Origin of the sequence: Cypionkella sp., from assembly GCF_030652235.1 — a bacterium.
In the GTDB taxonomy this organism is placed as follows: Bacteria; Pseudomonadota; Alphaproteobacteria; order Rhodobacterales; family Rhodobacteraceae; genus Cypionkella.
This window is the reverse complement of record NZ_JAUSBA010000034.1, coordinates 1-113200: the sequence shown is the minus strand read 5'-3', so window position 1 is coordinate 113200 and position 113200 is coordinate 1. Positions and strand designations below refer to the sequence as shown.

At 60.2% G+C, this 113200-nt stretch carries 107 protein-coding genes, 1 tRNA gene, 1 other RNA gene and 1 pseudogene (1 of these 110 cut by a window edge); 46 read left to right on the top strand and 64 right to left on the bottom strand.

What is annotated here, in order from left to right; translation table 11 throughout:
• Positions 1–1196 carry the 3' portion of a DEAD/DEAH box helicase gene (locus Q7V03_RS11115; RefSeq protein WP_304925664.1) on the top strand. 166 nt of this gene lie to the left of the window's left edge, so the window shows 1196 of its 1362 coding nt (coding positions 167–1362); its start codon lies off the left edge, out of view; the stop codon is at positions 1194–1196.
• Between the two features lie 69 nt (positions 1197–1265).
• Here the strand turns inward: Q7V03_RS11115 and Q7V03_RS11110 are convergent, their stop codons facing one another.
• Entirely contained in the window at positions 1266–1718 is a 453-nt protein-coding gene (locus tag Q7V03_RS11110) for a hypothetical protein (protein ID WP_054006898.1), read from the bottom strand.
• Positions 1719–2162: 444 nt separating this feature from the next.
• Between Q7V03_RS11110 and Q7V03_RS11105 the strand changes: the two genes are divergently transcribed.
• Positions 2163–2741: a thymidine kinase gene (locus Q7V03_RS11105; RefSeq protein WP_304925885.1), complete on the top strand. Its 579-nt coding sequence runs from the start codon at positions 2163–2165 to the stop codon at positions 2739–2741.
• Between the two features lie 68 nt (positions 2742–2809).
• Here Q7V03_RS11105 and Q7V03_RS11100 read toward each other — a convergent pair whose 3' ends face one another.
• A complete protein-coding gene (locus Q7V03_RS11100; protein WP_304925663.1) occupies positions 2810–3730 on the bottom strand; it encodes a DMT family transporter in 921 nt (306 codons plus the stop codon).
• A gap of 100 nt (positions 3731–3830) precedes the next feature.
• Between Q7V03_RS11100 and Q7V03_RS11095 the strand changes: the two genes are divergently transcribed.
• Complete coding sequence (locus tag Q7V03_RS11095) at positions 3831–5453, top strand: AMP-binding protein (RefSeq protein WP_304925662.1); 1623 nt, start codon at positions 3831–3833, stop codon at positions 5451–5453.
• A 64-nt stretch (positions 5454–5517) separates the two neighbouring features.
• The gene (locus Q7V03_RS11090) at positions 5518–6534 is read left to right on the top strand and encodes a hypothetical protein (protein ID WP_304925661.1); all 1017 of its coding nucleotides are present in this window, start codon (positions 5518–5520) and stop codon (positions 6532–6534) included.
• A 184-nt stretch (positions 6535–6718) separates the two neighbouring features.
• Here Q7V03_RS11090 and Q7V03_RS11085 read toward each other — a convergent pair whose 3' ends face one another.
• The 7 genes from Q7V03_RS11085 to Q7V03_RS11055 all read right to left on the bottom strand — a co-directional run bounded on the left by Q7V03_RS11085 (position 6719) and on the right by Q7V03_RS11055 (position 13640).
• On the bottom strand, positions 6719–7924 hold the full coding sequence (locus Q7V03_RS11085) for an SPOR domain-containing protein (RefSeq protein ID WP_304925660.1): 1206 nt from the start codon (positions 7922–7924) through the stop codon (positions 6719–6721).
• Between the two features lie 67 nt (positions 7925–7991).
• Entirely contained in the window at positions 7992–8624 is a 633-nt protein-coding gene (upp, locus tag Q7V03_RS11080) for a uracil phosphoribosyltransferase (RefSeq protein ID WP_304925659.1), read from the bottom strand.
• Positions 8617–9609 (bottom strand): adenosine deaminase, encoded by a 993-nt coding sequence (locus Q7V03_RS11075; RefSeq protein ID WP_304925658.1) that lies wholly within the window; start codon positions 9607–9609, stop codon positions 8617–8619. Before Q7V03_RS11075 ends, upp begins: the two co-directional genes overlap by 8 nt.
• A complete protein-coding gene (locus Q7V03_RS11070) occupies positions 9606–10802 on the bottom strand; it encodes a phosphopentomutase (protein ID WP_304925657.1) in 1197 nt (398 codons plus the stop codon). Before Q7V03_RS11070 ends, Q7V03_RS11075 begins: the two co-directional genes overlap by 4 nt.
• Complete coding sequence (locus tag Q7V03_RS11065; protein ID WP_304925656.1) at positions 10803–12110, bottom strand: thymidine phosphorylase; 1308 nt, start codon at positions 12108–12110, stop codon at positions 10803–10805. It lies immediately after the preceding gene.
• Positions 12110–12502, bottom strand: coding sequence for a cytidine deaminase (locus Q7V03_RS11060; RefSeq protein WP_304925655.1), 393 nt, complete (start codon positions 12500–12502; stop codon positions 12110–12112). Before Q7V03_RS11060 ends, Q7V03_RS11065 begins: the two co-directional genes overlap by 1 nt.
• 67 nt (positions 12503–12569) lie before the next feature.
• The gene (locus Q7V03_RS11055) at positions 12570–13640 is read right to left on the bottom strand and encodes a cupin domain-containing protein (protein ID WP_304925654.1); all 1071 of its coding nucleotides are present in this window, start codon (positions 13638–13640) and stop codon (positions 12570–12572) included.
• 290 nt (positions 13641–13930) lie between these two features.
• Between Q7V03_RS11055 and Q7V03_RS11050 the strand changes: the two genes are divergently transcribed.
• From Q7V03_RS11050 to Q7V03_RS11035, 4 genes are all read left to right on the top strand, one after another.
• Positions 13931–16210, top strand: a complete 2280-nt coding sequence (locus tag Q7V03_RS11050; protein WP_304925653.1) for an NADP-dependent malic enzyme — start codon at positions 13931–13933, stop codon at positions 16208–16210.
• Between the two features lie 211 nt (positions 16211–16421).
• Positions 16422–18314, top strand: coding sequence for a propionyl-CoA synthetase (locus Q7V03_RS11045; RefSeq protein WP_304925652.1), 1893 nt, complete (start codon positions 16422–16424; stop codon positions 18312–18314).
• Positions 18315–18361: 47 nt separating this feature from the next.
• A complete protein-coding gene (locus Q7V03_RS11040; protein WP_304925651.1) occupies positions 18362–19894 on the top strand; it encodes a response regulator in 1533 nt (510 codons plus the stop codon).
• Positions 19895–19896: 2 nt separating this feature from the next.
• Positions 19897–21324, top strand: coding sequence for a sigma-54-dependent transcriptional regulator (locus Q7V03_RS11035; RefSeq protein WP_370651114.1), 1428 nt, complete (start codon positions 19897–19899; stop codon positions 21322–21324).
• 123 nt (positions 21325–21447) lie between these two features.
• Here the strand turns inward: Q7V03_RS11035 and Q7V03_RS11030 are convergent, their stop codons facing one another.
• Positions 21448–22209 (bottom strand): NAD kinase, encoded by a 762-nt coding sequence (locus Q7V03_RS11030; RefSeq protein ID WP_370651106.1) that lies wholly within the window; start codon positions 22207–22209, stop codon positions 21448–21450.
• Between the two features lie 206 nt (positions 22210–22415).
• Between Q7V03_RS11030 and glyA the strand changes: the two genes are divergently transcribed.
• A complete protein-coding gene (glyA, locus tag Q7V03_RS11025) occupies positions 22416–23708 on the top strand; it encodes a serine hydroxymethyltransferase (RefSeq protein ID WP_304925649.1) in 1293 nt (430 codons plus the stop codon).
• A gap of 338 nt (positions 23709–24046) precedes the next feature.
• Here glyA and Q7V03_RS11020 read toward each other — a convergent pair whose 3' ends face one another.
• The gene (locus tag Q7V03_RS11020; protein WP_304925648.1) at positions 24047–24418 is read right to left on the bottom strand and encodes a hypothetical protein; all 372 of its coding nucleotides are present in this window, start codon (positions 24416–24418) and stop codon (positions 24047–24049) included.
• Positions 24419–24514: 96 nt separating this feature from the next.
• Between Q7V03_RS11020 and Q7V03_RS11015 the strand changes: the two genes are divergently transcribed.
• A complete protein-coding gene (locus Q7V03_RS11015; protein WP_304925883.1) occupies positions 24515–25297 on the top strand; it encodes an alpha/beta fold hydrolase in 783 nt (260 codons plus the stop codon).
• A gap of 137 nt (positions 25298–25434) precedes the next feature.
• Here the strand turns inward: Q7V03_RS11015 and Q7V03_RS11010 are convergent, their stop codons facing one another.
• The 6 genes from Q7V03_RS11010 to Q7V03_RS10985 form a co-directional block, all read right to left on the bottom strand.
• The gene (locus Q7V03_RS11010; RefSeq protein WP_304925647.1) at positions 25435–26493 is read right to left on the bottom strand and encodes a Gfo/Idh/MocA family protein; all 1059 of its coding nucleotides are present in this window, start codon (positions 26491–26493) and stop codon (positions 25435–25437) included.
• Entirely contained in the window at positions 26493–27278 is a 786-nt protein-coding gene (locus tag Q7V03_RS11005) for a ThuA domain-containing protein (RefSeq protein WP_304925646.1), read from the bottom strand. The genes Q7V03_RS11010 and Q7V03_RS11005 overlap by 1 nt, the downstream gene beginning before the upstream one ends.
• Before the next feature lie 57 nt (positions 27279–27335).
• On the bottom strand, positions 27336–28337 hold the full coding sequence (locus Q7V03_RS11000; RefSeq protein ID WP_304925645.1) for an ABC transporter ATP-binding protein: 1002 nt from the start codon (positions 28335–28337) through the stop codon (positions 27336–27338).
• Positions 28338–28340: 3 nt separating this feature from the next.
• Positions 28341–29174 (bottom strand): carbohydrate ABC transporter permease, encoded by an 834-nt coding sequence (locus tag Q7V03_RS10995; RefSeq protein ID WP_304925644.1) that lies wholly within the window; start codon positions 29172–29174, stop codon positions 28341–28343.
• The gene (locus tag Q7V03_RS10990; protein ID WP_304925643.1) at positions 29171–30157 is read right to left on the bottom strand and encodes a carbohydrate ABC transporter permease; all 987 of its coding nucleotides are present in this window, start codon (positions 30155–30157) and stop codon (positions 29171–29173) included. Before Q7V03_RS10990 ends, Q7V03_RS10995 begins: the two co-directional genes overlap by 4 nt.
• Positions 30158–30269: 112 nt before the next feature.
• Positions 30270–31550: an ABC transporter substrate-binding protein gene (locus tag Q7V03_RS10985; RefSeq protein ID WP_304925642.1), complete on the bottom strand. Its 1281-nt coding sequence runs from the start codon at positions 31548–31550 to the stop codon at positions 30270–30272.
• A gap of 560 nt (positions 31551–32110) precedes the next feature.
• On the opposite strand from Q7V03_RS10985, the gene Q7V03_RS10980 reads away from it, so the two are divergent.
• Positions 32111–32239: a hypothetical protein gene (locus tag Q7V03_RS10980; protein WP_304925641.1), complete on the top strand. Its 129-nt coding sequence runs from the start codon at positions 32111–32113 to the stop codon at positions 32237–32239.
• Positions 32240–32429: 190 nt separating this feature from the next.
• Here the strand turns inward: Q7V03_RS10980 and Q7V03_RS10975 are convergent, their stop codons facing one another.
• From Q7V03_RS10975 to Q7V03_RS10965, 3 genes are read right to left on the bottom strand one after another with little or no spacing between them, the layout of a single operon-like run.
• Positions 32430–32906, bottom strand: a complete 477-nt coding sequence (locus Q7V03_RS10975; RefSeq protein WP_304925640.1) for a DUF2948 family protein — start codon at positions 32904–32906, stop codon at positions 32430–32432.
• On the bottom strand, positions 32903–34171 hold the full coding sequence (gene murA / locus Q7V03_RS10970; protein WP_304925639.1) for a UDP-N-acetylglucosamine 1-carboxyvinyltransferase: 1269 nt from the start codon (positions 34169–34171) through the stop codon (positions 32903–32905). Before murA ends, Q7V03_RS10975 begins: the two co-directional genes overlap by 4 nt.
• A gap of 11 nt (positions 34172–34182) precedes the next feature.
• Positions 34183–34362: a hypothetical protein gene (locus Q7V03_RS10965; protein WP_304925638.1), complete on the bottom strand. Its 180-nt coding sequence runs from the start codon at positions 34360–34362 to the stop codon at positions 34183–34185.
• Positions 34363–34628: 266 nt separating this feature from the next.
• Between Q7V03_RS10965 and Q7V03_RS10960 the strand changes: the two genes are divergently transcribed.
• Positions 34629–34703, top strand: a tRNA-Thr gene (locus Q7V03_RS10960).
• Positions 34704–34954: 251 nt separating this feature from the next.
• Here Q7V03_RS10960 and Q7V03_RS10955 read toward each other — a convergent pair.
• Genes Q7V03_RS10955 through Q7V03_RS10940 form a run of 4 tightly spaced genes read right to left on the bottom strand, consistent with a single transcriptional unit; the run spans position 34955 to position 40213 of the window.
• Positions 34955–35761, bottom strand: coding sequence for a crotonase/enoyl-CoA hydratase family protein (locus Q7V03_RS10955; protein WP_304925637.1), 807 nt, complete (start codon positions 35759–35761; stop codon positions 34955–34957).
• Positions 35762–35792: 31 nt separating this feature from the next.
• Positions 35793–37484, bottom strand: coding sequence for an acyl-CoA dehydrogenase (locus Q7V03_RS10950; RefSeq protein ID WP_304925636.1), 1692 nt, complete (start codon positions 37482–37484; stop codon positions 35793–35795).
• Entirely contained in the window at positions 37481–39100 is a 1620-nt protein-coding gene (locus tag Q7V03_RS10945; protein ID WP_304925635.1) for an AMP-binding protein, read from the bottom strand. The genes Q7V03_RS10950 and Q7V03_RS10945 overlap by 4 nt, the downstream gene beginning before the upstream one ends.
• A gap of 9 nt (positions 39101–39109) precedes the next feature.
• Positions 39110–40213, bottom strand: coding sequence for a glycine cleavage T C-terminal barrel domain-containing protein (locus Q7V03_RS10940; RefSeq protein WP_304925634.1), 1104 nt, complete (start codon positions 40211–40213; stop codon positions 39110–39112).
• Positions 40214–40322: 109 nt separating this feature from the next.
• On the opposite strand from Q7V03_RS10940, the gene Q7V03_RS10935 reads away from it, so the two are divergent.
• Complete coding sequence (locus Q7V03_RS10935) at positions 40323–41243, top strand: LysR substrate-binding domain-containing protein (protein ID WP_304925633.1); 921 nt, start codon at positions 40323–40325, stop codon at positions 41241–41243.
• 679 nt (positions 41244–41922) lie between these two features.
• On the opposite strand, the gene Q7V03_RS10930 is transcribed toward Q7V03_RS10935, so the two are convergent.
• The 3 genes from Q7V03_RS10930 to Q7V03_RS10920 form a co-directional block, all read right to left on the bottom strand.
• Positions 41923–43854: a proline/glycine betaine ABC transporter permease gene (locus Q7V03_RS10930; RefSeq protein WP_304925632.1), complete on the bottom strand. Its 1932-nt coding sequence runs from the start codon at positions 43852–43854 to the stop codon at positions 41923–41925.
• Entirely contained in the window at positions 43854–44867 is a 1014-nt protein-coding gene (locus Q7V03_RS10925; protein WP_304925631.1) for a glycine betaine/L-proline ABC transporter ATP-binding protein, read from the bottom strand. The genes Q7V03_RS10930 and Q7V03_RS10925 overlap by 1 nt, the downstream gene beginning before the upstream one ends.
• A 78-nt stretch (positions 44868–44945) precedes the next feature.
• Positions 44946–45890, bottom strand: coding sequence for an ABC transporter substrate-binding protein (locus Q7V03_RS10920; protein WP_304925630.1), 945 nt, complete (start codon positions 45888–45890; stop codon positions 44946–44948).
• A gap of 178 nt (positions 45891–46068) precedes the next feature.
• On the opposite strand from Q7V03_RS10920, the gene Q7V03_RS10915 reads away from it, so the two are divergent.
• Positions 46069–46773, top strand: coding sequence for a response regulator (locus tag Q7V03_RS10915; protein WP_304925629.1), 705 nt, complete (start codon positions 46069–46071; stop codon positions 46771–46773).
• On the opposite strand, the gene Q7V03_RS10910 is transcribed toward Q7V03_RS10915, so the two are convergent.
• A complete protein-coding gene (locus Q7V03_RS10910; protein ID WP_304925628.1) occupies positions 46754–49636 on the bottom strand; it encodes an ATP-binding protein in 2883 nt (960 codons plus the stop codon). The two genes, Q7V03_RS10915 and Q7V03_RS10910, sit on opposite strands and share 20 nt — an antisense overlap.
• A 56-nt stretch (positions 49637–49692) precedes the next feature.
• On the opposite strand from Q7V03_RS10910, the gene torT reads away from it, so the two are divergent.
• Positions 49693–50751, top strand: a complete 1059-nt coding sequence (gene torT, locus Q7V03_RS10905) for a TMAO reductase system periplasmic protein TorT (protein ID WP_304925627.1) — start codon at positions 49693–49695, stop codon at positions 50749–50751.
• A gap of 358 nt (positions 50752–51109) precedes the next feature.
• On the opposite strand, the gene tal is transcribed toward torT, so the two are convergent.
• The 4 genes from tal to Q7V03_RS10885 all read right to left on the bottom strand — a co-directional run bounded on the left by tal (position 51110) and on the right by Q7V03_RS10885 (position 54000).
• Positions 51110–52054: a transaldolase gene (gene tal / locus Q7V03_RS10900; protein ID WP_304925626.1), complete on the bottom strand. Its 945-nt coding sequence runs from the start codon at positions 52052–52054 to the stop codon at positions 51110–51112.
• A gap of 32 nt (positions 52055–52086) precedes the next feature.
• Complete coding sequence (locus Q7V03_RS10895) at positions 52087–52737, bottom strand: nucleoside/nucleotide kinase family protein (protein WP_304925625.1); 651 nt, start codon at positions 52735–52737, stop codon at positions 52087–52089.
• 222 nt (positions 52738–52959) lie between these two features.
• An RNA gene (gene ffs, locus Q7V03_RS10890) (signal recognition particle sRNA small type) lies at positions 52960–53057 on the bottom strand.
• A gap of 85 nt (positions 53058–53142) precedes the next feature.
• Positions 53143–54000 (bottom strand): zinc-ribbon domain-containing protein, encoded by an 858-nt coding sequence (locus Q7V03_RS10885; protein ID WP_304925624.1) that lies wholly within the window; start codon positions 53998–54000, stop codon positions 53143–53145.
• Between the two features lie 162 nt (positions 54001–54162).
• Here Q7V03_RS10885 and Q7V03_RS10880 point away from each other — a divergent pair, with 162 nt between their 5' ends.
• From Q7V03_RS10880 to Q7V03_RS10860, 5 genes are all read left to right on the top strand, one after another.
• On the top strand, positions 54163–54834 hold the full coding sequence (locus Q7V03_RS10880) for a cell division ATP-binding protein FtsE (RefSeq protein WP_304925623.1): 672 nt from the start codon (positions 54163–54165) through the stop codon (positions 54832–54834).
• Entirely contained in the window at positions 54831–55733 is a 903-nt protein-coding gene (locus tag Q7V03_RS10875; protein ID WP_304925622.1) for an ABC transporter permease, read from the top strand. The genes Q7V03_RS10880 and Q7V03_RS10875 overlap by 4 nt, the downstream gene beginning before the upstream one ends.
• Positions 55733–56473, top strand: a complete 741-nt coding sequence (locus Q7V03_RS10870; RefSeq protein WP_304925621.1) for a 1-acyl-sn-glycerol-3-phosphate acyltransferase — start codon at positions 55733–55735, stop codon at positions 56471–56473. Before Q7V03_RS10875 ends, Q7V03_RS10870 begins: the two co-directional genes overlap by 1 nt.
• Positions 56470–56811: a TfoX/Sxy family protein gene (locus Q7V03_RS10865; RefSeq protein ID WP_304925620.1), complete on the top strand. Its 342-nt coding sequence runs from the start codon at positions 56470–56472 to the stop codon at positions 56809–56811. Before Q7V03_RS10870 ends, Q7V03_RS10865 begins: the two co-directional genes overlap by 4 nt.
• A gap of 69 nt (positions 56812–56880) precedes the next feature.
• Positions 56881–57492 (top strand): MSMEG_1061 family FMN-dependent PPOX-type flavoprotein, encoded by a 612-nt coding sequence (locus tag Q7V03_RS10860; RefSeq protein ID WP_304925619.1) that lies wholly within the window; start codon positions 56881–56883, stop codon positions 57490–57492.
• Here Q7V03_RS10860 and Q7V03_RS10855 read toward each other — a convergent pair whose 3' ends face one another.
• From Q7V03_RS10855 to Q7V03_RS10845, 3 genes are all read right to left on the bottom strand, one after another.
• The gene (locus Q7V03_RS10855; RefSeq protein ID WP_304925618.1) at positions 57493–57978 is read right to left on the bottom strand and encodes a sterol desaturase family protein; all 486 of its coding nucleotides are present in this window, start codon (positions 57976–57978) and stop codon (positions 57493–57495) included. It abuts the gene before it with no gap.
• Between the two features lie 7 nt (positions 57979–57985).
• Positions 57986–58393: a hypothetical protein gene (locus Q7V03_RS10850; RefSeq protein ID WP_304925617.1), complete on the bottom strand. Its 408-nt coding sequence runs from the start codon at positions 58391–58393 to the stop codon at positions 57986–57988.
• 377 nt (positions 58394–58770) lie between these two features.
• Positions 58771–59730: an acetyl-CoA carboxylase carboxyltransferase subunit alpha gene (locus Q7V03_RS10845; RefSeq protein WP_304925616.1), complete on the bottom strand. Its 960-nt coding sequence runs from the start codon at positions 59728–59730 to the stop codon at positions 58771–58773.
• Positions 59731–59917: 187 nt separating this feature from the next.
• Here Q7V03_RS10845 and Q7V03_RS10840 point away from each other — a divergent pair, with 187 nt between their 5' ends.
• Entirely contained in the window at positions 59918–60775 is an 858-nt protein-coding gene (locus Q7V03_RS10840) for a polysaccharide pyruvyl transferase family protein (RefSeq protein WP_304925615.1), read from the top strand.
• A gap of 293 nt (positions 60776–61068) precedes the next feature.
• Complete coding sequence (locus tag Q7V03_RS10835) at positions 61069–61458, top strand: GyrI-like domain-containing protein (RefSeq protein WP_304925614.1); 390 nt, start codon at positions 61069–61071, stop codon at positions 61456–61458.
• Between the two features lie 114 nt (positions 61459–61572).
• Here the strand turns inward: Q7V03_RS10835 and Q7V03_RS10830 are convergent, their stop codons facing one another.
• The gene (locus Q7V03_RS10830; protein ID WP_304925613.1) at positions 61573–62532 is read right to left on the bottom strand and encodes an L-malyl-CoA/beta-methylmalyl-CoA lyase; all 960 of its coding nucleotides are present in this window, start codon (positions 62530–62532) and stop codon (positions 61573–61575) included.
• Between the two features lie 346 nt (positions 62533–62878).
• On the opposite strand from Q7V03_RS10830, the gene Q7V03_RS10825 reads away from it, so the two are divergent.
• Entirely contained in the window at positions 62879–63739 is an 861-nt protein-coding gene (locus Q7V03_RS10825; protein WP_304925612.1) for a D-amino-acid transaminase, read from the top strand.
• Between the two features lie 45 nt (positions 63740–63784).
• Here the strand turns inward: Q7V03_RS10825 and Q7V03_RS10820 are convergent, their stop codons facing one another.
• Together Q7V03_RS10820 and Q7V03_RS10815 are read right to left on the bottom strand one after the other, a co-directional pair.
• Positions 63785–64732, bottom strand: a complete 948-nt coding sequence (locus Q7V03_RS10820) for a calcium-binding protein (RefSeq protein ID WP_304925611.1) — start codon at positions 64730–64732, stop codon at positions 63785–63787.
• 132 nt (positions 64733–64864) lie between these two features.
• Positions 64865–65596, bottom strand: a complete 732-nt coding sequence (locus tag Q7V03_RS10815) for an N-formylglutamate amidohydrolase (protein WP_304925610.1) — start codon at positions 65594–65596, stop codon at positions 64865–64867.
• Positions 65597–65733: 137 nt separating this feature from the next.
• Between Q7V03_RS10815 and pyk the strand changes: the two genes are divergently transcribed.
• The 5 genes from pyk (at position 65734) to pheS (ending at position 69413) form a co-directional block, all read left to right on the top strand.
• Positions 65734–67182, top strand: a complete 1449-nt coding sequence (gene pyk, locus Q7V03_RS10810; RefSeq protein WP_304925609.1) for a pyruvate kinase — start codon at positions 65734–65736, stop codon at positions 67180–67182.
• Between the two features lie 46 nt (positions 67183–67228).
• The gene (locus tag Q7V03_RS10805; protein ID WP_304925608.1) at positions 67229–67453 is read left to right on the top strand and encodes a hypothetical protein; all 225 of its coding nucleotides are present in this window, start codon (positions 67229–67231) and stop codon (positions 67451–67453) included.
• A gap of 117 nt (positions 67454–67570) precedes the next feature.
• The gene (rpmI, locus tag Q7V03_RS10800; protein ID WP_054009035.1) at positions 67571–67771 is read left to right on the top strand and encodes a 50S ribosomal protein L35; all 201 of its coding nucleotides are present in this window, start codon (positions 67571–67573) and stop codon (positions 67769–67771) included.
• Between the two features lie 12 nt (positions 67772–67783).
• Positions 67784–68146 (top strand): 50S ribosomal protein L20, encoded by a 363-nt coding sequence (gene rplT / locus Q7V03_RS10795; RefSeq protein WP_304925607.1) that lies wholly within the window; start codon positions 67784–67786, stop codon positions 68144–68146.
• A 184-nt stretch (positions 68147–68330) separates the two neighbouring features.
• A complete protein-coding gene (gene pheS, locus Q7V03_RS10790; RefSeq protein WP_304925606.1) occupies positions 68331–69413 on the top strand; it encodes a phenylalanine--tRNA ligase subunit alpha in 1083 nt (360 codons plus the stop codon).
• Here the strand turns inward: pheS and Q7V03_RS10785 are convergent, their stop codons facing one another.
• Positions 69414–69554 (bottom strand): hypothetical protein, encoded by a 141-nt coding sequence (locus tag Q7V03_RS10785; RefSeq protein ID WP_304925605.1) that lies wholly within the window; start codon positions 69552–69554, stop codon positions 69414–69416.
• 168 nt (positions 69555–69722) lie between these two features.
• Between Q7V03_RS10785 and pheT the strand changes: the two genes are divergently transcribed.
• Positions 69723–72131, top strand: a complete 2409-nt coding sequence (gene pheT / locus Q7V03_RS10780; RefSeq protein WP_304925604.1) for a phenylalanine--tRNA ligase subunit beta — start codon at positions 69723–69725, stop codon at positions 72129–72131.
• 121 nt (positions 72132–72252) lie between these two features.
• On the opposite strand, the gene Q7V03_RS10775 is transcribed toward pheT, so the two are convergent.
• The 9 genes from Q7V03_RS10775 to panB form a co-directional block, all read right to left on the bottom strand.
• Positions 72253–72927: a DUF1523 family protein gene (locus Q7V03_RS10775; protein ID WP_304925603.1), complete on the bottom strand. Its 675-nt coding sequence runs from the start codon at positions 72925–72927 to the stop codon at positions 72253–72255.
• Between the two features lie 12 nt (positions 72928–72939).
• The gene (locus Q7V03_RS10770; RefSeq protein WP_304925602.1) at positions 72940–73206 is read right to left on the bottom strand and encodes a hypothetical protein; all 267 of its coding nucleotides are present in this window, start codon (positions 73204–73206) and stop codon (positions 72940–72942) included.
• Positions 73203–74579 carry a DUF6638 family protein gene (locus Q7V03_RS10765; RefSeq protein ID WP_304925601.1) on the bottom strand — a complete coding sequence of 459 codons (1377 nt, stop codon included), beginning with the start codon at positions 74577–74579 and terminating at the stop codon, positions 73203–73205. Before Q7V03_RS10765 ends, Q7V03_RS10770 begins: the two co-directional genes overlap by 4 nt.
• Positions 74580–76508, bottom strand: coding sequence for an ATP-binding protein (locus Q7V03_RS10760; protein WP_304925600.1), 1929 nt, complete (start codon positions 76506–76508; stop codon positions 74580–74582).
• A gap of 42 nt (positions 76509–76550) precedes the next feature.
• Positions 76551–77684 carry a hypothetical protein gene (locus Q7V03_RS10755; protein ID WP_304925599.1) on the bottom strand — a complete coding sequence of 378 codons (1134 nt, stop codon included), beginning with the start codon at positions 77682–77684 and terminating at the stop codon, positions 76551–76553.
• 3 nt (positions 77685–77687) lie between these two features.
• Positions 77688–78758 carry a hypothetical protein gene (locus Q7V03_RS10750; RefSeq protein ID WP_304925598.1) on the bottom strand — a complete coding sequence of 357 codons (1071 nt, stop codon included), beginning with the start codon at positions 78756–78758 and terminating at the stop codon, positions 77688–77690.
• Between the two features lie 355 nt (positions 78759–79113).
• Positions 79114–79317, bottom strand: a complete 204-nt coding sequence (locus Q7V03_RS10745; protein ID WP_304925597.1) for a hypothetical protein — start codon at positions 79315–79317, stop codon at positions 79114–79116.
• Between the two features lie 153 nt (positions 79318–79470).
• Positions 79471–80310: a pantoate--beta-alanine ligase gene (panC, locus tag Q7V03_RS10740; protein WP_304925596.1), complete on the bottom strand. Its 840-nt coding sequence runs from the start codon at positions 80308–80310 to the stop codon at positions 79471–79473.
• Entirely contained in the window at positions 80307–81140 is an 834-nt protein-coding gene (gene panB / locus Q7V03_RS10735) for a 3-methyl-2-oxobutanoate hydroxymethyltransferase (protein ID WP_304925595.1), read from the bottom strand. Before panB ends, panC begins: the two co-directional genes overlap by 4 nt.
• A 150-nt stretch (positions 81141–81290) precedes the next feature.
• On the opposite strand from panB, the gene Q7V03_RS10730 reads away from it, so the two are divergent.
• A complete protein-coding gene (locus Q7V03_RS10730; protein ID WP_304925594.1) occupies positions 81291–81632 on the top strand; it encodes a cupin domain-containing protein in 342 nt (113 codons plus the stop codon).
• Positions 81633–81685: 53 nt separating this feature from the next.
• On the opposite strand, the gene Q7V03_RS10725 is transcribed toward Q7V03_RS10730, so the two are convergent.
• On the bottom strand, positions 81686–82606 hold the full coding sequence (locus Q7V03_RS10725) for a L,D-transpeptidase (protein ID WP_370651105.1): 921 nt from the start codon (positions 82604–82606) through the stop codon (positions 81686–81688).
• A 269-nt stretch (positions 82607–82875) separates the two neighbouring features.
• On the opposite strand from Q7V03_RS10725, the gene Q7V03_RS10720 reads away from it, so the two are divergent.
• On the top strand, positions 82876–83130 hold the full coding sequence (locus tag Q7V03_RS10720) for a GlsB/YeaQ/YmgE family stress response membrane protein (RefSeq protein WP_304925593.1): 255 nt from the start codon (positions 82876–82878) through the stop codon (positions 83128–83130).
• Between the two features lie 51 nt (positions 83131–83181).
• Here the strand turns inward: Q7V03_RS10720 and Q7V03_RS10715 are convergent, their stop codons facing one another.
• Both Q7V03_RS10715 and yghU read right to left on the bottom strand, forming a co-directional pair.
• Positions 83182–84387 carry a M24 family metallopeptidase gene (locus tag Q7V03_RS10715; RefSeq protein ID WP_304925882.1) on the bottom strand — a complete coding sequence of 402 codons (1206 nt, stop codon included), beginning with the start codon at positions 84385–84387 and terminating at the stop codon, positions 83182–83184.
• 187 nt (positions 84388–84574) lie between these two features.
• A complete protein-coding gene (yghU, locus tag Q7V03_RS10710; RefSeq protein ID WP_304925592.1) occupies positions 84575–85426 on the bottom strand; it encodes a glutathione-dependent disulfide-bond oxidoreductase in 852 nt (283 codons plus the stop codon).
• Positions 85427–85558: 132 nt separating this feature from the next.
• On the opposite strand from yghU, the gene Q7V03_RS10705 reads away from it, so the two are divergent.
• Positions 85559–85885 (top strand): zf-TFIIB domain-containing protein, encoded by a 327-nt coding sequence (locus Q7V03_RS10705; protein WP_304925591.1) that lies wholly within the window; start codon positions 85559–85561, stop codon positions 85883–85885.
• An 83-nt stretch (positions 85886–85968) separates the two neighbouring features.
• Here the strand turns inward: Q7V03_RS10705 and Q7V03_RS10700 are convergent, their stop codons facing one another.
• Positions 85969–86442, bottom strand: coding sequence for a transposase (locus tag Q7V03_RS10700; RefSeq protein ID WP_304925590.1), 474 nt, complete (start codon positions 86440–86442; stop codon positions 85969–85971).
• Between the two features lie 65 nt (positions 86443–86507).
• Entirely contained in the window at positions 86508–87209 is a 702-nt protein-coding gene (locus Q7V03_RS10695; RefSeq protein WP_304925589.1) for an SDR family oxidoreductase, read from the bottom strand.
• 67 nt (positions 87210–87276) lie between these two features.
• Between Q7V03_RS10695 and Q7V03_RS10690 the strand changes: the two genes are divergently transcribed.
• The gene (locus Q7V03_RS10690; RefSeq protein WP_304925588.1) at positions 87277–88269 is read left to right on the top strand and encodes a P1 family peptidase; all 993 of its coding nucleotides are present in this window, start codon (positions 87277–87279) and stop codon (positions 88267–88269) included.
• Between the two features lies 1 nt (position 88270).
• Here the strand turns inward: Q7V03_RS10690 and Q7V03_RS10685 are convergent, their stop codons facing one another.
• The 4 genes from Q7V03_RS10685 to epmA all read right to left on the bottom strand — a co-directional run bounded on the left by Q7V03_RS10685 (position 88271) and on the right by epmA (position 90773).
• Entirely contained in the window at positions 88271–88711 is a 441-nt protein-coding gene (locus Q7V03_RS10685) for a molybdenum cofactor biosynthesis protein MoaE (protein ID WP_304925587.1), read from the bottom strand.
• Position 88712: 1 nt separating this feature from the next.
• On the bottom strand, positions 88713–88961 hold the full coding sequence (gene moaD / locus Q7V03_RS10680; protein WP_304925586.1) for a molybdopterin converting factor subunit 1: 249 nt from the start codon (positions 88959–88961) through the stop codon (positions 88713–88715).
• Positions 88958–89623 (bottom strand): CDP-diacylglycerol--glycerol-3-phosphate 3-phosphatidyltransferase, encoded by a 666-nt coding sequence (gene pgsA / locus Q7V03_RS10675; protein ID WP_304925585.1) that lies wholly within the window; start codon positions 89621–89623, stop codon positions 88958–88960. Before pgsA ends, moaD begins: the two co-directional genes overlap by 4 nt.
• A gap of 100 nt (positions 89624–89723) precedes the next feature.
• Entirely contained in the window at positions 89724–90773 is a 1050-nt protein-coding gene (gene epmA / locus Q7V03_RS10670) for an EF-P lysine aminoacylase EpmA (protein WP_304925584.1), read from the bottom strand.
• An 87-nt stretch (positions 90774–90860) separates the two neighbouring features.
• On the opposite strand from epmA, the gene efp reads away from it, so the two are divergent.
• Complete coding sequence (efp, locus tag Q7V03_RS10665) at positions 90861–91427, top strand: elongation factor P (RefSeq protein WP_304925583.1); 567 nt, start codon at positions 90861–90863, stop codon at positions 91425–91427.
• Between the two features lie 326 nt (positions 91428–91753).
• On the opposite strand, the gene denD is transcribed toward efp, so the two are convergent.
• From denD to Q7V03_RS10650, 3 genes are all read right to left on the bottom strand, one after another.
• Positions 91754–92710 (bottom strand): D-erythronate dehydrogenase, encoded by a 957-nt coding sequence (gene denD, locus Q7V03_RS10660; protein WP_304925582.1) that lies wholly within the window; start codon positions 92708–92710, stop codon positions 91754–91756.
• Between the two features lie 829 nt (positions 92711–93539).
• On the bottom strand, positions 93540–93923 hold the full coding sequence (locus tag Q7V03_RS10655; protein WP_304925581.1) for a winged helix-turn-helix domain-containing protein: 384 nt from the start codon (positions 93921–93923) through the stop codon (positions 93540–93542).
• Between the two features lie 191 nt (positions 93924–94114).
• Positions 94115–94378, bottom strand: coding sequence for a S1C family serine protease (locus Q7V03_RS10650; RefSeq protein WP_304925580.1), 264 nt, complete (start codon positions 94376–94378; stop codon positions 94115–94117).
• Between Q7V03_RS10650 and Q7V03_RS10645 the strand changes: the two genes are divergently transcribed.
• The 4 genes from Q7V03_RS10645 to Q7V03_RS10630 all read left to right on the top strand — a co-directional run bounded on the left by Q7V03_RS10645 (position 94367) and on the right by Q7V03_RS10630 (position 97608).
• A complete protein-coding gene (locus Q7V03_RS10645; RefSeq protein ID WP_304925579.1) occupies positions 94367–94582 on the top strand; it encodes a hypothetical protein in 216 nt (71 codons plus the stop codon). The two genes, Q7V03_RS10650 and Q7V03_RS10645, sit on opposite strands and share 12 nt — an antisense overlap.
• A 656-nt stretch (positions 94583–95238) precedes the next feature.
• Positions 95239–96675: a multicopper oxidase family protein gene (locus tag Q7V03_RS10640; protein ID WP_304925578.1), complete on the top strand. Its 1437-nt coding sequence runs from the start codon at positions 95239–95241 to the stop codon at positions 96673–96675.
• Positions 96676–96799: 124 nt separating this feature from the next.
• Entirely contained in the window at positions 96800–97378 is a 579-nt protein-coding gene (locus tag Q7V03_RS10635) for a hypothetical protein (protein WP_304925577.1), read from the top strand.
• Between the two features lie 8 nt (positions 97379–97386).
• Positions 97387–97608, top strand: a complete 222-nt coding sequence (locus Q7V03_RS10630) for a hypothetical protein (protein WP_304925576.1) — start codon at positions 97387–97389, stop codon at positions 97606–97608.
• A gap of 146 nt (positions 97609–97754) precedes the next feature.
• Here the strand turns inward: Q7V03_RS10630 and iolG are convergent, their stop codons facing one another.
• The 3 genes from iolG to Q7V03_RS10615 all read right to left on the bottom strand — a co-directional run bounded on the left by iolG (position 97755) and on the right by Q7V03_RS10615 (position 102122).
• On the bottom strand, positions 97755–98756 hold the full coding sequence (iolG, locus tag Q7V03_RS10625; RefSeq protein ID WP_304925575.1) for an inositol 2-dehydrogenase: 1002 nt from the start codon (positions 98754–98756) through the stop codon (positions 97755–97757).
• A 169-nt stretch (positions 98757–98925) separates the two neighbouring features.
• Positions 98926–101445: an ABC transporter permease gene (locus Q7V03_RS10620; RefSeq protein ID WP_304925574.1), complete on the bottom strand. Its 2520-nt coding sequence runs from the start codon at positions 101443–101445 to the stop codon at positions 98926–98928.
• A complete protein-coding gene (locus tag Q7V03_RS10615) occupies positions 101442–102122 on the bottom strand; it encodes an ABC transporter ATP-binding protein (protein ID WP_304925573.1) in 681 nt (226 codons plus the stop codon). Before Q7V03_RS10615 ends, Q7V03_RS10620 begins: the two co-directional genes overlap by 4 nt.
• On the opposite strand from Q7V03_RS10615, the gene Q7V03_RS10610 reads away from it, so the two are divergent.
• The 3 genes from Q7V03_RS10610 (at position 102121) to Q7V03_RS10600 (ending at position 105844) form a co-directional block, all read left to right on the top strand.
• Entirely contained in the window at positions 102121–102795 is a 675-nt protein-coding gene (locus tag Q7V03_RS10610; RefSeq protein ID WP_304925572.1) for an arylesterase, read from the top strand. The two genes, Q7V03_RS10615 and Q7V03_RS10610, sit on opposite strands and share 2 nt — an antisense overlap.
• A 134-nt stretch (positions 102796–102929) precedes the next feature.
• On the top strand, positions 102930–104342 hold the full coding sequence (locus tag Q7V03_RS10605; protein ID WP_304925571.1) for an FAD-binding oxidoreductase: 1413 nt from the start codon (positions 102930–102932) through the stop codon (positions 104340–104342).
• Positions 104343–104635: 293 nt separating this feature from the next.
• Positions 104636–105844, top strand: a complete 1209-nt coding sequence (locus Q7V03_RS10600) for an MFS transporter (protein ID WP_304925570.1) — start codon at positions 104636–104638, stop codon at positions 105842–105844.
• Between the two features lie 20 nt (positions 105845–105864).
• Here the strand turns inward: Q7V03_RS10600 and Q7V03_RS10595 are convergent, their stop codons facing one another.
• Entirely contained in the window at positions 105865–107262 is a 1398-nt protein-coding gene (locus Q7V03_RS10595; protein ID WP_304925569.1) for a short-chain fatty acyl-CoA regulator family protein, read from the bottom strand.
• A 145-nt stretch (positions 107263–107407) separates the two neighbouring features.
• Between Q7V03_RS10595 and Q7V03_RS10590 the strand changes: the two genes are divergently transcribed.
• The 5 genes and pseudogenes from Q7V03_RS10590 to Q7V03_RS10570 all read left to right on the top strand — a co-directional run bounded on the left by Q7V03_RS10590 (position 107408) and on the right by Q7V03_RS10570 (position 113005).
• Positions 107408–108601 carry an aminotransferase class V-fold PLP-dependent enzyme gene (locus Q7V03_RS10590; RefSeq protein ID WP_304925568.1) on the top strand — a complete coding sequence of 398 codons (1194 nt, stop codon included), beginning with the start codon at positions 107408–107410 and terminating at the stop codon, positions 108599–108601.
• Between the two features lie 14 nt (positions 108602–108615).
• Complete coding sequence (locus Q7V03_RS10585) at positions 108616–109554, top strand: CoA ester lyase (RefSeq protein WP_304925567.1); 939 nt, start codon at positions 108616–108618, stop codon at positions 109552–109554.
• A gap of 84 nt (positions 109555–109638) precedes the next feature.
• A complete protein-coding gene (locus Q7V03_RS10580; RefSeq protein WP_304925566.1) occupies positions 109639–110820 on the top strand; it encodes a malate--CoA ligase subunit beta in 1182 nt (393 codons plus the stop codon).
• Between the two features lie 9 nt (positions 110821–110829).
• Positions 110830–111735, top strand: coding sequence for a succinate--CoA ligase subunit alpha (gene sucD / locus Q7V03_RS10575; RefSeq protein ID WP_304925565.1), 906 nt, complete (start codon positions 110830–110832; stop codon positions 111733–111735).
• A gap of 230 nt (positions 111736–111965) precedes the next feature.
• Positions 111966–113005: pseudogene (locus Q7V03_RS10570) on the top strand (IS5 family transposase).
• Positions 113006–113200 lie beyond the last annotated feature (195 nt).

Here is a 113200-nt window from a genome sequence, read left to right as displayed (position 1 = left end):
CGTTTGGCCTGCCTTTGCTGCACCGTATCCTTGATCTGGGCCACCCGCCGGCGCCGAAAACCGTGCGGGCTTTGATCTTGGCCCCGACCCGCGAGCTTGTCGCCCAAATCGCGGATAACCTTGAGGTTTTCACCAAAGGCACTTCCGTTAAAGTCGCCATGGTTGTTGGTGGTGCCTCGCTGTTCAAGCAAGCCGAACGGCTGAAGCGCGGCGCCGATATCCTTGTCGCCACCCCCGGCCGCCTGATCGACCTTCTAGAGCGTGGCGATGTCAGCCTTAGCGCCACCGGCTATCTGGTGCTGGATGAGGCCGACCACATGCTTGATATGGGTTTCATCCATTCTTTGCGCAAAATCGCCAAGCATATCCCGCTGAAACGCCAGACCCTGCTGTTCTCGGCGACCATGCCGAAGGATATCGAAGAACTGGCGTCGACCTATCTGCAAAACCCGATCAAGGTGCAAGTCGCCCCTCCGGGCAAGCCGGTAGAGCGGATCGACCAAGGCGTGCATTACCTGCCGAACGGCGATAAAGCACTGATGCTGAAAGAATATCTGCTGAAGCATCCGGGCGAGCAGGCCTTGGTGTTTGGCCGCACCAAGCATGGTTCGGAAAAGCTGATGAAGCTTTTGGTGGCTTGGGGCTTTAAGGCAGGCTCGATCCACGGCAACAAAAGCCAGAACCAGCGCGACCGCACTTTGACCGAATTCCGCAAGGCTGAACTCGATGTGCTGGTGGCAACTGACGTTGCTTCGCGTGGCATCGACATTCCGGGCGTGCGCTTTGTCTATAACTTTGACATGCCGAACGTGCCAGAAAACTACGTTCACCGCATTGGCCGGACAGCACGCGCGGGCAAAGAGGGCACCTCGATTTCCTTCTGCGCGCCTGCGGAAATGGGCGAATTGCAAGCCATTGAAAAGCTGCTGAAAAAACCGATCCCGATCTTGGGTGGCGCGCCTTGGGCTGCTGACGCCGTTGCTGCCGCACCGAAACCCGGCCAGAATCGTGGCCAGCGCCCCGGCATGAGCCGTGGGGGGCAAAAGCCCGGCAGCCAACCGATCCAACGTGCGGCCCCCGGCAAGCCCGGTGCGAAACCGATGGGCAAGCCGAAGCCCGCAGGCGGCAGCTTTGCACCGCGCCGCGCTGATGGTGCGGCCAAGCCGCGCTCGGCTGTGGCCCGTACACCGCGCTAACAGCACCTGCTAAAACAAAAAGCGCCCGGAGATCATCCGGGCGCTTTTTTCTACGGCTGAAAGCCAGCCTTAGCTGACCTCATCCTCAAGGTTCAGCTTCATATCCAGCAGAACCTGTTGGATCGCCAAGGTTTCCCGCAGCATCCGCTTGGCTTCGTTGACCGAAATCACACCATCGCCAATCGCCGTGTTATACTCGGCCATCAGCATGGCAAAGCGCTGCGCCAGCGCCACCACATCGGCATTCACACCCTTGCTGTCGGCGTTGCGCTTTTCGGGATCGTAGCTGAGCGTGATGCCGCGCAGATCGGCCAAAGCCGAGGTGACATGCGGAAACCGCGCTGCCGATTCAAGCTGCGCCACCACGTCAATCGGCATGAAGCGGTCGTCATGCTCACCCGAATCCGAATAATACCGCCCCAGCGTCGCCTTTGACTTGCCGGTCAACGCACAAGCGGCCTCGATGCCGACATCTTTCACCAGCGCTTCGGTGTGTTTTTTCAAATAGCTTTCGGTGCTCATAATCTGCTCCACCCTCCCCTTGCGGCTAATCCGGGGAATTCATTCTATCTTTTCCCATTAATCCCGCCCTAAGGATTTGTCATGCATAAAGGCGTTCCGGGCAACCGGAATGCGTAGTGAGTGGCCAACGCCCCCCGCGTTGGTGTGGGTGGGGTTCCGTCGTGCAAAGGCCCAGCAGGGTGATCTGTGGCAAGTGTCACGGTCGCACGGCGGGCCTACCGATTGAGTTTGCGTTTGGGCTTGCCCGAACGCGCGTCACCATTTGCGGCGGGTCTGCTTTGGCCCCACCCTGTATGTGCCTTGTCGTTTCTGTGCCTGTAGCGTCGTGCGTCTGTTGCCTCGTGTACCCGTGTGTTTTGGTGTCCCGTTGTTTCGCGGCGGCAAGCCCCGGTGATCGCTTCGCACGGGCTTGCCAGCAGCCTTGGCCATGCGCTAGATCGGCGCATGGCCAAGCTGTATTTCCATTACTCGACGATGAACGCAGGCAAATCGACCCTGCTGCTGCAAGCCGCGCACAACTACCGCGAGGGCGGGATGCAGACCTATCTGATCACCGCACAATTCGACAACCGCGCAGGCGAGGGCCGGATCGCCAGCCGCATCGGCATTGGCGAGGCGGCGGATACGTTCGCCCCCGAGGATGATCTGTTTGCCAAACTAGTCGCCCGCTTTGCCCAAGGCCCAGTGGCTTGCGTCTTCATCGACGAGTCGCAGTTTTTGACCAAAGCGCAGGTTTGGCAGCTTGCGCGCGCGGTGGATGATCTGGGCGTGCCGGTGATGTGCTATGGGCTTCGCGTTGATTTCCAAGGCAATCTTTTCCCCGGCTCGGCGGCATTGCTCGCTTGGGCTGATGAAATGCGCGAGGTGCGCACAATCTGCCACTGCGGCAAGAAGGCCACCATGGTGATGCGGCGTGGCCCGGATGGCCGGGCACTGAAAGACGGCGAACAGGTGCAGATCGGCGGCAATGAAACCTATGTTTCGCTTTGCCGCCGCCATTGGCGCGAAGCGGTGGGCGCCTAGCCGCAGCTTGGCCTTTGCGGGCCACCTCGCTTACCCGATGCGCGCGGCGCGGCAAGCAAAGGGCGGCGTTAGCCCTCTTGCGCCTTCGCCCGCAGCGCGATCATCGACCCTGCGGCCACAATCAGCCCCATCCCGAACACCGCCAAAGCTGTCAGCGTCTCGCCCCAGATCAGATAAGACCAGAACGCCGAGGCGGGCAGGATGATATATTCCAGCACGCTCGCCCGGCTGGCGTCCGTGATCTGATAGGCGCGGATCATCATGCCCACCCCCAGCAGCGATCCCGCCGCCTGCACAAAAGTCCAGAAATAGAACTCCTCCGAAGCCCAAACCGCCCCGCGTTGCAAAAATCCATCCGTCCCCAACGGCACTGCAATCGGCCAGACCGCCAGCACGGCCATACCCACGGCCCCAATCACCCCCAAGGCCAAAAAGAACCCGGCCAGCAAAGTCTCGGCGCTTTCCTCGGGGCACCATTCGCGCGTCGCAATATTGCCCATCGCATACATCGCACCCGCGATCACCGGCAACAAAGCCGCCACAGATGCCCCCGACATCGCTTCCGGCCCCAGCACCAGAATGACGCCGATAAACCCCACCGCGACCGCGATAATCCGTACCGGGCCAATGGCATGGCCATAAGCAAAGCGCGAAATCAGCAGCACGAAAATCGGCGCGGTGAACAGACCGGCGGCGACCAAAGCCACGGGCAGAAACGCCAAAGCCCCGAAATAGATCACCATGGCCGCGCCATGAATGCTGGACCGCGCCAGCACGGCCCGCAGGTTCACCGGGCGCAAGCGCAGCCCGAACACCACCGCAAGCACCCCTAGCAGGATCATCGCGATGAAGGTGCGGGTGAAGTGGAACTGCCACAGCCCAGCTTCAGACGCGATCACCTTCACATAATTATCGGTGAAGCCGATGATCATCGCATAGGTAAAGATCAATCCGGCGGCGGCTAAAGTATGGTCTTTCGTCGCGGACATGGCATGATCCTTCGGTATTCAACTTCCCAACTGCCCGGAACGCTTCCACTCTGCACGTCAGAATGCGACATATCGCACAGGGTTTCGGGGAGACGACACAATGGGCTGGTTGGCAGATGAAACCGGGCTTGGCAAAACGCGGGCCAACTATGCGCCGCTGACACCTTTGTCACACCTGCGCCGCGCGTCCGATGTGTTTGCGCATCGCACCGCATTGGTGTGGAAATCCACCCGTCTGAGCTATGCCGACTATGCCACCCGCGTCAGCCAGCTTGCCTCTGCCCTCGCCCAACGCGGCATCCAGCCCGGCGATGTGGTGGCGACCCTGCTGCCGAATATCCCCGCACAGGCCGAGGCGCATTTCGGCGTGCCCGCTTGTGGGGCGGTGCTAAACACCATCAACACAAGGCTGGAGGCCGATACCGTCGCCTATATCTTCGGTCATGCGGGTGCGAAACTGCTGCTCTGCGACACAGCCTTTCTGCCCTTGGCCGAAGCCGCCATTGCCCAGATGACCACCCAAGCGCCGCAGATCATTGAGGTGGTCGATCACGGCTTTACCGCCTCGGGCCGCTACGCGGTCTATGAGGACATGCTGGCCACGGGTGATCCCGATTTCCAATGGCTGATGCCGGAAGATGAATGGGAAAGCTTGACGATCAACTACACTTCCGGCACCACCGGGCGCCCAAAGGGCGTTGTCACCCACCATCGCGGCGCCTATCTGGCGGCCACCGCCAACGCGCTGGCGTGGCGGATGCAGCTGTTCCCGACCTATCTGACCATCGTGCCGCTGTTTCACTGCAACGGCTGGTGCCATGCGTGGATGATCCCGATGCTCGGCGGCACCGTGGTCTGCTGCCGCGATGTCACCGCCAAAGCGATCTATGACGCCATCGCCGATGAAGGTGTGACCCATTTCGGCGGCGCGCCGATTGTGTTGAACACCATGATCAACTGCAAACCCGAAGACCGCCGCGGCTTTGCCCACATCGTCGAGGTCTTCACCGCAGGCGCCCCGCCCCCCGCCGCCACCCTCGCGGCGTTTGAACCGCTCGGCTTCAATGTCACCCAAGTTTACGGCCTCACCGAAACCTATGGCCCTGCCACCGAATGTCTGTGGCAAACCGAATGGAACGCCGTCCCCGAAGATCGCGCAGGCCTGAAAGCCCGCACCGGGGTGGCGATGGCAATGCTGGAGGGGGCTGAAGTCCACGACACAGAAGGCAACCCCGTCCCCCGCGATGGCGCGCATCTGGGCGAGATCGCCATGCGCGGCAATATGGTGATGAAGGGCTATTACAAAAACCCCGAGGCCACCGCCGAGGCGTTCAAGGACGGTTGGTTCCGCACGGGTGACATCGCGGTCCAAACCGCTGACGGCTATCTGAAAATCACCGACCGCGCCAAAGACATCATCATCTCGGGCGGCGAGAACGTGTCCTCGGTCGAGGTCGAAGGCGCGTTGATGCACCACCCCGCGGTGCTGCTTTGCGCCGTGGTCGCCAAGCCTGATGCGAAATGGGGCGAGGTGCCTTGCGCCTTTGTCGAACTGAAACCGGGGTCGAGTGCCACCGAGGCCGAGTTGATCGCGCATTGCCGCACCCGCCTTGCGGGTTTCAAAACCCCCAAATTCGTAGTGTTTGCCGAGCTTCCCAAGACCTCGACCGGAAAAATCCAGAAGTTTGAACTGCGTGCCGTGGCGAAACTGATGGACGCCTGATTGTGGCCTGTGCCGCAACTGGCTATCGTCACCGTATGAGAACAGGCAAAGACATCTCCGCGCCATGACGGCGCTTCGCAAATACCTGCGGCTGGAAAGTCCGGGGCTGTGGCGCGAAACCCCTGCGGCGCAACTGCGCGAGGTTGTCGTTGGCCTGCGCGAAGCCACCATCGTGCTGTCAGACCCAAAGACCGAAATGGCGCTGGCGCAGTGGTCGCTGCCCGCGCTGACCCGGCTGAACCCCGGCAAACTGCCCGCGCTCTACAGCCCCGGTCAGGATGATCCCGAAACGCTCGAGGTCGACGACCCCGAGATGATGGCGGCGCTGGACACCGTACGCAGCGCCTTGGAACGCCGCCGCCCGAAACCGGGCCGTTTGCGCGGCGTGCTCTTGGGCAGCTTTGGTGCTGCGATCAGCGCGCTGGCGGTGTTCTGGTTGCCGGGAAAACTGATCGACTACACCGCCGCCATGCTGCCCCCCGCCACCCGCAGCGAGTTGGGCAAACTGGCGCTGCAAGACCTGACCAAAGTCACCGGATCACCCTGCACCGGCAAGGCTGGCACGGCGGCCTCAGTGGCTTTGGGCCTGCGGCTGAACCCGATCCATCCGCCACATGTGCTGGTGGTGCGCGATGCGCTGCAAGCCCCGCTGGCACTACCCGGCGATCTGCTGATCCTGCCCGAAAAGCTGGTACAGACCAGCACGCCCGACGTGCTCGCAGGCTATATGATTGCCGCCACGCGCCAAGCCGCGCTGCAAGACCCAATGCAGCCGCTGCTGGAAAAGGCTGGCCTGATGACCACCATACGCCTGCTCGCCAGTGGCGCGATTGCGACAGATGCGCTGACGGGCTACGGCCAAAGCCTGCTGACGCCGCCTGCGATCACACTGTCGGATGAAGCCCTGCTCGCCGCCTTCACTGCGGCGAAAGTCACCGCGCAACCCTATGCCTATGCCTTGGATAAATCCGGCGAAACCACCCTGCCGCTGATCGAGGCCGACCCGGTCCCGAACGGAAGCGAGCCCGAGGTTCTCAGCGACAAGCACTGGAAAGCGCTGCAAACCATCTGCACGGGATGACCCTGCACACATCGCAAAAAACAAGAAGTTAACGCTGCATCAATCTGATGAAGCACAATATATAGTGGTTTTCGCGCCATATTTTCGATGATTGCCACAAGTGATTCCCCGCGGGGAAAACCTTGCTGCGAAAAAAAGCCCCCCGGCGCAAACCGAGTGGCCTCCTAAATCACAGTCTAAACCCTTAGCGGATATAAGCGTCGCCAAACCCGGCCCCGCGCGCGATCCGCAAGGCCGCTTGCGCATCAGCGCCTGAACCAAACGGCCCCGCCATCACGATCTGCAAATCCTTGCCACCCCGGTTCAGCTTCGACTTTGCGACAGGCAGGCCCAAAGCCTGCAACTGTGCCGCAGCCCCCGCCGCATTGGCGGGCACGCCAAAGGTGCCAATCTGCACCCAAGCGCCGCCACGCACGGCTTTCGGCGCAGCCTCGGCCTGCCCTTTTGAGGACACCGTCACCAAAGCCACGGGCTTGAGCTTGCGGGTTTTGGCCTTTTGCACATCGGTGATCAGCTGCGCCGGAACATCTCGCGTCCACAACTGATCCTGCGCCGCCTGTCCCTCTGCCGTGCCAACGCCGCGCAGCGGGTTCAGGCGGTCATCCGTCCAAGCCACTTTATAGCCCTTCGGCACCACCACATCCGGCAGCGCAGCAGAGGCGTAGACCGGCGCCGCAGCCACCCGCCCGACGCCTGAATTATTCGCCCGCGCCACCTGCACAGGCTCGCTCAGCGCCGCTCCAACACCCGCGCCACGCGGATAGATCGGCGGCCGCCAGCCGGTCAATGTACCATCGCCGCGCGTGCAAACCACCGCCGTGCCGCCGTTGCGCAACCGCACCACTTCCGCCACCGGAGCCGAGGTATAACAGCCGATCTTGCCCGCAGCAGGTCCCGACGTCGCCGCCCGCTCATAAGACTGCGCCGGGGTCGGCAAGCTCGCCACCAGACTTGCGGTCGGATGCTGCACCCGCACCTGCGGCACAGGCTTGACCACCACCGCTTCGGGCATCATCGCACTTGCCACCGTCGCCATCGGCGCATTGGCTTTCGCGGGCTTCACCATCACAGGGGCCGCAGCCACCACCACAGGCGCAACCTTGACCGGAGCCACATCTTCAGCAACTTCAATCGCGGCATGCGGCCCAAAAGTTGGCGGATAGCCGCACAGAACCTTGTGCCTGCGGTCGACCCGCGCCACCCATTGCGCAGCACCCGCGTAGCTTGCGTTCATGAAAACGCAGCCCCGGCTGTCAACGTATTGCGCGCCCTTAAAGCTAGCCGGCGGGCGTTCAGCAGGTTGGCCAATCTGCGCCACTGTCTGCGCAGAGGCCACAATCGGACCCATCACAGCCGCAAACACGGCGACCGATACAATCTTAAATAGCATGACTACCCCCAAGTAGCTTTGGGAACAGGATGCGTCAGGATTGTTTCCGAGTAAAGGGGGCTAAGCCTTATTTAGTGCCAAACATGCGATCACCCGCATCCCCTAGCCCAGGTACAATATATCCGTGGTCATTCAGCTGCCTGTCCACTGCTGCTGTGACAATCTGCACATCGGGATGCGCTTCTTTCATCCGGGCGATGCCTTCAGGGGCGGCAAGCAGGCACAAAAACCGGATATTCCGCGCACCTGATTGTTTCAAAAGCGTAATCGCCGCCACCGATGAATTCCCCGTCGCCAGCATCGGATCAACCACGATCGACACTCGCTCCTCCAGATGATCGGGCAGTTTGCAGTAGTATTGCACCGGCTGCAGTGTTTCTGGGTCACGGTACAATCCGACAAAGCCCACCCGCGCCGCCGGGATCAGCTCCAGAATGCCATCGAGCAGCCCATTGCCCGCCCGCAGGATCGAAATCAGCGCCAGTTTCTTGCCGTCAATCGTCGGCGCATCCATGGCTTCAATCGGCGTCTCGATGTGCTTGGTGGTCATCGGCAATTCGCGCGTCACCTCATAGGCCAAAAGCAGGCTGATCTCGCGCAACAGCTTGCGAAAAGATGCCGTGGAAGTGTCTTTCTCGCGCATAAGCGTCAGCTTATGCTGCACCAACGGGTGAGAAACGACGGTCAGATGTTCAGCCATTGGCCTGCTCCAGAATTTTCAGAATGCGGGTTTTCGTATCGGCGTCACAAAACGCCGCGTCAAGCGCGGTGCGGGCGATCTTGGCAAAAACCCCCTCGTCCCAGTCAAACGCCTGATTGAGCATTTCATATTCGCGCGCCATTGTGGTGTGGAAGAACGGCGGATCGTCGGTGTTGATGGTAACTTTGACGCCGCGATCAAACATCTCGCCAATCGGATGCTTGCGGAAACTGGGATAAATCCCCAGCGCGACATTCGAGCCGGGGCAAAGCTCCAGCACCACGCCGCGCTCGGCAATTTCCTCAACCAGCGCCATATCTTCAATCGCGCGCACACCATGGCCGATCCGCTCCGCCCCCAGCTCATTCATCGCCGCGCGCACCTCATCCGGCCCCTTCCACTCGCCGGCATGGGCAGTGATCCGCAACCCCGCTTCGCGCGCCATATCAAACGACCACAGGAAATCTTTCAACTCGCCGGATTGCTCATCGCCACCAATGCCGAAGCCCGTGATGAAATGGCCGGCCGTCTCTGCCGCACAGCGCGCCGTCTGTCGTGCCTTCTCTGGCCCAAAATGCCGGATCGGCGTGACGATGCCACGCAGGGTGATGCCAAAATCCTTCTCGGCCTTGGCAGCAGCTTCGGTGATCGCGTGCAGATATTCCCGCCAAGCGCCCAAATCGCGGCCACCGCAGAAATCAGGAGAAAGGAAAGTTTCGCTGTAAACAACGCCACTTGCAGCACTTTCTTCAAGCACGGCGAGGGTAAGACGATAGAAATCCTGCGGCCCTTTCAACGGCTCGCAAGCCGCCTCGTATACCTTTAGAAAGTTCCAGAAGTCAGTGAAGCGATAGCTGCCGTCCTCGTTGAAAATCCCACCAATGTCGATGTTCTTCTCTTTCGCGAGGCCCTTGATGAACGTAGGCGGTGCGCCGCCCTCAAGATGCAGATGCAACTCTACCTTCGGCAAACTGTTGGTCTTCAAAGAAAACTCCTCCCCGGCCCTTGCGCCGTCACCCCCAAATGCGCGGCCACGCTCGCCCCCACATCCGCAAACGCCCGCAGCCCCAAACCACCTGACCCAATCCCCGCGCAGACCACTGGCACCCGCTCCCGCGTATGTTCCGTCCCCACCCAAGTCGGATCATTGCCATGATCTGCGGTAAAAATTGCCAGATCGCCGGGCCGCAGCCGCGTCAACATAGCCCCGACGCGGGCATCAAACCATTCCAGCGCACGCGCATATCCGGCCACATCGCGGGGGTGGCCATACAGCGTGTCAAACTCGACAAAGTTTGCAAAGGTCAAGGAACCATCCTCGGCACCCACGACTAAGCCATCCAAGTATTCGAAAAGGTCAAGGTCGCTTTTGCCCTTCCACAGCTTGCCGATGCCCTTCATCGAGAAAATATCACCAATCTTGCCAATCGCATGGGTCTCGCGCCCCGCGCTTTGCACCCATTCCAGCAAGGTCGGTGCGGGCGGGTCCATCGCGTAATCATGCCGGTTCGCCGTGCGCTTGAATGCGCCCGCAACCCCGGTAAAGGGGCGCGCAATCACCCGGCCCACCTTCATCGCGTGCAAATGCGGCGCAAGATCCTGACACAGCTTCAACAGCCGTTCCAACCCAAACGCCTCTTCATGCGCCGCGATCTGGAACACCGAATCCGCCGAAGTATAGCAAATCGGCCAACCGGTGCTCAGATGCTCAGCGCAATGTTGCTCGATGATCGGCACGCCCGAGGCATGGCAGTTGCCCAAAATCCCCGCAGTTCCGGCCAACTTACAAACCAACGCCACCAGATCATCCGAAAACGCCGGCACGGTATCTGGGAAATACGTCCAATCCCACGGCACCGGCACCCCGGCCAGTTCCCAATGCCCCGAGGGCGTGTCCTTACCGCGCGACACCTCCGTCGCGGCCCCCCAACGCCCGACAGGCACGGCGTCAAACCCCGCAGCCTTCAGCCCAGAAGCCAGTGAAATCGCCGCCCCCAACCCCAACCGATCCAGATGCGGCATCCGCAAAGGCCCCGACCGCCCGATATCTGCCCGCCCCGCCGCACAAGCTTCGGCAATATGGCCCAAAGTATTCGCCCCGGCATCGCCGAAATCCGCCGAATCCGGCGCGCCACCACAGCCCACCGAATCCATCACGATCAGAAACGCGCGCGGCATCTAAGCGATCCTTTTGATGATCAAATCCGGGTCTGGCGGCGCCACCGCCCCCATCGCATAGGCCGCCTGCACCCGCAGAATGGCTTCTTCGGCGGCGCTTTCCGTCGCCGCATGCACCATGCACAAGGGATCGCCCGCGCCAATATCTTCGCCAATCCCGGCCAGATCCGACAGCCCGACCGACAGGTTCAACTTGTCACCCTCGCGCTGCCGCCCACCACCAAGGCCGACCACCGCAAGGCCTAGGCCCTGCCCGTCAATCGCCGTGACAAAGCCTTGCCGCAGGCTCGGCACTTCACGGATCACCGTCGCCGCAGGCAACCGGTCTGGCCAGCGTTCGACAAAATCGAGCGGCCCGCCTTGGGCTGCCACCATCCGGCCAAACCATTCCGCCGCAGCCCCCGATTCCAGCGCTTGCTCAATCCGCCCTGCCCCATCCAAAGGGTCCGCAGCAAGGCCGCCCAAAGCCAAAGCCTCCCCGCCCAGCGCCATGGTGATATCCCACAAAGCCGCATTAACGCTGGTGCCCGTCAGCGTCTCCATCACCTCGCTTACCTCCAGCGCATTGCCCGCAGCGGTGGCCAAAGGCTGGCTCATATCGGTGATCAAGGCGCTGGTCATACACCCCGCGCCCTGCGCGGTCGAAACCAGTGCCCGCGCCAAAGCCTCGGCTTCCTCCAGCGTTTTCATAAACGCGCCAGAGCCGCATTTCACATCCAAAACAAGCGCTTCCAGCCCCGCCGCCAGCTTTTTCGACAAGATTGAAGCGGTGATCAGATCCACCGATTCCACCGTGCCTGTCACATCGCGCACCGCATACAAACGCCGATCCGCGGGCGCGATTTCGGCGCTTGCCGAGACAATCGCACAGCGAATATCCTTCAACTGCCGCCGCAACTGGTCTTCGGTCAGCCCGGTCTTGAACCCCGGAATAGACTCCAACTTGTCCAGCGTGCCGCCGGTATGGCCCAAGCCGCGGCCCGAGATCATCGGCACATAGGCGCCGCAGGCCGCCAGCGCAGGCGCCAGCAGCAGCGACACGCAATCGCCAATCCCCCCGGTAGAATGCTTGTCCAACACCGGCCCCGGCATGTCCCATTCCAGCACATGGCCCGAGTCTCGCATCGCGCGGGTCAGCGCCACACGGCCCTGCTCCCCCAGCCCTTTCAGCAGCACCGCCATCGCAAACGCCCCCGCCTGCGCATCCGAAACCGCCCCCGAGGCCAAGCCTTGGGCGAACCATTGCAATTCTTCGGTCGAGGGCACCGCGCCATCGCGCAGGCTGACGATAATGGCGCGGGCGTCCATCAGCTCTTATCCATATGGGCTAAGGTGAACACCCCCGGCAGCAGTTCCGCCACAGTCAGCGTTTTCGATTTTCCATCGGTGGTGTAAAGGGTTACCTGCACATCCTGACCTGCAAATTCGGCGATCTTCTGACGGCAGCCGCCGCAGCACGGCACGGGTTCGGGGCTATCGGCGATCACCGCAATCTCGGCAATCCTGGTGTCACCGCCCGCAATCATCGCCGCAATCGCCCCGGCTTCGGCGCAAGTGCCTTCCGGGTAAGCCACGTTTTCAACGTTACAGCCGACATGCAGATTGCCCTCAACCGATCGGATCGCCGCCCCCACCTTGAACCGCGAATAGGGCGCATAAGCGCGCAGCCGCACCTCAGTTGCAGCACTCAACAACGACATCAGCGGCTCCACTTCCTGACCATATGGTCCAGAAGTGTGAGCCGCTTCAGGCCAAAGTGCAAGGGCGCTACAGAACCTGCGTCGGCGGATTTCCGGGCAGCGAGACCTCAAGCAGCTGCAAATCCTGCGAGCATTCGGAATACCGTGTCGCCATCCCCGGCGGGATCACGAAGGCATCGCCGGGGGCCAGCCGGAACGGGTCTTTGCCCTCGCCTTCCAAGGTCATCTCGCCGCTCATCACGAAGCTGAACAGAATATCGCCTTGGTGTTTGGTCCACGGCGCCACGCCTGTAGGCCGCGCCACCATCACACTCGCCACGCCCTTGGTATTGGCATTGATCGTGGTATCGCGTGCCTCAAAACCGGGAATACGGAACGGCGCAAACGCCCCAGTGCTGCCAATGTTATGCACAAAGCGCTGGCCGTCCCATTCGCGATCACGGTTAATGCTGCCATTCGGCAGGGTCATTGCGTGGTCAATCTCGGTAACATGCTCGGCGGGCACGCCGATTTCCACCACCTGTACGCCTTCGGAATGAAGCACTTTATGGCGGATAGTTGGCGGCTGGATAAAGCAATCCCCCGCCTCAATCCGCAGGATATCGCCTTGATCTTCATAAAGAACATCAACCCAGCCCGCGACGCAAAAGATCAGTTGAAACCCGACCTTGTGGAAATGCACCATATCCGGCACCGGGCCGTCCGGCACCCGAATATGGCTGGCGATCATCGCACCGCCCAACCGCGTCGGGATCAGATCGCGGTATTCCATCCCGGCCCGCCCGATCACCCAAGGCGCCTGATCGGCCAGTCTGCGCACCACGAACGCATGTTCGGTTTTGGGCAACACCAGTGGCGGGTTCAGCTCGTCAATCTCCACCCGCGTGCCGCCCGGCGAGGTCAAAGCGCGCGCGCCATCCGCAATCGGATCATCGGTCAAAATCCGCAGCAAGCCGGGGGCGGCGTTGCTTTCGGCATCCAACCGCAGCCGCAGCCCATGCCCCGAGATCACCGCAACGGCTGGGTTATCTGCCGGATAGATCATATCCATCCGCATCCCCAAGGTCTTGGTGAAGAACGGCAAATCCTTGCGCAAGTCACTGGTCGGCAGCACGATTTCGGCGCGAATATCAGACATCAGCTTTTCCCTTTGGGCCCATACTTGTTCGGCCCGTATTGGCCCTGTATTTAGCGCTATATTTCAAACTTAAAGTTTCGATTTCAAGCGATTTCTTGTGATGCGAGCTATCACCAAACCGCTTTAACTTTGCGATGGCCCTGCTTTGGTTTAAGCCTGCCAGCACGATACCCCGACCAAAATGCCGCGCGCTGTTCACAATCATCGCTTACAAGTGCTTCTACAAAGCCGCAGTTGGCGCGCGAGACAAACTGGTTTAAGGGTAAACTATAAATCTGCGGGAGGCTCGGATGGAAGAAGCACGGCAAGATAACGCACGGCAGGCGGCGCTGGATTACCACGAGTTTCCCAAGCCGGGAAAGCTGGAAGTCCGCGCGACCAAGCCGCTGGCCAATGGTCGCGATCTTTCGCTCGCCTATTCCCCCGGCGTGGCTGAGGCTTGTATGGAGATCAAAGCCGATCCCGCCACCGCCAGCCGCTACACCGCGCGCGGCAATCTGGTGGCGGTTGTCACCAACGGCACCGCTGTCTTGGGTCTTGGAAACATTGGCGCTTTGGCCTCCAAGCCGGTGATGGAAGGCAAGGCGGTTCTGTTCAAGAAATTCGCCAACATCGACTGTTTTGATATCGAGCTGAATGAACCCGACCCCTACAAGCTCGCCGATATCGTCTGCGCGTTAGAGCCGACCTTCGGTGCGATCAATCTGGAAGACATCAAGGCCCCGGATTGTTTCATCGTTGAACAACTTTGCCGCGCGCGGATGAAAATTCCGGTATTCCACGACGATCAACACGGCACCGCCATCGTGGTCGGGGCTGCGGCCACAAATGCGTTGCATGTCGCGGGCAAATCTTTCGCTGACATTAAGGTGGTTTCCACCGGCGGCGGCGCTGCGGGGATCGCTTGCCTGAACATGCTGCTGAAACTGGGCGTCAAACGTGAAAACGTCTGGCTCTGTGACCTTGCCGGTCTTGTCTACAAAGACCGCAACGAGCAGATGACCGAGCAGAAGGCAGCCTATGCCCAAGGCAGCACCGCCGCCACTTTGGCCGATGTGATCCAAGACGCCGATCTGTTCCTCGGCCTGTCCGGCCCCGGTGTTTTGACCCCGGAAATGGTTGCAAAAATGGCCCCGCGCCCGATCATCTTTGCGCTGGCCAACCCGAACCCCGAGATCATGCCGGATGCCGTCCGCGCCGTAGCCCCCGATGCGATCATGGCCACCGGACGCAGCGATTTTCCCAATCAAGTCAATAACGTACTGTGCTTTCCGTTCATCTTTCGGGGCGCCTTGGACGTGGGTGCCACCGTGATCAATGACCAGATGCAGCTGGCCTGTATCGATGGCATCGCGGCGCTTGCCCGCGCCACCACCTCTGCCGAGGCCGCCGCCGCCTATACCAGCGAAAAGCTGACCTTTGGCGCGCAGTACCTGATCCCGAAACCATTCGATCCGCGTCTGATCGGTGTTGTGGCCAGCGCTGTGGCAAAAGCTGCGATGGAAACCGGCGTCGCCACCCGCCCGATCCACGATCTGGACGCCTACCGTGAGAAGCTGAACGGCTCGGTGTTCAAATCGGCGCTGATCATGCGCCCGGTGTTTGAGGCCGCAGCCACCGTCAGCCGCCGCATCATCTTTGCCGAAGGTGAAGATGAACGCGTGCTGCGCGCCGCCAATGCGATGCTAGAGGAGATGACCGACAAGCCGATCCTAATCGGTCGCCCCGAGGTGATCGCCACCCGTTGCGAACGCGCAGGTCTGCCGATCCGGCCGGATAAAGACTTTGAAATCATTAACCCTGAAAGCGATCACCGCTACCGCGACTACTGGGGTTCCTACCACGAATTGATGGCCCGCCAAGGTGTTACCCCAGATATTGCGCGCGCCGTGATGCGCACCAATACCACCGCCATCGCCGGAATCGCGGTCCATCGCGGGGATGCCGACAGCATGATCTGCGGCACCTTCGGGCAATATCTGTGGCATCTGGGCTATGTCCGCCAGATCCTTGCGCGCGACGGCTTGCACCCGCGCGCGGCACTTTCGTTGATGATCCTCGAAGACGGCCCGCTGTTCATCGCCGACACCCAGATCAACGCCGTCCCCACGCCCGAGCAAATCGCCGAAACCGTGATCGGCGCTGTCCGCCATGCCAAGCGCTTTGGCGTCGCGCCGAAGGTGGCTTTGTGCAGCCATTCCAGCTTTGGCAACCTTGACAACGATTCCGGTCGCCGGATGCGCGCAGCCCTGGAAATCCTCGATGCCCGCGAAGTCGACTTCATCTATGAAGGCGAGATGAACGCCGATGCGGCGCTTGACCCCGAACTGCGCGCCCGCATCTTTCCCGGATCACGGATGCAGGGCCCCGCCAATGTGCTGGTCTTTGCCTATTCCGACGCGGCAAGCACTGCGCGTAACATGTTGAAACTCAAGGCGGATGGCCTTGAAGTTGGCCCAATCCTGATGGGCATGGGCAACCGCGCCCATATCGCCACCCCCTCGATCACCGCGCGGGGATTGTTGAACATGACGGCCATCGCGGGCACGCCGGTCGCGCATTACGGGTAAACAGCGCCACCGAAAACTTCGCAAACCCGGCGCGTCGGGTTTGCAAACTCTGCAGTATGCACGCAAACACTGTAAGAATTGCGACAGTTTGCAAAACTTCGCGCCCACCTATGCGCAATATATGCAAACTTAATGTCGCAACCCCGTCGCGATCCTTGCGCGACTCATGGCACCCCGCATAACACTCCCGCAGCTTTGGAGGAGGCATACAATGGTATACCGTGAAATCTATGCAGGCTGGCAAGCCAACCCGGAAGCGTTCTGGTTGGAAGCCGCCGCCGCGATTGATTGGGTGAAACCGCCGTCCAAAGCCTTGGATGCCTCCCGCGCGCCGCTGTATGAATGGTTCACCGATGCCACGGTCAACACCTGCTGGAACGCGGTCGACCGTCACGTTCTGGCCGGGCGCGGCGATCAACTGGCGATCATCCACGACAGTCCGGTCACCCGCACCAAACATGCGATCACCTATGCCGAATTGCAAACCCGCGTTGCCTCGCTTGCCGGGGCCCTGCGCGCCAAGGGTGTCGAACAGGGCGACCGTGTCATCATCTACATGCCGATGGTCCCCGAAGCCCTAGAGGCGATGCTGGCCTGCGCCCGTCTGGGGGCGATCCATTCCGTGGTGTTCGGCGGCTTTGCTGCGGCGGAACTGGCCGTGCGGATCGACGATTGCACCCCGAAAGCCATCATCGCGGCAAGCTGTGGCATCGAGCCTTCCCGTGTGATCCACTACAAACCGCTGCTGGATGCGGCGATCGACATGGCCCACCATAAACCCGATTTCTGCGTGATCCTGCAACGCGAACAAGAAGTTGCCGCCCTGACCCCCGGTCGGGATGTGGCGTGGCACAGCTTTCAATTTGGCACCGAACCCGCCGAATGTGTCGCCGTGGCGGGCAATCATCCGGCCTATATCCTGTATACCTCGGGCACCACCGGTGCGCCGAAAGGTGTCGTGCGCCCCACCGCAGGTCATCTGGTGGCGCTGAACTGGACGATGCGGGCGATCTACGATTGCGGCGTGGGCGATGTATTCTGGGCGGCCTCAGATGTCGGCTGGGTCGTGGGCCACAGCTATATCTGCTACGCGCCGCTGATCGCCGGATGCACAACGCTGGTGTTTGAAGGCAAACCCGTCGGCACCCCGGATGCGGGCACGTTCTGGCGGGTGATTGCCGAGCATAAGGTGAAAACCTTCTTCACCGCCCCCACCGCGCTGCGCGCCATCAAGCGCGAAGACCCGAACGGCACACTGCCCTCGGGTTACGACCTTTCCCACCTGAAGGCGCTTTACCTTGCGGGCGAGCGCGCCGATCCCGACACCATCCACTGGGCGCAAAGCCACCTGAACATTCCGGTGATTGATCACTGGTGGCAAACCGAGACCGGCTATGCCATCGCCGCCAATCCGCTGGGGATAGAAGCTTTGCCGGTGAAAATCGGCTCGCCCACCGTGGCGATGCCCGGTTATGACGTGCAAATTCTGGATGAAGCGGGCCATCCGGTGGCCCCCGGCATTTTGGGCGCGATCACGGTAAAACTGCCGCTGCCCCCCGGCACCTTGCCCACCCTGTGGAACGCCGAGGATCGCTTCATCAAAAGCTATCTCAGCCATTTCCCCGGCTATTACGAGACCGGAGACGCGGGCTACGTCGATGAAGAAGGCTATCTGTATATCATGGCGCGCACCGATGACGTGATCAACGTCGCAGGCCACCGCCTGTCGACCGGAGCGATGGAGGAAGTGCTTGCTAACCACAAAGACGTCGCCGAATGTGCGGTGGTCGGGGTGGCAGATGCGTTGAAGGGCCAAAGCCCGGTGGGATTCCTGTGCCTTAACAAGGGGTGCGACCGTCCGCACGCCGAGATCGTCAAGGAATGTGTGCAACTGATGCGCGACAAAATCGGCCCGGTTGCCGATTTCAAACGTGCGGTGGTGGTGGACCGCTTGCCGAAAACCCGATCCGGCAAGATCCTGCGCGGCACGATGGTCAAGATCGCTGACAGCGCGCCATGGAAAATGCCCGCCACCATCGACGATCCGGCCGTGCTCGACGAAATCCGCGCCGCCCTGCAAACCATCGGTTACGCCCAGCCCTAAGCCGAAGGCGCACTAGACAAAGCCGCCGCAGCCTTTACTTTGGGGCCATGCGCAACAACCCTGCCCCTCCCAGTGCCCAGACCGTCGCTCTTTTAGGCCACGATCTGCGCGCGGCTTTGTCCGAGGTGATCGGCGGATTGCGCTTGATCAACCCTGACCTGCTGCCAGCAGAACCCCGCGCCCATATCGCCCGCACCCATGCCGCGAGCGAAGCGCTCGCCCTGCTGTTAGAGCAAGCCCTTGCCCTGTTGCAGGCCCCCCCGTTCAAGCAGATAACCGCCCTACAGCAGACAACCGCCCCCGTCGGCCTGCACACCGAACACCTGCTGCACAGCCTGCAACTGCGCTGGAATGCGCAGGCGCAGGAACACGGGCTTGAGTTTCAGCTTGAGGCCAAAGATCTGCCCGCGCAGTTGGCGCTGGATCCGGCTGTGCTGGAACGGATTCTGTCAAACCTGTTGAACAACGCGCTGAAATACGCGGGGGCAGGCTGCATTGCTTGCAAACTCGACATCACCCCAGATCGTAACCTGAAAATAACAGTGCAAGACCAAGGCAAAGGCTTTGCCCCCGCCACGCTGGCGCGGCTTTACACCGGCAACAACCGCGATGAAAGCACTGGCATACCGGGCACAGGCATGGGGCTGCACATCATCTGGCAAATCGTTGGCCAAGCCGGGGGCCAGATCAGCGCCGCAAACCACGCAGGCGGTGGGGCCGAGGTGGTGGTGCTGTTGCCGCTGCAACAGCCTGTAGAAACACCGCCCGCGATAACATTGGCCACGCCCGCGCTGTTGCTTAACCGCAACCTGCTGGTCGCCGATGACAGCGAAACCGGCCGCCTGCTGCTGACCCAACTGCTGAGCAGTCAAGGTGCCCAAGTCACGACGACAAGTGATGGCCCGCAAGCGCTTGACCACCTTAAGCGCAGCCGTTTTGATGCCCTGCTGGTCGATATCGAAATGCCCCAGATGAGCGGGCTAGAGGTGATCCGCCACATTCGCAGCCAGCCCGGCCCGCTCGCTCGCCTGCCGATCCTTGCAATCACCGCGTATCAGCAGCGTGCCAACAAGGCGGCGATTTTGGCGGCTGGTGCCGATAGCCTGCTGTGCAAACCGGTGCTGGATGCCCAGACCCTTGCCGAAGTTCTGTTGCAAGTGCTGCGCCGCAACGTATCCCCCCATCACGCCGGACCGCAGATTGATCCCGGCCAGTTTCAGGAACTGTTGCAGATGGCCGGGCCAAAAATGGCCGCCGAGCTGTTGGACCATCTGCAAAAGGACCTGCGCGCCACCGAACACGGGCTTCTCGCCGCAGCACATGGCCCCGACTGGCTGGAAGTGCGGCGTCAGACCCATGTGATAATTGCACTGGCGGGCACGGCAGGGGCCACCTTCCTGCATCAACTGGCGCAGGCGATCAACACTTTGGCGCATCAGCCTGTGCCAGATCGTGGCACGTTTCACACTTTGCTGCCACAAGCCCTTGAACAATTAGACATGTTGATTCATTTCATCGATCAGAAAATCGCCGATCTCATCAACATCTCTGCCCCCGCGACGTATCAGGAGCAGCCGTGACCATAGCTTCGCCCCCCATCTTGTTGATCGAGGACACGCCCTCGTTGCAACTGCTGTATCGCGCCGCGCTGACCAAAGCGGGCTATGCGGTGCTGACAGCAGGCTCGGCTGCCGAGGGGCTGGAGTTGTTGCTTGAGGCCACCCCGCAGGTGATCTTGCTGGATCTGGTGCTGCCCGACCGCGATGGTCTTGATTTGATGCGCGAAATGCTGCAACTGCACCCCGGCCTGCATGTCGTGGTGATGACGGCGCATGGCTCGATCAACAAGGCGGTCGAAGCGATGCGGGCGGGCGCGCATGAGTTTCTGGTCAAGCCGTTTGACGAAGTCCGACTGCTGAATGTCGTGGCCGATGCCTATAAAACAGCGGCCGCCACGCCGCGCGACACAGCCACAGCGCCGCTGATTGTGTTGCCCGCCGCCGGTCCTGCACCCGCCCCCATCGGCAGCGGCTTCATCGGCTCGTCGCAGGCCATGGCCGCCATTCACGCCACCATCGTCTCGGTCGCCCGCTCCATGGCCACGGTGTTCATCACCGGCGAAAGCGGCACTGGCAAAGAGCTGTGCGCTTTGGCGGTACATAGCAACAGCCCGCGCGCCAACGGCCCGTTCATCGCGCTGAACTGTGGGGCTATCCCGCAGGATTTGCTGGAATCCGAAGTGTTCGGCCATATGAAGGGCAGCTTCACCGGGGCGATTTCTGACAAACCGGGGGCGGCGACGGCAGCGGATGGTGGCACGCTGTTCTTGGATGAAGTCTGCGAAATGGCGCCAGCGCTGCAAACCAAGCTGCTGCGGTTTTTGCAAACCTCGACCGTGGTGCCGGTGGGGGCGACGCGGCCAAAGAAGGTCAATGTCCGCATCGTCTGCGCCACCAACCGCGATCCGATGGAGGCGGTGCGGCGTGGCCTGTTCCGCGAGGATCTGTTTTATCGGCTGTTCGTGGTGCCGATCCACATGCCGCCGCTGCGTGAGCGCGGCGATGATGTCATTGAGATCGCCGAAACCGCGCTTGCCCGCTTTGCGCAAGAGGAAGGCAAGCAGTTTGACGGTCTGTCGCCCGAGGTCCGCGCGCTGTTCCGCCGCATGCCATGGCCGGGCAATGTGCGGCAAGTTCTGAACGTGATCCGCAACGTCGCCGTGCTGAACGAGGGCGGTGTGCTGACATCTGCCATGCTGCCCGCCAGCCTGCTGCAGCAGGCGCAAGACTTGCTGATCGCGCATCGCCCCTCTCACCCAAGCGAGCGGCCTAGCCAACCAGAACCGCTTGGACTTGACTCGCTGCTAGGCCGCCCCTTGGCAGAGATCGAGCGTCTGGTGATCGAAGCCACGCTGGCCCAACACAACGGCTCGGTGCCAAAAGCCGCAAGGGTGCTGGAACTGTCGCCCTCCACGCTTTACCGCAAGATTGAAGCTTGGGCGCAGCGCTAGGGCGATTATTTAAATAAGAAATCGGTTGCGCTGCGTGCAAGTGTCAAAACCTCTTGAACGCTAACACGCAACCCCTTGATTCGTTGCAGCGTAAAGTCTGTTCGCGCGTGGGCAAAGGCCCGCTCAAGCAAACTGCTCTACAATCAGCCGCTCCTCTAGCCCGTGCCCCGGATCAAACAAAATCCGGTGCCGGATCGCAGGTTCCGAGCGGATTTCCACCGAAACCACGTCCGTGACTGGCCGACTGTCCGCATCCGCCCGCACCGGGCGTTTCTCTGGCTCCAGAATATCAAACCGCACCACCACGGATTTCGGCAGCAATGCCCCCCGCCACCGTCTCGGCCGAAACGCCGCCATCGGTGTCAAAGCCAGCACACCCGACCCAATCGGCAGCACCGGCCCATGCGCCGAATAATTATAAGCCGTCGATCCCGCAGGCGTCGCCACCAACACGCCATCACAGACCAATTCCTCCAGCCGCACCACACCATCCACCGAGATCCGCACCTTTGCCGCCTGCGGACCCGCACGCAGCAAGGACACCTCGTTGATCGCAAGCGCCTGTGTCACTGATCCATCCACCGATACCGCCGTCATCGCAAGAGGATGGATCACCGCTTCTTCAGCCACGTTCAACCGTTTCGGCAGCAAATCCGCCGAATATGCGTTCATCAAGAACCCCACCGTGCCGCAGTTCATGCCATAGACCGGCAACCCCAACGGCTGAGTTTCATGCAGAGTTTGCAGCATAAAGCCGTCGCCGCCCAGCGCCACCACCACATCGGCGCTGTCCACGGCGACCTGACCATGCAAGCCCACCAGTTCCGCCAGCGCCTCTTGCGCTGGTGGGGTGGCACTCGCCAGAAACGCGATCTTCTTGAACACCACCCAGAATCCTTGTGCTTGGATGCGCAACCTTGCCCGTGCGCGCGCCAAACTCAACCCCCGCCGCACTTGCGATAGCGGTAACAAGTTTCCTATAGGCAACAAGACGGCGTAACCGACGCGTTCGGCGTCGTTTCTTGCCTTCCCCAAAGCCCAAGCTTGACCTAAAACCATTCTAAATCGGCCCATCACCTGCAGGAGACGCCATGACAGCCCACCGCGATACCGGATTTTTCACCGAAAGCCTTGCCAGCCGCGACCCCGAGTTGTTCGGCTCGATCGCCAACGAACTTGGCCGTCAGCGCCATGAGATCGAGTTGATCGCCTCAGAAAACATCGTCAGCCGCGCCGTGATGGAAGCGCAAGGCTCGGTGATGACCAACAAATATGCCGAAGGTTATCCGGGCAAGCGCTATTACGGCGGCTGCGAGTTTGTGGACGTGGCCGAAACCCTTGCCATCGAGCGCGCCAAGCAGTTGTTCAACTGCGGCTTTGCCAATGTGCAGCCAAACTCGGGCAGCCAGGCCAACCAAGGCGTGTTCACCGCGCTGATCAAACCCGGCGATACCATTTTGGGGATGAACCTTGCCTCGGGTGGCCACCTGACCCACGGGGCGGCGCCAAACCAATCCGGCAAATGGTTCAACGCCATCCAATACGGTGTGCGCCAGCAAGACAATCTGATCGACTATGATCAGGTCGAGGCTTTGGCGATAGAGCATCAGCCCAAGCTGATCATCGCGGGGGGCTCGGCCATTCCGCGCCAAATCGACTTTGCCCGCTTCCGCGCGATTGCCGATAAAGTCGGCGCGTATCTGCTGGTCGATATGGCGCATTTTGCGGGCCTTGTGGCGGGCGGCCATCACCCCTCGCCGTTCCCTTATGCTGATGTGGCGACCACCACGACGCATAAAACCCTGCGCGGCCCGCGCGGCGGCATGATCCTGACCAACAACGAAGATATCGCCAAGAAGGTGAACTCGGCGATTTTCCCCGGCATTCAAGGCGGGCCTTTGATGCATGTGATCGCGGCGAAAGCCGTGGCATTCGGTGAGGCGTTGCGGCCCGAGTTCAAAGCTTACACCGGCCAAGTGATCAAGAACGCGCAGGCTTTGGCGGATGAGTTGATGAAGGGCGGCCTTGATATCGTCACCGGCGGCACCGATACCCATGTGATGCTGGTCGATCTGCGCCCTAAAAACGTTAAGGGCAACGCGACCGAGAAAGCCTTGGGCCGCGCCAACATCACCTGCAACAAGAACGGCATCCCGTTTGACCCCGAAAAGCCGATGGTCACCTCGGGCGTCCGTTTGGGCACGCCGGCAGGCACCACGCGCGGTTTTGCCGAGGCCGAATTCCGCCAGATCGGCAAATGGATCGTCGAAGTGGTTGATGGTCTGGCCGCCAATGGCGAGAATGGCAACGCCGAGGTTGAGGCTGCGGTGAAGGCCCGCGTTGAAGCCATGTGCGAGAAATTCCCGATGTATCCGGGGCTGTAAAGCGTGTAATTTCGAGAAAAGGGCGCGGGAAAACCTGCGCCCTTTTGTTTTGCGCGGACTTTGGGCTGAGTGCCCTCGACTGGCTACGCTTCGAATTGGGCGCTTTGAATGGTTGTGACCCGCGCGGCTTGCAGGCTCCGCATCTCGTCGGCGAAAAAGCATCTTGCCTGCGGAAAATTCTTCCCCGCGGGGAGCGACTTGTGTTTCGACGCAGGTTTTATACAAGATGTTGTGGATAAAGATCGCTCAGTATCCGCGCGCGCATAAGTTTCAGCCAATGCTGCGCCCAATCTGAGCAGCAGTTTGGTACTCTTGCCGACGCTTTCGCACAAACCGCTTCAGATAAACCCGCGCCAACGCAAGACTGCAAACAGCAAAGCCGCCGCAGCCAGAACCGAGAAGGCGACCGAAGCCGCAATCCCCAGCACAGCGTCCTTGCGGCGATCAAAGCCATCGACGCCGTTCAGATGCCGCACGCAGATGTCATAGGCGTGTGCCACCGCCGGCTGATCGACCTGCGCCCACAGCTTAGGGTTTTGTGCCATCACCGCGCCTGTCTGCAAAACCTCTGCCGCCGCGCGCACCCGGCGCGGCAACAACCGTCCGCCCCTGCGCAGCTTTTCGCCAAGCCCCTGCCCCCGCACCCGCAAACGCTGCTCCATCAGACCCGCCACGCGGTCGGCCATTTGCTGAATAGGCACTCCGGTCATCTCGCACTTCCTTTTGACATCGGCGGACCTTATCGCTGCCACCGCAGGGCTTCAACTGCTCTGGCCGAAACTGTGGATCCGCGCTATCAAAGCCACATGCTTGCGATCACCACCTATCCCGCCACCGCACCCGACCCCAACTTGCCCGATTTGCTGATCGTGCATGGGTTGTTCGGCTCTGCCCGCAACTGGAGCGTGATCGCCCGGCATCTGGCCGACACCCGCGCGGTGCATGTGGTGGATATGCGCAACCACGGCCAAAGCCCGAGGGCTGCCACGCAAAGCTATCCCGATATGGCGGGCGATCTGGCCGAGGTGATTGAAGCATGGGGCGCGCCAATGGATGTGCTGGGCCATTCGATGGGCGGCAAGGCTGCGATGCAACTGGCGCTGACCGAGGCTGCGCTGGTGCGCAAGCTGGTGGTGGCCGATATTGCGCCGGTGGCCTACAGCCACGACCAGACGCAGTATATTGCGGCAATGCGGGGGCTGGATTTGAGCGGCTTGACCTCGCGCAGTGAGGCTGATCGCCGCCTGAGCGCCACCCTCTCCGACCCGGCCTTACGGGCGTTTTTCCTGCAATCGCTGGATCTGAAGGCACAGCCCGCGATCTGGCGGCTGAATTTGGATGTGCTGGAAGATCAAATGCCGCTGATCGTCGGCTGGCCCGCAACCGCAGGGCGCTTTGACGGCCACACGCTGTTCCTGACCGGGGCGCTGTCGCATTACGTCAAGCCAGACTACCGTGACACCATCCGAGGCCTGTTCCCGAAATCGCATTTCGCCAAGCTGCCGGGCGCGGGCCATTGGCTGCACGCCGAGCGCCCGCGCGAATTTGAACAGGCCGTGCGGGTGTTTCTGAACGGCGCGTTTTCCTAAATAGTCGCGCCAAACCGATTTTTAAGCCAAAAATCGTGTCCGGAAAATCTGATTTTCCGGCTTGGGGCCGGCCCTAAGCATCGGCAAAGCAAACCGAGGCGCTGGGGGCGCCCCGGTTTTCGCCAGCAAAACCCGGATCAGACCTTCAGACTGACGCCGGCTTGACCCGCCGACTGCTCCGCCCGATCCAGCAGGCGTTGCAATGCGGCGCCGCGCGCGAAATCGGGATCGGCGGGCGCCTCGCCCCTTATCGCGGCGATGAAGCGTTCGTAGATCGTCGCCAAAACGGGCGCTTCCACATCATGCCACTGCCCCGTTTGCAGATCGGCCTCAAGGCAGGCGCGCAGGGTGCTGATGTTCTTTTCCCAACACACTTCCAGCCCGCCCTTGTCGCCATAAATCCGCAAGCGCAGGTCGTTCAGATGGCCGCTTGCAAACCGCGTCGCCGCCACCGTGCCCAATGCGCCGTTTTCCAACACGATCTGCATGGTGGCGCTGTCATTGGCATCCAGCGGGTATTCACCAATCTGATCGCCGGGGGCTTTGGGAAAGGTGGCAAGGCGACACGAGACTTCGACAGCCGACTGCCCGGCGATAAAGGTTGCGAAATCAAGGATATGGATGCCGACATCGCCCAGCACACCTTTCGACCCGTGCTGGGTTGACAGCCGCCACAGCCATTGGCTTTCGCGGTCCCAATGCCCCCAAGCCGGTTGGGTCAGCCAGCTTTGCAGATAGCTGGCCTCAAAATGCCGCACCGTACCGATGGCCCCCTCGCGCACCAGCGCGGCGGCTTTTTGCAATGCGGCCACATTGCGATAGCTGAGATTGATCATATTCACCACGCCCGCCTTGGCGGCAGCTGCCGCCATCGCATCGGCCTGCGCCTCTGACGTCGCAAGCGGTTTTTCGCACAGCACATGCTTGCCCGCCGCCAGAAACGGCAAGGTCGTGGCGTAATGCGCAGCATCCGGCGTCACGTTGGTGACAGCGTCAAACTGGCCCCAAGCGATCGCCTCGTCAATCGAGGCAAACCGCCCGGCGATGCCATAGCGATCACAGAAATCCGCCAGTTGCACAGGGCGCGTGTCGATGCCACCCACCAGCGTCACACCCTCGATCGCCTTGAAACTGTCGGCATGGTTGGCAGCCATGCCGCCGGTGCCAAGGATCAGGATACGGACAGGTGATCCCATCACCGATACCCCGCCTCGCCGTCGTGATGCAGCCGGGGACCGCGTTCGATGATTGGCTCTAGCGCGGTTTCGATCATCGTATTGGGCGCTTCATTCGGGTCGGCGATCCGCACATTCGGATTATACGCCCAGCGCGCGGCGTTCAAGATCACCCGCTGCACATTGGCATCGTGATAGGTCGGATAGGTTTCATGCCCCGGACGGAAATAGAAGATATTCCCCGCGCCGCGCTTGTAGGTCAGGCCCGAGCGAAACACCTCACCGCCCGCGAACCAGCTGATAAACACGGTTTCCAAAGGCTCTGGCACGCCAAAAGGCTCGCCATACATTTCCTCATATTCCAGCTCGAAATGATCGGGCAGGCCTGCGGCAATCGGGTGCTGACGGCTGGTGACCCAAAGCCGTTCACGCTCGCCTGCTTCGCGCCACGAAAGATTACACGGCGCGCCCATCAGGCGTTTGAACGGTTTGGCGAAATGCGCCGAATGCAGGAAGATGATGCCCATGCCGCCCCAAACCGCGTTGCAGACCCGCTCGACAATCGCATCATCGACATCGCCATGGGCCGCATGGCCCCACCAGATCAGCACATCGGTTTCGGCCAGCTTTTCCGCGGTCAGCCCGTGTTCGGCGTCCTGCAAGGTCACGGTTGTGGCCGTAATCCCGTCGGCCTTGTTCAAGCTTGCGGCAATCGTGCCATGCATCGTCAGCGGATAAATCTCTGACACAACTTTGTTTTTCTGTTCGTGGACGTTCTCGCCCCAAACCGTGACACGGATATTCATGGTGTTTTCCTTGCATAGCTGCCGCGCCCCAAGGCAGGGCGCGGTGTGGATTTGGCATTAGCGAATCGGCTTGCCGTTCTGATCGAACTTGTGCAACTGGCCGTCCTTGGGTGACAGCGAGACGGTATCGCCGACCTTCATGGTCAATTTGCCTTCGCGCCGCACGATCAAAGGCTCATCGCTACCGACCTCGACGAACAAGTAATTATCGCTGCCCAAATCTTCGGCATGCACGATCTTGCCTGTCCACAAACCGCCCTCGACCACGTCGATATGCTCGGACCTTATGCCCAACGTGGTGCAACCGTGATCGCTGGCGAATTTTTCGGTCAAGAAGTTCATCTTCGGGCTGCCGATGAAGCCCGCGACAAAGATCGAATTCGGGCGTTCGTAAAGCTCGGCAGGCGAGCCCACCTGCTCCAGCCGGCCATCGCGCAACACGGCGATGCGGTCGGCCAAGGTCATCGCTTCGACCTGATCGTGGGTGACGTAGATCATCGTCACGTCCGACATCGAATGGTGCAGCTTGGCAATCTCTAACCGGGTCTGCACCCGCAAGGCGGCGTCCAGGTTCGACAAAGGCTCGTCAAACAGGAACACTCGGGGGTCGCGCACAATCGCGCGGCCAATCGCCACCCGTTGCCGCTGGCCACCCGAAAGCTGCTTCGGCAGACGCTCCAGCAGGTGATCAATTTGCAGCAGTTTCGCCGCTTCCATCACCCGCTTTTTCATCGCCTCGGGGCTGGCCTTGGCCAGTTTCATCCCGAAGGCCATGTTGTCGTAGACGGTCATATGGGGATAAAGCGCATAGCTTTGGAACACCATTGCGATGCCGCGCTGGCTGGGCAGCACGTTGTTCACCCGCGCGCCATCAAACAACATATCGCCCGACGAAATCTCCTCCAACCCCGAGATCAGCCGCAGCAAGGTGGATTTGCCGCAGCCCGAAGGCCCGACAAACACCATGAATTCGCCCTTCTCAACGGTCAGGTCGATGCCCTTGATCACATCCACCGCGCCATAGGACTTTTTGACGTTCTTCAGTTCAATTTTTGCCATTTTTCAGCCCTTCACGCCGCCTGCGGTCAGACCCGCGACGATTTTGCGTTGGAAGATAAGAACGAGGATGATCAGCGGCACCGTCACAATGACGCTTGCAGCCATGATCGGCCCCCAAGGGATTTCCTGCTGCGATGCGCCGGAAAGCAACGCAATCGCCACCGGAACCGTGCGCGTTGACTCGGAAGACGTGAAGGTCAGCGCGAACAAAAACTCATTCCACGCCCCGATGAAGGCCAAAAGCCCGGTTGTCACCAAAGCGGGCCACAAAAGCGGCAAGAACACCTTGGTGATGATGATCCACGGCGTCGCCCCATCGACAATCGCAGCCTCCTCAATTTCAACCGGAAGGTCGCGCATGAAGGTGGTCAACACCCAGACCGTGAACGGCAACGTGAAGATCGTGTAAGACAGGATCAGCGCGAAGGGCGAGTTGAACAGGCCAAGATAGGTGATCAGTTCGAACAATCCGGCGAGGACGGCGATCTGGGGAAACATCGACACCGCAAGGATCGTCATCAGCAGCAGCCCCCGGCCCCGGAAACGCACGCGGGCGAGGGCATAGGAGGCCGTCACCGCCAGAAACAGCGCGAACACCACCGTCGTCGTCGCCACGAACACCGAGTTCAGGATGTTGCGCGGGAAGGTCGCCCCGCCCAAAACCGCCTTGTAGTTGGCCCAGTCGAAGGCTTTCGGGAAATAATTGGCCTCAAACAGCGCCGTCCCGGTCGCGAAGGAGGTGACGATGGCGTAGTAGAACGGGAAGATCGAGAACACCACGATCACCACCACCAGTGCGTAGAAGGCGACAGATTTCAACAGCTTATTGGCAGTCATTTGCCACCCTCCCCGGACAGATCGACCTTGCCGAGCCAGATATACAGCGACACGAAAATCGCCAGAATCGCGAACAACAATGTCGATTGCGCCGAGCCATAGGCGAATTTATCGAACTCGATCAGGTTCTCGCGGCTGATCACCGACATGGTCTTGGTCGAGGCCGAATTGGGCGTCAGCACATAGATCAGATCGAAAATCCGCAAGGCATCCAGCATCCGGAAGATCACCGCCACCATCAGCGCCGGGCGGATCAGCGGCAGAGTGATCTTGAAAAACACTTTCACCGGGTTGATGCCGTCGATCTTCGCCGCCTCATAAATATCGCGCGGCACCATTTGCAGCCCTGCGAGGCACAGCAGCGCCATGAACGGCGTGGTTTTCCAGATATCCACCATCAGCACCGCATACATCGCGGTATCAGAATTCGCCGTCCACGCGATCTTGCTGGAAATCAGCCCCAGATTCAGCGCCATATCGTTCAGGATGCCGTATTGGTCGTTCAGCATCCAGGCCCACATTTTCGCCGACACAATCGTCGGAATCGCCCACGGGATCAGGATCGCCGCGCGCACAAACCCGCGTCCCTTGAACTCGGCATTCAGCACCAGCGCCACGATCAGCCCCAGCACGGTTTCGCACACCACCGACACCACCGAAAACCGCACCGTGTTCCAAACCGCGTTCCACCATGCCGGATCAACCAGCGTGCCACGATAGCGCACGGTGCCATTCGACAGGGTTTGCACCCGCAGATAATTGTCAAAACCAATCCACTTGCCACCATACAGATTGTTCAGCGACGTATCGGTCAACGAGAACCAAACCGTGCGCAGCAAAGGCCAAGCCGCCACGCAAAACAGCGCGATCAGCATCGGCGCCAAAAACCAGAACGCGGCTTTCTGGCGCTGTTTTTGCAGGCTCAGGCCACTTTCCCGCCCGATACCCGTTTGCAGATTGGCGGCAGGTTTTAAAGCTGTCATGAATTTCCCCCCTTCGGTCGGCCCCCTCCGAGGCCAAGCGTAAAAGATGGGCGGCGGTTGGCATGATGCTCTGCCGCCGCCCATCCTCAAGGCGTGCCCGCTATCGGGAGGATTACCAGGCGTCGCCCTTCAGGTCGGTCAAATCGGCTTCAAGGCCCGCAAGGTTGTCGGCAGCCGAGCCATTGCCCGACAGAGTCTCATGCACCGCCGACCAGAACTTCGAGGACACCTCGTTATACTTGCCAAGCGTCGGGGCCGAGGGCCGCGGCACGGCGTTCAGGAACACGTTCTTCCACTGCGGGATAATCGGTTGCGCGGCACCAATATCGGCGTCGTCATACAAAGCCACGATGGTCGGCAGGGCGGATTCCGAAATCGCGCGGGCCTTTTGCGCCTCGGGTCCGGCCAGATACATCACCAAGCTGATCGCCACATCCTGATGTTTGGAATATTTCGACACAGCCGCGTTCCAGCCGCCCAAAGTCGCCGCAGACGTGTCACCTTCTGCACCCACCGGCAGCGTGGTGACGTCGAACAGGCCTTTCACAGCCGAGTCGTCGCCATTGCCCAAAGTGTAAGCATAGGGCCAGTTGCGCATGAAGGCCGCGTTGCCGGTCTGCCAGACGCCGCGGGATTCTTCTTCACCGTAAGCCAGAACGCCCTCGGGCGAGATCGTGCCCACCCAAGCAGCCGCAGTTTCCAGCGCCTTCACGGCTTTCTCGTTGTTGATCGAGATCGTGCCATCGGCCTCGACAATCTGACCGCCGCCGTGGGATTTCACCCACTCCAGCGCGTCGCAGGTCAGCCCTTCATACGCGTTGCCCTGCCAGACATAGCCCCAGAAATCAGCCTTGCCTGCGGCGCGCTCACCCTCTTGGATTTTGGTGGCAGCCGCCGTCAGCTCATCCCAGGTTTTCGGCACCGCAACGCCGTATTTTTCCAGCAAATCCTTGCGATAATACAGTGCAGGCGCATCGGTGAAGATCGGCAAAGCCACCAGCTTGCCGTTCACGGTTTGCGATTCGATGATCGAAGGGAAATGCGTCGGCGCCAGATCTTTGGCGACGTCGCTCAGATCGACAAAGTGATCCGCCAATTGCGGCGCCCAGATCACATCGGTCTGATAGACGTCAATGTCGGTGGCCCCGGCGGCCAGCCACAGCCGATATTGGCCAAACTGATCCGAGGTTGATGCCGGCATCGGCACCAGCGTCACCGTGTTGCCGGTGGCCTCTTCCCACGGCTTCACCAGCGTTTTGAAATTCTCAACCGCTTTGCCGACCGAGCCCGAGACGTAGAAGATTTCTTCCGCCATCATCGGCGTGCCAAGCGCACTGATCAGCGCTGCAACACCAGCCGACCGCAATGCGCGGCTCTTGAATCCAAAGGACATGGATTTCCTCCCTATAATTTTGATCGCGCCCTATCGGCGCTGCCCTGTCTAAAACGCGTCCTTTTCCGGTTCTTGCGACCCGGCCTCCCGAAGCGTTTGCACGGCAATAGCCCGAAACTGGCCATTTCGTCAACGATTCGCGCCTCAAAGCGCTTTCAAATTTTGAAATTTAGGTCGTTCGAGAGATTGAAAATCTAGTGCAACCCTGTCAGCCTGCGGTTGCCGCATTGCCGCATTTTTCTGCGGCAATGCAGCATTCTATGCATTGAAAAAATTATATAACTTATTGTTAAGTATATATATTTATAGAAAACAGCCTCACTGCCAACGCTGCGGTGCTTCTAAAGTCAAGCCGCTGCAACCGAACTGCAAAACTGCACTCAACCCGCTAAAAGCGATGTGAATTTTCTCCAAATCCGGGCAAATCCACGCGCTGCCTGCTACCAAGCGCGCGTCGCGTTCAAAGCAGCCCTTTCAGCCGAATGGGCTTGGGTTTGCGCCCGCGAAGGTGCATGATGATCAAGGCCAAACGGATGGCCGCTGCTTGTAAGGAAAATCAAATGGCCAAGGGCATGAGCAAACCCGGCAAGAATGTGAAAAAGCCGAAGAAAGACAAGGCCAAGCCCGCCGTGGCGACGCCCAGCACGAAAAATTCCGTGGTGATCAATACCAATGGGCCGAAAGACTAAACAGGATGGGTTTTGTCCCGTGCCAAGACCATCGGTCTTGTGCGGCAATCGGGACAAATTCTTCCAAAAAACGGTGTGGCTACAACATATTGTGGAAAAGCGCCCTAAATTCGGTGCGCACCACAATCGCATCCCAGCTGGGAATGCTGTTTTGGTGCAAATAACACCGCACCCTGCAAACACTTGGGCCTTATAAATCGTGTGTCGGTATCTTGCCCGAAGGGGCCAGATAAGGCCTTGTCACGTCGCGCAAGGCGGCATCCAGCGCCTCGACCTGCAAAGCAATCGCGCCATCGCCGGCAAGGATCAGCGTCACCAACCCAGTGCCATCGGCACCCGGTGAGAAGCTAATATCCAGAAGCGACAAGATCGTATCCGGTGCGGTTCGATCGATGCCCTGCGTCTGCACCGCCAGCACATCTTCAAACACCAGCAGGCTTTGCACCCGCTCAAACGGTTGCCCCGCTTTCTCTGCGGCCTCGCGGTATTCCCAGCGGAACCGGTTCAGCATCAGCGCGAAGCGTCGCTTTTGCCGCACCAAAGACATCTCGGTGATCGGAAAAACGGCGTCTTGCAGCAGCGCCGCAATCACCGTCAAACCCTCAGCATCCTGCGCTACCAGCCGCAGCGGAACTTCATCGCCATCTTCAAACCGCGCGTCGCTCATGCCTTGATCCGCTCGATCTGCGCACCGACCCCGCGCAGCTTTTCTTCAACCCGCTCGTAGCCACGATCCAAATGATAGACCCGGCTGACCACGGTTTCGCCTTCGGCCGCCAAGCCCGCAAGGATCAGCGACACCGAGGCGCGCAGATCCGTCGCCATCACCCGCGCCCCGCGCAGTTTTTCAACGCCGGTGACGGTGGCATGGCCGCCATGCACATCAATCTTCGCCCCCATCCGCACCAGTTCCGGCGCGTGCATGAAGCGGTTCTCGAAAATCTTCTCCTCCAGCACCGAAACCCCGTCCGCCGTGCACAACAGCGCCATCATCTGCGCCTGCAAATCGGTTGGAAAGCCGGGGAACGGCTCTGTCACCACGTCCACCGCACGCACGCGGCCATTCTTGCGCGTCACCTTCAGCCCGCGTTCGGTTTCCACCACCGAAACCCCGGCCGCATCCAGCTTTTCGGCAAACGCACCCACAAGGCTCATCTTGCCGCCCAAACATTCGACCTCGCCGCCGCAGATCGCGGGCAGCAGCATGTAGGTGCCCAACTCGATACGGTCCGTCACCACCGGATGCGTCGCCCCGCCCAAGCGATCAACGCCCTGAATGGTGATCGTGCTGGTGCCCTCGCCGTCAATCTGCGCGCCCATCCGGCGCAGACAGACCGCAAGATCGACAATCTCCGGCTCGCGCGCGGCGTTCTTCAAAACCGTAGTGCCTTTCGCCAAAGTCGCCGCCAGCAGCGCGTTTTCAGTCGCGCCCACCGAGGCGAACGGAAACTCCACCACCGCCCCGCGCAACCGCCCACCCGGAGCCTTGGCATGCACATAACCGTCGCGCAGCTCCAACTCGGCCCCCATCGCCTCAAACGCTTTCAGATGTAAATCGACGGGCCGCGCGCCAATCGCACAGCCGCCGGGCAGCGAGACAATCGCATGACCGTCGCGTGCCAGCAGCGGCCCCAGCACGAGGATCGAGGCGCGGAACTTACGCACAATCTCATAATCGGCGGTGTGGTTGTCGACCTTATGGCTCGACATCGCCAGAACCAGACCGTTCTGCATCGACGCCACTTCCGCGCCCAAAGACTGCAAAAGCTGCGTCATCGTCGCAATATCTGATAGCCGCGGCGCGTTGGTCAGCGTCAGCGGCTCCTCCGACAGCAATGTCGCGGGCATCAGCGTCAGGCAGGCATTCTTCGCCCCCGCAATCGGGATTACCCCGTTCAGCGGCCCATTGCCCTTGACCAAAATCGAATCCATCTGCCTAAGCCTCACTCGTTTTTGTTGTTATCGTCGATCAAGCCCGCATCTGGGCCATCCGAATCCGCCGCCGATCTTGCCCGCGCTTGCGCCTTCCTGCGGCCCATATTCGCCTTCAACGCCAGCTTCAAGCGCGCCTCGCGCTGGGATTTTGGTTTGCTTAGGGCAATGTCATCGGGTTTTTCACGCATCACGCCTTCTAATACAGTGCGCCCCAACCGTCCAGCAAGGCCATGCAAAAATCCGCCAGTTTGCACTTGCACCCTGCCGCAAACGCGTCTATTCAGCCGCGACGACAGCGGTTTCAAACGGTTCCGCAAGCCCCAGACGCTGCACTACCTCAGTGGTAGAGCAAACGTCTGGTAGCGCGAGGACGTTGAACTGGTGGTTTAGGTGGGGGTTTCCGAACCCTGCCGACTTCGGGATAAAGCCCGGGGTAGCGTGTTGGAAAAAGGCGGCTGTGGTAGCTCAGTGGTAGAGCACACCCTTGGTAAGGGTGAGGTCGAGAGTTCAATCCTCTCTCACAGCACCAGCAAACCTCTTGTTTTATTGAAGCTATAGCTAAAGTCAGCAACGCGTGTCCATGCAGAACGGTGCGAGAACATCCGGGCATGTGTGGCAAGAAGTTGGCAAGGTGATTCAGCAGGAAAATCGACGCAGTCGACGGGGCTAAAGCCGGCCTTCCCGATCTACAGTTACCGGATTACTCACACCGCCCAGATGTAGGGCAAAAAGTAATTTACCGCCAATGCGGCAAGGCAACACAGAGCAAATGCACCTGCATCAGCTGTTGGGCCGCACGCGTGCCGCACTTTTGTCGGCAAAGGCTGCAAGCCGCGCACGTGCCTCTGGCTGCGTGTTCACCACGCCCGCCATCACAGCTTCGGCATAGGCCGCATCCATTGCTGACATGTTTTGCATATGGCTGACCGCCGAGCAGATAGCAAAGTTTGACAGCGGCAAATTCTGCGCGGCCTTGCGGGCCAGTTCCATCGCCGCGTCAAGGCTTGACCCCTTGGTGATGTATTGCGCCAGCCCCAGATCGACGGCCTCTTGCCCTTGGTAGACGCGGCCCGTCAACATCATGTCGATCATCCGGGCCTTGCCCACCAGATCGGTGACCCGAATTGTCGCACCGCCGCCAGTGAACAGGCCGCGCTGGCCTTCGGGCAGCGCAAAGTAAGTCGTTTGGTCCATCACGCGGATATGGGCGGCGCTGGCCAGTTCCAGCCCACCGCCGACAACCGCACCCTTCAGCGCCGCAATGATCGGCACACCGCCATATTCCATCTTGTTGAACGCCTCGTGCCAGCGCAGGCACAGATGCATGAAATCTGCCGGGCTGCGATCGGCCTGATGGTGTTCGATCAGATCCAACCCGGCGCAGAAATGATCGCCCGATCCGGCCAGAACGATGGCGCGGACACCGGCGCGTGGCGCTTTGGAGAAGAACTCCACCAGTTCTTCAATCGTGTGGGAATCCAAGGCGTTGCGTTTGGTTGGGCGGTTCAGGGTTACGACCCAGACACCGTCGTCATGCGCCACGATGGCCAGATTCTTGAAGCACGCGGTGTCGAGTTGAAGGGTCATTCTGCAGTCCTGTTCAAAATGTAAGGGGGTATCAGAAAACGGTGTCCAACAGGCTTGCCGCGCCGTCGATGACGCGGGAACGCTGAAGGCCCGTCTCCGTCAGGATGTGATGGGCGTAAAAGTGCGCGGTTGCGATCTTTGCAGACATGAAGGCGTGGTCGCAGTCCTGCGCCGCTTCGGCCACAAGCACCGCGCGCGCCATCTGCCAGCCCGCCACCAGATTGCCCGCCAGCATCAGATAGGGTACGGCCCCGGCATAGGCCTGGTTCGGGGAGGAGGTCAGCAGATGGGCGACGACGGCCTGAAAGTCCTGCCGCGCTGAACCCAGCCGCGCCGCGATGTCCTGCGCCACCGACGAGCCCTGTTGCAGGTCTTGTTCCGTCAAGGCAATCATCTCGGCGATACGACCCGCGGTGGCCCCGCCATCCCGCAGGGTCTTGCGGCCCAAAAGATCATTGGCCTGAATGGCGGTCGTACCCTCATAGATCGGCAAGATGCGGGCATCGCGGTAGTGTTGGGCCGCGCCCGTGTCTTCGATAAAGCCCATGCCACCGTGGATTTGCACCCCCAAAGAGGCGATATGCACGCTCATTTCCGTGCAGAACCCTTTGACCAGTGGCACGAGGAATTCCGCCATGGCCACATCGGACGTATCCTGCCAACCGGCGGCAACGGCCGAAAGCGCGCGGCAGGCTTCGGTCGTGGCGCGCATATGGGCCAGCATCCGGCGGACGTCGGGGTGATGGATGATGGCAACCGCCCCTTGGGCGCTGCCGTCAACCGGGCGACCCTGAAGGCGGGTTTTGGCATAGGCCAGCGCCTGTTGATAGGCGCGTTCACCCACTGCAACTCCTTGAACGCCCACGGCGAAGCGGGCGGCGTTCATCATGGTGAACATATAGTCCAGCCCGGCATTTTCGCGGCCAATCAGAAAGCCCGTCGCACCTTCGAATTCCATCACGCAGGTCGGGCTGGCCCGGACGCCCAGCTTGTGTTCGATGCTTTGGCAGCGAACGGCATTGCGCGGGCCAAGGCTGGCATCGGCGCTGACCAGAAATTTCGGCACCACAAACAGGCTGATCCCCTTGATGCCCTTAGGTGCGTCTGGCGTGCGGGCCAGAACAAGGTGGATGATATTTTCGGCCAGATCATGCTCGCCATAGGTGATGTATATCTTGGTGCCGGTGATCTTGTAGGTGCCGTTCTGTTGCGCATCCGCCCGCGTGCGCAGTAAGGCCAGATCGCTGCCCGCCTGCGGTTCGGTCAGGTTCATCGTGCCCGTCCAGGTGCCGGAAACCAGCTTGGGCAAGTAAGTCTGTTTCATCTGCGCACAGCCAAAGTGGCGCAGCGCCTCTATCGCGCCATCGGTCAGCAGGGGGCACAGCGCAAAGCTTATATTGGCGGCGTTCAGAATCTCGCCTGCCGCAGCGCCGACCGCGCGCGGCAGGTCCTGCCCGCCAAACTCTGACGGATGGACAAGCCCCTGCCAGCCCATCGCGACGTATTTGCCGTAAGCCTGACGAAAGCCCGCAGGTGTCTGGACTTGGCCTTGATCACAGCGCGAACCCTCGCGGTCGCCCGGGGCGTTCAGGGGGGCTACTTCCTCGGCGCAAAAGCGGCCGAATTCTTCCAAGACGGCGGCGGCCATCTCCAGATCGCCCGGGTTCGGCGCGATATGGGCGATGTTGAACATCATGTCTCTGACGGGGGCTTCGTAGGTCATGGCTGAGGCCCCATGTCGCGGGCCGTGGCGCGCAGGATGAACTTTTGTATCTTGCCGGTGGCCGTTTTCGGCAGACTGCCAAAGATCACGGTTTTCGGTGCCTTGAAATGAGCGATATGGGCGCGGCAAAATGCGATGACATCAGCTTCGGTCGTGGTAGCCCCGTCGCGCAGTTCGACGAAGGCGCAGGGGCTTTCGCCCCATTTCGGATGCGGGCGGGCGACGACAGCTGCCGCACTGATGGCTGGGTGACGGTACAGCACCGCCTCAACCTCGACCGACGAGATGTTTTCGCCACCCGAAATGATCACATCCTTCAGCCGGTCGCGAATCTGGATATAGCCATCGGGGTGCATGACAGCAGCATCCCCAGACCAGAACCAGCCGCCGTCAAAGGCCATCGCCGTGGCGGCGGCGTCCTTGTAGTAGCCCTTCATCACGGTGTTGCCGCGCATGGCGATTTCGCCCTGAGTCAGGCCATCACGCGGCACATCCAGCCCAGTCGTGCGGTCCACCACACGAATGTCTTCGACCATTGGAAAGGCCACACCCTGCATCGCCTGTTTCTCGGCGCGGGCCTGGGCGGCAAGGGCGTTCCACTCATCTTGCCACAGACATTGCGAGATATGGCCATAGGTTTCAGTAAGCCCGTAAACCTGCATCACATCCAGACCCAAGGCCGCCGCCTTTTCCAGAATGGCGGGTGGCGGCGGAGCGCCTGCGGTCAGAACCTTGATCTTGGGATCAAAGGGCTGCGCGGGCGCATCGGGGCTGTCGCACAGCATTTGCAGCACGATGGGTGCTGCACCCAGATGGGTGACGCGGTGCACAGTCATGGCCGCCAGCAACTTTGCGGGCGTGGCATCGCGGGTAAAGATCATATGGCCGCCGACAATCGCCATGGCCCATGGGTGGTTCCAGCCGTTGCAATGAAACATCGGCACGACCGACAGATAGGTCGGATGCGGCGGCAAGGCCCAGCCCGCCACCGTGCCCATGGCCATCAGATAAGCCCCGCGGTGGTGATACACCACGCCCTTTGGCCGCCCGGATGTGCCAGAGGTATAGTTCAGCGCCAACGCCTGCCATTCATCATCCGGAAGCGTCCAAGCCATCGGCGCGTGGGCTGCCAGATCATCATAGCTGGTCTGGCCAAAGCCAACAGCACCCGTCACATCAGTGATATCGACGACTGGAATGGTCTTGCCATTGATTTTGAACGCATGGCGCAGCAGTTGCACAAGAGCAGTATCGGCAATCACAAGCACGGAATCCGAGTGGTCGAGGATATAGGCAACCGTCTCGGGCTCTAGCCGCGTGTTGATTGTGTTCAACACCGCGCCCAGCAAGGGCACGGCATAATGCAGCTCGAACAGCGCGGGAATATTGGGGGCAAGGACCGAAACCGTATCCCCGCGCTTGACCCCCATCGCCGCCAACCCTGCGGCCACGCTGCGGCACCGCACCCCGGTCTGGCACCAAGTGCGGCTGGTATCGCCATAAGTCACGGCGGGATGGTTGGCGTAAACCATCTCGGCCCGCTTTAGGAACGACAGCGGAGACAGCGCCACATGGTTGGCGGCATCACGCGAAGGGGCGTCATAGTGCTGCTGCATGGCGTACCCTTACAAAAAAGGCAGTTCGACCAGCTTGGCCGCAACCTGCCCCTGATCGCGCAGCACCTGCACTGTTTCCCCCGCAAGAACCGACGCGTCAATCAAGGCATACCCGATATTGGCCTTCATGCGCGGCGACCAGACGCAATTGGTCATCATCCCGATCCGCTTGCCATCCCGCAGAATATCTTCGCGCCGAAAGCCCAAGGGGGCGGGCGTTTCCCCCTCCAACACTAGGCCCAGTTGGTGACGCTTCACCCCTTCGGCCTTGATCCGGCGCAGGGCCTGAATGCCCACAACATCGTCGGCCACATCCAGGTCAACATATTTACCCAGACGCACTTCGAACGGGTTGGTCGCTTCGTCGGTATCACCGCCAACCGAGACAAGACCGCTTTCCGTTCGCTCTGCTGTGGCAGGTGCGCCGGGGCCGATGCCCCAAGGCTGGCCCGCCTCTTTGAAGATATTCCACAGCTGGGTGCCGCGCGTCCCATCTTTCAGGTAGATCTCGAACCCACCTTGCTTGGACCAGCCAGACCGCTGCACCGCAACCGGAATTCCGGCAATCTCGGTCTCGCGAAACCAGAAATACTTCAGCCCCCGCACCCAATCACCCATGACATGGGCAACGACATCCTCGGCCTTTGGGCCTTGCAGGGCCATGGGTGACACATCTGGTTCGCTGACCTCGACATTCAGGCCCCGTTCGGCTGCAATCGAGCTGGCCCAGAACCAGATGTCACTGTCGGCAATCGACAGCCAATACAGATCATCTGCCAGTTTCAACAGGATAGGGTCGTTGATGATCGTGCCGCGATGATTGCACAACGGCACATATTTGCCCTGACCGACCTTGCAACCCGACAGATCGCGCGGCGACAATATCTGCGCCAGAACGCCAGCATCCGGGCCCTTCAACTGCACTTGCCGCTCCACGCCCACGTCCCATTGCGAGACGCCATTGATCAGCCGCCAGTATTCTGCCTGCGGATCACCGTAAGAGGTCGGCATGATCATCCGGTTGTAGATGCTGGCGGCGGTCATGCCTTCGGCAACAGCCGAGGCGTAAAATGGCGACGGGCGCAGACGCGCCGTTGGGAAAACTGCAAACATCGGACCCCCCTTGGATGCCTTTCAATGATCCCACTGGCACGGTTTGGTCAAACGACGTATTCAGGGGCAATGCCTGTACAAAAAGTTATGGCGATGTTTTGAGGCGCGTATGAACCTTGATCTTCCTCCCCTGACATGGCTGCGTGCCTTTGAGGCTGCGGCCCGGACTTTAAGCTTCACCCAAGCGGCGGGCGAGTTGCACATCACCCAAGCCGCCGTTTCCAAACATGTGAAATCGCTTGAGCACCACCTGCGGCGGCCCCTTTTCCTTCGCCGTCCGCGTGGGCTGGAGCTGACCAAATCCGGGGCCGCCTATCTGCCGAAAGTCCAGGATGCGATGGAACGTCTGGCCATGGGCACGAGAGAGGTCTTCGGTCAGCGCCGCACCAGCAGCGCCCTGACCGTGCGCTGCGCGGTGTCCTTCGCGGTCAACTGGTTGTCCCCGCGCCTGCCCAATTATCTGGACCGTCATCCGGGCAAGACCATCCGCCTGTTGTCCAGCGTCTGGAACGACGCCTTTGACACCGAAGATTTCGACCTTGATATCCAATATGGTAAGGGGCACTGGCCGGGCTTCAACAGCCACCGTCTGACATGGGAGACGGTCACCCCGCTGTGTGCGCCCGACTTGCCAGCCCGGATCGCCCTCAAAAAGCCAGAAGATCTGTGCCAGCACAGGCTGCTGCACGTGCTGGGCTATCAAGAGGGCTGGGGCGTCTGGCTTAAAGCGGCAGGCGCCCATCACGTCGACGCAGGCTCGGGGCTGCATCTGGACACGTCTTTGACGGCATTTGAGTTGGCAGCGCATGGCGGGGGCGTCGCACTGGGGCGCAAATCGCTTGCCGGACATGCGCTGAAGTCCGGACGGCTTGTAGCACCATTTGATCTTGCCGTCCCGATTGACGAGGCGTTCCACCTGATCAAACCCGCAGGCAGCAGCACGCATCCGGATACAGACTTGTTTGTCCATTGGCTGCTATCCGAGGGGCATGAGACGCAAAAAGCACCAACACCCGTAGACCTAAACTGAATTGCTGGACCGTGACAGCAGCAGAATTGAACGACCCGTTGATGGCGCCGTGATGAGAATTCCAAAGAGGCGGTATGGGCGGAGAACCTCGATCCCGGCGCGCAGGGATTGTGTGAGGCGATCTGCTTCATGATGGCGCTGCGCCGGGTGCGAGATCCTTCACCAGCGGCTTGCGGTTCAGCCAGTTTTCGAAGGTCCAGGCCCGGGCGATGCTGGTCAGGCGCTTCACACTCTCCTGCGCTCCTCCTTCGGCCCTTTCGGTGAGGCAAGCGCCAGACGCAGTTTGCGCTTGGCTGCGGCATCAGCGGTGCTGATCTCGCGCAGCAATCACGCCAGTCGTTCGGTGCCCCGCGCCTTAAGGTTCTTTGCATTGAGGGTGGATTTCGACGCGATGTGGATTCCGCTTCTTTTTTGCACATTATAGCTCTGCGGCCGAAAGACCGGAACCTGCGTTCCGATTCGCGGGAACCAGCGTTTCCGCTCGAAAGCGCGATGCAACCCGTGCGTCTGTTCCCGGCTTACACCCTCAATGAAACCTCTCAATCCTTCAGAAGCGTGGCATAAACTGAGGTTTTTACACGACCTCGGCGGAAAGCGGACATTCTCAGCTGGGTCGGTGCGGATGCTTGGACTTGCGAAAGCGGCCCATCGCTCGCCTCTGCATCCGTCACGACGACACTCAGATCCCCAGCGCGCGTTTGCGGGTTTCGGACCAGCGGGTGATCAGATGATCCGTCATAAGCCCCATGAAGGCCACGGCGAAACCCAGCACCAAACCTTTGCCCACATCGGTGGAGGAAAGAGCGCGCTGCATTTCCTGACCCAGATCTTGCGTGCCGATGAAGGCCGCGATGATCACCATAAACAGCGAGAACATCACCGATTGATTGGCACCAACCAGCATAGTCGGCAGCGCCATCGGCAGACGCACATGCCATAGCACCTGAGCACGTGTCGCCCCACTCATATCCGCCGCCTCAATCATTTCTGGCGGCACGTTGCGCAAGCCTTCGATGGTGTAGCGCACCATGGGCACGGCGGCAAACACCACCACGGCGGCGACGACTGCCACGTCATTGACGCCAAACAGCATGATGACGGGGATCAAGTAGATAAAGCTCGGGAAAGTCTGTGCCGTGTCACAGACCAGCAAGATACGCCCGGCGCGGATTGGGGTGCGCGCGCCCCAAATCGCCAAAGGAATGCCTAAAATCGCCGCAATCACCACTGAGATACAGACCATATACACCGTGATCATCGCCCGATCCCACCAGCCCGATGCAGCGATCAGGCCAAAATAGGCTACGCAGATCAGCGCGGATCGCAAGCCCCCAATCGCCCAGCCTACGGCGGCGAGGAGTAGCAGAACGGCGGTGAACGGCAGCCAAAGGTAGGCATCGCGCATCGGGATCAACACCCAAGTGATCAGAAACCAGCGCAGCCAGAGCGTGACCGGGGTGATCAGCCGGATCACCTGATCCATCAACGCATCTATCGGCCCTGCGACCGACAGCGCCTGCTTGCGCTCGACTTCCAGAAAATATGGGAAAAAATGCGCCAGCCCAAAGCCCAAGGCGCAGAGTGCCAGCCAGATCACCAACAGCCGATTGCGTATGAGCCAGGATGGACTTGCTGCCTCATGCACGGGCAGACGCAGCGCCCAGGCCTTGGTCAGCCTGTCCAGCGTCACCGCCAGCAAAACGATGGTCACACCGATTTCCACCGACAGGCCAATTTTCAGCGATTGCAGCAGTTGCAGCAATTTCTGCCCCAAGCCCGGCATGCCGATGAAACTGGCAAGCACCACCATGGCCAGACATTGCATGATGACTTGGTTGACGCCGATCAGAATCTCGGACCGCGCGGTGGGGATACGCGCCCGCGTCAGCAACTGCCAACGCGTGGCTCCTGACATTTTGCCAGCCTCGATCACTTCTTCGGGCACTTTCTTTAACCCCAGCAGCGTCATGCGGATCATCGGCGGCACCGAGAAGATAATGGTGACAATCGCGCCTGCTTTCGGCCCAACCCCGATGAACACCACGACCGGGATCATATAGGCGAAATGCGGCAGGGATTGCGCGATGCTGAGGATCGGGTTCAGCACCCGCTCAAACCGGGGCGACCGCCAAGCCAGCACGCCCAGCACAAGGCCCAGCGTCACTGAGAAGGGGGCCGCGACGACAATGACCGACAGCGTTTCCATCGCCCATTTCCATTGCCCCATCAGCGCGATCCAGACAAACGTACCGCCGCTGATCAGCCCCAAGCGCCAACCTTTTAGCGCATAGCCGGCCATAAAGGCAGTGACAGCGATGACGCTCCACGGGATCGGGCCAAGGTTCGGCCAGCGGCTTTTGCCGTAAAGCAGGTTGGCGGTGACGTTCAGCAACCATTCCACCACATCCGAAAAAGCCCGCGTCACCGCCATCAGGCCCAGATCGTTTTGCAGGAAAGCGAAGACCGCGTTGATCCAATCGGCGAAGGGCAACACCAGCCATTCCGGCGGGCGGATCATGCCTTGCGGCAGAACAGTCTTGAACAGCATCAGCCCTACGGCCAGCGCCAACAGCAGTTTGGCGGTGCCAGCATAGCGCTCAGACCGCCCCATCAATGTGCATCCCCGAGCAGCACATCCAGCGCCGTTTGCCGCAACACTGATCCGATCACTGCGCCCTTATCGTTGATCACCGGAATCTCGACGCGCGGGTCCGAGATCAGTTGTCGGGCCAGATCGCGAATGGTGCGATATGCGGCCACGGGTTCGCCTGTGGCGGGTGCGGTCAGCGGGGCGACAAGACTGCCGATATGCACCACGCGGGCGCGGTCAATCTCGGAGGTGAATTTTGCGACATATTCGGTGGCCGGATGCAGCACGATCTGATCGGGGGTGTCGCATTGCTCAACCCGACCGTCTTTCATGATCGCAATACGGTCAGCCAGACGCAGAGCTTCGTCAAAATCATGAGTGATGAAGATGATCGTCTTGTTCATCATGCCCTTTAGCCGCAGGAATTCATCCTGCATCTCGCGCCGGATCAGCGGGTCCAGCGCCGAAAACGGTTCGTCCAGAAACCAGATGTCAGGCTCGACCGCCAGGGACCGCGCGATGCCGACGCGCTGCTGCTGGCCGCCGGAAAGTTCGCGCGGGAAGTAATCTTCGCGGCCTTTCAGGCCCACCAGCTCCAGCATTTCGCGGGCACGGGCGTAACGGGTGCTGCGATCCTGTCCGCGCATTTCCAGCGGGAAGGCGACGTTTTCCAGAACTGAGCGATGCGGCAGCAGGCCAAAGCTTTGAAACACCATGCCCATCTTGCTGCGGCGCAGGTCGATCAGTTCGGATTCCGAAAGCGTCGCAATGTCGCGGCCTTCGACCGTGACCGAACCGCCGGTAATCTCGATCAACCGCGACAGACAGCGCACCAGCGTGGATTTTCCCGAGCCCGACAGGCCCATGACAACCAGCATTTCGCCCCGCCGGACGTCAAGATTAACATCGCGCACCGCATGGACGTAGCCTGCCTGCGACAAACCCGGATCGGCCTTCAGCTGCACCAGATGCTGCGCCGGGTTCGGCCCGAAAATCTTTGAGACATTGCGGCAGGTGATAACGCTTTCCGTCATGCGGGAACCTCAATCTTAAGCAAAGGATCGGCCCATCCCGCAATGCGCTGGATGGGCCAAGAAATACGACTGTTCGGCTTAGTTCAGCCAAGCTTTCCAAACGTCCGGATTTGCATCCATCCAGGCCTTTGCTGCATCTTCAGGCTCCATGCCGTCGATATCGACCAGTTTCGCCATCTCGGCGATCTGCGGGTTGGTCAGGCTGACTTTGGCCAGTGTGGCATAGGCTGCTGGCCACTTGTCTTTCATGCCATCCCAAGCGGCGATCTTCATATAGCCGTTGGCAGGGTTGCCGCAGTCGAAGGTCTTGTCGGGGAAAGGCCCGACCGAGGGGTCTTCATTGCAGCCCGGCACCCATTCGGGGAAGTTCACGAATTCGCCCGGCCAGACGGCTTCGGCGAAGTTCGGGGTCCAGTTGAACACCACGATCGGCGTTTTGGTCTTTTCGGCAGCACCAATTTCCGCCCAGATCGCGGCGGCAGAGCCTGCGTTGACCACGGCGAAATTCATTGCCAAAGCATCAACCTTTTCCTGATCGTGCTTCAACCAATCCACCGGGCCGCCCAGAAAACGGCCCTTCTCGCCGGTTTCCGGGGTTTTGAACAAGGCCGCACATTCGTTCAGGGCCTTCCAATCGGGCAGACCGGGGCAGGCTTCTTTGGTCCAAGCAGGATACCACCAATCCTCGCGCGTGACGGCATTGTGGGCCCCCGCCGCATGGATGCCGCCTTTGGCCACGGCGGCATCAAAAGACGCGCCAAACGCGCCTTCCCAGACTTCCATTTCCAGCGACGCGTCGCCCAGACGGATCGATTCGTAAACCGCCTGACTGTCGGTTGTGACATATTCCACGCTGTTGCCCATCGAGGTGAAGACATCACCGACGACATGGCTCATCACAATCTGGCTAGACCAGTTGTGCAGTGGGATCATGATCGGATCAGTCGAATCTGCGGCCCAAACGGCAGGTGCCAGCAAAACCAGTGACGTTGCGCCGGCAAGCAGTGTTTTGATAGATTTCATGGTGCAATCCCTGTTGGATATCCGCGCCTGCGCGCAGTGTTTCGCGGGAAGTTTACGGACTTCCCTGCGACTCAAGGCTAGGGATGGGTTGTGAACGCGTCAGACCTTCGCGATGAACGGACTCGCATTGTTTGTAAAAAATTGTTAACAGAGGGAAACACACCAGACGGAAGGGCCGATGGCGTCCAGACCAGCGCATATTGTCATTGTCGAAGACGAGCCGGTGACTCGCAGCACGTTGGCCAGCTATCTGGGATCATTCGGCTATCGCATATCGGAATGTGACACGGCGGAGAAAGCCGAGAAAATCCTCGCGCAGAACACCGCCGATCTGCTGATTGCCGACATCAATTTGCAGGGCAAAGACGGGTTAGAGATCACCCGCGAACTGCGGGCACGTTCGGAAATCGGCATCATCTTGTTGTCGGGCCGCACCGATGACGTGGACCGCATCGTCGGGCTGGAGCTTGGTGCGGATGATTATGTCTGCAAACCCTTCAATCGACGCGAATTGCTGGCGCGGGTGAAGAACCTGTTGCGGCGCACCACTGCCATGCGGGCGATGACGCGGCGGGTGTTTCAGTTCAACGGCTTTAGCTTTGACGTGGCCTCTCGGCAGGTGACGGATGCCGCGGGCCAGTCGATTGTACTGACGCGAGCGGAATACGAGTTGCTGCGGGTTTTTGTGACCAATCCGGGGGCGGTGATGGACCGGGATCGGTTGATCATGGCGATCACCCACCGGCAAGATGGCACCAATACCCGCACGATAGATGTATTGGTGCAGCGGTTGCGCGCAAAATTCGGCGATGATCCGAAGGCGCCGCGCATCTTCACCACATCGCATGGCGAAGGCTATGTGTTTACTGCGCAGCTTGGGTGAGGCTGGGGTCAAGCACGGTTAGGGCTGTTTCGATGGCCAAACGGCTTTCCTCGGCCAAGGACGGCAATAGTTGAAGGCTAATCTCAAGCTGGGTGGACGGGGCAAGCTTGGCCGAACCCTCGATCTGGTCCAAATGCGCAGCAAGCATAGGCAGATCAAAGTTCCCCGTAGCCCCTTTCAGATGATGGGCTGCCCGAGCCAAAGCCACAAAATCGCTGGACACGGCAGCGGCGGCGATGACAACCAACCCCTTCTGCAAGTTTTCCAAAAACATACGCGCCAGCCCGCAGGCTCGCTCAACCCCCATATCGGACGCGAGATCGAACAGAACATGTCGATCAGGCACAACTTCAAGCAATGCGGCTGCCAGCGCGTTAAACGACAAAGGTTTCGGCAAGATCGCTGACATTCCGGCCCGCAGATTTTCCAGCCTATCCGCTTCCTGCACATGCGCCGAAACCCCGATGATCGGCAGGCCCGCAATCCGCGCATCCACTGTTCCCCGGATCATCCGCGTCGCCTCGGTGCCGGAAAGGCCCGGTAAGTTTACATCCATCAGGATCACGTCAAATCTCGCGTCTCGCAGCACCGATAATGCAGCCTCAGCGGTTCCAACCACATGCACCTGATGCCCCATATCTTCTAGGTAGGTTTGAATAACCATCTGATTGATATCGTTATCTTCTACCACCAAAGCGTGCAGTTTTCGGGCAGTGGATTGAACCGGTACATCCACGACATCAACAGGCAAATCAGCCGCCTTACCGGGGCGGAAGCCTGCCTCCAGCGTGAACACCGTGCCCGCACCGGGGGCGCTTTGAACGGTCAATGACGCCCCCATCGCATCCGCAAACCGTCGACAAATCGCAAGGCCCAATCCCGTACCGCCATACTGCCGCGCGGTCTGCGCGTCTTCTTGCTCGAATACGCCAAAAATCCGCTCTTGCGAGGCTTCGGCAATGCCCTTGCCGGTATCACTGACGGCAAAGCTCAATATAGAACCGTCCGCGTCGTTCCGCGATGTGACGCTTAAGCCAACTTCGCCTTGCTCGGTAAATTTCACCGCATTGGAAACCAGATTGAACAAGATTTGTCGCAGTTTGCCCATATCGCCTACCACCGCTGCCGGCAAAGCGGCGGGCACGTCCAGCCGCAGCACCAGCCCTTTTTCCTGCGCGCTCGGGCTCATCAACCCGACAATATCGCGCAACAGATCAGCCGGTGCGAACGCCACTTCAGCCAAGGTCGCGGCCCCGGCTTCAATTTTGGAGTAATCCAGAATGTCGTTCAAAATCACCATCAACCCCTCACCCGAGGCGTGTGCCGCGCGCAACTGGCGCTGTTGGCGCACCGATAACCCATCACGCCCCAGACTGCGCAACATCCCCAACACGCCATTCATCGGCGTGCGAATCTCATGGCTCATCATGGCAAGAAATTCTGACTTGGCGCGGTCGGCAGTCTCGGCCCGCTTGCGGGCTTCGGCATGGGCGCTGACCTCGCCGCGCAACTGTTTGGTTTGCTCGGCCACCAGCAGTTGCAGCTCAAGACGGTGACGGCGCAACTCGGCCAGATTCTGATCGCGCTCGGCTTCCAGCGCGTGGTTTTCAATGCCTTGCAGGCGAAACACCTCTACAGCCGCTTCCATTTCTGCAATTTCGTCAGTGCCGTGTGGGGTGATGCGCCCCACCGCTTCGCCATCGGCAAGTCGCGTCATCGTGGCCGACAGCGCGTCCAGACGGCGGGTGATATTGCCGCGCACATATATCCAGACAACCGCCAGAGAAATCAGCAAGGCCGCCACCGATCCCCAGACATATAGCTGCTGCGTGGTGCGGATCGCTGCGCTGGCCTCTGCCCCTGCCAAAACCGCCCGCCCACTGATCTGATCGGCTAGCGCTTGCGCCTCGCGCTCCAGACGCACCGCCGCCTCGCGGACGTCACTTTGCGCCACGGCGATCAGGCGGTTCAAATCAAGGATGCCTTTGGTAAGGCTGAACATATCCGCAGAATCTGGCGGCGGGGCAGAGCTGGGTCGGATCATCTGCAACAGCGCGAAGGCTCGCTCGGCCCGGATCGGATCATTCACCGCCAGAATACGACGCATCACAATGTCGATGCGAGACTGCAACTCTGCCTGCACCTGCGCAAGCTCTGCCGGGTTTTGCACCGTCGCAATCCGGTTCAACAACAACCCCACCTCACCAATATAAGAGCGCATTTCAGACATCTGACCTTGGCGGAACAAATCGACTTCGATCAGCTTATCCAACGTATCCAATCGCTTGTTGGTGTCTGGTCCCGCGTCTTCCAGATCATAAAGGCTAGAGATTACCGCCGATGTGCCCATTTGGGCGTTCGCCACCAAAGTATCGGCAATTTCCAACAACTCGGTCGTGGCAGTCAGACCGGCGTGCAGCCGGGCGCTCTGTGCCGCGATGGCAATGATGCGGTCCTGCACCAGACGGTCAAGCCGCTCGATACCACTGCGGACATCGGCTTCGGCCTGTTCCAGCCCTGCCGGGATCACATCCCCCGTGCCTTCATAGCGCGCAACCCGCTGTTTCAGCGCATCGGCTTGGGCAACCAGATAGCCCGCACGTTTCCGCCGTGCCGCTTCCGTCGTGACGGCCGCAAGTTCGGGTGCGACCACGACAATCCGGCTGATTTCCTCGGTAAAGCCGCGCACTTCGGAAATCGCCGGAATGGTTTGCTTGATGACATTGGTTTGGTTGCGCGCGACCTTCTGCAACTCGATCCAACCCAGAACCCCGGTCAGAGTCGGCAAGCCCGCGATGACCAAAAAGGCCATCAGCAGCATACGCCCCAAACTGACGCGTGATGGGCTGGACTTGTGCAGCATCTTCCGTAACCTTACCCGGGATCTGGGATCAGATTACAGGGGATGGAAGCAAAGGCATGAGATTTTTGCGACATATCCTATTTGCGAGCTGCGCCGTCTTCGCCAGCCAATCCGCGCGCGCTGAATCTTGGCAACTGGAAGCGCCAACGGTGCCGTTTGACGATGACAGCCAAACGCAGCCGCTGCTTTATCAGCCGCTTGACCACGCAGCCAAGCCGTGGCGGCTTTGCGTACTCTATCCGCATCTGAAAGACGCCTATTGGCTGAGCGTCAATTATGGCATGGTCGAAGAAGCAAACCGGCTTGGAGTTTCCTTCGACCTGTACGAGGCGGGCGGCTATCCAAACCTCGACCGTCAGATCGAACAGGTCAAGGCCTGCGGCAAGCGCCATATGGATGCCCTGATTATTGGACCAGTGTCTTATGACGGCCTGTCCCCTGCGGTTCTGGACATTGCCCAACAGATGCCCGTCATCGCAGCGGTAAACGACATGGACGATGCAGGCATCTCGGCCAAAGCCAGCGTGTCTTGGCGGGAAATGGGCGCGGCGGCGGGTCGCGCCATCGCCCAACGGCATCCAAAGGGCAGCCCTGCGGTCAAGCTGGCGTGGTTCCCCGGCCCCAAAGGTGCGGGTTGGGTGCAATTCGTAGAACAGGGGTTTTTCGAAGCCCTTGCTGAAAGTTCGGCGCAGATCGTTGCCACGCGCTACGGCGATACCGGGGTTGATCAGCAGGTGCTTTTGGTTGAAGACATTCTCGACAGCGTGCCAGAGGTGAACTACCTCGTCGGCAGCGGTCCGATGGCAGAGGCCGCCGTTTCGATCCTGCGCGCCCGCAATTTGACCGGCCGGATCGGAATTGTCTCAACCTATGTCAGCCACGGCGTTTATCGCGGCATCAAGCGGGGACGCATTCTGGCAGCCCCTACTGATTTCGCCGTGCTGCAAGGCCGCTTGGCGGTCGAACTTGCGGTGCGGGCCATCGAAGGCAATCTGACGATCCGGCATGCGGGGCCACGCATTGTCACGCTGACGCCCGAAAACATCGACGAGATCGGCACACAAGAATCCCTCACACCCGCGTCATTCGTCCCGGTGTTCAAGGTATCGAACTGACCCAGCCGGCCGCTTGCCAAGTTGATTGGGTGTACTCTCCATGCCATCACCGCGTTAAACGACGGCTCTCTGAGAAAAATACCGTGCGCGCGGCCTCACTGTACAAGCGTCACGCGCGGATCTGCGCGCTCTGATCGCAAGTTGCGAAGCGTCCCGCACCGCGGGCTGGGCCTTGGCGGCAACCGCCAAATCACGCGCATAGCCCCCCGGTCAGCGGCGATGGCGGCGGCGGCAAGTTGAGGCGTCGGCCTACAATTTGGACCGACGCCCCGCTTGGTTCTGCTCATCTGCGGGAAAGCCAGTGGCGGACCGCGCCTTTGCAATACCGCAAAGCTGCACGCCACAGAACTTCCGGCGCTTAGCCGAGTTTCTGCCGGACAATCTCGCGCAATTTGACCAGATCTTTGGCAAAGCCCCGGATGCCGCTGGCAAGCATTTCAGTGGCCATAGCATCCTCGTTCAGCGCCCAACGGAAGGCGCGCTCGTCCATGTTGATCTTTTCAACGGCTGCGAAATTGTCTGGCGACAGTTTGCGCGCGACTGCCCCGTCGCTTTCTCCAAGCTGTTGCAGCAGGGCCGGGCTGATGGTCAAACGGTCGCAGCCCGCAAGTGCCTCGATCTGGCCGGTAGAGCGGAACGAGGCCCCCATCACGACGGTTTTGATGCCATGCGCTTTGTAGTAGTTGTAGATATCGCGCACCGATTGCACGCCGGGGTCTTCCTCGGGGGTGAAGGTGCGGGCCATTGATTTTGAATACCAATCCGTGATCCGCCCCACGAAAGGCGAAATCAGGAACACGCCCGCATCGGCGCAAGCAATCGCCTGAGCCCGGCTGAACACCAGCGTCAGATTGCAGTCAATGCCCGCCTTTTGCAGCACCTCTGCGGCACGGATGCCTTCCCAAGTTGCGGCCAGTTTCACCAAAATCCGTTCGCGTCCGATGCCGCGCTCGGCGTATTGCGCGATCATCGCCGTCGCGCGCGCGATAGAGGCTTTGGTGTCAAACGACAGATCGGCATCAACCTCGGTCGAAACACGTCCGGGCACCAAACCCACCAGCGTCGCCCCAACAGATACCGCCAAACGGTCGGCAATCTGCGCCTCACGGTCGCCCGACTGCTTGGCCCCCCAAGACACGGCCTCGGTCATCGCCTCGGCAAAATCGGGAGATTCAAGCGCTTTCAACACAATGGATGGATTGGTGGTGCAATCGACCGGCTTCAGCCGCCGCACGGCTTCGATATCGCCGGTGTCGGCAACCACGGTTGTCATACTGCGCAGTTGGTCTAGTTTTGATGGCATTTGTTATATCTCCCGTATCTCTGTTTACTCGGTCAGCGTGAAATCGGCAACCACGCTCGGGCTCTTAACCAGCTTGGCATTCCCAAGATCATTATCAAGCGCGTGTTTTCGGGCGGCGACCGGCCAAGCCCGTAGACCATCCACCGCTGCACCAGCCGCTTTTCAAGACCTGCCAGCAGAACATGCAGAAACACGGTCAGGTCATAGATCGGCCGCAGCGCCGCCCAAGGCTGCTGATCCAGCGGCAAGTCGTTTCCCTCGACCAAAAGCAGGGCCGTATCTTTTGAAATCAGCCGCCCCCCGGCCCGAGAGGTTACAAGCTTGTGGTCTAACTCCGTCACGGCAATTTCGGCTTCGGTATTCTGTTTCAGCCGCCCCAACACCGCCGCCATCCCACCCACATCAAAGGTGAACGGGGCACCTTTGCGGGCACGCGTGCCCCGGGCGCACAAAACAGCATCGTCAAAATGAAAGCCGTCCATCGGGACAACCGCGCAGAACTCTGGTCGGTGCAAGTTCAGGGCGGTCGCCTGATAGTCGCTCAGCGCTGATTTGCCAGCGCCCGGCGCACCGGGGGTGGCAATGATGCGGCGATCCTTCAAAGCAAACAGATGTTCGATCAGCTTTTGCGCCATCGGGTTGCTGGACCACGGGTTTGGGAATCTCTGCTTTGCTTCCGTCATCGCCCCCCCCCAGTTGTTGCGGTATGCTTAACCGATACGATCCCCTCGGCAAACCAACGACACAATGTTCGCCTTCACCCTGCCATAAAACTGGCAGTCCAGAAAATCGAGCGCCACCCAATGCGCACTGATATCTGTCGACCAGATCACTTCGCTGCGCCGGGCCAAACGCGCGCGCCAGTTTTGCAATCACTGCCGGCAAACGCCCAACAAAAAAGGATTAGGTGAGAGGCTGACAACGACCCAAGCGGGGCTCGTTACGGCTGCTTCCTTCCGGACCTGACCGGGTTGGCGAGGCGCTTACCCGCGCCAACCTCTCAAAAGTGGATATAGGGCCGCGCAATCGGATTCGCAAGGCTTCGCGAAGCGCTTGTGATTTCGGGCCGCAGAGAGGCGCGCAGGCAGTTAAGCCTTAGCGCCCGCAAGCCCTTTCAGAAAGCCGATGGCGGATTTCAGCATCCCATCCAGCCACAGCCGCCCGGCATCCACTGCCACGACATAGGCCTGCAATGCCCCCGCCGCCGCCGGGAATTGGAGTGCCAGTTTCGGTGCCATCACATAGGCGGTCAGCAGCACCATGCCCAGAACCAGCATCAGCACAAAGCCCGAGCGGAAGCTGGATTTCTGCGCATCCTCCTCGCCCAAAGTCTCGGCAATCGCCGACTGGCCCGAACGCTTTTCACTGCTGGCACGCAGGGTAGAGTTAATTTCTTCGATTTCTGGCAGCATTTCGCGCCGGGTTTGCGGTTTGATGACGGCCTCACGCTCGCCCTTCATCCGCGCCAAACGCCGCGCCACTGCCCCCATCCCCGCCGCCGGAGCCTCCAGCCCCAGTTCGGTCTGGGTCTCCACCACCGGAGTTTCCACCTTGCGGGCTTCGACCTCACGCTCGGCTTCCTCGCGCAACACCGCCAGTACGCTTTCATCAATGCTGCGCATGGCGGGTTCGAGCACGGGCGGCGCAGGCCCGGTGAGCAGCGTGGCTTCGCTCAACGGCGCATCAAGCTCTGAATCATCCCCATCTGTCCGGTTCTGCGCGGCCATATCGGCTGCAGCCGAACGCGCAGAACTTGCCAGCGGCGCCACAATCGGGGGGGGCGCATCAAACAGCGCCTCCTCTGCCGCCAATTCAGCCTCCACCTCGGGGGACAGCTGAAACCAAGCATGGCCACAGTTGGAACATTGCACATCGCGGCCCCCATCGGGGATCGCGGCCGCATCAACCTCATATTCCGCATCGCAATTCGGGCAAACTAGACGCATTGTTAGGGTCCGGGGTCATTTCTGAGAGGCAGGCAGTTAACGTGTAGCAATGTAGAAAACATTCTGGAAGCCTTTGTGGCGAAACTTGGGCCGAAGCGATTGAATCCGTTGCCACCTTGGGCAATGGTGCAACGCAATGCGGCCCAAACAGGATGAAACCCAGTGATTGCCTTCGACAATGTGGCCTATAGCTACGGCGGGGGCGAATTGCTGTCCGAAATTTCGCTGCGGCTTGCCCCCGGTTCGTTCCATTTTCTGACCGGGCCGTCGGGGGCGGGCAAATCGACCTTCCTGAAGCTGTGCTATGGTGAGCTGTTGCCCAGCGCCGGGCGGATCACTCTGTTTGACCGCGAAGTGCGCAGCTTAAGCCGTGACGACATCGCGCTGACCCGCCGCCGCATTGGCATGGTGCAACAGGATTGCCAGTTTCTTGACCATTTGCCGCTTGCCGCCAATGTGGCCTTGCCACTGACGGTGGCTGGCAAAGTTTCTGTGCCGCAGGATCTCAGCGATCTGCTCGGCTGGGTCGGGCTTGGCCAGTTGGCCGATGCACTTCCGCCGTCCTTGTCCGGGGGGGAACGCCAACGTGCAGCCCTCGCCCGCGCCATCATCATCGGCCCCGATGTGGTGCTGGCAGATGAACCAACCGGAAACCTTGATTGGGAGATGTCGCTGCGGCTGCTGACCCTACTGGTGGAGTTGAACCGCATGGGCAAAACCGTGCTGATCGCCACCCACGATCTGAACCTGATCCGGCAGGCAAAGGCCCAAGTCGCCGCCCGCGTGCTGCGGATATCCAAGCGCCGGGTGCAGCTGGCCGGGGCCGATCTATGACCCTGTTGTCGCTGCTCACCCCGGATCGTAAGGCCGACAGACAGGCTGACCGCGTGGTGCCGCCCTCGGGCCATACCGCATGGCTGACCTCGTTCACCGCGGGGGCTATGGCGTTTCTGGCAGTGTTCGCGCTGGCTTTGTCGCTGGCAGCCGGGCGGCTGGCGGATCGCTGGTCAGATGCACTGGAGCGTACCGCCACCGTGCGGCTGTCTGCGCCCGAAGACCAAATGGATCTGCAAACCAAAGCCGTGCTGGCGGTGCTTTCGACCACCCCCGGCATCGCCTCGTCTCGTGCGATGACCGACGCTGAACAGCGCGACCTGCTAAAGCCTTGGTTTGGTCCCGACCTGCCCGTCGATGCGCTGCCGCTGCCCCGGCTGATCGAAGTGACCGAAAGTGGCGCGGGGTATGACGGCGAAGGTCTGCGGCAACGCCTCGCCGCCGAAGCCCCCGGTGCGGTGCTGGATGATCACACCCGCTGGCGCAGACCGCTGGCGGTGGCGGCAGGCCGTCTGCGTCTGCTCGGCCTGCTGTCAATCGCCCTGATCGGCACCGCGACCGCCGCCATGATCACCCTCGCCGCCAGCGCAGCCCTCGCCGCCAACACCCAAGTTGTCCGTGTGCTGCGGCAAGTCGGCGCGCGCGATGCCTACATCGCCCGCGCCTTCGTGCGCCGCTTCACTCTGCGTGCGATTTCCGGTGCGGCTGTCGGCACCGTGCTTGGGATGATCGGCGTGGCCCTGCTGCCCTCCACCGACACCGCTGGCAGCTTTCTGACCGGCCTCGGATTTCAGGGCCTGGGCTGGCTCTACCCGCTCACCCTGCCCCCCCTCGTCGCCGTGGTCGCCTTCGCAGCCACCCGTGCCGCCGCGTTCCGCAAATTACGGGAGCTGACCTGATGCCCAACTCACCTCTATGGCGTCCAATTCAATGGCTGCTGTCGCTGGTTTTCATCCTGCAAATGTATCTGGCGATGCTGGTGCTGGGCATCGTCTACCTGCCCTATGCGCTGATCAATCGTGACGGAGCCGTCGCCGCCTGCCACGCCTTTTGCGCATGGGTCCGCTTTTCGCTCCGCCTGATCTGCGGGTTGCGCACCGAAGTCCGCGGTGATGTGCCGCAAGGCGAAGTGCTGATCGCCCCGAAACACCAAAGCTTCCTCGACATCATTCTGATCTACGGCGCCCTGCCCCGTGCCAAATTCATCATGAAAGCCGAACTACGCTTCGCCCCGATCCTTGGCTGGTACGCCCTGCGCATTGGCTGCGTCCCTGTCAATCGCGGCAAAAGGGGGGCTGCGATCACCCAGATGATGGCGGATGTGAAATCCGGCCTCGCCCGCCCCGGCCAGCTGATCATCTACCCGCAAGGCACCCGCGTCGCCCCCGGCGAGACCTTGCCCTACAAGATCGGCACCGCAGCACTTTACAGCCAGCTCGGCCAGCCTTGCGTGCCCGTTGGCACCAATGTCGGGCTGTTCTGGCCAAAACGCGGTATCCTGCGCCATCGTGGGACGGGCGTGGTCGATTTCCTGCCCGCCATCCCGCCTGGCCTGAGCAATGCCGAATTCATGACCCAGCTTGAGGCGCAGGTTGAAGCATGCTCCAACGCCCTGATGCACGAGGCAGGCAGCAAATGAGCACGTCATCCGCCACCATCGAACATATGCTCGACACCATCCCTCTGACACTGACGGTGAAGAAAATGTTCGGCGAATATGCCCTCTATCTCGACGGCATCGTCGTTGCCTTCATCTGCGATGACACCTTATTCATCAAACCAACCCCCGGTGCCAATGCGGTGTTGCCCGACGCCGAGCGCGGCCCCGCCTATCCCGGCAGCAAAGACTATATCGTAGGCTCTGAAGCCCTGGACGACCCCGAGATCTGCGCCCGCGCGCTGCGTGCCGTGGCAGCCGACGCCCCGCCATCCAAGCCGAAGAAACCGAAGGCCGCGCAGAAACCCAAATCTGCTTAGGTCATCCTCTCTGCTCAAATATCCCCGCCGGAGGCTTCCGCACTCGGTCCCATAACCTAAGGTCCACCCATGACTCTCCCCATTTGGATCACCACCCTAGACGACCTGCACGCCCATTATGGCACCCCCGGCAAACCGGCGATTGCCAAGGTCACATCACACCTAACCCCCGCCTATGCCGACTTCATTGCCGCCTCGCGGTTCTGCATCCTGTCCACTGTCGGCCCTGAAGGCACGGACGGCAGCCCACGCGGCGATGAGAGCCCGGTGGTGATGCCGCTCGATGCAGAAACCCTGCTGATGCCCGACTGGAAGGGCAATGAACGGATCGACAGCTTGCGCAACATCATCCGTGATGGCCGTGTCTCGCTGATTTTCCTCGTCCCCGGCTCGACCACCGCTGTCCGCGTCAACGGCATCGCCAAGATAACCGCCGACGCCGATTTGCGCGCCCGGTTTGACCGGGGCGGCACGCAACCGCGCAGCGTGATCGTGATCCGCATCGCCGAGGTTTATTCGCAATGCGCCCGCGCGCTGCAACGCTCGGCGCTGTGGACAGCCCCACATGTCGCAAACCTGCCCACCCCCGGCCAGATGCTGCAAGACGCGACCGCAGGCGCGATCAACGGCGCTGATTATGATACCGAGCGTGCCACCCGCGCGCACCTCGGCAGGTGGTAGCTACCGCCGCGCCAAAGTGCCAAATACCCAATCCCACAAAGGCGAGGTGACACCAAAATTATGCGCAACATCATGGTGATGCACGGCATGCAGCCGGATCAACCGCCGCAGCCATGCCCGCCCGCCACTGCCCAAGTGATGTACCACATAATGCACCCCGACATAGGCCAGATAGCCCAGCAAGAGCCCAGCCGTCAGCGCCGCCGCCCATTCCGCGCGCAACATCCAAGTCAGCGGCCAATAGACCAGCCCGTAAAACACCGCCACCGTTACCAGCGTCGGCGTGCCGTTCAACTCTCGTGGGGCGTCGTGATGCGTCAGATGGATCTGCTGCAACAAGGGCGCATGGTGAAAGGCAAAGCGGTGGATCAGATATTCCGCCAAACTCCAGCCCAACAGCCCCAACGTGATCATCGCAACCGACGCCCACCCGCCGTCCGGCCCAAACGCCAGCACAAGGCACAGCAGGATCAATGGCGGATACACGACAAAATCAAGGAAAAATGCCCAAGCCGGCATTTCCGCGCTGAATATCTGCAAAAACCAAGCTTTGGTTTTGCGCGCGCTTTGCCAGAACCGATGCGTCTGCGTCGCGTGAGGGTCCATATCTGCCGCCTGCCTTTATGCCGATGGCTCTGCGGGACGCATCGGCTGTCATGACTCTGTTACTTTCACAGAGATTGTGTGAAAAATCCAGCCCGACGCGGAGGGCGGATGCAGAGATGCGAGTTGCCCAAAAGCCTGCGTTAAGAAAGGCCGCTGTCTTCATCCGCAATGGCGTCGTGAATAAAGCCGCCCGGATCAGCCGTGAATGCTTGATACAACTTGAAATGCCGCGCCTGCCGATAGTCGGCCCCTGTGCCTCGGGCAGCGCCATCAGCAGCGGCGAAACGGTTGCCATGATCACCTGCGCGCGACCCTGCGTCTGAATTCGGCTGAGTAGCCGCAAAAGCTGCAACTGGCGCTTGGGCGACAGCGCAGATTCCGGTTCGTTGAGAAAATAGATACCCTGCCGCGACAGCCGTTCCTCAAAAAAGCGCAGGAACCCCTCACATGGATATTTCTTGCGCCCAGTGATCTGCTCCGGCAGCAGGCTGATCCGTTTCGGGAACGGACGGCGGCGGCAGACTGGTTCCGGTGCGTTTGCGGCTCATCGTGATAACTTCGAGGCTACATCACAACTTCGTGCCGCAAAAGTTAAGGCCGCATAAACATGCGGCCTTAACCCATTGATTCTTTATAAAGATGACGCGTGTCCACGCGTGGACGACCCCAATCTTAGGCCGCCAATCCCTTGCTGCCCATATCCAGGAATTTCTGCCGGCGATCCCTGATCAAAGCCTCGGGTTTCTTGCCCGACAGCTCTTTCAACATGGTCTCAATCGCGCGGCCGACCGCTTCAATCGTCTCTTTCCGCCCCCGCTGCGCCCCGCCCATTGGTTCCTTCACGATCCGATCAATCACGCCCAATTTTTGCAAATCCTGCGCCGTCAGCCGCAAAGCCTCGGCTGCCTCGCGCATCTTCTCGGCATCTTTCCACAAGATCGAAGCACAACCCTCGGGTGAGATCACCGAATAAACCGAATGTTCCAACATCGCGATCCGGTTCGCCGTTGCAAACGCCACCGCCCCGCCAGAGCCACCTTCCCCGATGATCACCGAGATCAACGGCACGCCAATTTCCAGACATTTCGCGGTCGAGCGTGCAATAGCCTCGGCCTGCCCGCGTTCCTCGGCACCCTTGCCCGGATAAGCGCCGGGGGTGTCGATCAGGGTGATCACCGGCAGATGAAAGCGGTGCGCCATATCCATCAGCCGCACGGCTTTGCGGTAGCCCTCAGGCCGCGCCATGCCGAAATTGCGCTCAATCCGCGATTTGGTGTCGTTGCCCTTCTCATGCCCGATCACCATCACCGGGGTGTCGTTGAAACGCGCGAGGCCCCCCATCACCGCATGATCGTCCGAGAACCCCCTGTCGCCCGCCAGAGGGGTGTATTCCTGAAACAAGGCCTCGATGTAATCTTTGGAATGGGGCCGTTCCGGGTGGCGGGCCACCTGACATTTTCGCCACGGCGTCAGATCCTTATACAGATCCTTCAACAACTGATCCGCTTTGCGGTCCAACTGCTCTGCCTCTTTGGTGACATCCATCCCGGTATTGCTGCGCGCCATCGCCCGCAGTTCCTCGGCTTTGCCTTCAATTTCGGCCAAAGGTTTCTCGAATTCGAGGTAGTTCATCGAGCACTCCATCGCAGGCTAAATCATCGGCCCAAATCATCGGCAAGGCCCCCTATATCGCCGCGTGGCGCGGAAAATGCAACCGACCACAACTATCGCCGGACAGAGTGCCCTTTCGCGTTGTCGAGAGCACAGCACGACGCTACCACTTACGCTCAAGGCTGGTTTGGCAGGTATGTGAGGAATTGTGCAGGTATTTCTGGCAAACGACACCTCGCGCAGCGCACATGCGGGCTGCAAAGCGGTCATGCGATCACTGCACGCCGCGATCGCCGCCGTGCCGGGGTTAAAGATTTGCGGCACCCACAGCGTCGGCACCCGCGAGATCGACGAGAGCGCCTTCTATGCCGCAGATGCCGTGCTGATCAACGGCGAAGGCACCATCCATCATTCCGGCCAACATGCGACCTATCTGCTGGCGCTGATTGCCGAGGCGAAGGACGCGGGCAAGAAAGTGCTGCTCGTCAACGCGCTGTTCCAGCAATACGAATGCCAATCCGATGATATTCTGGCCGATCTGGCCTTGCTCACAGTGCGCGAGCCGCGCAGCGCTGGCTTTGCCCGCCGCTATGGTGGCACGCCGCGCGTATTGCTCGATAGCGCCGCCGATCCGGCCTTTACCGAAGGCGGCACGGCCACGCCGCTGACGCATGGTTGGGTGATCGGTGGCTACATCGACAGCGGGTTGCTGAAAGACCCGTTCAAGCGCATCGAAGGCCACCGTTTGAATATCCACAAAAGCCCGTTTGAGGATATCATTGCCACGCTGCGGGCTGCCGAGTTGTATCTCACCGGGCAACATCACGGAGTTTACGCAGCAGCGATTGCGGGGTGCCCGTTTATCGTCACGCCCTCGAACAGCCACAAGATCGAGTCGTTTGTGGAATGGACCGGCCTGCCAATTCCGATCTGCATGCAGCAAAAAGAAATCCTGCCCGCCGCCGCCTTCGCTCTGCGCAATCCCTCGATCTATGCCGAGTTGCAGGATTTCATGAAAAGTCAGTCGGTTCTGACCAGCGCGATGCTGGCCGAGGCTTTGGGCTGACTGCCGCGGCGACCGCAGTTCGGCAAGATTTGTGATATTGCGCCAGACTAGCCCCCTTTTAGAATTTGCCGAATTGTACGGTGTGCCCCCGGCCACCTTCTGCGCCAAGGGCGAGTTGCCCCCCTGCCCCCCTTGTTCAGAACCGGAAAACCGCTGATGTAGGCCGTCGAAATCCGACAATATCCCGCCCGCAGGCTGGCTGCGATGCCGCACAAGGGCACCTATACCGAGATTGGTCGCACCTTTAAGAAGGGCGCTGCGCCGCGCGCAAGCTGATGGGTGCTTGTGGCGGCATGGTCTGCGTCTATCATGACGCCCCCTCGGCGGTGGCCGCGCCCGATTTGCGCAGCCATGCCGGGTTTGAGATTGGCTCTGGCCCGATTGATCCACCGCTGAAACAGGTGAACTTGCCCGCCGGACGCCGTGCCGTGCTGCGCTTTAAAGGCCTCTATTCCGGCCTGTCCGCCGCCGATGAACGGCTCGACCGCAACTGGTTGCCGGGACCGGGCGAAACCCCTGCCGATAGCCCGGTGTTCGAGGTCTATCTGAACACGCCGATGAATACGCCACCCGAGGCATTGCTGACCGAGATTTGCCTACCGCTGGCTTACCACCAAGGCCCAAAAACAGCACAGCCCCGTGGGTTACCACGGGGCGTGCATCCTCCCAAGGATGCGGCATAGGGCCTCCTCTCCCTTTGCCGCGCGGGTATTTCTGGGGCATACTGTCGCATGCCGCAGCGTCACACTGCCGTCACAAAACGCACGAGTCAACAGGATCTTTTCGACGCCGAAACATTAAGCAGCAGCGATCATTTCCGCCTGTTTCACGATCACTTCCGCCTGTTTGATCGAGGCAATATCAACCAGACGGCCCTTAAACACCGTGGCACCCTCGCCCCGCGCCTTGGCATCGGCCATTGCAGAGAGAATCTCTCGCGCCTCAGCCACAGCCGCCTCAGACGGCGTGAAGACCTCGTTCGACAAAGCGATCTGTTTGGGGTGAATCGCCCATTTGCCAACCATGCCCAAAGTGGCCGAGCGGCGGGCTTGGGCGCGAAAACCCTCATCATCGCTGAAATCGCCGAACGGCCCATCGACGGGCAAAATGCCATGGGTGCGACAGGCGGCAACGATGGCCACTTGCGCCCAATGCCACGGGTCGGACCAATGCTTCGAACCCTCGCGCAGCATGTAGTAGTTTTCCTGCGTGCCACCGATGCCTGTTGTCTGCATCCCCATCGAGGCCGCGAAATCCGCAGCCCCCAAAGACATCGCCTGCAAGCGCGGGCTTGAGGCCGCGATTTCCTCAACATGCGCGATGCCAGCGGCGGATTCGATGATCACCTCGAAAGAGATCGGCTTGGCCCGGCCCTTGGCGCGTTCAATCGCGGTGACGAGGGCATCGACGGCGTAGACATCCGCCGCACAGCCCACTTTGGGAATCATGATCTGATCCAAGCGCGGGCCGCATTGCTCTAGCAAATCAACCACATCGCGATACCAGAATGGCGTGTCGAGGCCGTTGATCCGCACCGACAGGGTTTTCTTGCCCCAATCGAGCGTATTCACCGCCTCGATAATATTGGCGCGGGCTTGGTCTTTGTCGGAAGGTGCCACCGAATCTTCCAGATCAAGGTTGATCACATCGGCGGCAGAGGCGGCCATCTTGGCGAATAATGCGGGGCGCGAGCCGGGGCCGAACAACTGGCAGCGATTGGGACGTGCCGGAGGGCTGGGTTGCAGACGGAAAGACATTTTTGCCTCGCAAGGATATTTCGCCGGATTTGATACATTTGGTATATTGTTGCGCGCCATACGGCAAGTTGAATTTGCAGTTGCAGCAATTTGGCACAGGAATGCGCGCGATTTTTGAAATTTTCTGCGGAAAATATTGAGCTTTTCGTCATATCTTCAGATATTATTCGATATATGTGGACTTATTATCGGAATAACTCCTTCACGTCAGCTTTTTCCCGCAGTTCCTTGCAAACCCCTGCCGCAGAGCGGCAACATGATGGCGCGACCTTGACGCCCCCTTGCTTCTGTCTCACACCCAAGCGCACAGAATGGGCCGCCGCGCGCGGATGTGGGGATGACTAGGATGACCAGAACCGTATACCTGAACGGCGACTATCTGCCGGAAGCCGAGGCGAAAGTCTCGATCTTTGACCGTGGCTTTCTGATGGCCGATGGCGTCTATGAGGTTACCTCGGTGCTGGACGGCAAGCTGATCGACTTTGGCGGCCATTGTGTGCGGCTGGCGCGCAGCCTGTCGGAACTAGAGATGCAGAACCCACATTCTGACGCCGAATGGCTGGCGATCCACCGCGAATTGGTGGCGGTGAATGGCATTGGCGATGGCATGGTCTATCTGCAAGTCACACGCGGCAATCCCGGTGATCGGGATTTCGCCTATCCGTCGGATGACGTCAAACCGACTGTGGTTTTGTTTACCCAAGCCAAACCAGGGCTGGCGGATAACCCGGCGGCAAAGGTCGGCTATAAGGTGATCTCGATCCCGGATATTCGCTGGGGGCGGCGCGATATCAAGACGGTGCAGCTGTTGTATCCGTCAATGGGGAAGATGGCGGCGAAGAAGGCCGGGGTGGATGACAGCTGGTTTGTTGAGGACGGCAAAGTGACCGAGGGCACTTCGAACAACGCCTATATCGTCAAGGGCAACAAGATCATCACCCGGCATCTTTCCAGCGATATTCTGCACGGAATCACCCGCGCAGCCGTGCTGCGCTTTGCGGTCGAGGCGCAGATGGAGGTTGAGGAACGCGCGTTCTCAATTGATGAAGCACAGCACGCGGATGAGGCATTCATCACCTCGGCCAGCGCCTTTGTTATGCCCGTGGTTGAGATTGACGGCGCAGCAGTGGGCGGTGGTAAACCGGGCCATGTGGTGGCGCGGTTGCGCGAGATTTATCTCGAAGAGATGCGCAAGGCGGCGGTGTGAAACGACAGCCCGGGCTTGCGTAAAGAAAAGCCCGAGGCGTCACTGCTAAAACTGAAACACCGACACCTGCGAGATCGCGAAATTGTTTGCATTCAGCAGATGGGCGAGTTCGATGGTTTGATCTGGATCGGCATTACTTTCCAGTCCGACAGTAACCGTGCCAGTGTCGGCGTCAGTCTGAGAAAACAGCGTCCACTGCGACAGATCGGCGACGCGCTGATCAACATCCAGCTCCAGACGGTCCTCGTTGCCATCATAATCGGTGACGGTGATAGCTTCGGCATCGTCGCGCTCATGCACGGTGACCATCAGATCATTGCCAGAACCGCCCGTTAGCGTGTCGCCATCATCGCCAATCAACAAATCATCCCCTGCCCCGCCTGCGACGTGATCCGAAGCCTGCGCTGCGGTTTCCCAGCCATCCAGCTGATTGTCGGTGGCCGAAACAATATCATTGCCGTCACCGCCATCCAGCGTGTTTTGGCCAGAGTAATCCCAGACTTCATCATTGCCTGCCTCGCCATGCACAACGTCATCGCCAAGCTGGCCGTGTTCAAACGCGTAATTGGAAACTTCGTCATCCACCCAACTGACATCATTGCCCGAGCCAAGCGAAATCTGATCATTGCCTTCCTCGCCCAGCATAACGTCACTGCCGCGACCGCCGAACAGGCTGTCATCACCGCTAAGCCCCAGCACAAGATCATTGCCCGCGCCGCCGTAAAGCTGGTCATCCCCCGCGCTGCCATCGACAAAATCATCGCCGTCGCTGCCGCTTATGGTGTCATCGCCTGCGTTCCCGATCAAAGAATCATCGCCGCCAAGGCCGCTGATCTGATCGTCGCGTGCGGTGCCAAGCAGGGTGTCGCTGCCATCGCCACCCGTCAGCGTTTCGCCAGTATGATCAGGTTCGTCGGGTTTGTCGTCATCGTGACCAGACCCGGAAAAAGCGAAACCAAGTATCGGCAAGGCGAGTAACAGCAAAAATTCCATCTTTGGCACCCGGTAAAATTACTCTGAATTAGATTAAAAGGTCGAAAGCAGCTGCGCGTCAACTTTCGCGACAATTTTGCCTTAAATTTTCCACAATTTTAGAACGATCACGCGATTGTTTCCAAAAGAGCGCTAACCAGCCAGCCCCGCCAGCACTTCGCTTAGAATCGGCGCAAGCCGCAGCGCCCAAGCTTGCTGTTCGGCCTCGGTGGCGATCAGATCATTGCGCAACTCTATCAAGGTGTTATGCCGCCCGGATTGCAGCGCGTGCATGTCAATCGCATCGCCGGGAAGATGGCCTGCGTAGGGCTCGTTGTCACCGATGCAGAGGTCGGCCTCGGCCAGCAAACGGGCAACCAGTGGCTTGGAAAACCGCTCGTCCAGATGGCTATAAAGCACACCCACATGCCAAGGCCGTGGGGGGCGACCTTTCAGGCAAGGCGTGAAGGAATGAATTGCGAGGATAACTGTATCGGGCTGGCGGGCCGCCAAGCGCGCATAGGCTGCGTGGTAGGGACGGTAAAGCGTATTCAGCCGCCACTCGGTTTCCACAGCACCCACATGCCGATTGGCGGGAATGATGGTGCCGTCATAAAGCTTCATCACCAAGGTCGGATCATCTTCACCCCGGTTCGGATCAATCACCAGACGCGAGAAGTCCGAGCAGATCACCGGGCTGTCCAACGCCGCGCCCAAAGCCCGTGCCAAACCAGCCGCCCCGACATCATAAGCAATGTGGCGCGCCATATCGGCAGCGCTGATCCCCAAAGTGCCGCCCAAATCATCAGGCACCCGGTTGGTTGCGTGATCACAGGTCACCAACCAGCGCCCCGGTCTGTTTTCGCCCGAAATCGAAAAAGCCATGCTGTTCCCGTCACAATTCCTCGACTTCTGCTGTTTATGCTACCGCTACCAAAACCGCCAGTTGCTCCGCGCGTCAGTTTGTTCCATAAGACGCGCGGCCCACCACGAAAAATAGATGCGACGAAAAGGAAAAAGGCATGAGACGCCTTCGGAACGTAAAGATCGTGGCCACTCTGGGCCCAGCCTCCAGCGACTATAAAATGATCCGCGCATTGTTTGAGGCAGGGGCAGATGTGTTCCGCTTGAACATGAGCCACGGCACCCATGCCGAACAGGCCGCACGCCATGCCATCATCCGCCAGGTCGAAGCCGACACTGGCAGGCCGATCGCGATTCTGGCCGATCTTCAGGGGCCAAAACTGCGGGTCGGCGTGTTCGCCAATCCGGCGGGCGAAGCCTTGGTTGAGGGCGCTGATTTCCGCATGGATCTCAGCAGCACGCCGGGCGACGCAGCCCGCGTGCAACTGCCGCACCCCGAGATTTTTGCAGCCCTTGAGCCGGGGGCTTCCCTGCTGGTCAATGACGGTAAGATCCGCGTGCGGGTCAAAGACTGCGGCAAGGATTACGCGAATTGCGTGGTTGAAGTTGGCGGTGTGATTTCCAACCGCAAGGGCGTCAATGTGCCCGACGTGGTGCTGCCCTTGGCGGCTTTGTCCGCCAAAGACCGCGAAGATCTGGAATTTGCCTGCGAACTTGGCGTCGATTGGCTGGCGTTGTCCTTCGTGCAGCGCCCCGAAGACGTGATTGAGGCGCGGGTTTTGGCGCGCGGTCGCGCCGCGATCCTGTCGAAGATCGAAAAACCTGCGGCGGTGAAAGCCTATGATGCGATTCTGGCTGTCTCAGATGGCATCATGGTGGCGCGTGGCGATCTGGGCGTAGAATTGCCCGTCACTTCGGTGCCGCCGATCCAGAAACGCCTTGTACGTGGCGCGCGAGCAGCGGCCAAACCAGTGATTGTCGCCACGCAAATGCTCGAATCTATGATCGAAGCACCGGTGCCAACCCGCGCCGAAGTCTCGGACGTGGCAACCGCGATCTATGAAGGTGCTGATGCGATCATGCTGTCAGCCGAATCGGCCGCTGGTAAATATCCGATTGAAGCCGTCACCACGATGAACAACGTCGCTATGTCGGTGGAAAAAGACCCGACCTACCGTCAAGTGATTGAGGCCTCGCGTCAGGTCCGGCGTGAAACCATTGCCGATGGCATCGTGGCGGCCGCGCGTGAAATTGCCGAAGCCACCAATATCAAGGCGATTGCTTGCTTTAGTCAAACCGGCACAACCGCCTCGCTGGTGTCGCGCGAACGCCCGCAAGTGCCGATCTTGGCGCTGACGCCGCTGATGTCGACAGCCCGCCGGATGTCGCTGACATGGGGGTTGCACTGCGCCATCACCCCGCCACAGGACCGCTTCAAAGGTGCTGTGCTGGCGGCGGTGAAAGTCGCACGCGATGATGGCTTTGCCTCAAGCGAAGATATGATCGTCGTCACCGCGGGTGTGCCGTTTAACGTCAAGGGCACCACCAACATTCTGCGCGTGGCGCCCTGTGACGAAAGGTTGATTTCTTTCAGCGAGCCGGAGTAACCTTCGACCCAGCCACGCTTGGCCAGTCTGTCAAAGGTTTATCGGCATGAGCAACGATCAGATCCTTGTCATCGGCATTATTATCTGCGCTCTGGCTATTCCCTCGCTGCTGGCGGCTTATTCTGAAAGCCGCCCGCCGCGCGCTGGGGCGATTATGGTGCTGATCGGCGGCGTGCTGCTGACCTATGCACTGACGCAGAAAACTGGCGGCTATAAGTTTGATCAGATACCGCATATCTTTGTGCAAGTGATTGCGGATGTGATCAAGTAATCCACCCCGATTGCCTCTTGCACCCAAAGCAGCGCCCGCCTATAGCACCCTCTCGAACACCCCGCGAGACCGGCCTACGTGGCATGCCGAGTCCCGCCTGAAACCACGGAGATGGAAATGCCCAAGATGAAGACCAAGTCGGCGGCGAAGAAGCGCTTCAGCTTCACAGCTTCCGGTCGGGTGAAAGCTGGCGTCGCCGGCAAACGCCACGGCATGATCAAACGCACGACGAAATTCATTCGTGACGCGTCCGGCACTATGTTGCTGAGCCCGTCCGACGCGAAGATCGTCAAGAAATACATGCCCTACGACCGGTAAGGAGAGCACCCGATGTCCCGCGTTAAATCCGGCGTAGTTACGCACGCCCGCCACCGCAAGGTGATCAAGAAAGCGGCTGGCTATTACGCCGCCCGTTCCACGAACTTCCGCACCGCAACGCAAGCTGTTGACAAGGCTCAACAGTATGCCACGCGCGACCGTAAGAACCGCAAGCGCAACTTCCGCGCTTTGTGGATCCAGCGGATCAACGCCGCTGTGCGTCTGTTCGATATCGAGTTCACCTACTCGCGCTTCATCAACGGTCTGGCGAAAGCTGGCATCGAGGTGGACCGTAAAGTTCTGGCCGATCTCGCCGTGCACGAGCCCGAGGCGTTCAACGCCATCGCGGCACAAGCCAAGGCAGCTTTAGTGTAAGCCTTCGCTTTGATTTCAGGAAAAGCCCTGCCCTTTGTGGCGGGGCTTTTTGTTTTGGCGCTGTGCCTTGGGCCAAGCTCGAACCCTCCGGGGGGAGTATTTCAAAAAGAGCAAATCCAAGCTGCGGCTTGCAAATCCAAGCCTTGCCCGCTAGCACGAAACCGCAGGAATACCGGAGATTGCTATGGATGCGCTTGACACGCTGAAGGCCAAATACCTGACCGCCGTTGCCAATGTGGGCGACGAGGCGGGCTTGGAAGATCTGCGCGTCGCCGCCCTTGGCAAGAAGGGCGAGATTTCGGCGCTGATGTCGGGTCTTGGCAAGATGGAGCCCGATCAGCGCCGTGCAGCCGGTGCCATGCTGAACGTGCTGAAGGATGAGATTGACGCCGCCCTGCGCGCCAAGAAGGCAGCGCTGGGCGATGCGACGCTGAACGAACGGCTGCGCTCGGAATGGCTGGATGTGACCTTGCCGGGGCGTCCGCGCCGGGTTGGGACGATCCATCCGGTGTCTCAGGTGATGGAAGAGCTTACCGCGATCTTTGCAGACATGGGCTTTGCGGTGGCCGAAGGCCCTCAGGTCGAAAGCGATTGGTATAACTTCGACGCGCTGAACATCCCGCCGGAACACCCAGCGCGGCAAGAGCATGACACATTCTTCATGAACCGCGCCGAGGGCGACAACCGCCCACCGCATGTCCTGCGCACCCACACCAGCCCGGTGCAAATCCGCGCCATGGCCGCCCAAGGTGCGCCGATCCGGGTGATCGCCCCCGGCCGCGTTTACCGCATGGATATGGATCAGACCCACACGCCGATGTTCCATCAGGTCGAGGGTCTGGCCATCGACCGCAATATCTCCATGGCCAACTTGAAATGGGTGCTGGAAGAATTCTGCCGCGCCTTCTTCGAGGTGCCCTCGGTGGAACTGCGCTTCCGCGCCAGCCACTTCCCGTTCACCGAACCCTCCGCCGAGGTTGATATTCGCTGCTCATGGGAGGGTGGCCAGTTGAAGATCGGCCAAGGCGACAAATGGATGGAAATTCTGGGCTCGGGCATGGTGCATCCGAAAGTACTGTCGGCGGCGGGTGTGAACCCTGACGAATGGCAGGGTTTCGCCTTTGGCATGGGCATCGACCGGATTGCGATGCTGAAATACGGCATCCCAGATCTGCGCGCGTTTTTTGAAAGCGATCTGCGTTGGCTGCGCCACTACGGCTTTGCGGCTTTGAATATGCCTGACTTGGCGGGCGGACTGAGCGCCTGATTACTGCACGGGCGCGATCAACGCCCGTGTCAACGCTGAGAACTCATGCGCGATCATCATGTACAAAAGCGCAGTCAGCCCCAGCAGCACGCAGAGCTGACCTACGTTCAGCCGTTTGCGGTCCTTTGGGATTTCAAACATTGGGTCCATCATTCAAGCAGTATAGCTGATCTTTGCCCACAGAATAAGGCAATCGCCTCGTTGATCTGGCGACAAGCCGTTTCCACGGGGGAAACCCTGCCCTGCCCGCTTCCCCTTTCCGTCTCAATGCGTTAATCCCGCAAGCGACAATTCCCGAAGGGCCGTGCCATGAAATTCACCCTGTCTTGGTTGAAAGATCACATTGAGACCTCGTCGTCGTTGGACGACATCCTCTACGCCCTTACCGATCTGGGGCTTGAGGTTGAGGAGGTGATCAACCCCCTGGCCAAACTCGCGCCCTTTACCATCGCAAAAGTGCTGCATGCCGAAAAGCATCCCGATGCTGACAAGCTGCAAGTTTGCCGCGTTCTGACGGATGAGGGCGAAAAGCAGATCGTCTGCGGTGCGCCCAATGCCCGTGCGGGCATCACCGTGGTTTTGTGCAAACCCGGCGACTATGTCCCCGGAATCGACGTGACGCTTGGAATTGGCAAAATCCGTGGCGTCGAATCGCATGGCATGATGGCATCCGAACGCGAGCTAGAGTTGTCGGATGAACATAACGGCATCATTGAGCTGCCGACAGGAGAGGTTGGCGAGAAATTTGCCGATTGGCTGGCGATCAACCGCCCCGGTCTGGCCGATCCAATGATCCACGTCAAAGTCACCCCCAACCGCCCCGACGCCCTGGGTGTGCGCGGCATTGCGCGTGATCTGGCCGCGCGCGGACTTGGCACGCTGAAACCACTGTTGATCCCAGTGATCAAGGCCGGCTTCCCAAGCCCGGTGCAGGTGGAAATCTCCGCTGAACTGAAAGCCAAAGGCTGCCCACATTTTGCAGGTCGTACCATTCGCGGCGTCAGCAACGGTCCTTCCCCGGATTGGCTGACCAACCGTCTGAAAGCCATCGGCCTGCGCCCAATCTCGGCTTTGGTCGATATCACCAACTACTTCACCTTCGGATTGAACCGCCCGCTACATGTGTTCGACGCGGCCAAAGTCCTCGGTAAGCTGCGCGTGCATGCCGCTGAAGGGGGGGAGCAGTTCGCGGCGCTCGATGGCAAAACCTACGCTTTACGCGCGGGCCAGATGGCGATTTCCGATGATCAGGGCGTTGAATCCCTTGCAGGCGTCATGGGGGGGGAGGCGTCTGGCTGCACCCCCGACACCACCGATGTGTTCGTCGAATCCGCCTATTGGGATCCGATCACCATCGCCGCAACCGGTCGCGCGCTGAAGATCAACTCGGACGCCCGCTATCGGTTTGAGCGTGGCGTGGACCCGGCTTTCACCTTGCCGGGGCTGGATTTGGCGACACAGATGATCCTTGAACTCTGCGGCGGCGAGGCCAGCGACATTGCTCAAGACGGCGCTCCGATCGACACCACTCGCGCCTATAAACTGAACCCCGCGCGGGTGATCAGCCTTGTTGGCATGGATATCCCCGAAGCCGAGCAGCGCAAGACCCTGCAATCCCTCGGCTTTACCCTGAACGGCGATATGGCCACCCCGCCCACTTGGCGCCCCGATGTGTTGGGTGAGGCTGATCTGATCGAGGAAGTCGCCCGCATTGCCTCGCTGTCAAAACTGCAAGGCAAGCCGCTGCCCCGTGCCGTTCCCGGCGTGCCGCGCCCGATCCTGACGCCGCTGCAAACCCGCGAACGCACCGTGCGCCGCACCATCGCGGCCTTGGGCTACAACGAATGCGTCACCTACAGCTTCATCGACCAAGCCTCTGCTGCGCTGTTCGGTGGCGGCGCGGATGCGGTAAAAGTCGATAACCCAATCTCGTCTGAAATGTCGCATCTGCGCCCCGATCTGCTGCCGGGCCTGTTGCGTGCAGCCAGCCGCAACCAAGCCCGCGGTTTCGCGGATATGGCTTTGTTCGAGGTTGGCCCTGCCTTCCAAGGTGGCGAACCCGACGAGCAGCATCTGCAAGCAACGGCCCTGCTGATCGGCTTCAACGCACCCCGTGATCCCCATACCAGCCGCCGTCCTGTCGATGTGTTCGACGCCAAAGCCGATGTCGAGGCCGCCCTGGCCGCCATCGGCGCGCCTGCCCGCACCCAGATCAACCGCAAGGTGGCAAGCTGGTGGCACCCTGGTCGTTCCGGCGTGATCGGCCTTGGCCCCAATATGATGGCAAGTTTTGGCGAGGTTCACCCCAAGGTTCTGGCCGAAATGGGCGTCAAGGGCCCCGCCGTGGCCTTCACTATTCTGCTTGCCAACGTGCCGATGCCCAAAGTGAAAACCCCGACCAAGCCAGCGCTGACTTTGTCTGACCTGCAAGCGGTGGACCGCGATTTCGCCTTTGTCGTCGATAAGGAGGTCGAGGCTTTGACAGCCGTGAACGCCGCCATCGGCGCCGATAAGGTGTTGATCGCAAGCGTGCGGCTGTTCGATCAGTTCACCGGAGACAAGGCCGAGGCCCAAATGGGCACGGGTAAAAAGAGCATCGCTTTAACGGTGCGCCTGCAGCCAAGCGACAAGACACTGACTGAGGCAGATATCGAGGCCGTTTCTGCCAAGATCATCGAAAAGGTCAGCAAGGCGACAGGCGGCAGCTTGCGCGGCTAAGCCAGATTGCGCGGGGCGTTCATCGCCCCGCTAAAACACTGCTGTACTCGTACAAAAGGCACGAATAAAGCACGCAAATACACGGTCTTTTAGACGCAAAATCCGTGGGTTAGCCCATTTGTCAGCTTTTTTTGCGCCAAGTTCTAAGCCATGCCCCGATCCGGCCTACGACCCCACCTGCCCGCGCTTTCGCGGCGCCAGCCTGCGCCTCAACTCCGTCCCAAGTTTCGCCGACTTCGGCCACTGCAGGCTCCACCATCCGCTCCCAAAACTGCAACCACATCCGGCGCAACATGAACACCCCGAACGCCAAAGCCAGCAGCACGATGATGTTCACGTAGGGGATAATCCGCACGTCCGGCCCGACCACTTCCTTTACTGCAACCGCATTCGGGTAGATCGACAGCCAAGCCAACCGCCAGCCATAATGCGTCACCGATACCCATTTCGGCGCGCTTTGCAGCGATTTCAGATTGCCCGCCTCGGCTTGCAGGTTGGAACTGTCGTATTTGAAATAGGGCGGCCAGATCCAGCCGGTGTCCTCGTTGCGGTAAACTATCACATCGCCATCCGGAAATGCCGCCTCAATAAAGCGAATATCCCGCGTCACCGTGCTTTCGCCGGTACCGACATCGGGTGAGGCATAGGCCCAAGAGTTTTCCGAACCTACCGTGGTCAGGCGGTTGTAAGTATTTGTGATCCTGACAATATCATGATGCGGCAGCGTGTAGTGCAGAAAGCCGCCCACCACGAGCACAACCAGAATCCGGAAGCTCCACTTCACATAGGTCCACATTCTGGTCGCTCCTTACTGATAGTTAACAAAGTATACGATTGCGCTGACCACCACCGCAGGGATGATGTAAACCAACCACAACAGCCGATGCCGCAGACTCTTTTTATAGGCCTGCATCCCCATTTCGATATAGGCATCACGGTCGCCCTCGACACCTCCGGCGTCGAATTTCTTTTCCAACTTTTCGCGGCGTTCCGAGCGGGAATAAATCGAAACCAGTACGTAAACCACGGATAAAAGGACGAATCCCAGAACCGCTGCCCGCAAGATGCCAATCATGTTCGCCTCCCCAAACCTGCGCCCCTCGTAACAGCACCCCAAGGCCCAACCACCGCGCCGAGATCGCGCGCAGGCTTCGGCTCGGGGCGATGCCGATTGTCCATCGACGGCTCGGGCCCAAACAACGCCGCGCGCGCGCCCTGTGCGTCGACCTTATACTCGCGCTCAAGAAAATCCGCGACATACTGGCGCTTGCGATCCGACCACGTGGCATATTGCGCGTAGAACAATTCCTTATGCACAATGAACATCTGCCGCACATCCATTGGCGCTAATTCTGACAGCAGCATGTTAACCAAGTCTCGCTCAACCCCGGCCGACGCCCGCAGCGTGTAGAAATAGGCCTTGTGTTCCGAAGTGATTCGCGGCCAATCGCCCGCGCCTTCTACCCAACGCAAAAGCTGCGCCAAACCCAAGAATTCCTCGGGCAAAGCATCGCCCAAACGGTAGGCAATCTTGCGCAAATCCGTGCGGCGCGCATCACCAATTTCAAGGCTCAACGACTCTGCCGCATCAACCAAAACAAAGTCCATCTTCTGCCGCAGCACCCCCGCCGCATCCATCCCACGCGCCTGCACGATGGGCTCCACCAGTCCATTGCGCTCCAACCACTCGGCTATCGCATTGCGCTGGGTTAGGTCCATCACTGAAGAAATCGGCATCTTTCCAAGGCTTTGACGTGGCATCGTGCTGACCACTCCTGGAAACTTTACGTCACGAAACACATAGAGCCCGCCGAAATGGCTGGTCCAGAAACTCGGCTGCTGAAATGTCATGGCGGGTAGATTGATCGGCACACGGGTCACATCGCCGGTCTTTGTTGCCAGTTCGATCATCTCAGCCATCAGCAGATCATCGCGCCAGCCATCGGGTTCCTGCCGGAAACGGTCGATCAGTTTGGCAAGTTTGCTGGCATCGGCGACATGGCCACCAATTGTGTCGGCCTCGACCGTGATCTGTCGAATTTCCAACAGTTTCGCAGGGTTCGCAATTTCGTAGACAGAGTTTTGCAACTCGCCAGCCACCGCATCCCGCGCGGTGAGGGCGAAAAGCTGTGCCTCATTGGCCTCGATAAACTGCTGCAAAATCCCACGCGAGGTCGAAAATTTCATGTTTAGCAGGGGCGCGGATTTTTGACTGGTGGTCAGCAGGATGAACTGTCGATTGCAACCATTCCGGTTCAGATAAAGATCGTCGCCCAATTCATCACCAATTTCGGGGGAATACCCCGAGATGTCGATGTGAAAATCCTTGAGCGTTGTTTGTTTGCCGGTTAGGTGTTTAAGCGCGCGGTTGTAACGCTCAACGAGCTGAGGGGACGAAACCTCAATCAGATTGCCAAACATCAGGCCTTTTTCGATCAGGCGCTTCATTTACGCCTTTCCCTCCAGATATCGCCGCTTGGCTTCTTCCTGCCGCTTGAAATCGCGCACAATGCCCTCAATCGCAATTTCATCAGATTTATCGGCATAGCGGAATTCGCTATCAGCGTAGCGGTTGATTTCTTGGATCACCATTTCAACAGTAATCGACGTCGTCAGCCCCTTAATCATCATCAGTTTTTCGTCATAGGGTTTGAACAGGAACAGATCGGGGTTCTCCATCCATTCATCCGGCAATTCAAAATCCATCGCGCGCACCTTCACCGCATCGGTGATGTTCTTGATCGCGCGACCGGTAAAGCGGTCATCGGCTTGCTGAATTGCTTTTAGGTAGGTCCCGAGTTTTGTCAAAGTATCCAAAGAGCCTATATCACGCTGAACCCTATCCCAGACCTTTAGCAAACCGTCTTCATGCGGCTTGGAATAACCCTCAAAACTGGCCGTGACAGCGCGTTTGATCTCTTGGGCAGCGAACAGAGCGTGGCTACCGACTGGAATCGCGTGGTTTTTACCCAGCAGCAACGAAAGGATGTCGATATAATCCTCACGGCTTTGCGGTCCGTCGACCAGAAAGCGCGCGCCTGCGCGTTGCCGCAAGGCATCATCGACATTCTCGGGGTAATTCGAGAACATCCCGAAAGTACAATTTCCGCGCACCACAGTATTGGCCCCAGCAAAAGCGCCCATGAATACCGCCGTTACTTCCTGCTGACCTGCCGAAGATTGGCGATCGCCACGCTTCCCGGCGACCTGATCAATGTCATCGATGGTGCCAAACGCAATCACGTCGGGATCCAACACGTTATCAATAAACGCTTTCGCATTTTGGCCGGATTTCCCCTGATACGAGTCGATCTGGTCGATTGAGAAGTTTTGATAGCGAAATGGATAGCCTGCGGTCTTGCAATAGTCATTCAGCAATCCAGCCATCATTTGGATCAGCGTGGTTTTTCCCGTGCCGGGTTTACCATCGCCCATGAAGGTAAAGATAAAGCCACCTAACTCGGCAAAGGGATTGAGTTTGCGTTCAAAGTCATAGGCCATCAACATTTTAGCCAACCGAAGGCTTTGATATTTAGCGATGTGATTGCCGACCACTTCCGAGGGTTTCTTGAATTGCATTGTCAAAGCGCTGCCTTTGGCCGCGCGCGCGGGCTTGAACCCGGCAATCGACAACGCATCCGCCTCAACGCGCCAAGCGCCGCTGGTAAACGCCTGCAAACGGGGTGCCGCTTCGGCGCGCAGGGCAACGCGTTGCATCAGTGCCTCGCAGAACGCGCCAATTACTGCGATCAGACGGGGTTCATCACTGGCGAGAAGGGCTACGTCCTGATCCAACTCCCACAACACGCCTTGCAGGGCCAAGGGGGCGTTGTCGGTCAAGATTTCCTCGACTGCGCCAACCTCCACTGTCGTTGAACCCATTGATGAAGCGAGCAAAAATGCCGTTGCATTGGCAAAGGTGTACAGTGTCGCCAGCGCCTCAGCGGCCAACAATTCGGTAAACTCGACGCGCTTGCCTTCAGGCAGACGACCCTCAAGATTGGCTTTTTTCAACTCGGCCAGCCCGGATTGCGCCGCGAAAGTTTCTGCCATCGCCAGCGCAATCGCAAGACCCCGCCGCAAGCCATGCAGGGCTGCGGCTTGCACCGGCGAGACCAGACCATCGCCCAAACCTTCCACCCGCTCCAGCAGCCGAACGCCCCCGGGACGGGCGGTGCTGCGCGTCATCAGACCGGGGGTGGTGGAGCGGAACATGGGGCGCGTGCCGATGCCGGGAGAGCGTTCGGTTTTCACCTCAGCCGTCGCCTTGGCCAGGCGCGGAGCGTGATCGAAACCCGTCAACAGGGCCAGCGCCGCATCATATTGCGCGCGGATGGTTTCTTCCCGCAGTTCCATCGTATCGCGCGCATCGGTCATGCTGTCTCCAATTCCTATTTATTCAAACACTTACGCATGGCTTCATCGCGCGGGCATAATGCGATCACCCGCGCCCACCACAAATTTCCGCACATCGCGAAAGCCCGGTGGGTTCAGATCGGCGAGAACTTGATAGGGGCGCTCGGGCAAGATCACCATGCGTTCGATCCGCGTCGCCCCGCTGTCGCTGGCGATCGGGTCCAGCTTGAAAACCTGACGCTCGGCGCTGGAGAACCAACCGTCTTTGACCTCCTCCTCGCGGTCAGAGATCAGGTCCTCCACCGTCCAGACCAGCGCCCAATCATCGCCATCCGGCGCGTTGGCATCGGCCAGTACTTGCGCAATCGGTCCGGATTGCAGGGTGAAGTCATGGCTGTGCATCGGGCCAAGCGTGATGCGGCGCAGGCGTTTGGGGTGCAAGCCCGCGAAATCCTTGTCAAACCCCTGCGCGATGGTCAGCAATTTCAACCCCATCGCCGATTGCGCCATCAGATGTGCCTGCGCCATCGGCCACCGGCGATCATCAGTCGGAAGCGGTTTCTTGCCGCTGTCTTCGACATCCATAAGATAAACCACGGGCAGGTTGGCTTGGGTGTCATAGACCGCCCAGTGCAGCAGGAAATGCTTGCGTTCGGCGCCGTCGCGGCGGACATCTTCGATCCACTGGCAATCAGGGTCGTTGCGCGACCAGAAGATGCAACCGGTGGCCAGGGATTCGTAGTAAAGCCGCTGACTTAGCGCGAATTGCAACTGGATCGGCACTGTCAGCTCGCGCACGAGTTGGCGCACCATGCGGTCTTTCAGCTCGGTTTCCGACGCCATCCCGCCCAAGTGTTTTTGCACCTGTGCGGCATCCAGCGCCATCATCATCAACTCTTGCGCCACCGGAAAGCCCGAGTCGTGACGATCAAAGGTCAGCCGCGGCGAGCCGTCCGCCCTTCCGGTCATCAGGTATTTGTAATTCAGCGCCTTGAAGGTGCCGGTCAGCGCCGACAAATACCGCCCCAAAATCCGCGCCTCGGTGCGGGTCAGACGCCCCTCGGCCTCGACCTCACCCGCGACCCGAATCAGATGGCGGGTAATCCGCTCAAACTTGGCAAAATACCGCCGCGCGGTGAGCGTGTCGTAGAGTTCCTGATGGTCAGTCGTCAGCTGATCTTTGACCGTTTCGGCCACAGCTTATTCCCCATACGCGTTCTTGTCGTGCTTCTCGACGATCTTGGCAAACCGTCGCGCAAAGCGCTCGTCAGCCTTGGCCTTTTGCTCCAACACCTCACGCGCGAAGATCATGTGACCCTCGTGAGCCTCCAGCATATCACCCATTTTTTGATTGGTCGCAGCGCCGATCGCGGCCATCGCCACCTGCGCCTCTTGGTCGGTTTTCACGCCGATCTCATTAATGCGGTGGGCGACATCCTGCTGCTGTGCGGTCTTCAAGCTGGCCGACAAAGCGTCATACAAAACCACCCGCTGCTTGGTGTCCGTTTGCAACTTATTGATCAAAACCAACTGCGTGGCGGCCTGATTGGTCAAACTATCGACCCAAGTTTTACCTTTTTCGATATAGCGCTCCAGCGTCTGGCTTTTCGCCAGTTGCACCTGCTCGTCCTGCACCAGCGCGTTGTAACGCCCGTTCAGTCCAGCCAATTCAGTCTCCAGCTTGGTGCGCGCACCCGCGTCCTGCTCAACCGAGATCTTGTTTTCCAGTTCGATGATCTTCGGGTCCATGCCGCCAACTTCGGCGCGCACGGCTTCCAGCGCCATCACCGTCGTTTCACGTTCCGTCAGCGTGGCGCCAAGGTTGGCCTCGACCGTCGTTTTTTGGCCGTTCAGCATATCGAGCTGGCCCTGCAACAACCGCACGATGATGTCTGATTTACCAATCAAATCCTGCAACTTGCTGTCAATCGAGGCCGTGCGCATCCGTTCCTGCCGCATCGACTCTGATTTGGCGTTGGAAAACATGCCGATGAAACTTTCCATCCCGGTCTTCGAGCGCATCTCGTCGAAGTCTTTCGAGAAGCCCGCCGTCACGTCATCAAGTCCCATGATCAGTTCGGCGATATTGGCGTTCATCAGGTCGGTGTGCTTATGCACATCCTCCAGCGAGGCGTTTTCGATATCAATCGAGGTGCCGGCATCCAGTTTGCCGCGCGCGTCTTCGATCCGCCCCGTGATCGCGGAAATTTTCGCCTGCGCAGCCGCAACCTGTGCCTGGCTTTCCTTGATTTGCGTGTCGAAATCGGCCATCGAACCCTCCGTTATGAATGTCGTGCCATGATATAGGCATGTTAAGTCAAGTTACATCACTTCGGTCGGGAAATTTCGCAGTGCTCCGCGTCTTACGGCGCGGCACTCTGCCCCGATGTCCGATCACGCCATCCTTGCCGCAGTCGCCGCCTGTCGCCAAGAGCTTATTGGTCTGACGCAGGATCTGATCCGTATTCCAACGCTTAGTCCGTCGGGGTAGAACCATCGCTGGATCTGCGCTTACCTCGCGCCGCAGTTGAAGGCTGCGGGCTTTACGCTGCAATTCATCCAGGTCTTGGGCGCGCCGGGCGATAGCGAAGCCTATCCACGCTGAAATCTGGTCGCGCGGATTGACTTAGACTTGCCCGGCGATTGCGTGCATTTCAACCGCGATCACGATGTCATCAAGGTTGGCCACGGTTGGACCCGCGATCCGTTTGGCGGCGCATTGGAAGGCGGCCAGATTTATGGCCGAGGTAAAGCAGGAAATCACCGAGAAACTGGCGCGCGTGAAAGCCCAGCGCCCAACGTTTTCCCATGAGATCAAAGGTTTGTTCAAGGTGCAGTCGGTGATGACGGATCGCTACGCTCGGCGTGCAGGATATTAAGGACAGCGCTAACGTGATGGCTTTGGTGCTGCATGGATTTGCTCGGCTGATTTCATCTTGGCCTAAACACTCCGGGGTCCGGGGCAGCGCCCCGGCGCATCGCGCTAAACCGGAATGTTGTCAATCAAGCGCACGCCGTCCAACCAAGCGGCGGCCAGCATCCGGCGGGGGCGTTGTATGTCATCCGAGGGCATCAATGTCTCGGCATCACGCAATTCGATATATTCCACCCGTTCAAACCCGGCGTGCCGCAACTTTTCCGCCGCTTCGCGGATCGCCATCCGATCAGACTGTCCAGCGCGAATGTCTTCTGCGGCAGCAGAGATTGCGGTGTAAAGCACGCCCGCAATCGCGCGACCGTCAGGCGTCAGACGGTTATTGCGCGAAGACATGGCAAGCCCATCCGGCTCACGAATGGTCTCGCAGCCCACGATGGTGATGGGCACATTCAAGTCGCGCACCAACTGCAAAACAACCTGTAATTGCTGCCAATCTTTTTGACCAAAATAGCCCCTGTCGGCCATCGTCATGCCGAAAAGCTTGGTGACCACGGTGGCCACGCCGTCAAAATGCCCCGGACGCATCCGGCCTTCCAACGGCTCCGACACACCGCCCACCGAAACGGTCGAGGTGAAGCCGTCGGGATAAACCTCACCCGGTTCTGGCGCGAAGATCACATCGACACCCACCGTTTGCAGCAAAGCCGCATCGGCTGCCTCGGTGCGGGGATACGTCTTCAGATCATCCGGGTTGTTGAACTGCTTCGGGTTGACGAAAATCGTCACAATCACCCGCTGACATTCCGCCTTCGCCGCACGCGCCAAAGACAAATGCCCGTCATGCAAAGCGCCCATTGTCGGCACCACACCCACCACCGCGCCCGCAGTTTTCCAGCCACGCACCAAGATGCGCAGATCGGCGACAGTCCGAATGATCTGCGTCAAGACTGTTTGCCTTTCACAACATCCGCAAAGGCATGTTCTTCCGCCGGGAATGTCCGCGCCCGCACTTCTGCGGCATAATCGGCAATCGCTTCCGAGGCCAAAGCCCCCAAATCGGCGTAGCGTTTGACAAATTTCGGGCGGAATTCGGTGAAGAACCCAAGCATGTCATCCACCACCAGCACCTGACCATCACAGGCCACCCCTGCGCCAATGCCGATCGTCGGGATACTCAGCCTTTGGGTGATCCGGGCCGCCAAGCCCATCGGCACCTTTTCCAGCACCACAGAGAACGCGCCTGCGGCCTCAACCGCCAGTGCATCCTGCATCACCAAATCAGCCTCACCGTCGCGGCCGACCACCTTATAGCCGCCCAAAGTGTTCACCGCCTGCGGCGTCAACCCAATATGCGCCTGCACCGGAATCCCGCGCTTGGTCAGAAACGCGATGGTTTCGGCCATATGAACGCCACCCTCCAGCTTGACACAAGGCGCGCCCGTCTCGGCCATCAGCCGGGCCGCGTTGCGATACGCCTGCTGCGGGCTTTCCTCGTAACTGCCAAACGGCATGTCGATCACCGCCATCGCCTTTTGCAAGCCCCGAACCACCGCGCGGCCATGCAGAATCATCATCTCCATCGTCACACCAATGGTGCTGGGCAGCCCGTGCAGCACCATGCCGACTGAATCGCCGACCAGCGCCATATCGCAATGCGCATCGACCAGCCGGGCTACAGGCGTGGTGTAGGCGGTCAACACCACCAAGGGCACCTGACCTTTGCGGGCACGAATATCGGGCGGCAGCACCGCGCGCATGGAAGAGGTTGCACTCATCTGACAGGCTCCGCGATGACTTTGTGCCAATCATATGGGCACAAGCCAAAGGCGACAGCAAGATTATTACGCTGCATTGCAGCGGCAATCCCGCTTGACGCCGCGATGATCTGCGGGCGCTATGCGGGCCAAGCAAACCCAGAGGCGCTAATGTCGAACATTGAACGCGTGACCCGTGACGGCATCCAACCCGAAATCACCCGCCCGGACCCGTCGCGCATCGTGGCGGGCGATCCTGTCCACACCACTTGGAACATCGAAGATCGCGATGGGCTATATTGTGGGCTTTGGCAGTCCACCCCCGGCACATGGCGGATCAGCTATGTTGAATGGGAATATGTCTATATCCATTCCGGCCATTCGGTGCTGACCGATGCCGATGGCACGCAGACCGTATTGAAAGCAGGCGACAGCTATATCATCCGCCCCGGATTCTCCGGCACTTGGCAAGTGATAGAGACCACCCTGAAAGACTATGTGATCAAAGCCTAAAGCAAAAAGGCCCCGCAGTTTTGCAGGGCCTTTTGATACACGTCGCTTGGCGATCAACCGTTGCTCGTGGTCCCGTCAGCCAACGCCAGTTCCGGCAACGGCGGGCAATCGGCCTCGTCGATGCCTTTGCGCTTACAAACGGACAACCGCTTTTTCTCTGCCTTCGCGGCGTTCTGCGCATCAAGCTCGGCCTGCTTTGTGGCAGCGGCAGCCATCGCCGCCTCTTGCTCAACCAGCATCTGCGCGTCTTGCGGCTTGCGCGCGATATTCTCGGGCGTTTCCGGCACAGCCCGGCCCCAAGCGTCATCCATATAAGGGCCTTCGATAGCGAGACTTTCTTCCAGCGAGCGTACCTTCACCCGCGCGCCCAAGTCGATCCGTTCGTACAGATCCATCGCATCTTGGTTGAACAGACGGATACAACCCGCCGAAGTGGCATGACCGATGGTCTCATTCTGGATGGTTCCGTGAATGCGGAACATCGAGTCGCGACCGCCGCGATAAAGATACATCGCCCGCGCGCCGAGCGGGTTGTCAAGCCCGCCTGCGCGACCGCCCGCATACTCGGCGTAAAGGTCAGGCCGGGTGCGGATCATATTCGCGGTCGGCTGCCAAGACGGCCATTTCGCCTTGCGCCCGATCACGCCATTGCCACGGAAAGACAGGCCCTCCCGGCCCACAGCGATGGCGTATCGCAACGCCCGGCCATTTTCCTGCACCAGAAACAGCTTGCGCGCGAACGTATCGATCACAATCGTGCCCGGCGCATCATCGGCGGTATACTCTACCTCGGCACGGGCGCGGTCTGCCGACAAAAGCTCAGCATCGACGGGCTGAATATAGAAGCCCTCGTCCTCAACCCCTTCGTAACCCGCCACGACCGTAGGCGTCACAGATTTCGGTGTTGAAGTACCGCAAGCGGCAAGCAGGCTGAGCGATAACGCGCCAAGTAGGCGAAAAATGGAGCTGTTCACGGGACAGAGACTCGAATGTGAGGAAAATGATCTTTGCACCTAGAACCTGCGGTTTGGCTTCCGTCAAGTCCCGTGAAATGATTGAAAATGCAAAAGGCGCTGAATCTGCCGATGCAGGCTGATTCTTTCTAGCGCGTGCCTCAGCTATCTTCTTTCGCAGCAAAATCGACGCGAAAAAAACCAGCAGAAATTCGGGAACGTTTTTGTGAGCAATGCGTTACCTCTCTGTGAACGCCGCACGTCGCTGCGCAAAAATGAGGAAAAAAGACATGGGAATTGAAAGTTTGCTGATCTTCCTGCTGATCGGCGCGATTGCGGGCTGGCTGGCTGGACAAATCGTGTCTGGGTATGGCTTCGGCCTGCTGGGCAACATTGTGATCGGCATCGTCGGGGCCTTCATCGCCGGGGCACTTTTTCCGCGTATTGGGTTTGTTTTGGATGGCGGCATCCTCGCCTCCATCGTTCATGCAACAATCGGCGCGGTGATTTTGCTCTTCCTGATCAAGCTGATCAAACGCGCCTAAGCTTATCGGATTTAAATGAAAAGGGCCGGGATGTCTCCCGGCCCTTTGGCTTTAGCCCACCACGTTGAACGCAGGACCATAAGGATATTTGGTGATATCTTCGTTGCCGTCTTCGGTGATGAACAAAATATCATGCTCGCGGTAGCCACCCGCGCCGGGTTGACCATCCGGAATCGTCAACATCGGCTCCATGCTGATCACCATGCCAGGTTCCAGCACCGTGTCGATATCCTCGCGCAACTCCAGCCCCGCCTCACGGCCATAGTAATGGCTGAGCAGGCCGAAAGAGTGGCCATAACCGAAGGTGCGGTATTGCAGGACCTGATGTTCTTCGAAGAACGTGTTCAGCTTGGCCGTCACCTCCGCGCAAGACGCCCCTGGCTTCAACAGGCTGATCCCCAATTCATGCGCCGCGACGTTGATCTCCCACATCCGCAAGGACGCCGGATCAACCTCTTGCACGAACATCGTCCGCTCCAGCGCCGTGTAATAGCCCGAGATCATTGGGAACGTATTCAGGCTGAGGATATCGCCGCGCTTCAACTTGCGGCTGGTCACCGGGTTATGCGCGCCATCGGTGTTGATCCCCGACTGGAACCACACCCAAGTGTCGCGATATTCGGCATCGGGGAAGCGCTTGGCGATCTCGATCTCCATCGCATCGCGGCCCGCCATCGCAATGTCGATCTCGCGCGCACCTTCGCGCACGGCCTCACGAATAGCAAAACCGCCCACATCGGCGACTCCAGCGCCATGCCGGATCAAATCCAACTCGGCCTGCGATTTCATCATCCGCTGTTCCATCGTGCCACGCGCAATATCAACGCCGCGCTTGGGCTTGAGGAAATGATTCAGCTTTTCCGATTGGAGCATTGTCAGGTGATCGGCCTCGCAACCAATCACACGGCCCTCACCCGTCACCGATAGAATCGCGCGCCAGTAATTATCGCGCTGCCAATCGGTATAGGTGATGTTGTCGCCATGGCCGCGCCGCCAAGGTTGGCCCGCATCAATCCCGGCCGAGATCGTGACGCTTTGCGTGAGGGTCACAACAAGGCCGTAGGGGCGGCCAAACGAGCAGTACAAGAAGCCTGAATAATAAGCGATGTTGTGCATCGAGGTAAACACGCAGGCTTCAACCCCATGCACCTCCATCAGATCGCGCAAACCAGCAAGGCGCGCGTCATATTCATCGGAGGCAAAGGGCAGAACCCTGTCGCCTTGGTGGAACCGATATTGCTCTGGACGAGTCGTCATCATCAGACCTCATGCTTGGGGTCTGGGCCATACGCCGCAGAACCCCGAAAGGTCCCGGCGTGCAGGACGAAAGCAGGTTGCCCTGCAAGCTTTGGGGAGGCCCCCTGTGGCGACGCCATCGCCACGGCCGAGTTGCAGGATAAGTCCCGCAGGCCCGCTTGGCAAGCCTGAGGAATTCGCCTTCACGTCAGACCGCTTTGCCCGCGAAATCTTCCGGCCCGTGCCGCTCTGGCACCTGTTCCGCCTCATCACCCCAGTTTTTGTTGACGATCCGCCCGCGCTTGACCCCCGGCCGCGCGTCAATCACATCCGCCCAGCGCTTGAGGTTTTTGTAAATCCCAACATCCAGAAACTCCGCCGAATTGGCATAGCTGCGCCCCAAAACCATGCTGCCGTACCAAGGCCAGATCGCCATATCGGCAATCGAATATTCCTCACCCGCGATAAAAGGCACTTCGGCCAACCGGCGATCCAGCACATCCAACTGCCGCTTGGTTTCCATCGCATAGCGGTTGATCGGATATTCAAACTTTTCCGGCGCATAGGCGAAGAAATGGCCAAAACCGCCGCCGACAAACGGCGCCGATCCCATCTGCCAGAACAGCCAGTTTATCACTTCAATCCGCGCGGGCCCACTTGCTGGCAGGAACGCCCCGAACTTGTCAGCCAAATGCACCAGCATCGACCCCGACTCGAACAACCGTACAGGCTCTGCCCCGGTCAAATCCAGCAGCGCCGGGATTTTCGAATTCGGGTTCACCCCGACAAAGCCCGAGCCAAACTGATCACCCTTACTGATATTGATCAGCCAGGCGTCGTATTCGGCGGTATGGCCCGCCGCCAAAAGCTCCTCGAACAGGATCGAGACCTTTTGACCATTCGGCGTTGCCAGCGAGTAAAGCTGAAAGCCATGCTTGCCGCGCGGCAGCTCTTTATCATGCGTCGCACCTGCGATGGGGCGGTTGATGTTGGCGAATTGGCCACCATTGGCAGCATCCCAAGTCCAGACCTTCGGCGGAACATATGGTGTGGTCGACATCGACAAATCCTTTTGGGGCGGCCTGCCCCGAATGCCAAGAGGTAAGCACAAATCCGCCCTGCGACAAGCGCGCGCGCTTGCATAAAAATCCACAGCCCCCATCTTACAAATCGCATAACATAGGAGAATGGCATGCAGTGCCCTGTCGACAACGAGACTTTGGTGATGGCCGACCGCAACGGTGTGGAAATTGATTATTGCCCGAAATGCCGGGGCGTCTGGCTGGATCGGGGCGAGCTGGACAAGATCATCGAGCGTGCCGCCAGCGTGCCAGCCGCAGCCCCGCCGCGTCAGGCAGCCCCGGTCTATCAACCCGAGCCGGGTTATCGCACCGAACCTAGTCGCCAAGCGCCCCTGCGTGATGAACCGCGCCGCAGGGATGACGACGATACTGACGATCGCTATCACGGCAAGAAAAAGCGCCGCGAAAGCTTTCTCGGCGATCTGTTTGATTTCTAACCGCTGGCCAACCGACCGCCCGTCTTCATTCTGCTGCCCCATGGTTTGACCGGGGCAGTAGTTTATGTGTGGTCGATGCATCGCTAACCCACTCGTTGTAAGCTAACTGGCGAGCGGAATGACGAATAAGGCCAAGCTTCCGGCACATCGACCAAACCATGCCGCACCGGGTCCATCTGGCAACTGCGCATATGCAGCGCCAGATCGGCGGCATCGCCAATGCGGTGCTGCCAGAAGCCGCGCTGCCAGACGCCCTGCGCAGCACGGCTGACACGGGATTTGCGGGCATCCAAGGGCAAGCTGGCCGAAAACCGCGCTTTGATCAACCGCCAACGACCCGCGACATCATCCTCCCCCGCAGGCAGCGTCCAGATCGTGTGCAGATGGTCAGGCATCACCACCCAAGCCGCAATCTGAAACGGGCGTTCCGCCCGAGTAAGCCGCACCGCGTGGCGCAGGCGTTCGATTTCAAGCACCAGCAGATCATCGCCGGGCCGATGAAGGGCCACGGTGAAGTAGTGGGTATGCGGGGCGGCGGGGCGGATGCGATATGTCATCCCAGCAAGCTGCCACAACACTGGTTAACATCGCATTACCGCCAAACCGAAATTGCCCGCTGATCTTAAACCGAGCGTGTGATCCCGCCATCCACGCGCAAATTCTGCCCGGTGATATAGCCCGCCGCATCCGAGGCCAGAAAGCTGACGGTCCCGGCAATTTCTTCCACCCGACCGTAACGCCCCATCGGAATCCGCGCGCGGAATTCCTCTTTCTCTGGCAAGCTATTGATAAACCCGGGCAAAACATTGTTGATGCGAATGGCCTGCGGCGCATATTTATCGGCGTAAAGCTTTGTAAACGCCGCCAAACCCGCCCGCGCCACGCCAGAGGTCGGGAAAGCCGGATCGGGTTCAAACGTCGCAAACGTGGTGATGTTGATGATCGACCCCCCGCTGCCTTGCGCCTCAAAAATCGGCGTCACCGCGCGAATGGGGCGCACGGCTGACAGGAAATAAATCTCAAAGCCCTGATGCCAGCCTTCATCGGTGATGTCCAACAAAGCCGCGCGCGGCCCATGCCCTGCCGAATTCACCAGCACGTCGATGCGGCCAAATTTAGCCATCGCCGCATCCACCACGCGCTGCACATCGTCACTGCTTTGGTTCGATCCGGTCACACCAACGCCACCCAGCTCCGCGCCCAAAGCCTCGCCCTTACCAGACGAAGACAGGATCGCCACCGCAAAGCCATCCGCCGCCAACCGCCGCGCCGCCGCTGCCCCCATGCCCGAGCCACCCGCCGTGATCACCGCAACCTTTTGCATTTCTGCCTCCATCTGTGCTTTGCTGGAAGCTGACACGCACAACCGCCGAACACCACCCGGATTTCACATGCATATTGGCCCGAAGAACCTGATCACCGATGTTGCGGGCCTGCGGGTGGGTCAGGCGCAGGACGCGCGCCTGCGCTCGGGCTGCACGGTGCTGACCGCGGATCGCCCGTTCACCGCCGCCGTGCATATTATGGGCGGCGCGCCCGGGACGCGCGAGACTGATCTGCTGGCCCCCGACAAACTGGTGCAACAGGTTGATGCGCTTGTGCTTGCGGGCGGATCGGCTTTTGGCTTGGATGCCTGTTCGGGTGTCGCGGATGCGTTGCGCGCGCAGGGGCGTGGCTTTGCTGTGGGCGATCAGCGCGTGCCAATTGTGCCGGGGGCGATCCTGTTTGATCTGCTGAACGGCGGCGACAAGGCGTGGCTGCGCAACCCCTATTACGATCTGGGTCAGCAGGCTTTTCGGGCCGCAACCGAGGATTTCAGCCTTGGCACGACAGGCGCAGGATATGGTGCTGCAACCGGATATTGGAAGGGTGGGGTTGGCTCGGCCTCGCTGGTTTTGCCATCGGGTCTGACTGTGGGGGCGCTGGTGGCGGTGAACGCTTTGGGTTCGGTGACCGTCAATGATGGCCCGCAGTTCTGGGCCGCCGCATGGGAGCGCAACCGCGAGTTCGGCGGCCTTGGCCCCAGCCCGCAGCTTGCACCCCGCGATGCCCCGCTGCCGCGCAAGCGGATGGGAGAGGCCACCACCATCGCCATTGTCGCCACAGATGCCAGCTTGACCCAAGCGCAGGCCCAACGCATGGCCACCGCCGCACATGATGGCATGGCGCGCGCCATCGTGCCCTCGCATACCCCCCTAGACGGCGATCTGATCTTTGCCGCTGCGACCGGGGAGAAAACCTTGGGCGACCCGCTGACCGATACATTCCAAATCGGCCATGCCGCCGCAATCTGCCTTGCCCGCGCCATCGCCCGCGCGATCTATGAATCACAACCGATGGCCGGAGATTTGCAGCCCTGTTACCGCCAGCACCACGGTGGCTAGGCTACCACCGCTTCAGCGCGGCCTCGTCCTCATCCCGCGCCGCGACCCATTCTGCGCCATCCGCCGACAGCTCTTTCTTCCAGAACGGCGCGCGGGATTTCAGGTAATCCATCAGAAATTCCGCCGCAGCAAAGGCATCCGCCCGGTGCCGTGCGGCGGTGGCCACCATCATAATCGCCTCACCGCCGGCAAGCCGACCATAGCGATGCACCACCAAAGCATCGACCAAAGACCAGCGCGTTTTGGCTTCATCCACCATTGCCGCAATCGCCTTTTCGGTCATGCCCGGATAATGCTCGATCTCCATCGCGGCCAGCGCGCCTCCATTGTCGCGCACAAGTCCGGTGAAGGTGACAACCGCCCCCGCCCCCGCCACCCGTGCCGCGAAAGCGTTGGTCAGCGCGCCCAGATCAAACGGTTCGGCCTGCACCGACACCTGCATCTCAGCCACCCGTCATCGGCGGGAAAAACGCGAGTTCGCGCACGCCGGCCAAAGAGGCCTCAAAGCTGGACAATTCCTGATCCACGGCCACCCGCAAGCTTGCCAGATCGCCAAATGCCCAGTCATAACGCTCTTCGCGCGCCTTCAATTCGGTGATCAACTCCATCACCGTGGCGGCACTGGTCTCAATCCGTTCCCGCGGCACACCGATCCGCTCCCGCACCCAAGCGAAATACAGCACGTCGATCATTTGTCTTCCCGCAGAAACGGCAGGGCTTTGCGGAAGTAATCCAACCCCGTCATCGCGGTCAGAAACGCCGCAATCCACATCAGCACCAGCCCGACATCGCCCGCCACAGACGCGCAATCTCGCTTGCCGCACGCCCGGATCGGATCGGCCAGCCCCTGCATGACGGCATCGGTGTATTGCTGTGGCGTCATGCCATGCATCGCAACACCGTTAAGGTATTCCAACCCGGTGCCCAAAAACAGCACCGCAATCGCAACCATTTGCGCCGTGGTCTTCCACTTTGCCAACTTCGTGACCTTCAGCAGCCCCGCCTTGGCCCCTAAAAACTCGCGCAGGCCCGAGACGAAAACTTCGCGAAACAGAATAACCGTCGCGGGCAGGATCAGCCAAGGATTCATCCCCGAATACCCCGTCAGCACCAGTATCGCGATCACCACCATCGCCTTGTCGGCAATCGGATCCAGCATGGTGCCAAACTTGCTTTCCTGCTTCCACAGCCGGGCAAGGTAGCCATCAAACCAATCGGTAATCGCCGCGCCCACAAACAGCGTCAGCGCGAACCAATCCGCCCAAGGCCGTTGGAAATACAGAAACATCAGCGGCACGCCGGGGGCAGCCAGCAGGCGCATCACAGTCAGGGTGTTTGGAATTGACCATCTCATCCGCCAAGTCGTAGCCCAAGTCACAGGCCGGGGGGAAGCGGCAATTCCGACCGGATGCAGGCGCAAAAGCGTCAATCCGCCGAAAAACCGGGCAAATATGTCAGTCGGGCACCGGAGCCCAGATCACATCATCAATGCGCGCAGCCCCCGTTGCCAACATCACCACCCGGTCAAACCCCATCGCAATGCCACTTGCAGCAGGCATGATCGCCAAGGCGGCCAGAAAATCCTCATCCAACGGATACCGCTCGCCATACACCCGCGCCTTCTCGTCCATCTCCAACCCAAAGCGGAGGCGCTGCTCATCAGGGTTGGTCAATTCGCCAAACCCATTCGCCAGTTCCACCCCGCAAGCATAAACCTCGAACCGCTCTGCCACCCGAGTATCCCTCGGATGTCTACGCGCCAAAGCCGCCTCGGCGCTGGGGTATTCATCCAGAATGGTGATACGCCCAATGCCCAGATGCGGCTCGACCAATTCGCCCAACACGCGGCTTAGCATATCCGACCAAGTGTCATCCGCCGCCACCCGCAACCCTATCCGCGCCAGGTCCCCCGCCAGCACTTCCGCCACAGGCGCACCATCCGGCTCAATCGAGCCCAGCAAATCAACCCCGGCATAGCGCATAAACGCTTCGGCCACCGAAATCCGCTCCGGCTCTAAAAACGGATCGCAAACCCTGTCCCGAAACCGCAACACCCCGCCGCCGATCTCTGCCGCCAGCCGACAGAATGCCACGGCATCATCCATCAGCACCTCATAGCCCTCGCCCACCCGATACCACTCCAGCATGGTAAACTCAGGCGAGTGCAAAGCCCCCCGTTCGCGGTTGCGATACACATGTGCAAACGCCGCAATCCGCCGCTCGCCCGCCGCCAGCAATTTCTTCATCGCAAACTCAGGGGAGGTGTGCAGATACATCGCCCGCCCCACCCCATCATTGCCAATCGCCTGCGTCACAAATCCATGCAGATGTGCCTCATTTCCGGGGCTAAAGGCCAAGGCCGCAGGGTCCACCTCGACAAACTGCCGATCAGCCAGCCACAGTCGCAGGCTGGCTTGAATCCGGTTGCGCGCCAGCAAAATCCCCCGCCGATCCGCATGCCGCAAAGGATGCCACCACGCCATTTCGCTATTTTCGCCTGCCATCTGGAGATTTCCGATCAAACGCGCTAAAGCCACCGCAACGCTTTCGCCCTTTACCCGTTGGGCCATTCAAGAACAAGGAACCACCCCGTGAAAGTCATCGCCTCCTCTTTGCGCAAAGGCAATGTCGTCGAGATGGACGGCAAACTGTACGCCGTGCTGAAAGCCGAAAATTTCCACCCCGGCAAAGGCACCCCCACCACGTCCGTCGACATGCGCCGCATCTCGGATGGCGTGAAAGTAGCCGAACGCTGGCGCACCACCGAGATGGTGGAAAAGGCCAACGTCGATGACCGCGAATATGACTTTCTTTACGAAGACAGCGAAGGCTTCCACTTTATGGAGCCGACCACCTATGAGCAATTCGCCGTCCACCCCGATGTGGTTGGCGACGACAAGCCTTTCCTGACCGACGGCCTCAAGGTTTACCTCAAAACCTACGACGGCCTAGCCATCGCTTTAGAGTTGCCGCAGCGCGTCAATGTCGAGGTTGCCGAGACCGAACCGGTTGTCAAAGGCCAAACCGCTTCGTCATCGTACAAACCCGCGATCTGCACCAATGGCGTGCGCGTGATGGTGCCGCCGCATATCGGCCCCGGCGCGAAAATCGTCATCAATACCGAAGATTACTCCTACTACGGTCGCGTTCAGGACTAAGCCGCCTCGCCTAGCAAAAGCCCGCCCGCCTCCAGCGTGGCGGGCTTTTTCATGGCCATCACCCAAGCCATCTGACAAAACCCATTAGCACAGGTTCGGGCTTGTGGCGGGGTCAGGATGTCTAAGGTCGCAGATAAATCACGCCTGACCACAGCATGTTGTGTAAAATGGCCTGAAATTGACCGTTAACCACAAGTCAGTCCCCGCTGGGAAGGCGGTGCGCCCCGATCTCGGCGGATCAAACGCAACCGCTCTAAAATTTCATCTTGGCACAAATACTCTGGGGGTGCGGGGGCGAGCCCCCGCTGCTTGCCGCACGACCTGCTTCAGCCCATGCGTAAATCATCCTGAATATAGGCCTGCACGATCTCATCAAAACTTCCCTCCGCGCGAAACCCCAAAGCCTTCGCCCGTGTCGCCGCAAACCGCCTTGGCCAGCTTTGCACAATCGCCCAAACCGCCGGGTCCGGCACGTCGCGGATCAGCCGCGCCACATCCGCCCCCGCCGCCCGCGTCAACGCCGCAATCTGCTCGGCCACCGTCACCGCGACCCCCGGCAAAATCAGATTGCGCCGCGCGCCCACAGCCGCCAAATCCAGCTCGGCCGCGTGCAGGAAAAACCCGACCGCCGCGCGCGGGCTGGCCATCGTGTGCAGCCAATCCCGCGCCACCGGCAGATCAGCGGGCAAGCCGTTCAACGGCTCGCGGATGATGCCGGAAAAGAAACTCGACGCCGCCCGATTGGCCTTGCCGGGCCGCACGCAGATCGTCGGCAGCCGCAACCCGATGCCGTCAAAGAACCCGCGCCTGGAATAATCCGACAGCAACGCCTCGCCGATCAGTTTCTGCACGCCATAAGACGAATGTGGCGTCGGCGCGAAATCATCCGGTATTTCTTCCGGGAACGGCCCGCCAAACACCGCCGTGGTCGAAGCATAGACAACCCGAGGCGCATAACCCGCCCGCCTGATCGCCTCAAACAACGCCCGCGTGCCATCGACATTCACCCGGTAGCCCAGATCGAAATTCGCCTCTGCCTCGCCCGACACAACGCCGGCCAGGTGGAAAATCACCTCTGGCCGATGCGAAAGCAGCGCCTCTGCCACCCCAGCCACCGACAAATCCCCCACCAACGCGGTATGTGGAGCCGCAACCTCAGCCTGCACAATATCATGCAAAACCAGTTGGCTGATCGCCTTGCCCTGCACCGTCCCCCGCGCCAACAACGCCGCCGTCAGCTTGCGACCAATCATCCCCGCCGCGCCCGTGATCAAAACCCGCATCGAACCCTCCCATTTGCGCACACCAAAGCACGCCATCTCTCAAAGCCCCAACAGCAAAATGACAGCCGCCGTCACCTTTGCCAGATCGCTTGCCCGGGGCCACGACCTGGCTATCCTGCCGCTCTGTTGCAGATATTTGGATCAGCCCTTTGCAAGATTGTGCAAGCTGGCCTGCTGGCCGCATTCCCGCCCCCGGCCCATGCCAAATTGCGCGCGGTTCTGGTCGGGCTCACAGATTATCTGCCCCGTGATGCCGACTTAAAAGGCCCCGCGAATGACGAGCGCCTGATGGCCGCGGTTCCGATCATGCGCGGCATCCCTCCTCGCAATCCGACCAACGCTCGTTTGAATACCCGGTCGCAGAAAGCGGCCTCTGGCAATGCCCTTCACCTGCCAACGCGCCGAAGACTGGCGCAGCAGCCCGAACGCCACGTAGTCACAAGTTCTGGCCGCCACCGCCGCCACCATGCAGCAAGGCACCACGGCGCAAATGCCCGATGGCGAAGGCCCGATGCTGACGTAAACCCGGTTCGGCACTCCCGCCCCTCAGCGATTTCGCGTCCGAACCAGCATCCTCAAAGCGGGCCTGCTGCAAGGCCTGAACCCCGGCGATACACTCTCGCTCTATCTGACCCCCGAAGGTGGCACGGCGCTGATGCAACTGACCCGGACCAAAGTGGCCGCCCGCAGCAGCGCGCTCCCCGCAGACGCACCCATCACCGTTTGGGCCGAACTTGACCAGCCAGCAACCCCGCCCCCCTTGCGCCTTGCCGCCCCCCAGCTTGCCGACCCGCACAATCCCTTCGACTTCACCCCGTGGATCATCGCCCTAGCCCCTTACGCAACCCAGACCACCGCCAACCTGACCCCAATCCTGACCAACGGCCAGATCGCCCTCGCAGGCTCCGACAGTCAGCTTGCCCCCGCAGGCCCCGGCTCCCCCTCCCCGCGCGTCACTCTGCAAGATGATGACATCCCCGAGGGTGGATTCGCTCGGCCCGAGCGAGCGGGCGACCAGCGGCGGGATGGCTCTGGGAAGCAGGCGGGCAATGATCGGGCGAAGTGGCGCGAAGATATAGCCTTCGCCGCGCGCGGTCTGGATGCCTTGCGATCGGGCCACTTCAAGCTTGCGGCGCAGGCGGCCGACGTGAACATCGACGATATTGGTGCCGGGATCGAAATGCAGGTGCCAGACGTTTTCCAGCAGTTGCATCGTAATAACGATCTGACCGGACGTCTTGGGCAGAAAGGGCGATGCCTTCTGGCAGAGTGGGGACGATGCTGGCGACGCAGCCAAGGGTATGCACTTCCCAGGCGGTGGCTGCGGCGGTCTCGGGATCACCCTCGATGATCAGGACGCGGTCGGTTGCGGTGGGCGTTGCGGTTCCTTCGCTTTGGCTAATGTCAAAACACCTCCACGTCGCGGTCAAGCACAGTCGCGCCGCCAACGGGATGCAGCGTCTTGCCGGTGGACCAAGGGCCAATCAGGACATGACGAGTGCCGTGTGCGACTTGGGTAAGGTCGGCGCTGGGAATGGCATAAGCGATGCCGACGAACATGCGGCTGCCGTCGGCGATTTGGGCGTTGATGCCGACCAGCGCGCCAGTGCTGTCATTCGGCGGGCCTTCGGAGGAGCCGGGGTTGAGGGCGGCGGCGTGCTGGATCATCCGGATCGGGGTGGCAGGGTCGGTTTGACGGCCCAGAGCCGAGATACGGCCTGCGATGACAGTGCGCCCTACGTCGAGCGGGGTGCCGAGGGCCAGACTTCGGCACCGCGTTGCGATGCGGTGGCTGCGGGGATCAGGCCGCCCCGCCTCGGTTTCACCGCGATCGCTGCCACATCGCGGCTGGGGTCGGAGGCGAAGACCTAGCCGATGTGTGCGTGACTGCGGCGTCGATGAGGCGGACTGCGCTGGCTTGCCCAATCACGCGCACGCTGCTGACGGCGACTTCGCCGTCGCCCCAAAGAAAGGCCGAGCCCAAGAAGCGATCTTCGGTATCAGCGCTATGGACTGTGAACACCGCAGCCATCGCGGCTTCCAGCATGGGGGCGTCGGCGCCCTGGGCGGCGGCGGTGAGCAGCAGGACGGCGAAGAGAGTGCATCACAGGGGGGACGGGCATGGATATCCTCGGGTTATGACTTGGCGGTGAGTGTAGCGTGGGTCGGATTGCGTTGCCCGCGACAAAGGTCGTCATTGGGCGGGGGCGGTGCAGGGGGCAGCCCCCGCCCTTGCGGACTCACACCCAAGATATCTGAGCGCAGAGGATGACCTTTGGTGCAGGTGCGAGGTGGCTGGGGACGTGCTGTCAGACCTGCGCCGCAGTAGAGAGGGCATTTGCGGGGCGTTTTGGGCATCCTGAAATGTATCAAGACGGCTGGGTGCAAAAGGTGTCGGCAAGGCTAACGTTGTGCGCGCGGGACCGGATGATTGCACCCCGCGCGAATGTGATGGGGGATGCGACATTTTTCGCAAAGCGCGTGGCTTGGTTCCGGGCTATGCTGTCGTAAATCATGGAGTGTTGCCGATGTTGATCCGTCCCACCCGCCGCCAATTCCTCGTCTCTGCCGCTGCCCTGCCCTTGGCGGGTTTGGCGCGGCCTGCACACGCTGAGGTGGCGGCGATGAGCATTGGCACCCGGCAGATAGAGGTGCTCGGGCGGGCCGCGACGGTATACGGCATCAACGGCTATGATGGCCAGTTGGGATTTTATGGCCGCGCCGGGGATCGGTTTCAGTTGGGCATCCAGAACGACACCGATATTGGCATCGTTACCCATTGGCATGGGCAGGTGATGGCGGCGGAGGGGCAGGATCGCTCCTACACCGGCGGTGGCGAACTTGCGCCGGGAGCGGTCGATCAGATGGATTTTGAGCTTACCCCCGGCACGCACTGGATGCATGCGCACCAGTTGTCTGAGCAGATGCTGATGGCCGCGCCAATGATCTGCCGTGAAGCGGATGCCGAGGATATTCAAGAGCATGTCATCATGCTGCATGACTTCAGCTTTAAGGCTCCCGAAGAGATTCTGGCGGCTTTGGGTGGCTCGGACATGCATGCGGGAGGCGCTTCGGGTAGCATGGATATGGCGGGGATGGATCATTCTGGCGGCGATATGGCAGGGATGGATATGTCCGGCATGGCAATGAGCGGCGGCACAATGGTGCATGCCAATGACGTGGCCTATGATGCTTATCTGGCGAATGATCGCACCTTGGCGGACCCCGAGGTGGTGCAGGTCGAGGCAGGCACGACGCTGCGGTTGCGGATTATCAACGGTGGCACGGCGACGGCGTTTTGGATTGATCCGGGGGTTTTGGCCTCAACGGCGATTGCGGTGGATGGCAGCCCATGTCAACCGCTGTCGGCCAAGGCCTATCCGATGGCGCAGGGGCAACGGCTGGACCTTCTGGTGATAATTCCGCCGCAGGGTGGTGCGTTTCCGATCTTTGCCCAAGTTGAAGCCGCGCGGATGCGCACCGGGATTGTGCTGGTCACTGCTGGGGCGAAGCTGGCGCTGCTGAGCGATATGGCCGCGGCAGACAGCCCGCATCTGGACTCCAGCTTTGATGCCAGTTTGCGGGCAACGAACGCACTGCCTGAACGTGCGGGCCAGATGGCGCATCTGATGCTGGGCGAGGAGCCGGGTTATCGTTTTACCATCAACGGCAAAGTGCATGGCGAGGATGTGCCGATTACCGCCAAGGTCGGCGAGCGGTTGGAGTTAATGTTCATGAACACTGGCATGATGATGCATCCGATGCATTTGCACGGGCATCATTTTCAGGTGGTCGATGTCGGGGCGGGGCGGTTTAGTGGGCCACGGCGCGATGTCGTGACGGTGCCGCCGGGCGGTATGGCGACGGTCGCCGTAGATCTGGACAAGCCGGGCAGTTGGTTCCTGCACTGCCACCACCTGTACCATATGGCGACGGGGATGATGACGGAAGTGCGGGTCAGCTAAGACCTAAGCTTTATGTGTGAGAGACTTTAAACGCGTGACAAATGCCGTCACATAGATTTGGCAACTTCACAGAACCCACGCCGCGCCGCATCTTTGCCCAGTGATTTCTGCCTGGGGCTTGGACATGCTGCGCCTATTGCTTTTGCTCGTCCTGCTGGCGTTGCCTGGATTGGCGGCTCTGTTGTCGGGAGTGATCTCTGTCGCTGCCGAAGAGCAAGCCGATCTGTGGCTGGCGACAATCAAGGACAGCCCGCGCCCGGATGCGATTTGGGTTTTGCCCAGCACTGGGTTGATCAGTGATTTTGCGACAACGCCTTCGGTGTCTACCACGGATAATGCCGCGCAAGCGTTGGGAGAACCCTTGGCCGATACCCTGGCGACGATGGCCCACGCGATCAATCTGCAAAAGCAGGGCGCGGCGGTCGGGTCGGGGAGTTTGACTGTCGACGTCGAATTACTGACCGTCAAGGATAAGAACGACCCAAAGGTAGCAAAGGCGGCGGAAGTGCCGCGCTTGGTGCCGGAAGATCAGGTGCATATTCTGGCGTGCAACAATATGGATCAGCCTGTTAATATCAATGTACTTTACATCACGGCCGATTGTGCGCTCAGCCACTGGTTTTCGGGTCGCTTTCAGCCCGGCGATACGCTGAAAAAGGCCTGTTCAAGATTGGCGCGGATGTTTTGGGCGATGAACGGATGATCGTGGTGATGCCCCCTGCCCTACCGCAATCGCCTGTCGAAGACCCGAGTTTCCTCGCCCAAGACGCATTGGATACCAGCCGCAGTCTTGGCGGCTCGACTTTGTCGGTGGCATTGTCCGAGGCGGGGTTCGGGCAGACCACACGGAGTGCGACGGCGCTGCAGGATGACTCGAGCGGCCCCGCGCCTGAAATGATTAAGTTGGAACTGGGTGCGGGGTTGGCGGAGTAGGATCCAGCCATTCATCTTGGCCTAAATACTCACGCCGGAGCCTCCTGAGGCCAATGTGGATGCCTCTGGCATGAGTATTTGGACCAATGTGAAATGCAAAAGCGCGGCAGAGTTTCCCTGCCGCGCTTTGTCTTGTTAGGCCAAAATTACAGAATTTCCGCCATTTTCACCACACGGCCCTCGGCCACGGATTTCAGCGCGGCATCGGCCAAGGCCAAAGCGATCAGGCCATCTTCGCCCGAAGGCTCGGCTTTGCCCTTACCACCCAGCGCCGCGATGAATTGGGCGATTTCGGCCGCGTAAGCTTCGGTGTAGCGGGTCATGAAGAAATCATGCAGCGGCGGCCGGGTATAGCCAGCGGCGGTGGCGACTTCGATCGACACCGGGCGTTGGTTTTCCGCCGAAACAGCACCCAGCGAGCCGTGGACCTCGATGCGCTGATCATAGCCGTAAGTGGCGCGACGCGAGTTCGAGATCATCGCCTGCCTGCCGGATTTGGTTTTCAGCATCACTTGCACCGAGTCAAAATCGCCCGCTTCGCCAATCTCCGGATCGATCAGCACGGCGGCGGTGGCGACAACTTCGGTGATTTCTTCGCCCAGCAGGAAGCGCGCCATGTCGAAATCATGGATCGTCATATCGCGGAAAATGCCGCCCGAGCGTTTGATATAGTCAACCGGCGGAGCACCCGGATCGCGCGAGGTGATCACCACCATTTCCGGGGTGCCAATGGTGCCCTTGTCAATCTCGGCGCGCACAGCTTTGAAATGCGGATCGAAGCGGCGGTTGAAGCCGACCATCAGCGTGCCTTTGTGGGCGCGCACGACCTCAAGGCAGGCTTTGACGCGGGCGAGTGACAAATCAATCGGCTTTTCGCAGAACACGGCTTTGCCGGCTTTGACGAATTGCTCGATCAGGTCGGCATGGGTGTCGGTTGGGGTGCAGATCACCACGGCGTCGATGTCTTTTGACGCCAGAATCGCGTCGATGGTGCGCACGTCGCAGCCATATTGATCGGCAATCGCCTGCGCGGCTGCCGGGAAGGCATCGGCCACCGCGACGAGTTGCGCATTGGCGTCGCCTGTGACGGCTTTGGCATGGACTTTGCCGATGCGGCCAGCGCCCAAAAGCCCGAATTTTACTGTCATGTCGTCCTCCTAAAGCAGCAGCCCCGTCTGGGTTTGCGTTTGCAGAACTGATATTCTATTTGCGACCAAGATCAATCTGATTTTGCCGAGAACGCTGCAGCAATGATGAGTTCTCGGCAGAAATTGGCGCGTCGGAGTCACATATATTTGGAACATATATTCCAAACCGCTATTCCTGCGACCGCAAAACCTGCGCCGGGCGACTGGCAAGCGGGCGTAGCACGAAGATCAGGCTGGCAAGTAAGGTGGCTCCGATTCCACCCAGGACGATGGTCAGGGCCGAGGCGGGTTCGAACGCATAGGGGCTGTCCATCACAAAGCGCATCACTGCCCATCCGGCGATGCCACCAGCGATAATTGCGACGATGCCAGCGGCGGCCCCCATCAGGGCTGCGCGCAGGGCGAAGCTAAGCAGGATCCGGGTGCGGGAGGCGCCGAGCACTTTCAGCACTGCGGCCTCGTAGACACGGGCGCGCTCGCCGGATGCAGCAGCCCCGATCAACACGACGAAGCCGGTCAGCAGGGTCGCCATGGCGGCGATGGTGGTGGCTTGGGCGATGGCGGTGAGGGCTTCGGTGACGCGACCGATGGCGGCTTTCACAGAGATGGCGGTGATGTTGGGATAGGCGGTGGCGATCTCACGCAGAATGGCGGCTTCTGCGCCGGGATCGGCTCCCGGATCGACATAGACGGTGGCGATATCGGTGTGCGGTGCGCCTGCGACAGCAGCAGGATCGAGGGTCAGCACAAAACCCATTCCGGCGTTGGAGAAATCGACGATGCGCAGGCTGGTGATGCTGGCGATGATGTCGCGGCCAAGGATGTTGATGGTGAGCTGATCGCCAAGCTTCAGGCCAAGTTCTTCGGCTTCCTCTGCCGCGAAAGAGATTTGTGGCGGGCCTTGGTAATTGTTGGGCCACCACTGTCCTGCGGTAAGCTTGGTGTTGGCGGGTTGGGCGGCGGCATAGGTCACGCCGCGGTCGCCTGCCAGCACCCAATGCTCGCCTGCGACCTTGCGCGCGTCTTGGCCGTTGATCTGGGTGATGATGCCGCGCAGCATCGGCGCAGAGTCTACCTTGGTGACGGCGGGGTTAGCGGCAAGTTTGGCGCGAAAGCCGTTGATCTGATCGGGCTGGATGTCGACGAAGAAGAATGCGGGCGCACGGGTGGGCAGATCGCGGGAGATCGCGGCCCGCAGGTTAGAGTCGATTTGGCCGACAGCAGCGAGGACGGTGAGGCCAAGGCCTAGGGCGAGGACGACTTGCATGGTTTCGGCACGCGGCGCGCCAATTGAGGCGAGGGCTGCGCGCAGGGCGACTTTGCCTCGGAGTGCTTTCAGGCGGGCGCTGCTGCGGGCAAGGCGGATCAGCCCCCATGCGGCAAGCGCCAGCACGACCAGAGCGGCAATGACGCCGCCTGCCGTGCCGAGAGCAAGATTGACGGTGCCAGACAGCAAAACTGCGCCGCCGACCAACAAGGCGGCCAGTACCAGCATGGCCAGCGCGTAGCGGGCGCGGGGCCAGCCGCCGGACAGGCCGCCGCGGTAGAGCGCTGCGGCGCGGACTTTCTCGCTGCGGGCCAAGGGCCAGAGCGCGAACAAGAAGGCCGAGGTGACGCCGTAAAAGGCGGCCTCGATGATCGGGCGCGGGTAGAGGGCTATTTGGGCGGGAAAAGGCAGGGCAGATTGGATGGGTTTGGCGAGGGCCAAGGGGACGACGATACCAAGGATAAGGCCGAGGCTGACACCGAAGGCCACGAGGACGGCAATTTGGATCAGGTAGGTTTGGAAGATCAGCCCGCCCTTGGCACCCAAGGTGCGTAGGGTGGCGATGGTGGCGATTTTGGCCTCTAGGTAGGATCGCACGGCGGCGGCGACGCCGACACCGCCAACGGCAAGACCCGCGAGGCCGACAAGGATCAGGAACGCACCGATCCGATCGACAAAGCGGGCAACACCGGGGGCGGCTTTGCGGCGGTCGCTCCACCTTAGGCCGGAATCGCGGAATTTGGCTTCGGCGGTCGATTGCAAGGCGGCAAGGTCGACGTTGGGGGGCAGCAGTAGGCGGTAAGAGGAATCGAACAATGTACCGGGTTCTAGCAGGCCGGATTGGGCGAGGGCTTTGGTTTTTACGATGGTGCGCGGGGCCAGGGCGAAACCGCCTGTGGCAGAGTCCGGTTCGCGCAGGATGCGACCTTGCAGGGTAAACTCTTGCGCGCCCAGTTTGAAACGGTCGCCGAGTTTCAGCCCGATCTGGTCGGCGAGAATGCCGTCCATTACAGCACCGGGCACCACTCCGGTCAGAGCGCTTGCCAGATCACCCTCTTCCAGTTGCACAGACCCCAGCAGCGGATAGTTGTCATCAACCGCTTTCACTTGGGTCAGCACATGCACATCGTCGGCCACGACCATCGAGCGGAAATCGACAATCTCGGAGGTTTTTGTGGCGATCTGATCGAGGAAAGCGCGTTCCTCTGGCGTGGCAAAGCGATAGGTAAATTCTACCTGCGCATCGCCGCCCAGCAGCACCGCGCCCTGATCGGTCAGCCCCGCTTCAATCGCCGAACGCACCATGCCAACGCCCGCAATCGCGGCCACACCCAGCGCCAGACAGGCGAGAAACACCCAGAAGCCGCGCAGACCGCCGCGCAATTCGGCCCGCGCGATGCAAGCGGCAAGCGCGAAGCTCATGCTGGCGTTCCGTCAACGCGGCCATCGACCAAGCGGACCACGCGGCTGCAGCGCGCGGCCAGTTCAGGGGCATGGGTGACAAGCACCAAAGTCGCGCCGTGGCGGTCGCGCAACCCAAAGATCAGCTCCATGATCGCCGCACCATTGACCGAGTCAAGGTTTCCGGTCGGCTCATCGGCGAGCAGGATCGCCGGACGCGGCGCGGCGGCGCGCGCCAAAGCCACGCGTTGCTGTTCACCGCCAGAAAGCTGGGCGGGATAGTGCTGCATCCGCGCGCCAAGACCCACGGCGTCAAGTTCATCCTTGGCGCGGGCGAAGGCATCTTTGACCCCGGCGATTTCCATCGGCAGGGCGACATTTTCCAAGGCGGTCATGGTGGGGATCAGATGGAAAGATTGAAACACCACGCCCATCCTGCCCCGGCGAAACTTGGCCAGACCGTCTTCATCAAGGCCCGTGATGTCTTGACCCAAAGCCGAAACCCGGCCCTTGGTGACCCGCTCTAGGCCGCCCATCAGCATAAGTAACGAAGATTTGCCCGAACCGGAGGGGCCAACCAAACCTAGGCTCTCGCCACGCGCCACACTCAGGGTTATGCCCTTGAGAATATCGATGCGGCCTGCATTTCCGGCCAAGGTCAGCCACGCATCTTGCAACGCCAGAATGGTTTCAGTCATGCTTCACTTCCTGCTGCCTCGTTTCACATATGCGCCGCTGCGGGCATTTCGCAATGTCACAGCGGGGATTTTTCTGCTGATTTCACCCGCTTACGCCGAAACTACCGTGCTGGCGCTGGGGGATAGCCTGACGGCGGGCTACGGCCTGCCCAGTGATCAGGGCTTTGTGCCGCAATTACAGGCATGGCTGGCGGCGAAGGGGGCAAATGTAAGAATTATCAACGCGGGGGTTTCAGGCGATACCACGGCGGGCGGGTTGTCGCGCACCGATTGGTCGCTGAGCCCTGATGTCGATGCGGTGATCGTCAACCTGGGCGGCAATGATATGCTGCGCGGTATTGATCCGGCGACCAGCCGCGCCAATCTGGACGCGATATTGGCCAAGGTGCAGGCGCGGGGAGTGCCAATTTTGTTGGTATCGCTGCGCGCGCCAGGGAATTATGGCGAAGCGTTCAAGACCAGTTTTGATGCGATATACCCTGATTTGGCGGCAAAATATGGCACGGTGCGGGCGGAAAATTATTTCTTTCCGGTGATCAACCAGAAAACCCGACTGCTCGATCCCGAGTACATGCAGGCGGATGGCATCCATCCCAATGCCAAAGGCGTGTCGAAGATTTTGGACACTCTGGGGCCGAAGGTGCAAGAATTGCTGGCGCGGGTGGCAAGTTGACCGCTCGCCAAGCCTTGCGGCTTTCTTCGCTGGGATGGGTGTTCGCATAAGCACAGCAAGCGGGCAAGCTTGACGAGCGCCCTTGCACCTGCCTTCGCTTCGGGCAAACTGCGCCGAAATTGTCGGAGCTTTGCATGACCCTTCTGTCCGATCTTTCCGCAGCGCTTGGGACGGCCCATGTGATCACGGGTGTTGATCTGGAGCGCTATCGTTCCGATTGGACGACGCATTACACCTCTGATCCGGTGGCAGCGGTGCGCCCTGGATCGACCGCTGAAGTGGTCTTGGTGATGCAAATCGCGGCGCGTCATGGCGTGGCGGTGGTGCCGGTATCCGGGCGCACCGGGTTGGTTGGCGGTGCGATGACCAACGGCGGTTTGATGCTATCGGTAGAGCGGTTGAACAGGATCCGTGAAATCAAAGCTGGCGCGCGGATTGCCGTGGTCGAGGCCGGGGTGGTGCTGGACCGTCTGCATGACGCCGCCGAGGCCGACGGGCTGTATTTTCCGCTGTGGTTTGGCGCGCGCGGATCCGCGATGATCGGCGGCGTGCTTTCGACCAATGCGGGCGGGTCGAACGTGCTGCGCTATGGCTCGACGCGGGCATTGTGCTTGGGGTTGGAGGTGGTGTTGCCGGATGGCCGTGTGCTGAACCTGATGAGCCAGTTGCACAAGGATAATTCCGGCTATGACCTGAAACACCTGTTCATCGGGGCGGAAGGCACGTTGGGGGTGATCACGGCGGCAGTGATGAAGCTGGTGCCGCGACCGCGCGCCTATGCCACTGCCACGCTGTCGGCACGATCTTTGCCGGATGCTTTGGCACTGCTCAATCGCTTGCAGGTGGTCTCGGGCGGCTTGGTGGAAGCCTTTGAATATATGCCGGAAACCTATATGCGCAGGTTGGCCGAGGCGCGGCCGGACATTCGCCAGCCGTTCAGCCCCCGGCACGAGGTGAACATTCTGGTGGAATTGGGCAGCACGCGTCCGGCGGATGCTTTGACGGGTGCGGACGGGGTTTTGCCGCTAGCTGCGATGCTGGAGGCGGTGCTGGCTGAGATGCTGGGCGACGGGATGATTTTAGACGCCGAGATTGCGGCGTCTGAGGCACAACGCCGGGCAATGTGGCAGCGGCGCGAATTGGCGGCAGAGATCACCGTGGCGCGGCAGCCCGCGATCGACACCGATATTTGCCTTCCGGTCGATGCGGTGGCTGTGTTCTTTGAGCGTATCCATGCGCGGTTGCCCGATCTTGACCCCGGTGCCGAGACGCTTTCGGTGGCGCATCTGGGCGATGGCAATATCCATTTCACGGTGTTCGGTTCGGACGATTCTGCGGCTTTGTATGACCGCGTGGTCGAAGCGGTGGAGGATGAGGTGCAGGCTTTGGGCGGCAGTTTCTCGGCCGAGCATGGGGTGGGACTCTCAAAGTTGGCCTCGATGCGGCGGCGGAAAGACCCAGTGGCACTGGAGGTTATGCGCAGCGTCAAGGCGGCACTGGATCCGGAGGGGCGGATGAATCCGGGGAAGGTTATTCCTGCGGCTTGACCTGAAACAGGGGCCACCTCGGACCCCATCGAGGGGCCGCTCGGCGGCGCTGCCGGGGGATGGGATTGAAGCGGTGTGCTGCGGAACATGCGGAGCCTCCGGCGGGAGTATTTTGAAAAGAGCAATGTAATAGGGCTGCATTTCGGGATGCCAAGGTTTAGCCCCCGACCGCCGACTGCCGTGGCCGCTCGATGCGGCCCAAGATGGCACCCCGGTTTGGTTTCGTGCCGCGTGATCTGGACTTCCCCGCCCTGCCCCACTAGCGGTAGCACGTTGTGTTCGGAAAGCCCGCCTTGTCCGCCCTTGCCCTGATCTTTCGCCAACCCGCGCTCCGCCTGATCTTTCTGGCGATGTTGTTGTTGGGGGCACACAATGCCTCGGTTTATCCCTACCAATCGCTGATTGCGATTGAACGGATTGGTCTGAGCAAGCCCGAGTTTGCGCTGGTTCTGGTGTTGGCCTCGATCACTGCCGTCACCGCTTCGGTGCTGTTTGGGATTCTGGGGGATCAGCGCGGCCATCGGCGGCGGATTGCTTTGGTCGCGGCACTTGCGAGTTTGCTTGGCCTGTCGCTGATGCTTGGCTTACCGGGGAAACTCAGCCTGATCCTGTGTCATGGCATTTTGCTGCCCATTGCTTCCAGCCTTTATGGCCAGTTGTTTGCGCTCGCCCGCCTTGCCACACCCGCCAGTCACAGCCGCGACACGGTGCAGGCGGCGTTGCGCTCGGCGATGTCGATCAGTTTTCTGGCGATGTTGGTGTTCTGGACCTTTGGCTTCGCCGCCAAAATCGACGTGATGGCGATTTATCTGAGCGCGGGGATGGCGAGCTTTGGTCTGGTGGCGCTGGTCTATTTTAACTGGCCGCGGGATGGGGCGACAGAATGGGCAGATCAGCGTTCTGGATTAAATTTTGCCCAAGCGGTCAAGGAAATCGCCCATCCGAGTATCTTGTTGCGCCTGCTGCTGTTGGGGGCGATCAGTGCCACGGGCATCCTGTATATGGTGCTGATTTCGCTGGTGTTTGAGGAATCACACGTCCGCGATGCCTCGGATGTGGCGCTGTATGTTGGGCTTGTCGCGGGCTGGGAGGTGCCGTGCCTGTTGCTGCTGTCGCGAGTCGCGGGCAGGTTCCGCCGTGCAAGCTTGCTGGCGGTGGGAGGCGCGGTTTACACGCTGCATTTGCTGGCACTGCCGCTGCTGTGCGACTCGGCTTGGATCTGGGTTATGCCGCTGGTGGCTGGCATTGGCGGCACAGCGATCATCAGCCTGCCGATCAGCTATTATCAGGATTTGATGCACGCCCGCCCCGGCACGGCAGGCGCGATGCTGGCGCTGCAAAAGCTGGTGTCGGATGTGCTGGGCGCTGCGGCTTTCGCAATTGGCACCAGCCTTGGCGGCTATGAAACCGTCGCCATCATCGGCAGTGCGATGGCGCTGATCGGCGGCGCGGGGCTGCTTTGGGTTGATCGTCATTACATCATGCCTGTGCGGCACAGTTAACCATCCCAGTTCGGCAGCCTCTAACCATCATAGCGTGTTGCCCCGCGACGATGCGCGTCAATCGGCTGGGTCAAGATCGCCGCGTGATGCGCGCGTTGATCGCAATGCGCGCGTGGGCAAATCCGGCAGTTGATGCCGATCTGGGTGATCGTTGCATGCGCCATGTTGAAGGTCTCAGCATAGGCAATCTCGGGGGCGTATTGCACCGCGCAGCCCATCGCCACGGCGAGGCGGTTGTCTTGGCTGTGACGCTCCCATGTCGGTCGATCTACGGTGCGGGCGAACACAAAAAACTGGCTGCGATCCGGCATTTCGACGAATTGCGCCATGATCCGCCCCGGCGTGCGAAAGCTGGTGTGCACATCCAGACGCGGACAAGCGCCGCCGTACTCGGCCAGATGAAAATCGGTGGCGTTGAAGCGTTTTGAGACATTGCCGCCCTTGTCGATGCGCAGGAAAAAGAACGGCACGCCCATAGCACCTTCGCGCTGCAGGGTGGTGGCGCGGTGGCAGGCTTGCTCGAAACTGACGCCAAAGCGGGTGGCGAGGTGGTCGAAATCATATTTCGCGGCGCGGGCTTCTTGCAGGAAGCTGGCGTAGGGCATCAGCACGGCGGCGGCGAAGTAATTTGCCAGCTCTACCCGCAGCCGGGCGGTGCCGCGCGGATCGGTGATGCCGGATTTCTGCACCAGCGCGTCGATGAGCGGACGCTGTTCAAGCAGGCCGAGCATATGAACAAGTTGGAAGATACGGTTCGGGTGATCGAGCGCTTCCGAGAGCAGGATTTCACGCCGCGTCTCGTCATATTGCCTAAGCGCGCCGGGGAGGTCTTCGACGCGGACCAGCCGCACTGTTACGCGCAGCTTTTGGGCAAGGCGCTGTTTGAGGGCGGTATAGATGTCATCACGCAGCACGGCAGCGCTGCCCCAGAACGCTTCGGCCGCCGTTTCAAGGGTTGCAAAATGATTGCGGTTGCGGCGAAACACGTCGTGGACCGCCGCCTCAGGTGAGGCCGTGGTCTGCGCAGTGTCATTTTGCGACAGCGACATGAGTTGATCGCCGACAGATTGATAGGCGCGATACAGCGTCAGGAAGGCATGAACCACTGCAGGCGCATGCACAATCGCCGCGCGGATTTGAGCGATTTCTGGTCGGATTTCTGTAAACAAAGGGTCGCCCGTCACCGCGCGCAAGTCGGCCAACTGGCTGGTGCTGTCTTCTTCCGCGATGTCTCGCCAGTCGACGCCATAGATATCGAACAGACGCAGCAAGATCGCGACTGATACAGATCTTTCGTTATTTTCCAATAGGTTGACGTAAGATGTCGAGATGCCCAAAGCCCGCGCCATCGCGGCTTGGGTTTCCGAGCGTTCCAGCCGTAAACGCCTTAAATGCGGGCCGATGAAGGTCTTCTGCATACAGTCGCACACAATCCAAGATTTGTCAGTTTTACAATATTACAGAGTTGTAGGTTTGTAAACTTTCGCATTCACAGCACAACCAATTTTCATTTTGCACATTTTTGCAGCGGTGCAATCACAGGTTAACAACTGCGGAGGACACATGCGTACTGGCATCAATCATCTTTTCATTCCCGGCCCGACCAACGTGCCGGAAGTCGTGCGGCAAGCCATGAACGTGGCGATGCAGGATCAGCGCGCCCATGATTTTGGCGCGGGTAATTTAAGCCTGTTCAGCGATCTGAAAAAGATTTTCCGCACCACGAGCGGAGAGGTGTTGCTGTTCTCCGGCTCTGGCACCGGAGCTTGGGAGGCGGCGATCACCAATACGCTTTCTCCCGGCGACCGGGTGTTGATGGCGCGGCATGGCCAGTTTTCGACCCTCTGGGTGGATATGGCGCAAAGACTGGGGCTGGAAGTTGAGGTGATCGACCTGCCTTGGGGTGCAGGCGCTCCGGTCAGCGAATTTGCCCGGCGTTTGGGGGCGGATAAGCGCGGTGCGATCAAGGCGGTGTTCATCACCCATAACGAAACTGCGACGGGGGTTACGTCTTCGGTGGCGGCGCTGCGCCGGGCTTTGGACGAGGCCATGCATGATGCGCTGTTGTTCGTCGATGGCGTATCTTCGATTGGCTGTCTAGAATTTCGGATGGACGATTGGGGCGTCGATTTGGCGGTCACCGGCAGCCAGAAGGGCTTTATGATGCCCGCCGGTTTGGGGATTTTGGGAGTAAGCCAGAAGGCTTTAGCCGCTTCAAAAACCGCGACTGGGCGACGCTGCTATTTCGATTTCGCCGATCAGTTGAAGCACAATGCGGGTGGCTATTTCCCCTACACCCCGCCGACGCAACTGCTGCATGGCTTGCGCAAAGCGCTGGATCGTATGCTGGAAGAAGGTCTTGAAAACATCACCGCGCGTCATCACCGACTTGCTACAGGTGTGCGCGCCGCTGTCAGCGCTTGGGGCCTGCAAACCTGCGCCGAGCATCCCTCGCTGGCCTCTGACACCGTCACCGCGATCCGTACCCCGGACAGTGTCGATGCCCGCGAAGTGATCCGCATTGGCTATGACCGCTACAACGCCTCGTTCGGCTCGGGCCTTGGGCCGCTGGCGGGCAAAGTGTTCCGCATCGGTCATATCGGCGATCTGAATGAGGGGTCTTGTCTGACCGCGATTGCCTTGGCCGAACTCGCGTTGGTCGAGACGGGCGTCAATCTGACCTATGGCTCGGGCGTGGCCGCCGCGCAGGCCGTCTATGCCAAAGCCGCGCAATCCCTTCATCTTGCAGCAGAATAAATCGGAGAATTTCCATGAGCCACACGCTTCACCCACTTCGCAAACAGCGGTTGCAACGTTCGGAACTGGCGGTTCCGGCCTCTAACCCCACCATGATCGACAAGGCCGCCGAAGGCCCCGCCGATTACGTTTTCCTTGATCTGGAGGATGCGATTGCACCTTCCGAGAAAGAACAGGCGCGCAAAAATGCGATTCAGGCGTTAAATGACATTGATTGGGCGGGCAAAGGCAAGACGGTTTCGGTGCGGATCAACGGCCTCGACACCCACTACATGTACCGCGATGTGGTCGACGTGATGGAGCAAGCCGGAAGTCGCGTGCATACCCTGTTGGTGCCCAAGGTGGGCGTGACCGGCGATCTGTATATGGTCGAAGCAATGGTCAATCAGATTGAGCAGGCCAAGGGTTGGACCAACCGCGTTGGCCTTGAAGCGCTGATTGAAACCGCCCTCGGGATGGCGAATGTCGAAGCCATTGCGCAGTTTGGCGGGCGGCTGGAGGCCTTGCACTTTGGCGTCGCGGATTTCGCGGCCTCGATGCGGGCGCGCACAACCAACATTGGCGGTTTGAACCCGCATTATCCGGGTGACCAGTGGCACGCTTCGATCAGTCGGATGGTGGTGGCTTGCCGGGCTTACGGTCTGCGCGCGATTGACGGGCCGTTTGGCGATTTCAGCGATCCTGACGGTTACAAGGACGGCGCGCGTCGAGCAGCGGCTTTGGGCTGCGAGGGCAAATGGGCGATCCATCCCAGCCAAGTGGCCTTGGCGAATGAGGTGTTCTCGCCACCGGATACCGAAGTCAGCCGTGCCCGGCGGATCATTGAGGAATTGAAGAAGGCGGCCGCGATGGGCAAGGGCGCTGCATCTTTGGATGGCCGCATGATTGATGCGGCGTCTGAGAAAATGGCAATGAACGTGCTGGTGCTTGCCGACGCGATAGCGGCGCGCTGAAACCAATCGCTTATCGGTCCCTGCGGTCCCTCTGCGCTGCGAAAAGCGCCCGCAGGACGCGATGAGCATATCTGGGAGGAAAACATGGACATTCACGAATATCAGGCCAAAGAAATTTTGGCGCGTTTCGGCGTTCCCGTGCCGCGCGGGGGGCTGGCCTATAGCCCAGAGCAGGCCGGGTATAGGGCGCGGGAGTTGGGCGGTAAAGCTTGGGTGGTCAAGGCTCAAATCCATTCCGGCGGGCGCGGAGCTGCGGGCGGGGTTAAACTGTGTCGCACACCGGATGAGGTGCAGGCTTTCGCCGGAACTTTATTCGGCAAGCAGTTGGTGACCAAGCAAACCGATGCCAAGGGCAAGGGGGTTTACCGCGTTTGGGTGGAGGCCGCGTCAGAGATTGCGCAGGAACTCTACCTGGGGTTCGTGCTGGATCGACAATCTGAACGCATCATGATCGTGGCTTCGGCGCATGGCGGCATTGAGATTGAAGATTTGGCGGAAAGCGATCCGAACAGCTTGCGCCGGATGACCATTGACCCGGCGGTGGGGCTATCTGAATTTCAGGCGCGGGAGCTGGCGTTTAAGCTTGGCTTGAAGGGCGGGCAAGTGGCGCAGATGGTTGCGACCTTGCGCGCGTGCTACCGTGCCTACCGCGATCTGGATGCGGTGATGGTGGAAATCAACCCGCTGGTGATCACCGGCACCGGCGATCTGGTGGCGCTGGATGCGAAAATGTCATTTGACACCAATGCGTTGTTTCGCAGGCCAGAGATTGCCGAGCTGCGGGATCGCAGCCAAGAAGACCCGCGTGAAAGCACCGCGGGCGATCATGGGCTGTCTTATGTCGGCCTTGATGGCGATATTGGTTGCATCATCAACGGCGCGGGCCTCGCCATGGCGACGATGGATATGATCAAGCTGGCGGGAGGTGAGCCTGCCAATTTCCTCGATATCGGCGGCGGCGCCAGCCCAGAACGCGTTGTGCGGGCGTTTCGAACCGTGCTGGCGGATGGCAATGTCTCGGTGATCTTGGTCAACATCTTCGCGGGCATAAATCGCTGCGATTGGGTGGCAGAAGGGGTGGTGCAAGCCTACCGCGAGGTCGGGTTGACCATTCCGGTGGTGGTGCGTCTGGCAGGCACCAATGTCGATGAGGGGCGCGCGATCATTGCGGCCTCCGGCCTGCCGCTGATCTCTGCTGATACTTTGGCCGAGGCTGCCGCTGCTGCCGTCACGGCATCGACTTCCCGCCCCCGCCAAGCCGCATAGGAGGACACCATGGCCATTCTCATAACCGAGCAAACCCGCGTGATCGTGCAAGGCATGTCGGGCCGCATCGGCAGCTTTCATGCTGCCGACATGATCAAATACGGCACCAACGTTGTTGGTGGCGTCACCCCCGGCAGGGGCGGCGAAACCCATCTGGGCCTGCCGTTGTTCAACACCGTGCGCGAGGCGGTTGAAGCCACCGGGGCGGAAGCGTCCTTGGTGTTCGTGCCCCCCCCCTTCGCTGCCGATGCGATCATGGAGGCGGCAGATGCGGGGATCAAAACGGCGGTTTGTGTGACCGACGGCATCCCCAGCCAAGATATGATGAAGCTGAAACGCTTTTTGCGCCGCTATCCGGCAGAGCGCAAACTGCGGCTGATTGGGCCGAATTGCGCAGGGGTTATCTCGCCGGGTAAAGGCTTCATGGGCATCATGCCGCCGCATATCTATTTGGCCGGACGGATTGGCATCATCGGGCGGTCTGGCACATTGGGCTATGAGGCAGCGAGCCAATTGAAAGAGCTTGGGCTTGGGGTGTCCACCAGCGTCGGCATCGGAGGTGATCCAATCAATGGATCGAGTTTCCGCGATATTCTGGCGCTGTTCGAATCCGATCCGGACACCGACGCCGTGATGATGATTGGCGAAATCGGTGGCCCGCAAGAGGCAGAGGCTGCGATCTATGCCCGTGATCATATGAAAAAACCCGTGGTCGCTTATATCGCCGGATTGTCGGCACCCAAAGGCCGCAAGATGGGCCATGCCGGGGCGATTGTCAGTGCCTTTGGCGAAAGCGCGCAGGAAAAGGTGGTCTTGCTGGAAGCCGCGGGCATCACTGTTGCGCCGAACCCTTCGAGCATGGGCGAGACGATGGCACGGCTGCTGGCCTCACGCTTGATGGAGGCAGTCGCTTAAAGCGGTTCAGCTTCACAAGCATCGAAAGTTACCACCACGCGCGCTGCGCGAACCCACTTTCGAGGCAGAGCCGCGATAAAAACCCAAACCGTGTAGATCGCGCAGCTCGGTGCCATAAAGGGGTGTTTGCAAGCTGAGACCTTGGCCGACTTGCTGATTGCACCGGCATTGCTGCACATCTCGGCGTGCCAAGGATTCACATCGTGAATCCTTGCGGTCAGACGGCGTTCATGAGCATGCCGACCCCCGCCCGCGGGTGCACGACGAAAGGGTCCAGCGACACGGCATTGCTGTGCAAGCGCGGTTCGCTGCAGATCTGGCTGGACAAAGAGATGATCTGGCGCGCGTCGCCTGAGGACAAGCCGGTCGTCCTGTGGTGTTCTGGGATGCGACGATCCAGTTCTGCCTGACCATCAAGGTCCTGTTCAAGCTGCCCCTGCGGCAAACGACCGGGATGGTGGCCAGCCTGCTGAAGATGGCGGGTCTGAACTGGGCGGTGCCCGACGATACCAGCCTGTGCCGACACCAGAAAACACTAGCGGTCCAGATGCCCTACCGGCTCGCTGATGGCCCCCTGAACCTGCACGTGGACAGCACGAGACCACGGTCCTCGGCGATGGCGCGTGGCAGGCGCGCAAGCATGGCGTTCATGGCCGCCGCCAATCGCTGCCCGGCAGGCGATTGCCCGCAATCGCCGAGGTGGAGGCGCAGGCGACATCTGGCGATGGACACGGCCACATCTGACATCCGGGCCGTGGAGTTTACCCCCAGCCACGATAGCGAGAGTCCTCTCTTACCAGAGCGACAGTCCTCTCTTACCAGAGCGGCGCGATCAGATCCCAGAGGCCGAAGAGATCGGCACCGTGACCGCGGAGGGTGCCGATGACACCCACCAGCAGAGCCAGCATCGACCGCCAGGCAACCGCGATCATACCGATCCGCAAGAACGGCGGCCGTGGAAACAGGACTATGTGGAAACAGGACTGTCCGGCAGCATGCGCGCGCGACGAAACCCTGCGTGCCACCCGGCCTATGGCAGGACGTTCTGGAAGCGCTGGACCCGATACCATGTCCGAAGCCGGATCGAGGCGAACCCTTTTATGGTATGCAGGAAACCCATTGCCGAGCAAAGGATGCGGGGCTTTATGCTTTCGGCGAGCGCATAACCGCCCGAGACGCCGACCGCCAAACGGCCGAAATCCAGATCCGCAACGCACTAATGAACCGATTCTCGGCCCTCGGAATGGCCAAGATCGTTCGCGTCGCCTGACCCCAGAGGAGAAAGCGCGCGTCATACCAACGGCCTTTTGGCCTGACTCTCTTGGGATTCCCAAGCCACGCGAAGTCTGAATCAATGCAGCGTTAAGGACAGGGGGCAGGTATGGCAGGGATTGCGATCACGCGGCGGGAATTGACGGCGACGGAGCTTCGTGCGGCTGCGGGCAAGACGAAGGACTCGCGTGCG

Excerpts from the sequence above, each read along its gene's own strand:
- Q7V03_RS10940 (WP_304925634.1), bottom strand. The coding sequence starts at position 40,213 with ATGTTTGCAGTTTTCCCAACGGCGCGTCTGCGCCCGTCGCCATTTTAC.
- Q7V03_RS10935 (WP_304925633.1), top strand. The coding sequence starts at position 40,323 with ATGAACCTTGATCTTCCTCCCCTGACATGGCTGCGTGCCTTTGAGGCT.
- Q7V03_RS10820 (WP_304925611.1), bottom strand. The coding sequence starts at position 64,732 with ATGGAATTTTTGCTGTTACTCGCCTTGCCGATACTTGGTTTCGCTTTT.
- Q7V03_RS10655 (WP_304925581.1), bottom strand. The coding sequence starts at position 93,923 with ATGCAACTGCTGGAAAACGTCTGGCACCTGCATTTCGATCCCGGCACC.
- Q7V03_RS10925 (WP_304925631.1), bottom strand. The coding sequence starts at position 44,867 with ATGACGGAAAGCGTTATCACCTGCCGCAATGTCTCAAAGATTTTCGGG.
- torT (WP_304925627.1), top strand. The coding sequence starts at position 49,693 with ATGAGATTTTTGCGACATATCCTATTTGCGAGCTGCGCCGTCTTCGCC.
- glyA (WP_304925649.1), top strand. The coding sequence starts at position 22,416 with ATGACAGCCCACCGCGATACCGGATTTTTCACCGAAAGCCTTGCCAGC.
- Q7V03_RS10715 (WP_304925882.1), bottom strand. The coding sequence starts at position 84,387 with ATGACGACTCGTCCAGAGCAATATCGGTTCCACCAAGGCGACAGGGTT.
- Q7V03_RS10985 (WP_304925642.1), bottom strand. The coding sequence starts at position 31,550 with ATGTCCTTTGGATTCAAGAGCCGCGCATTGCGGTCGGCTGGTGTTGCA.
- Q7V03_RS11070 (WP_304925657.1), bottom strand. The coding sequence starts at position 10,802 with ATGCCGCGCGCGTTTCTGATCGTGATGGATTCGGTGGGCTGTGGTGGC.
- Q7V03_RS10945 (WP_304925635.1), bottom strand. The coding sequence starts at position 39,100 with ATGCAGCAGCACTATGACGCCCCTTCGCGTGATGCCGCCAACCATGTG.
- Q7V03_RS10875 (WP_304925622.1), top strand. The coding sequence starts at position 54,831 with ATGACCCTGTTGTCGCTGCTCACCCCGGATCGTAAGGCCGACAGACAG.
- Q7V03_RS11090 (WP_304925661.1), top strand. The coding sequence starts at position 5,518 with ATGACGGCGCTTCGCAAATACCTGCGGCTGGAAAGTCCGGGGCTGTGG.
- iolG (WP_304925575.1), bottom strand. The coding sequence starts at position 98,756 with ATGACAGTAAAATTCGGGCTTTTGGGCGCTGGCCGCATCGGCAAAGTC.
- Q7V03_RS10635 (WP_304925577.1), top strand. The coding sequence starts at position 96,800 with ATGCTGCGCCTATTGCTTTTGCTCGTCCTGCTGGCGTTGCCTGGATTG.
- epmA (WP_304925584.1), bottom strand. The coding sequence starts at position 90,773 with ATGGCAGGCGAAAATAGCGAAATGGCGTGGTGGCATCCTTTGCGGCAT.
- Q7V03_RS10980 (WP_304925641.1), top strand. The coding sequence starts at position 32,111 with ATGGCCAAGGGCATGAGCAAACCCGGCAAGAATGTGAAAAAGCCGAAG.
- Q7V03_RS11060 (WP_304925655.1), bottom strand. The coding sequence starts at position 12,502 with ATGTCGTTGTTGAGTGCTGCAACTGAGGTGCGGCTGCGCGCTTATGCG.
- Q7V03_RS11095 (WP_304925662.1), top strand. The coding sequence starts at position 3,831 with ATGGGCTGGTTGGCAGATGAAACCGGGCTTGGCAAAACGCGGGCCAAC.
- Q7V03_RS10870 (WP_304925621.1), top strand. The coding sequence starts at position 55,733 with ATGCCCAACTCACCTCTATGGCGTCCAATTCAATGGCTGCTGTCGCTG.
- Q7V03_RS11100 (WP_304925663.1), bottom strand. The coding sequence starts at position 3,730 with ATGTCCGCGACGAAAGACCATACTTTAGCCGCCGCCGGATTGATCTTT.
- Q7V03_RS11010 (WP_304925647.1), bottom strand. The coding sequence starts at position 26,493 with ATGGGATCACCTGTCCGTATCCTGATCCTTGGCACCGGCGGCATGGCT.
- Q7V03_RS10990 (WP_304925643.1), bottom strand. The coding sequence starts at position 30,157 with ATGACAGCTTTAAAACCTGCCGCCAATCTGCAAACGGGTATCGGGCGG.
- Q7V03_RS10930 (WP_304925632.1), bottom strand. The coding sequence starts at position 43,854 with ATGGGGCGGTCTGAGCGCTATGCTGGCACCGCCAAACTGCTGTTGGCG.
- sucD (WP_304925565.1), top strand. The coding sequence starts at position 110,830 with ATGGCCATTCTCATAACCGAGCAAACCCGCGTGATCGTGCAAGGCATG.
- Q7V03_RS10595 (WP_304925569.1), bottom strand. The coding sequence starts at position 107,262 with ATGCAGAAGACCTTCATCGGCCCGCATTTAAGGCGTTTACGGCTGGAA.
- Q7V03_RS10845 (WP_304925616.1), bottom strand. The coding sequence starts at position 59,730 with ATGAACTACCTCGAATTCGAGAAACCTTTGGCCGAAATTGAAGGCAAA.
- Q7V03_RS10590 (WP_304925568.1), top strand. The coding sequence starts at position 107,408 with ATGCGTACTGGCATCAATCATCTTTTCATTCCCGGCCCGACCAACGTG.
- Q7V03_RS10995 (WP_304925644.1), bottom strand. The coding sequence starts at position 29,174 with ATGACTGCCAATAAGCTGTTGAAATCTGTCGCCTTCTACGCACTGGTG.
- rplT (WP_304925607.1), top strand. The coding sequence starts at position 67,784 with ATGTCCCGCGTTAAATCCGGCGTAGTTACGCACGCCCGCCACCGCAAG.
- Q7V03_RS10690 (WP_304925588.1), top strand. The coding sequence starts at position 87,277 with ATGCATATTGGCCCGAAGAACCTGATCACCGATGTTGCGGGCCTGCGG.
- Q7V03_RS10835 (WP_304925614.1), top strand. The coding sequence starts at position 61,069 with ATGGTCTGCGTCTATCATGACGCCCCCTCGGCGGTGGCCGCGCCCGAT.
- Q7V03_RS10705 (WP_304925591.1), top strand. The coding sequence starts at position 85,559 with ATGCAGTGCCCTGTCGACAACGAGACTTTGGTGATGGCCGACCGCAAC.
- Q7V03_RS10975 (WP_304925640.1), bottom strand. The coding sequence starts at position 32,906 with ATGAGCGACGCGCGGTTTGAAGATGGCGATGAAGTTCCGCTGCGGCTG.
- Q7V03_RS11055 (WP_304925654.1), bottom strand. The coding sequence starts at position 13,640 with ATGTCTGATATTCGCGCCGAAATCGTGCTGCCGACCAGTGACTTGCGC.
- Q7V03_RS10730 (WP_304925594.1), top strand. The coding sequence starts at position 81,291 with ATGTCGAACATTGAACGCGTGACCCGTGACGGCATCCAACCCGAAATC.
- Q7V03_RS10615 (WP_304925573.1), bottom strand. The coding sequence starts at position 102,122 with ATGACTGAAACCATTCTGGCGTTGCAAGATGCGTGGCTGACCTTGGCC.
- Q7V03_RS11110 (WP_054006898.1), bottom strand. The coding sequence starts at position 1,718 with ATGAGCACCGAAAGCTATTTGAAAAAACACACCGAAGCGCTGGTGAAA.
- Q7V03_RS10950 (WP_304925636.1), bottom strand. The coding sequence starts at position 37,484 with ATGACCTACGAAGCCCCCGTCAGAGACATGATGTTCAACATCGCCCAT.
- Q7V03_RS10805 (WP_304925608.1), top strand. The coding sequence starts at position 67,229 with ATGAGCAACGATCAGATCCTTGTCATCGGCATTATTATCTGCGCTCTG.
- Q7V03_RS11000 (WP_304925645.1), bottom strand. The coding sequence starts at position 28,337 with ATGGCAAAAATTGAACTGAAGAACGTCAAAAAGTCCTATGGCGCGGTG.
- Q7V03_RS10640 (WP_304925578.1), top strand. The coding sequence starts at position 95,239 with ATGTTGATCCGTCCCACCCGCCGCCAATTCCTCGTCTCTGCCGCTGCC.
- Q7V03_RS10830 (WP_304925613.1), bottom strand. The coding sequence starts at position 62,532 with ATGTCTTTCCGTCTGCAACCCAGCCCTCCGGCACGTCCCAATCGCTGC.
- denD (WP_304925582.1), bottom strand. The coding sequence starts at position 92,710 with ATGCGGGTTTTGATCACGGGCGCGGCGGGGATGATTGGTCGCAAGCTG.
- Q7V03_RS10770 (WP_304925602.1), bottom strand. The coding sequence starts at position 73,206 with ATGATTGGCATCTTGCGGGCAGCGGTTCTGGGATTCGTCCTTTTATCC.
- pgsA (WP_304925585.1), bottom strand. The coding sequence starts at position 89,623 with ATGAGATGGTCAATTCCAAACACCCTGACTGTGATGCGCCTGCTGGCT.
- Q7V03_RS10720 (WP_304925593.1), top strand. The coding sequence starts at position 82,876 with ATGGGAATTGAAAGTTTGCTGATCTTCCTGCTGATCGGCGCGATTGCG.
- pheT (WP_304925604.1), top strand. The coding sequence starts at position 69,723 with ATGAAATTCACCCTGTCTTGGTTGAAAGATCACATTGAGACCTCGTCG.
- Q7V03_RS10585 (WP_304925567.1), top strand. The coding sequence starts at position 108,616 with ATGAGCCACACGCTTCACCCACTTCGCAAACAGCGGTTGCAACGTTCG.
- Q7V03_RS10920 (WP_304925630.1), bottom strand. The coding sequence starts at position 45,890 with ATGAAATCTATCAAAACACTGCTTGCCGGCGCAACGTCACTGGTTTTG.
- Q7V03_RS10775 (WP_304925603.1), bottom strand. The coding sequence starts at position 72,927 with ATGTGGACCTATGTGAAGTGGAGCTTCCGGATTCTGGTTGTGCTCGTG.
- Q7V03_RS10965 (WP_304925638.1), bottom strand. The coding sequence starts at position 34,362 with ATGCGTGAAAAACCCGATGACATTGCCCTAAGCAAACCAAAATCCCAG.
- tal (WP_304925626.1), bottom strand. The coding sequence starts at position 52,054 with ATGCCATCAAAACTAGACCAACTGCGCAGTATGACAACCGTGGTTGCC.
- Q7V03_RS11065 (WP_304925656.1), bottom strand. The coding sequence starts at position 12,110 with ATGGACGCCCGCGCCATTATCGTCAGCCTGCGCGATGGCGCGGTGCCC.
- Q7V03_RS10910 (WP_304925628.1), bottom strand. The coding sequence starts at position 49,636 with ATGCTGCACAAGTCCAGCCCATCACGCGTCAGTTTGGGGCGTATGCTG.
- rpmI (WP_054009035.1), top strand. The coding sequence starts at position 67,571 with ATGCCCAAGATGAAGACCAAGTCGGCGGCGAAGAAGCGCTTCAGCTTC.
- pheS (WP_304925606.1), top strand. The coding sequence starts at position 68,331 with ATGGATGCGCTTGACACGCTGAAGGCCAAATACCTGACCGCCGTTGCC.
- yghU (WP_304925592.1), bottom strand. The coding sequence starts at position 85,426 with ATGTCGACCACACCATATGTTCCGCCGAAGGTCTGGACTTGGGATGCT.
- Q7V03_RS10895 (WP_304925625.1), bottom strand. The coding sequence starts at position 52,737 with ATGACGGAAGCAAAGCAGAGATTCCCAAACCCGTGGTCCAGCAACCCG.
- Q7V03_RS10605 (WP_304925571.1), top strand. The coding sequence starts at position 102,930 with ATGACCCTTCTGTCCGATCTTTCCGCAGCGCTTGGGACGGCCCATGTG.
- moaD (WP_304925586.1), bottom strand. The coding sequence starts at position 88,961 with ATGATCGACGTGCTGTATTTCGCTTGGGTGCGGGAGCGGATCGGTGTG.
- Q7V03_RS10915 (WP_304925629.1), top strand. The coding sequence starts at position 46,069 with ATGGCGTCCAGACCAGCGCATATTGTCATTGTCGAAGACGAGCCGGTG.
- upp (WP_304925659.1), bottom strand. The coding sequence starts at position 8,624 with ATGGCTGAACATCTGACCGTCGTTTCTCACCCGTTGGTGCAGCATAAG.
- Q7V03_RS10650 (WP_304925580.1), bottom strand. The coding sequence starts at position 94,378 with ATGATCCAGCACGCCGCCGCCCTCAACCCCGGCTCCTCCGAAGGCCCG.
- Q7V03_RS10865 (WP_304925620.1), top strand. The coding sequence starts at position 56,470 with ATGAGCACGTCATCCGCCACCATCGAACATATGCTCGACACCATCCCT.
- Q7V03_RS11015 (WP_304925883.1), top strand. The coding sequence starts at position 24,515 with ATGCTTGCGATCACCACCTATCCCGCCACCGCACCCGACCCCAACTTG.
- Q7V03_RS10750 (WP_304925598.1), bottom strand. The coding sequence starts at position 78,758 with ATGGCCGATTTCGACACGCAAATCAAGGAAAGCCAGGCACAGGTTGCG.
- Q7V03_RS11020 (WP_304925648.1), bottom strand. The coding sequence starts at position 24,418 with ATGACCGGAGTGCCTATTCAGCAAATGGCCGACCGCGTGGCGGGTCTG.
- Q7V03_RS10825 (WP_304925612.1), top strand. The coding sequence starts at position 62,879 with ATGACCAGAACCGTATACCTGAACGGCGACTATCTGCCGGAAGCCGAG.
- murA (WP_304925639.1), bottom strand. The coding sequence starts at position 34,171 with ATGGATTCGATTTTGGTCAAGGGCAATGGGCCGCTGAACGGGGTAATC.
- panB (WP_304925595.1), bottom strand. The coding sequence starts at position 81,140 with ATGAGTGCAACCTCTTCCATGCGCGCGGTGCTGCCGCCCGATATTCGT.
- Q7V03_RS10850 (WP_304925617.1), bottom strand. The coding sequence starts at position 58,393 with ATGGCAACCGTTTCGCCGCTGCTGATGGCGCTGCCCGAGGCACAGGGG.
- Q7V03_RS11040 (WP_304925651.1), top strand. The coding sequence starts at position 18,362 with ATGCGCAACAACCCTGCCCCTCCCAGTGCCCAGACCGTCGCTCTTTTA.
- Q7V03_RS10760 (WP_304925600.1), bottom strand. The coding sequence starts at position 76,508 with ATGACCGATGCGCGCGATACGATGGAACTGCGGGAAGAAACCATCCGC.
- Q7V03_RS10620 (WP_304925574.1), bottom strand. The coding sequence starts at position 101,445 with ATGAGCTTCGCGCTTGCCGCTTGCATCGCGCGGGCCGAATTGCGCGGC.
- Q7V03_RS11085 (WP_304925660.1), bottom strand. The coding sequence starts at position 7,924 with ATGCTATTTAAGATTGTATCGGTCGCCGTGTTTGCGGCTGTGATGGGT.
- Q7V03_RS11045 (WP_304925652.1), top strand. The coding sequence starts at position 16,422 with ATGGTATACCGTGAAATCTATGCAGGCTGGCAAGCCAACCCGGAAGCG.
- pyk (WP_304925609.1), top strand. The coding sequence starts at position 65,734 with ATGAGACGCCTTCGGAACGTAAAGATCGTGGCCACTCTGGGCCCAGCC.
- Q7V03_RS10700 (WP_304925590.1), bottom strand. The coding sequence starts at position 86,442 with ATGACATATCGCATCCGCCCCGCCGCCCCGCATACCCACTACTTCACC.
- Q7V03_RS11105 (WP_304925885.1), top strand. The coding sequence starts at position 2,163 with ATGGCCAAGCTGTATTTCCATTACTCGACGATGAACGCAGGCAAATCG.
- Q7V03_RS11005 (WP_304925646.1), bottom strand. The coding sequence starts at position 27,278 with ATGAATATCCGTGTCACGGTTTGGGGCGAGAACGTCCACGAACAGAAA.
- Q7V03_RS10885 (WP_304925624.1), bottom strand. The coding sequence starts at position 54,000 with ATGCGTCTAGTTTGCCCGAATTGCGATGCGGAATATGAGGTTGATGCG.
- Q7V03_RS10630 (WP_304925576.1), top strand. The coding sequence starts at position 97,387 with ATGCCCCCTGCCCTACCGCAATCGCCTGTCGAAGACCCGAGTTTCCTC.
- Q7V03_RS10580 (WP_304925566.1), top strand. The coding sequence starts at position 109,639 with ATGGACATTCACGAATATCAGGCCAAAGAAATTTTGGCGCGTTTCGGC.
- Q7V03_RS10685 (WP_304925587.1), bottom strand. The coding sequence starts at position 88,711 with ATGCAGGTGTCGGTGCAGGCCGAACCGTTTGATCTGGGCGCGCTGACC.
- Q7V03_RS10765 (WP_304925601.1), bottom strand. The coding sequence starts at position 74,579 with ATGAAGCGCCTGATCGAAAAAGGCCTGATGTTTGGCAATCTGATTGAG.
- Q7V03_RS10785 (WP_304925605.1), bottom strand. The coding sequence starts at position 69,554 with ATGTTTGAAATCCCAAAGGACCGCAAACGGCTGAACGTAGGTCAGCTC.
- Q7V03_RS10860 (WP_304925619.1), top strand. The coding sequence starts at position 56,881 with ATGACTCTCCCCATTTGGATCACCACCCTAGACGACCTGCACGCCCAT.
- Q7V03_RS10955 (WP_304925637.1), bottom strand. The coding sequence starts at position 35,761 with ATGACCCTTCAACTCGACACCGCGTGCTTCAAGAATCTGGCCATCGTG.
- Q7V03_RS11050 (WP_304925653.1), top strand. The coding sequence starts at position 13,931 with ATGGAAGAAGCACGGCAAGATAACGCACGGCAGGCGGCGCTGGATTAC.
- Q7V03_RS10695 (WP_304925589.1), bottom strand. The coding sequence starts at position 87,209 with ATGCAAAAGGTTGCGGTGATCACGGCGGGTGGCTCGGGCATGGGGGCA.
- Q7V03_RS10610 (WP_304925572.1), top strand. The coding sequence starts at position 102,121 with ATGCTTCACTTCCTGCTGCCTCGTTTCACATATGCGCCGCTGCGGGCA.
- Q7V03_RS10815 (WP_304925610.1), bottom strand. The coding sequence starts at position 65,596 with ATGGCTTTTTCGATTTCGGGCGAAAACAGACCGGGGCGCTGGTTGGTG.